Source organism: Streptomyces sp. Q6 (assembly GCF_036967205.1).
Taxonomy (GTDB): domain Bacteria; phylum Actinomycetota; class Actinomycetes; order Streptomycetales; family Streptomycetaceae; genus Streptomyces; species Streptomyces citrinus.
This window is the reverse complement of the sequence record NZ_CP146022.1, coordinates 4,884,380-4,998,562: the sequence shown is the minus strand read 5'-3', so window position 1 is coordinate 4,998,562 and position 114,183 is coordinate 4,884,380. Positions and strand designations below refer to the sequence as shown.

The following is a 114,183-nucleotide window of genomic DNA, read 5'->3' as shown; positions in this document are numbered from 1 at the left end:
GCGGATACGTGAGGGGGCGCCCGGTGGATCACCGGGCGCCCCCGTCACGTACGCACGAGGATCAGGTGTTCCAGGTGCGCGCCCGCAGCGGCATCCCCGACTCCCCGCTCGCCGGTGTCCTCACCGCGAGGATCTGGTTGACGCCGATGCGGTTGCGCTCGAAGCTCAGCGCGGAGGCGGCCATGTAGAGGCGCCAGACGCGGGCTCGGCCGGGGCTGACCAGCTTCAGGGCCTCGGGCCAGCGGGCCTCCAGGTTGCGCACCCACTGGCGCAGCGTGAGGGCGTAGTGCGGGCGGATCGCCTCGATGTCCCGGACCTCGAAGCCGGCCCGCTCCAGGTTCCCGGTCGTCGTGCCGAGCGGCGCGAGCTCGCCGTCCGGGAAGACGTACGCGTCGATGAACTCGTCGACCTCGTACGCCGATTCGTCCTGCTGGGGCCGCCGCGCGATCTGGTGGTTGAGCAGCCGCCCGCCGGGGACGAGGAGGGCGTGCAGGGCGCTCGCGTACTCCACGTACCGCTCGGAGCCCACGTGCTCGGCCATCCCGATGGAGGAGATCGCGTCGTACGGGCCGTCGCGCACGTCGCGGTAGTCCTGGACGCGGATCTCGACCCGGTCGGTGAGGCCCTCGTCGGCGACGCGCTTCCTGGCGTAGGCGGCCTGTTCCTGCGAGAGGGTGACGCCGACGACACTCACGCCGTGCTCGCGGGCGGCGTGGATGGCCATGGAGCCCCAGCCGCAGCCGACGTCGAGCAGCCGCATGCCGGGCCGCAGACCGAGCTTGCCGCAGATCAGTTCCAGCTTGTCGCGCTGGGCGGATTCGAGGGTCGCCTCCTCCGACGCGAAGTAGGCGCAGGAGTACACCATGGACGGGCCGAGGACCAGCTCGTAGAAGTCGTTGCCGACGTCGTAGTGGTGGCTGATGGCCTGCTTGTCGGTGCCCTTGGTGTGGCGGTGCAGGCGGTTCCTGCGGCGCATCTCCTCGGCGGGCGGCGCGGGCGGCGGGTAGGGGCCCGCCAGCTTGAGCAGCTCGCGGAACGCGGCCCGGACGGCCGGGTCCTTGGCCGCGTCGGCGAGGGAGCGGCGGTCGTCCTCGTCGCGCTCCCAGATCAGCGCCGCCACGGCGTCGAGGACCGCGTACAGGTCGCCCTCGACGTCCAGGTCACCGGCGACCCAGGCGCGGGCCAGACCCAGCTCGCCCGGCTTCCACAGCAGGCGGCGCAGCGCCCGGCGGTTGCGCACGATCAGCACGGGGGTGTTCGGAGGGCCGGCCTCCGAGCCGTCCCAGGCGCGAAGACGCACCGGGAGTTCAGCGCCGAGCAGCTGCTCGGCGAGGTTCTTCAGCCGCTGTGCGGCGTCCTGCATGGCGCACACCTCCGAAATGGGAGCGATCCCGGAACGGTCCAACACCACGTAAACACCAACGGCGCGCTCTCGCAGTCCCGTTACTGCGTTACGGAACGGCAAAATACTTGTAGCCACCATGCATCTTGCGGCTCGGCCTTGCCCGGGAACGCCGAAGGGGCCGCCCGCACCACGGATGGCGGGCGACCCCTTCGGGTGTACTGCTGGTGCACTGCCAGGTGCGAGGTCAGGAGGCCTTGGCCTTCTCCTCGACCTTCTTCTCCTCCGCCTTGGCGGGCGCCGGAGCCGGCTTGGCGGCCTCGTAGAACTCCTCGCGCGGAGTCTCCAGGGCACCGAGCGCGGTGATGTCGCGCTTCTGGAACATGTTGATCGTCCACTCGGCGATCACACGGATCTTGCGGTTGTACGTCGGCATCGCCATGCCGTGGTAGCCACGGTGCATGTACCAGGCGAGACGGCCCTTGAGCTTGATCTTCATCTTGCCCATGACGATCATCGCGACGCCCTTGTGCAGGCCGAGACCGGCGACCGCACCCTTGTTGGCGTGCTTGTAGTCCTGCTGCGGGAAGCCCCGCATGCCGGAGACCACGTTGTCGCCGAGGACCTTGGCCTGGCGCATGGCGTGCTGCGCGTTCGGCGGGCACCAAGCGTTCGGGTTGCCGTTGGCGCGCCCGACGAGGTCCGGGACCTGGGCGTTGTCGCCCGCGGCCCAGATGTAGTCGGTGCCCTGGACCTGGAGCTTCTCGCTGGTGTCCACGTGGCCGCGCGGGCCGAGCGGGAGACCGAAGCGGGCGAGCGCCGGGTTCGGCTTGACGCCGGCGGTCCACACGATGGTGTTGGAGTCGGCCTCCAGGCCGTTGCTGAGCACGACGTGACCGTCGACGCAGGACGGCATCGTGGTGCTGAGGTAGACCTCGATCCCGCGGGACTCCAGGTGCTTGCGGCCGTAGACGCCGAGCTCCGGGCCCACCTCGGGCAGCACCTTGTCGGCGGCGTCGACCAGGATGAAGCGCATGTCCTCGCGCTTCACGTTCTTGTAGAACTTGGCCGCGTCGCGCGCCAGGTCCTCGACCTCGCCGATCGTCTCGGCGCCCGCGAAGCCGCCACCGACGAAGACGAAGGTGAGCGCCTTGCGGCGGATCTCCTCGTCGGTCGTCGACTCGGCCTTGTCGAGCTGCTCGAGGACGTGGTTGCGCAGCCCGATGGCCTCCTCGACGCCCTTCATACCGATGCCGACCTCGGCGAGGCCCGGCGTCGGGAAGGTGCGGGAGACCGCGCCGAGCGCGATCACCAGGTAGTCGAAGGGCACCTCGTACGCCTCGCCGACGAGCGGGGCGACCGTGGCGACCTTGCGGTCCTGGTCGATGGTGGTGACGCGGCCGGTGAGAATCTCGGCTCCCGGCACAGCGCGTCGCAGCGGGACGACGACGTTGCGCGGCGAGATGCTGCCGGCGGCGGTCTCGGGGAGGAAGGGCTGGTACGTCATGTACGAGCGCGGGTCGACGACCGTGACGGTCGCTTCCGCGTAACGCATCTTCTTCAGGATGCGTCGCGCCGCGTACAGGCCTACGTACCCACCCCCGACAATGAGGATCCTGGGACGCTCCGTGGTGCTCATGCCATCGAGTATCCACCCGACTGGAGGGGGTCGCTCGTGCGCCCCTTCACAAGGTTCCGTGAGGGCTCTGCTACACTTCGCCGCCCACGTGACCCATGTCATGGCGTTCACAGGGAACCACGGTGTACCGCCAGTCGTTCCTCACCCCTCTTGAGCAGCCACAGTGGGCATTCGGACGCACTGGACCACTCCCGGTTTTCACGTGCGCGTAACACTGCGGGAACCCCGTGAACCTCTCCCGGCAAGGTCCTCGGCCGACCCCGAACGGGCTCTCGGGCCGCAATTGACGCCCAAGAGGACCGAATTCCTTGTGAAGAACTTCACGAACTTTCCCGACGGGGTGTCGCCGGAGCGTGTCGCGGGGGCCGTTTCACGTGCTCAGGCGGGGTGCGACACGCTCATGCGAGACGGTTTCGGGCCCTGGTGATCAGGCGATCGACCAGGCGATCCCGTCCAGGATGTCGTGCTCACTGACCACGACCTCCCGCGCGCCGGTCCGCTCCATGATCAGACGCAGCACGAGCGCGCCGGAGGCGATGACGTCGACGCGGCCGGGGTGGATGACCGGCTTCAGGGCGCGCTGGTCGTGCGTGGACGTCAGCAGCCAGTCGGTGAGCTCGGCGACCCGCTCGTAGGAGATCCGGGAGTGGTGGATGGCCGTCGAGTCGTAGGCGCCCAGGCCGAGCGCGAGCGCCGCCACCGTCGTCACCGAACCGGCGAGGCCCACCAGGGTGCGGGCCTCCTCCAGCGGGACGGTACGCGCGACGAGGTCCAGGGCGGCGGCGATGTCCTCGCGGACCGCCTCGATCTGCGCCGGGGACGGCGGGTCGGTCAGCGTGCCGTCGTCGCCGACGAGGTGGCGCTCCGTCATGCGGACGCAGCCGATGTCGACGGAGCGGGCGGCGCGGACCGCGTCGTCGCCGACCACGAACTCCGTCGAGCCGCCGCCGATGTCGACGACCAGGTAGGGCTTGTCGAGGCCCTCCCGTCGCCCGGTGAGCTCCTTCGTGGCGCCCGTGAAGGAGAAGGCCGCCTCCTGGTCGCCCGTGATGACCTCGGGCTCGACGCCCAGGATGTCGAGGACGCCCCGCACGAAGTCATCGCGGTTCTCGGCGTCGCGGGAGGCGGAGGTCGCCACGAAGCGGACGCGCTCCGCGCCGTGCTCCTTGATGGCCTCGGCGTACTCGCGGCAGGCCGCGAAGGTGCGCTCCAGGGCCTCGGGGGCCAGCCGGCCCGTCCTGTCGACGCCCTGGCCGAGCCGGACGATCGTCATCCGGCGGTCCAGGTCGACGAGTTCGCCGGTCTCCGGGTTCGCGTCGGCGACGAGCAGCCGGATGCTGTTGGTTCCGCAGTCGATGGCGGCGACGCGCGTCATTCGGCCACCTCCGCGCCGTCGCACGGCGTCACGCACGGCCCCTTCTTCCACCACTCGGGGAGCATGGCGATGGCCTCGTCGCCGAGCGGGTTCACGCCCGGACCGGCCGCCAGGGAGTGGCCGACCAGGACGTGCAGGCACTTCACACGGTCCGGCATGCCGCCCGCGCTCGGGAAGCCCTCCAGGACCTCGATGGCGTCACGGCGCGCGAGGTAGTCCTCGTGCGCGGCGCGGTACTGCTTGGCCAGCTCCGGGTCGCTCTGGAGACGCTCGGTCATCTCCTTCATGACGCCGTTGGCCTCCAGCGTGCCGATGGCGGAGGCAGCGCGCGGGCACGTCAGGTAGTACGTCGTCGGGAACGGCGTGCCGTCCTCCAGGCGCGGGGCCGTCTCGACCACGTCCGGGTTGCCGCAGGGGCAGCGGTGCGCGATGGCCCGCAGACCGCGCGGCGGGCGGCCCAGCTGCTCCTTGAACGCGTGGATGTCGGCGTCCGTGGGCGCGGTCGGCTCGGTCTGGGGAGGAGGCGTCTGCATGACTGTCTTCGGCGTCTTTCGTCGTGTACGTGGATCAGTCGTGTACGTGGATCAGTCGTCCACGTGGATCAGTAAGAGGGGTTCAGTCTGCCTGGTCCGCCTGGTCGGCCTTGTCGACGCCGTCCCAGACGTTCGAGTACCAGGGCCGGTCGGCGGCGCCCTGCTCGACGCGGCTCGACTGGGTGGCGCGCGGATCGGGTACCACGTACCCGGTCTCGCCCGGCATCACCATGTGCAGGCGCTCCCGGATCCGCTGCTCGGCGTAGGAGTCGTCCTGCCAGCGGGCCTTCTCGTCGCGGAGCCGGTCGACGCGCTCCTTGGCCTCCTGCTGCTGCCGCTGGAGGTCCTCGATCTCGCCGCGCTGGGAGACGTACTGCCTTATGGGATAGGCGAGGGCGACGACCAGTGTGCACAGGACGAGGGCGAGGAGCGCCGCGCGGCCGGTGAGGCGGGAGCGGCGGGCCTGGCGCTTGTTCTGCGAGCGGTAGACGCGCTCGGCGGTCTGCTCGCCGAGCAGGCGGAGGCGGGTGGCCGTGGAGAAGCGGTCTCTGGAGTCCCTGTCACGGACCTTGCCCGGCATCCTCTCCGCCTCCCCTGCCTCACGTACGTACGTCCCCGCACACGGTACGGGACCGAGTGCGGGGACGTACGTAACTACTGCTTCAGCCGGGCTTCGGGGCCGGTCAGCCCTTGAAGCGCGGGAAGGCCGAGCGACCGGCGTAGACCGCCGCGTCGTCCAGGATCTCCTCGATGCGCAGGAGCTGGTTGTACTTGGCGACGCGCTCGGAGCGGGCCGGGGCGCCGGTCTTGATCTGGCCGCAGTTCGTGGCGACGGCGAGGTCCGCGATCGTCACGTCCTCGGTCTCGCCGGAGCGGTGCGACATCATGCACTTGAAGCCGTTGCGCTGGGCCAGCTCGACGGCGTCCAGGGTCTCGGTCAGCGAACCGATCTGGTTGACCTTGACGAGCAGGGCGTTGGCCGAGTTCTCCTCGATGCCGCGGGCCAGGCGCTCCGGGTTGGTGACGAACAGGTCGTCGCCGACGAGCTGGACCTTGTCGCCCAGCTTCTCGGTGATGACGTGCCAGCCGGCCCAGTCGTCCTCGTACAGCGGGTCCTCGATGGAGACGAGCGGGTACGCGGAGACGAGCTCCTCGTAGTACTCCGTCATCTCGGCGGCGGAGCGCTCCTTGCCCTCGAACTGGTACTTGCCGTCCTTGTAGAACTCGGAGGCGGCGACGTCCAGCGCGAGCGCGATCTGCTGGCCGGGGATGTAGCCGGCCTCCTTGATCGCTTCGAGGATGAGGTCGAGCGCGGCGCGGTTCGACTCCAGGTTCGGGGCGAAGCCGCCCTCGTCGCCGAGGCCGGTGGACAGGCCCTTGGTCTTCAGCACCTTCTTGAGGGTGTGGTAGACCTCGGTGCCCCAGCGCAGGGCCTCGGAGAAGGACTCCGCGCCGATCGGGGCGATCATGAACTCCTGGATGTCGACGTTGGAGTCGGCGTGCGACCCACCGTTCAGGATGTTCATCATCGGGACGGGCAGCAGGTGCGCGTTCGGGCCACCGAGGTAGCGGAACAGCGGCAGGTCCGAGGCCTCGGACGCGGCGTGCGCGACGGCGAGGGAGACGCCGAGGATGGCGTTGGCGCCCAGCGAGCCCTTGTTGTCCGTGGCGTCCAGGTCGAACATCGCCTGGTCGATCAGGCGCTGCTCGGTGGCGTCGTAGCCGACGAGCTCCGGGCCGATCTGCTCGATGACGGCGAGGACGGCCTTCTCGACACCCTTGCCCTGGTAACGGTTGGGGTCACCGTCACGGAGTTCGATGGCCTCGAAGGCACCGGTGGAGGCACCGGACGGAACAGCAGCACGACCCGTGCTGCCGTCGTCGAGGCCGACCTCGACCTCGACCGTGGGGTTGCCTCGGGAGTCCAGGATTTCCCGGGCTACGACGACGTCGATGGACGGCACGAGCATCTCCTTCTGGGATGTGACGCAGGCTATGCGGGGCCGCGATGCACGGCCTCGACTCCTTGAGCCTAACCGGCTCCGGAGCATCGGCCAGCCGACCGACCGACTCTTGGACAACGCCGTGAGCGAAATGTTCCTGAACGGAACAAAAACAGTGACCCCCGTCCCGGAATGCGGGACGGGGGTCACCGATGCGAGCGGCCCGTGGGGACGGGGGCGGGGATCTCGGCGTCCGCCGATGCCGAGTGCCCCTCTACCGGTGCGCACCCATATATAGAGACACCGGCCCGGAGAGGTGCCGGCCTCTACGGGTGCTGGAGGTGCGCACCCGGTGCGGCCTACTTCAGGTGGAGCTGCTGACCCGGGTAGATCAGGTCCGCGTCCTTGACGATGTCCTTGTTCAGCTTGAACACCTTCTGCCAGGTCGTGCCGTGCGCCTCGGCGATCTTGCCGAGGGTGTCGCCGGACTTGACCTTGTACTCGCCGTCGCCCTTCTCGACCGTCTTGCCGGTGGGCGTGGTGACGGTCTCGCGCTTCTCGGAGCGGGTCGTCGTGGACGAGTCCGAACGCTCCTGCTGCTTCGGCTGGGCCTGCTGCGGCTGGGTGCTCTGCTGCGGGGCCTCGGCGGCGGGAGCGGAGGTGTTCGCGGACGCGCCGGACAGGTTCACGCCACAGCTCGGCCAGGCGCCCTTGCCCTGCGAGGCGAGGACCTTCTCGGCGACGGCTATCTGCTGCGCCTTGGAAGCCTGGTTGGCGGTGGACGCGTAGGCGGTGCCGCCGTACGCGGCCCACGTGGAGGAAGAGAACTGGAGGCCACCGTAGTAGCCGTTGCCGGTGTTGATCGCCCAGTTGCCACCGGACTCGCACTGGGCGACCTGGTCCCACTCGGAGGTGGTCGCGGCGGAGGCGGACGTGGCGCCCATCAGCGGAACGGCGACGGCGGCACCGGCGACACCGGCGAGCGTGGCGACACGGACGGCCTTGGACGGGCGGCGGTGCTTGCCCTTGCTGGAAAGCAGCATGGAGAGATCCCCTCACCGACGCCTACGAGGTGAGCTGTCGGGTTCGGGCCAGTGAGTGCCCGGCCGCGCATCCTTGTGCGCGGCTTAACCCCTAGCCGTTCGAAGTCGTCGACCTCGCACGGCGCTTACCTGGGTCCCCCGCTCCTGCCTACGGCGCTGACGCGTCGACTGTTCCCGTACGGACGTTGGCAGGATTCGGCGTGACGTCCATCGGGGCCCGCTGTGGCGAGCGGTCACGACCGTAAGCAGTCGATCCGCCCTATTTCAAAGACGATCAGGCCCTTTGAGACCCATCTCTCACTTGCGCTAAAGCGGACAAACGGCCATCAATGGGCCCCGAACTCCCGCTACTTTTCGACCGATTCGAGCCCAAGATCCAGACTCTGACCAGGAATGATGAGGTCCGGGTCCGAGCCGACCTCCTTCTTGTTCAGGTCGTAGAGCGCGGCCCACCCGCCGTCCACGTCCTGAGCGTCGGCGATGTCCCAGAGGTTGTCGCCGGAGCGGACCGTGTAGGCCCCCTCGCCGCGCTCGTCGCCTCGGGAGGCGTGACGCCCCTCTCCCGTACGGGAGTCGGTGCCGTCGTCGGCGGCGCGGTCGCCGCGGTGACGGCCGGCGGTGGACGCGTCGTCGGAGGCGGTGGCCGACGCGGAGGACTCCGGGTCGGCCGGGTCGGCCGAGGAAGTGGACTCACTCTGGCCAGACTTGTCCGAGTTGTCGTCTTTGGTGTTGTTGCCGTCGCCGCTGTCGGCACCGGCTTCGTCGGCGTCGAGCTTGTTACCGGAGGTATCCCCCGAGGTGTCGGCTGACGGGGTGTCGGAAGAACCGGAGGAACCGGACGTTTCGGCCTCGTCCGTCGCGCCCGCTTCGTCCGACGCGTCGTGATTCTTCTCTCCCGAGGAGGCGGACGAGGCGTCATCCGTGGCGTCGTCCGACGACCCGGCCGATTCGGACGCCTGCGGGGAGGCACTCGCGCCCGGGTCGACATCGGCCGAGTCGTCGCTCTTGGTGAGGCCCGCCGTGATCGAGCAGCTCGGCCAGGCGCTCGGGCCCTTGTCGCCGAGGACCTTCTCGGCGACGGCTATCTGCTGCGACCGGCTGGCCAGGTCGGCGCGCGCGGCGTACTCGAGGCCGCCGTACTGCTCCCACATCTCCTGCGAGAACTGGAGTCCGCCGTAGTAGCCGTTGCCCGCGTCCAGGCTCCACTGGCCGCCGGACTCGCACTCGGCGAGCTTGTTCCAGGTGGCGGTGGTGGAGGCGCTCGCGCTCGTCGCGGCGAGCAGCGGGATCGCGATGGCGCTGCCGGTGACCCCGGCGGCGACGATCAGAGCAGGGGCCTGACGGGGGCGACGGTGACGACCGTTCCCGGAGAGCATGCGTGTGCCTTTCGCGAGACTGATGCTGCTGCTGCACGCGACGGGTGATGCGGAGGTGACGGTTGTGCATGTGTCGCGATGACTGGTGAACGTAGCGGCACTCGAACGCTTGTCACAAGTCGATGCAGCGCAGATCACGTGAAAGTCACAGATTTGACAGTGCGTCAGTTCTGGCGGGGTGTGAACTCCACCGGGAGCGTGCGCAGTCCGCGCATGATGAGGCCCCCACGCCACCGCAAATCGTCCGGATTCGCCGCAAGCCGTAGGTCCGGCAGGGCCGTGAACAGCGTGGCCAGCGCGGCCTTTCCCTCCAGGCGCGCGAGCGGAGCGCCGAGGCAGTAGTGGATGCCGTGCCCGTAGCCGAGGTGCTGGTTGTCGCGCCGGGAGAGGTCGAGGGTGTCGGGCTCGGCGAAGCGCTCCGGGTCGCGGTCGGCCGCGGCGAGCACGACGAGTACCGGATCGCCGGCGGCGATCTCCTGGCCGCCGATGCGCAGCGGCTCGGTGGCGAACCGCCAGGTGGCCAGCTCCACGGGTCCGTCGAAGCGCAGCAGTTCCTCGATGCCGGTGGCGAGCAGCTCCGCGTCGCCCTCGGCGAGCGCCCGGTGCCAGATCTCGCGCTGCTCGGGGTGGGTGAGCAGGGAGTACGTGCCGTTCCCGATGAGGTTGACGGTGGTCTCGAACCCGGCGAAGAGCAGCACGAAGCACATGGCCGCCACCTCGTTCTCGGTGAGGTGCTCGCCGTGGTCGGAGGCGCGGATCAGGTCGGAGATGAGGTCGTCCGCGCCGTCGTCAAGGGCGCCGCGCTTGCGGTGGATCAGGTCCACCAGATAGGCGCGGATCTTCTTCACCGAGCGGGCGACACCGCCCCGCGGGCCGCCGCCGTGACGGATCATCATCCCCGCCCAGTCCCGGAAGTCGTCCTGGTCCTCGCCCGGGACGCCCAGCAGGTCGCAGATGGCGTAGATGGGGAGCGGGAAGGCGAAGTCGTGGATCAGGTCCGCCTCGCCCTTCGCCGCGAACTGGTCGATGAGGCGGTCCGTCAGCTCCTGCACCCGGGGCGCGAACGCGGCCACGCGGCGCGGGGTGAACGCCTTCGCGACAAGGCGGCGCAGCCGGGTGTGGTCCGGCGGGTCGATGTTGAGCAGATGCGTCATCAGCTCGGCCTTGCGCTCGCCCGGGATGCCGGTCTTGCCCTTGGCGTGGGAGGGCTCGTCGTGGTGGTCCGGGTTCTTGCTCAGCCGCTGGTCGGCGAGGGCCTGCCGGGCGTCCGCGTACCGCGTGACCAGCCAGGCCTCGACACCGCTCGGCAGGGTGGTGCGGTGCACCGGGGCGTGCTCGCGCAGCCAGGCGTACGCGGGGTACGGGTCGCTGGCGAACTCCCAGGTGAACAGTTCGGGCATGGCGGGCGGCTCGGGCGCCGGGGCGGGGGCGGGGCTTTCGGTCACGCCCCGACGGTATCCGCCGACGAGCGGGACGCGGCCACCCGTCCACGGGCCGCGGTTCGGGCCTGTCCGGCGGATCCTGTCGCGGACGCGGGGCCTGGCCCGCACGTCAGCACAGCACAGCGCGGGTCGCCCTGATGCCACCTGACCCGCCGGACAGGCCCTCGGCGGATCCTGTCGCGGACGCGGGGCCTGACCCGCACGTCAGCACAGCACAGCGCAGGTCGCCCTGGTGCCACCTGACCCGCCGGACAGGCCCTCCGCGGATCCTGTCGCGGACGCGGGGCCTGACCCGCACATCAGCACAGCACAGCGCAGGTCGCCCTGATGCCACCTGACCCGCCGGACAGGCCCTCCGCGGATCCTGTCGCGGACGCGGGGCCTGACCCGCACATCAGCACAGCACAGCGCAGGTCGCCCTGATGCCACCTGACCCGCCGGACAGGCCCTCGGTGGGCGCCGCTCGCGGCACCGAAGCGGGCTTCGCTCGCCCAGGGGCGCGGGGAACCGCGCGACCGGCCACGACGAGAGCCGCGCCCGGCAGCGCTCCCCGGCCCCGCGGACGGGTGGCGCGGGCGGGTGGCGCGGGCGGGTGGCGCGGGCGGGTGACGCGGAGCCTAAAGCCCTTCCGCCGAGCGCACGGCATCCCGGTAGGCGCGGGCGGCAGCCCGCAGCGCCGCCTCGGGGTCGACCCCTCCGCCTCCGCCCGGAGGGCCAGCGCCAGGAGTTCGTAGCCGACGCCCTCACCGCGCGGCACCTCGACGTCCAGCGCCGCGGTGCGCACGCGGGAGCCGAGCTTCGCCGCGAGGGCGAGGCCGGGCTGGCCGAGCGGGACACCGTCGGTGACGGACGCCCGCCGCTTGGCCTCGCCCTTCTTGCGGAGCCAGATCTCCCGGACCTCCTCCGGGGTGGCGGCGCTCTCGTCCCCGAAGACGTGCGGGTGGCGATGGATGAGCTTGTCGACGATGCCGCCCGCGACGTCGTCGATGGAGAACGGCTCGTCCTCGCCGCCCGCCTCCTCGGCGATGCGGGCGTGGAAGACGACCTGGAGCAGGACGTCGCCGAGCTCCTCGCGCAGCTCTTCCCTGTCGTCCGTCTCGATCGCCTCCACCAGCTCGTACGCCTCCTCGATGGCGTACTTGGCGAGGTCCTCGTGGGTGCGCAGCCGCGACCACGGGCACTCGCGGCGGATGCGGTCCATGACCTGGACGAGGTCCAGGAGGCGGGCGCCCGGCAGATCGTACGAGCCGGGGAGCAGTTCGAGCGCGGGCATCTGCTCGCGGCCGGAGCCGGCCAGCGTCGCCAGGCCGTCGGTGAGGCGGCGGTCGCCCTCGGCCGTGGTGAGGACGACGACCGTGCGGCCGCCGCCGACGCAGCGGTCCACGAGGTCGCGGGCCGTGGGCGCGGCGACGACGACCTCGACGCCCGCTTCCTTCAGGTACGGCAGCTGCGGGTGCGCGGGGTCGGCGCACAGCACCTCGTCGGCGCCGCGCAGCGCCTGCCACGCCTGCCAGGACAGCAGCCCCGGGGCGACCCGGTGGCTGGTGGTGAGCAGGACGATGCGGCCGGCGGGGTCGTCGGCGGCGTCCACGGGGGCGTTCACCTTGTCGTTCACGTCTCGAACGTAACCCAGGGCACTGACAGCGCGTACGGCCAGGCGGCCGCTAGGCGGTCTGCTGGGCCTCGGACGCCAGGGCGGTGACCTGTTTCACCCAGGGCGTCTTCGCGTCGACGCGGCTGCTCTTGGTCACGTCCCAGGAGCCGTAACGGGGGTTCAGGTCGACGTCGAGTTCCTTGGACGCCTGGGAGAGCGCCTTCCAGAACGCGGCCTTGCCCGCCTCGGTCTGCATGTCGGCGCCGAGGGTCGTCGCCAGCTTCTGCGCCTCGATCTCGGTGCGCAGGGACTCGGTGAGCCGCTTGGGCGCGACGTTGTACTGCTGGAGCCAGGCGACCTCCAACTGCTTCGCGCCGCCCGCCTGTTGTTCGAGACCGGCCCGCATCTGCTGCATCTCCTTGCGGGTGACCGTGACGCCGCTGTCGGTGGCGGCCCGGTGCAGGACGCGGTCGAGGACCATCGTGTGCAGCGTGTTGCGGGTGAGGCCACCGGTCTTGGCGATGGCCTGCTCGTACTGCGCGCTGTCGGCCGTCGCGGCCTGCTGGGCGTCCCGGACCTCGTTCACCCGGCTCTCCAGCTGGGAGACCGTGATGCGCTGCCCGCCGACGACCGCGGCGGCACCGGGGTGGGCGTCGCTTCCGCAGGCGGTGAGGAGGGGGACGGCGGCGGCAGCGGATGTGAGCACGAGAGCGATGCGGCGGCTGTTGCGGCGGTGCAAGGTGGGGCCTCCCTGCGAGCAGTTTGTGCGTCAGTGCACAAAGTCCGGCGATGATCGATGGTAGGAGGTGGCCGCGTACTCGGCCACCTATTCGACAACGATTCGCCGCGAGTTGAGGTACTGACCCGCACTCAGCCGATGACGGCGACCGGCGCGTCCCACGCGTCGCGGTCCACGGTGATCGTGTAACCGCCGCGCGACTCCTTGCTGTTGACCATGTACTGGTGGCCGCGATGGTGCCCGGTCCACAGGGTGGCGGCGAAGGGCCAGTCGGTGGTGGTCGTGTTCACCTTGTCCCACTTGGCGTACCAGAGGTTGCCCGGCAGGTTGCTGCGGTCGGTCGTCGTGGCGACGGCCTTGGCGCTGGAGCTGGAGAAGCCGTACATGCCGGTGCGGTAGTACTTCGCGTGGACGGCCTTCTGCCAGGCGCGTACGTAGGTGAGGACCGCGGTGTTGCAGGAGGCGTTCGTGCTGTCGTACGCCTCCATGTCGAGATAGAGCGCGCTGCCCGCCTTCATGCCGAGCGCGGACGCCTTGGCCACGGCGTCGGCGCCGTCGGTGGCGCCGAGGGACGCGGCGGTCGTGGCCGTCATCTTCTCCGGGTTGGAGCCGCTCGCGCACGGCGGCTGCGCGCCTACGTAGAGCGGAATGAGCTTCCAGCCCTGGGAGTTGACGGTCTTCACCCAGGAGGCGGTGAGGTTGGCCTGGGCGCAGCCGCGGTTCTTGCCGCCCACGTAGACGGCCGCCGCGCCGTAGAAGCCCGTGTGCCATGCCTTCATGGCGGAGGCGGAGGGTGCGGCGCAGGTGTCGAAGGCGCGACCGGTGTACGTCTTCGCGGCGGGCCATGAGGTCGTCGTGGCGAGGGACTGCTGGACCGTGACCCCACCCGCGAGCAGGGCCGCGCAGGCGGCGCCGATGGCGATGCGGCGGCCTCTTCGGGAGAGCCGGTGACTGCCGGTTGCGGGCATGGGTCTTCCTCCGATGCGGATGGTGCTGCGAGTGGGGCTACGAACTGGGCTACGGGCTGCGGTGCGTGGGTCAGCCGGTGACGGCGGCCGTGACCTTCGCGGCGAGCTTCTTCGCGGTCGCCGCGCCGTTGTCGTGGCCGTCGGTCGACATGATGCTCACGACGGCGGTGCCCTTGCGGACGGCGATCAGGGTCGTGCCGTTCGTCCAGGTCGGGTCGGTCAGCGTGATGGCGTACGCCTCGTCGCCGAGTCCGGAGGCCGCGGTGCCGGCCACCTTCACGACGCTCTTGGTGTCCGCGTCCTTGTAGGTGGGGCACGCGGCGACCACCTTCCGGAGGTGCCGCATGACGGTCGTCGCCGTCGTGCCGCGGAACACGTCGATCTCCTGGGCGATGTCCGCGGAGGAGTCGTCGTTCACGTAGTCGTTCTGGGCGAAGGAGACGCCTTCGTCGCCGGTGAGGGCGATCCAGCTGGTGCCGCCGAACTTGGTGCAGTCCGGCTTGGCCGGAGCGGCCGGGTCGGCGCTCTGCTTCTGGAACGAGGTGCCGGTGTCGCGGACGCCGTCCGGGTCGACCTTGTATCCGGCGCCGAAGAACGACGCGGGGGCGAGGGCCTTCTTCAGGTCCGCGCCGGTGGCGAGGCCCTCGTCGGGGTTGTGGGACGTCGGGGCGGCGGACGGGGAGGAGGCGGCCCCCTGGGAGCCGGCGGACCCGTCGGAGTCTCCGGACGAACAGGCCGTCAGGGCGAACGGGAGGACGGCCACGGCGAGCAGGGCCGCGGCACGGGTGGGAGCGGTGATGCGCATGGGGAGGAGACGTTTCTCGGTAGACCTATGGAGATGCCGGCTCGGCCCTGGTGGGGGAAAGGCAAGGCACAGGAACGCCTGGGGAAGCGCACAGCGAGCGAGCTGATCTTGCCTGGCGAGCAGCGGCTCGAACGTCCATCCGGCCAGAACTTGGCGCGCGGTTTCCCGGATCTTTGCCTGTCGCCCGGCCGGACGGTCAGCCCCGCACCTGCCCCAGCCACTGCAACGTGCGCCGGATCTCCGCCGTGAACGGATGGCCGGGGCCGTGCAGCCGCTCCGCGTCGTGCAGCAGGCGGATCAACGTCTCGTGGGCGGCGCCCCGGTCCCCCACGGCGAGCAGCAACTGACCGATGCGGCGGCGCACTTCGAGGGCGAGACGCAGGTCCGTCGTCGCGTACTGGTTCTCGTAGTACGGCAGCAGCGAGCGGTACTCGGCGAGCGCCGCGGCCGGTTCACCGAGGGCCTCCAGGCACTGGGCGACCTCGTAGCGGAACTGGAGCGACTGCGGGTCGGCGTGCCCGGCCTCCGCGGCGCGCTCGTCGGCGAGGCGGCGCAGCTCGGGCAGGGCGCGGCGGTACTGGCCGTCGTCCATGAGCGTGGCGGCGTACTGCTTGCGCAGGGTGCGGACGACGGGTGAGTGCTCGCCGTGCTGGGCGGCCGCGGCGGGCAGGATCGAGCCGAGGATGTCGACGGCCTGAGTGATGCGGCCCTCGCCGAGCAGGCGCTTGACCTCGTCGACGGCGCGGGCCACGTCGGGCCGCTCGCCCTGCACGTCGGAGCCGGCGGGCTGCGGCGCGGGCGTCACGGCGCGGTCCGGCCAGGGGCGTGCGGGCGCAGGAACGGGCGGGTGGGGTCGAGCGGGTGGCCGGTGGGCACGCCGCGCGCGGGCAGCAGCGGGAGGAGTTCCTCGTACGTCTGCTGCGCGGAGGCGGGGCGGTGCTGCGGGTCCTTGGCGAGCAGCCGCAGCACCAGGTTCTCCAGGGCCTCGGGCACTTCGGGGCGGAGCCGGCGGACCGGGAGCGGGGGCTCGTACAGGTGGCGGTGGAGGATGCCGAGGGCGGTGGTGCCCGCGAACGGGACGTCGCCGCTGAGGAGTTCGTGCAGCAGGACACCGAGCGCGTACAGGTCCGTGTACGGGCCCACGGCGCCGCCCATGGCCTGCTCGGGCGCCATGTAGGCGGGCGTGCCGATGGGCGATCCGGTGTGCGTCAGGCGCGTGGTGTCGGTGTCGAGGACGGAGGCGACGCCGAGGTCGAGGACGGTGACCGTGCCGTCTTTCTTCACCATCACGTTGCGCGGCTTGAGGTCGCGGTGGACGATCGGCACCGCGTGCACGGCGGAGAGCACGGCGCACAGCTGGGCGGCGATCGAGACGGCCCACGGCCACGGGTAGGGGTCGTGCTCGGCGAGGTGGTCGGCGAGGTCGGAGCCGTCGACGTACTGCATCACGAGGAACAGGAACGAGGAGGCGCCGTCGTCCTCGGTGCCCGCGTCGTGCACGGTGACCAGGCCCGGGTGGTCGACCTGGGCGGTGACGCGGCACTCGCGCAGGAAGCGGCGGCGCAGCTCGTCGGCCTCGGCGCCCGCGACACGGTCGGGGCGGACCAGCTTCACGGCGACGCGGCGGTCCAGGCGCTGGTCGTACGCCGTCCAGACCTGGCCCATGCCGCCCTGGCCGATGAGCGTGGAGAGTTCGTAGCGGCCGGCGACGACGCGTCCGGCGGTGGTGCTGAGGGGCATGCTCACCGGTGGGTCACCGTTCGCCTTCCTGCTTGCGCAGGTAGTCGCTCAGCTCGTCCAGCTCGGCGCGGACCTGGTCGATGCGCTGCGGCGGCTGTGCCTGGTTCTGCGGCTGGGGCTGCGGCGCCGGGGTGGGCGTGGGCGCCTGACCCCCCGTCTGCGTCGGCAGGGTGTGCGGCTGGGGCGGCGTGGGCCGCGTGTACTGCTGGGGCTGGGGCTGCGGTGGGGCGTACGGCTGCTGGGGGCGCGGCTGCGGGTAGCCGTAGACCTGCTGCGGCCGGGTGACCCCGTACGGGTCGTACGGGGCGGCGAGCGGGCGGGCACGGCCGCCGAGCCGGATGTCGACGATGAGGTAGTACGTGACCGAGACGGCGAGGGTGCTCAGCATCAGCACCATCCCCGCGTTCCCCCGCCAGGTCGTGAACTCCTCGGCGCCGGGGTCGGTGAAGATGCATATCCAGGACACGAACTGGGCCGCGGCCACGGCGGCGAAGACCCGCCAGTCGACCTTGCGGTGGCTGGTCAGGGCGAGCCTCAGCGTCGGCACGAACGCGAGGAAACCGATGGTCAGCACGGCGATCGCCACGAACAGCACACGCCATCCGACCTGCGCTCCGGGCGAGGGGAGCCGCTGGGGCGGGGGCGCATAGCCGTGGCCGTGCATGACTGCTCCTGCTGGTGGGTGCCTGCGTGCGAAGTGCGTGCTCCATCGAGCGTATAGGCCGACTCGGACAACCGGCCCCGGGTTGTACCGAACCGTTGCCGACCTGGTCACCCGGGGGCTGTCACTCCGGTTCGACGACACCGTCCGTGAGGCCGTCGTGCAGTCCCTGCACGAGCTGTTCGCCGAGGCGTCCCGCGAGGCGCAGCGCGTCCTCGAAGGCGGCGAGGGACTTGAACCGCTCGCCGTAGCGGGCCTGTTCGGCGAGCGGCAGGCGCGGCAGCTGGAGGCGGCGCACGTCGAGCCGGGTCGCGGTCGAGGCGTAGCTGCTGGCCTGCCGGTTGTTGGCCGTGCCGCGCAGGAACCCGGCGAGGAACCACGGGTCGAGCGCGGCCGGGTCGGGCCGCAGCAGGGCGAGACCGCGGCCGAGCGCGGCCCCCGCGGCGCTCTCGTCGACGACGCGGGCGACGGCGCCGCCGCCGACGACGGGCACGACGACGTCCCCGGCCGCGACGAGGAACGGGTCGTCGTCGCCGGAGTGGCTGCCGGAGGGTCCAGTGCCGGCGAGCACGTCGTGGTCGGTGAGCAGCGGCACGCGCGCGTGGCCGCTCGTGCCGCTCATGGTGGTGGGGGCCGTGTGCAGCGACAGGGCGCCCGCGCGCGCGAGTTCACCGATCGTGGTCTGCGGCCAGCGCACGGGGGCGGCGACCGGGGTCGCGGCCTTGGGGCGAGCTTCGTCGCGAGGCTCAGGGTGTCGGCGAGTTCGAGGCGTACGGCGGTCAACTCCTCGGCGCCGCCGCCCGCGGCCGGTGGCGGCAGGCGCCGCGCGGGCGCGAGGTCGACCTCGTCGTCGAGCAGTTCGATGACGGGCACGGAGCGGGCGAGGCCGGGGCGCTCGGCGAGCGTGCCCGCGCGGTCGAAGGCGCGCCAGGCGTCGAGCACCGCGTCCTGGACGGCGGCCCACGCCTGCTTGTCCCGCAGGTCGCGGGCCTCGCCTGTGTCGACGGCCGTGGTGTCGACGAGCAGCAGCTCGGGGCGGCGGCGCCCGCGGCGGGCAGGTGCGCGGCGGGCCGGCGCAGGACCCACAGGTGCAGCGGGATGTTGTTCGGCGGTACGGCTCCGGCGGGCAGCGCGATCACCGCGCGCAGGGCGCCGCGGCGCAGCAGGTCGGCGCGGATGCGGCGGCCCGAGCGGCGGGACGCGACGGTGGGCGGCATCAGGAGCACGGCGCTCCCGCCGTCCTTGAGGCGGGCCAACGCGTGCTGTACCCAGGCCAGTTCGGACTCGGTGCGGGCCGGGAAGCCGTACTCCCAGCGCGGGTCGTACGCCAACTCGTCGTGTCCCCAGCCGCGTTCGTTGAACGGGGGGTGGGCGACGACCACGTCGGCCTGTACGTCCCCGAGGGCGTCGCCGCGCAGGGTGTCGGCTGCGGCGGTGCGGATCGCGGGGGCGGCGCCCTCCTCGGCGGGTCCGTCGAGCGCGAGGCGCAGGGCGGTCAGGGCGGCCAGCTCCGGGGCCACGTCCTGGCCGTAGAGGCGCTGGCCGGGGCGCGGGTCGAGGCCGCGCACGGCGTGCAGCAGGGTGCCGGTGCCGCAGGCGGGGTCGAGGGCGCTGTCGGCGGGCCCCGCGAGGGCGGCCATCAGGGCGGCGGGGCCGGACGGGGTCAGCGTGTACTGGCGCGGGTTCGCGTCGAGGTGGCGGCCGAGCAGGAAGGCGAAGGTGCGGCGCGCGCCCAGCTCGGCGGCGAGCTCGCCCGCGCCGCGCAGCAGCGGCACGGACGGCAGCAGCGCGGCGGCCTTCGGGGTGGCCAGGGCGCGCTCGGTGGCGTGGCCGAAGCGCGCGGTGAGGATGCCTTCGAGAGCGGCGGGCAGTCGCTCGGCGAGGAAGGCGTCGTCGTCCGCGGTGCTCAGGGCGAGCCATTCGGTGGGCCGGTCGTGGACGAGCAGCAGCGCGGAGCCCGCGTGCAGCAGCGCGGTGACCGGGCCCGCGGGGTGGCCGGCGAGCTGCTGCCACACGCGCTCGCGCAGCGGGACCTCGGCGAGTTTGCCCTGGACGCGCAGCCAGTCCTCGACCTCGGCGAGGGCGAAGGACGGGCTGGTCTCGGTGCCCCCGACGGGCTTGGGGAAGTCGGCGTGCCGCCGCCGCCAGTTGCTGACGGCGGCCCGGCCCACCCCGGCCAGCCGGGCGATTCCGGCGGCCGTCACCTCTGTCGCGTTGTCCATGCGCCCGACCTTATCGACTCCCACGTAAGAACCGTATTCACAGGCGTGCACACTTCGAACTCTGTGAACCGGGTTGACTCGGTTCACAAACAATGGTGTTCTTGACCCAGCCAACCGCCGGACACACGGAAAGCCGGGGGGAGGTTGGCGTCTCTCATCACGGAGGAAGTCCCATGTCGCAGACCCACCAGCCCCAGCAGCACCCCCAGTACCCGCCGTTCCAGCCGCAGCAGCAGCCGACGCAGGTGGCGCGGAACGGACTGGGGACGGCGGCGCTGATCCTCGGCATCATCGGCGCCCTGTCCGGGCTGATCCCGCTGATGTTCTGGCTGGCCGGCATCCTCGGCGTGATCGCGCTGATCCTCGGCCTGACGGGCCGGGCCCGCGCCAAGCGCGGCGAGGCCACGAACAAGGGGGTGGCGCTGACCGGCGTGATCCTGGCCCTGGCCTCGCTCGGCCTGGCGGTGTTCGGCGCGTACACCACGTTCAAGGCGGTCGACGACGCCGTCGACGAGATCAACAAGTCGGTGTCGGACACGAAGGCCAAGGACACGGACGCCAAGGGCACGGACAAGTCCGACAGCAGCGGCAAGGGCGCCGACAAGGGCAAGGACGAGAAGCCGGCCGCCGGCAAGGCGCTCGACGCGGGCGACTCCGTGATCTACGACGACGACCTGACCGTCGCGGTCTCGAACGCGGTCACCTTCAGCCCGAGCGAGTACGCGGCGGGCCACAGCAAGGGCAACCACGCCTACAAGGTCACGGTCACCGTCACGAACGACAGCAAGGAGAAGTTCGACGCGAGCCTGCTGCAGACGAGCGCCCGCGCCGGCGCCGACGGTGTGGACGCCGAGCAGATCTTCGACGAAGCGGTCGGCACCGGCTTCGAGGGCACGATCATGCCCGGCAAGAAGGCCACGGTCGTCTACGGCTTCGACGCCCCGGCCGACGCGAAGAACCTCACGGTCGAGGTGGAGCCCAGCTTCGAGTACGACGCCACGCAGTGGGACCTGAAGCTCTAGTCGGTCACCCGAGGGCCGGTGCGGCACGCGCTCACAGCGCGTGCCGCACCCACACGTTGGGCTCGACGTACACGGCGTACCCGCTCTCGGGCGCGCAGTGCACGGGCACCAGGGCGGCCGGCACCTCGACCGGTCCTTCCGTGTCGAAGGGCAGCCCGGTCCAGGCCCGCCACTGGTCGAGGGAGCCGGACACGGTCATCGAGGCGTGCGCCACCTTCGCGACGACACCGCCCGCGCGGACGTGGACCCGCAGCCACGGATCGTGCGGCAGCCCGTCCGACTCCCGTACGCGGTGGGCGTACTCGTCGATCGGCGTCTTCGGCTCCAGGTGCTTGGAGCTGGGCCGCACCGGGGCGACCACCTCACGGAACCCCTTCGCGCGGGCGTTGTCCCGCATCGCGGCGAGCATCCGCCCGGACAGGCCGCGGCCCTGGAGTCCGGGCAGGACACTGATCTCGACGGCGCTGACGGTGTCGGGTTCGCGGCCCGCCGCGAGGTCGGCGAAGGCCCACTGGAGCACCTGGTCCCAGCCCTGGTCGGGCAGGTCGCCGCGGCCCTCGGCGCGCAGCGCGAACGGCACGCTGAACCCCTTGGCGACCACGGCCCCCGCCGCGTCCGTCGCCACCACCACGTACGCGGGCAGCTCCTGCCAGACGCGGCGCAGGAACGCGGCGCCGACCAGGTCGTGACCGATGAACTCCGGCCAGGTGTCCGGCATCGTCCACATCGCGACGCCGAGCGCGGGCCGCTCGGCGAGCGTCGTGATGGTCAGATCGGGTCCGGCGGCGGAGCCCACGGCAGCGTTCATGCGCTCATCGTGCATGGAAGCGCGGCGGCGCCGCAGTCGAATTTCCGCCGGTCGGCAGCTTCTGGTCCGGGCAGCCGCCGAGCACCTTCTTCATGGCGTCGCGCTCGGCGGCGGTCACCCACAGCCCGTACTTCTTCTTCACGGCGACCTGTCCGGCGACGTACGCGCAGCGGTACTTCTTGTTCGGCGGCAGCCAGGTCGCGGTGTCGCCGTCCCCCTTGCTGCGGTTGGGGGTCGCCCCGACGGCGAGCAGGTTCAGCGGGTCGTTGGCGAGCGCGATGCGCTTGCCGGGCTCCCACTGGAAGGCGCCCTTCTGCCAGGCGTCGGAGAGGGCGACGAGATGGTCGATGTCGACCTGGCTGCGGCCGCGCGTGAAGGAGACGTCCTTGCCGCTGTACGGGTCCGGGGCGAGGGTGCCGGAGACGACCTTGCAGTCGCCGCCGCCCGAGTAGCGCACGCCCTCCAGGTCCCGCTTGAGGATGTCGTCACGGGTGTCGCAGCTGTTGGAGTCGGTGTCGGCCCACGCGCTGCCGAACCGCTCCCGGGAGTAACCGGTCTTGGGCGCGCGGCCCTTCACGGTCAGCGTGCCGACGGCGGCGAGCGCGCTGCCCGCCTCGCCCTGCGGCTCGGGACCCGCGTCACCGCCACCGGTCCCGGTCCCGGTCGTCACCTCGCAGCCGGTGACGGCGACGGCCGCCACCAGCACCGCGCCCGCGATCCGCCCAGCACCTCGCAGCACGACGCCGCCTCCCCTTTTTGTTGGCCTTCGTTCGCGTTTCATGCGGTTTTACCCGCGGCCCTCACCGTACCCGAGGCATGATCACCCCTTGCCGATGCCCAGCGTCGTGACCGAGGGCAGCAGGCCCGACCCGAGAACGGCTACCCACAACTCGCCGATCAGATCCGAGAATTCGCCGACCGCGTCGGTGCCGAGGGCGCGCCAGGGCCCGGCCGCGAGCCGGTCCGTTCGGGCCTCGACCTCGGCGCGCAGCGCTCGGCCCGCGTCCGTGGCGATGCCGTCCTCGTCCACCAGCCCCTCGCCGGCCAGGAGTTGGTGGGCCGCGTCCCACTCGGCCCGCGTCCAGCCGCGGCTCGCGAACGTCTCCACGGGCGCCGCGCCGATCGCCGCGAACGACACGAGCGACTCGGCCGGGCCGAGCCCCGCCGTGAGCAGCGCGGCCACGTGTCCGTCGCCGCGGTGCTCGCGCAGCACGGTGGCCGCCTGCCAGAGCACCAGGTGCGGGGCGTCGGGCCAGGGCAGCTCGGCGTTGGCGGCGGCCAGCGGGCGGCCTTCGAGGTGGGCCGCCTCGGCGGCGCGCCGGGCGAGGTCGGCGGCCCGCGCCACGTCCGGGCCGTCCACCGCGTCACCGAAGAGCGTCCGGTAGGCGCGGTCGACGGCGCGCAGCCGGGCGGCCAGCACCTCCCGCGGCGCCGCCACCGCCCAGGCGGCCGGTACGTGCTCGGCGACCTTGGCGGGGCTGAAGCTGTAGAAGGCGGAGGCGACGCGCCGTGGACCGGCGGCGCCGAGCGGGGCGGCGCGCCAGGCGAAGTAGCTCGGCCACCGCTCCTCGACGTCGTACCCCAGCGCGGCCGCCTCCTCGAAGGCCTCGGGCGCGTAGTAGAGCACGGCGTGCAGCGGTTCCAGCAGGTGCCACAGCTGACGGACCTTGGCATCCGGTATGTGCGTCATGAACTCCCCCACACCTCAAGCGACTTGGTGTCCGAAAGGACAGACGATCCCCTCTCGGACACCATGAACGCCACAGCGGAGGCGGATCACCCGCTCCCCTGGGAGCCGCCGCGAGCCACTACGCCCCACCTACGGCCCCTACCGGCCCTCCACGAACTCCTACCGCCCTCCTACGACCTCCTACGACCTCTTACGACCCCAGGATCGTCGCCAGGAACTCGCCGACCCACGCCAGCAGTTCCCGCCCGACCAACGGCTTGCCGCCCACCTTCGCCGTCTTCGGGCGCGGCACCAGGATCTGGTGCGTGGCCGGCTTGATGACGGTCCCCGGGTAGAGCCGCTTCAGCCGCAGCTCCTGCGACTCCCTCAACTCCACGGGCGCGAAGCGGATGTTGGCGCCCTGGAGCACGATCTCGCCGACGCCGCAGGCGCGGGAGAGCATGCGCAGGCCCGCCACCAGGAGCAGGTTCTCGACCGGCTCGGGCAACTTGCCGTAGCGGTCGGTGAGTTCCTCGCGGACGTGCTTGACGTCCTCCTCCGTGTTCGCGGAGGCGATGGCGCGGTAGGCCTGGAGACGCAGCCGCTCACCGGGGGCGTAGTCGTGCGGGACGTGCGCGTCGACGGGGAGCTCGATCTTGACCTCCAGCGGCGGCTCCTCCTCGACACCGCCGTCCATCTGCGCCCGGTAGTCGGCCACGGCCTCGCCGACCATCCGTACGTACAGGTCGAAGCCGACGCCCGCGATGTGGCCGGACTGTTCGCCGCCGAGCAGGTTGCCCGCGCCGCGGATCTCCAGGTCCTTCATCGCGACGTACATGCCCGCGCCCATCTCCGTGTGCTGCGCGATGGTGGCGAGGCGCTCGTGGGCCGTCTCCGTGAGCGGCTTCTCCGGCGGGTAGAGGAAGTAGGCGTAGCCGCGGTCGCGGCCGCGCCCGACCCGGCCGCGCAGCTGGTGGAGCTGGCTGAGGCCGAAGTTGTCGCCGCGCTCCACGATCAGCGTGTTGGCGTTCGAGATGTCGATGCCGGACTCGACGATCGTCGTCGCGACGAGGACGTCGAACTTCTTCTCCCAGAAGTCCACGACGACCTGCTCCAGGGCCTGTTCGGACATCTGGCCGTGGGCCGTCGCGATCCGCGCCTCGGGCACGATCTCGCGCAGCCGCGCCGCCGCCCGGTCGATCGACTCGACCCGGTTGTGGATGTAGAAGACCTGGCCCTCGCGCAGGAGTTCGCGGCGGATGGCCGCGCCGATCTGCTTCTCCTCGTACGGACCGACGAAGGTGAGGACCGGGTGCCGCTCCTCGGGCGGTGTCGTGATCGTCGACATCTCGCGGATGCCGGTCACGGCCATTTCGAGCGTACGGGGGATGGGGGTCGCCGACATCGTCAGGACGTCGACGTTGGCGCGCAGCTTCTTGAGCTGTTCCTTGTGCTCGACGCCGAACCGCTGCTCCTCGTCGACGATGACCAGGCCCAGGTCCTTGAACCGGGTCTCGGACGAGAAGAGCCGGTGGGTGCCGATGACGATGTCGACCGAGCCGTCCTTGAGGCCCTCCAGGGTGGCCTTCGACTCGGTCTCCGTCTGGAAACGGCTCAGCGCCCGCACGGCCACCGGGAACTGGGAGTAGCGCTCGCTGAACGTGCCGAAGTGCTGCTGCACCAGCAGGGTCGTCGGGACGAGGACCGCCACCTGCTTGCCGTCCTGGACCGCCTTGAAGGCCGCGCGGACCGCGATCTCCGTCTTGCCGTAGCCGACGTCACCGCAGATCAGGCGGTCCATCGGGACCGTCTTCTCCATGTCCTCCTTGACCTCGGCGATCGTGGTGAGCTGGTCGGGCGTCTCCGCGTACGGGAACGCGTCCTCCAGCTCGCGCTGCCAGGGCGTGTCCGGGCCGAAGGCGTGGCCCGGCGCCGCCATGCGCGCGCTGTACAGCCTGATGAGGTCGGCGGCGATCTCCTTGACGGCCTTCTTGGCGCGCGCCTTGGTCTTCGTCCAGTCGGCGCCGCCGAGCCGGTGCAGGGTGGGCGCCTCGCCGCCCACGTACTTGGTGATCTGCTCCAGCTGGTCCGTGGGGATGTAGAGGCGGTCGCCGGGCTGGCCGCGCTTGGCGGGGGCGTACTCGACGACGAGGTACTCGCGGGTCGCGCCCTGGACGGTGCGCTGCACCATCTCGATGTAGCGGCCGACACCGTGCTGCTCGTGCACGATGTAGTCGCCGGACTCCAGCGTGAGCGGGTCGATGGTCTTGCGGCGCCTGGCGGGCATCCGCTGGCCGTCCTTGCCGGCCGACCGCTGCCCGGTCAGGTCGGTCTCGGTGAGGACCGCGACCTTCAACTCCGGGTGCAGGAAACCGACTTCGAGGCTGCCGCAGGCCACCTGCACGACGGACGGGGCGAGTGCGGTGAGGTCCTTGTCGAGGCGGGCGGCGATGCCCTCGCCGCCGAGCACCTCGACGGTGCGGGCCGCGGGCCCGTGCCCCTCGGTGACGAAGACGGTGCGCCAGCCGTCCTGGAGCCAGCCCTTGGTGTCCGCCAGCGCCTTCGCGGTGTCGCCGCGGTAGGTCTCGGGGGCGTGCATGCCGAGCTGGAGGGTGTCCGCGCCGCCCGCCGCGTCGGCGGCTGACGTCCACGTGACATCGGCGGCGAACGGCGACACCGACCACCACATCATGCCGAGCTCACGCGCCCGCTCCCGTACGTCGGCGACGGCCCACAGCGAGGCGGCGCCCACGTCGATGGGGGCTTCGCCGCCGGTCGCGGACGCCGCCCAGGACGCCTGGAGGAACTCCTGGGACGTGGCGACCAGGTCGGCGGCCCGGGTCCGCACCCGCTCCGGGTCGCAGACCACGGCCATCGACCCGGCCGGCAGGACGTCGATCAGGAGCTCCATCTCGTCGACGAGGACGGGCGCGAGGGACTCCATGCCCTCGACCGCGATACCCTCGGCGATCTTCCCGAGCAGTTCGCCCAACTCGGGGTGCCGCTCGGCGAGTTCGGCCGCGCGGGCGCGCACGTCGTCGGTGAGCAGGAGTTCCCGGCAGGGCGGCGCCCACAGCCCGTGCTCGGCGATCTCCAGCGACCGCTGGTCGGCGACCTTGAAGTAGCGGATCTCCTCGACGTCGTCGCCCCAGAACTCGACGCGCAGCGGGTGTTCCTCGGTCGGCGGGAAGACGTCGAGGATGCCGCCGCGGACCGCGAACTCGCCGCGCTTCTCGACCAGCTCGACGCGGGCGTACGCCGCGGCGGCCAGCGCCTCGACGATCTCGTTCAGGTCCGCGCTCTGCCCGCTGCGCAGGGCGACGGGCTCCAGCTCGCCGAGCCCCTTGACCTGCGGCTGGAGCACGGAGCGGATCGGCGCGACGACCACCGACACGGGACCGGTCTCCGGGTCGTCGGTGCTCGGGTGGGTCAGCCGGCGCAGCACGGCGAGGCGACGGCCGACCGTGTCCGACCGGGGGGAGAGCCGCTCGTGCGGCAGCGTCTCCCACGACGGGTACTCGGCGACCCCGTCCTCCGGGAGCAGCGAGCGCAGCGCGGCCGCCAGGTCCTCGGCCTCGCGGCCGGTGGCGGTGACGGCCAGGACGGGACGTTTCGCCTCGCGCGCGAGCGCGGCCAGAACGAAGGGCCGCGACGCGGGCGGGCCCACGAGGTCGATGTGCATGCGGTTGCCGTCACCGGCCGCCTTGATCGCTTCCGCGAGGGCGGCGTCCTTGACGACGGCGTCGAGCAGTCCGTGCAGACTCATGGAGAAGATCCGTCCCGGGTCAGTGGGCAACGCAAAGGGCCCGACACGTCGAACGGGCCGGGGGTTCTCCAGGGTACGACGCCGGACGCTCTTCGACTCGGCGAGCGGACGCGCCGGCCGGGAGAGGGGCGGCGGAGGGGACGCGGGAGGGCCACGGCCACCCCTGCCGAGCACGCGGCAGGGGCCCGGGAGCACAAGCTCCCCGGGCCCCTGCCCCGTACCGACTCCCCCGTACCGACTGTCACGTGCCGGCTGTCACGTACCAGCTGTCGCGTGCCGGCTGTCACGTACCGCCGGAGGTCAGTCCGTGGCGATCGCGTTCAGCACGTTCATCCGCCCCGCGCGGAACGCCGGGATCAGCGCCGCGAACAGGCCCACGAAGGCCGAGGCGATGAAGACCCCGATGATCGTCGGCCAGGGGATCTCCAGGACGCCGAGGCCCTCCAGGGCCAGGAGCTTCTGGGCGGTCGCGCCCCAGCCCATGCCGAGCCCGAGGCCGAGCAGGGCGCCGAAGAGGGCGATGACCACCGACTCCAGGCGGATCATGCGGCGCAGCTGGCGGCGGGAGAGGCCGATGGCCCGCATGAGGCCGATCTCGCGGGTCCGCTCGACCACCGAGAGGGCCAGCGTGTTGACCACGCCGAGGACCGCCACGATGATCGCGAGCGCGAGCAGGCCGTAGATCATGTTCAGGAGCTGGCCGACCTGGTCCTTCAGGGTCTCCTTGTAGTCGGTCTGGTCCTTGACCTTGACGGTCGGGTCGGCGGCGACGGACTTCTTGAGCGCCTTGTAGGCGGCGTCGGCCTTGCCGTCGGCGGCCTTGGCGAACATCATCCCGTTCAGCGGCACCCGGTCCTTCGGCAGGTACTGCTCGGCCGTCGCGATGTTCGTGTACATCGCGCCCTTGTCGAACGCGGTGTCGTCCGAGGTGATCGCCGCGAGCTTCAGCTTCGCCGTGGAGCCGTGGGCGAAGGCGACGGTCATCGTGTCGCCGACCTTGAGGTGGTTGCGCTCCGCGAACTCGGAGCCGACCGACATCGCGTTCTTCCCGTACGCCGCCGAGAGCTCACCGGAGGTGGCCTCGCGCCGCAGGTCCTGCGTGTAGCTGGGGCTGGCCGCGGAGAGTTCCTGCTCCTCCTTGGCGCCGCCCGGGGTGGTCACGGTGGCCTTGACCCACTTGACCTCGGTGACGTGGGAGACGAGGCCGTCCTTCTCGACCGCCTTCAGGGCGTTCGCGGCCTGCGGCTTGATGCCGCCCTGGCCCTCGACGATGAAGTCCGCGCCGACCGACTTGTCCAGCTGGTCGGTGGCCGAGGCGACCATCGAGGAGCCGACGACGGAGAGGCAGGCGACGAGTGCGAGGCCGATCATCAGGGCCGCGCCGGTCGCGCCGGTGCGGCGCGGGTTGCGCAGCGCGTTGCGCTCGGCCATCCGTCCCACGGGGCCGAAGAAGCGGAGCAGTACGGCGCTGATGACGCGGACCACGATGCCCGCGAGGAGCGGGCCGACGACGACGAAGCCGATGAGCGAGGCGACGATGCCGACGCCCAGCCACAGCGAGCCCTGGCTCGCCTTGTCGGCCTGCGTCGCGAGGTAGAGGGCGAAGCCGCCGCCGCCCGTGAGGACGAGTCCGATGGCGGCGCGGACGGGGCCCGCCTTGACGTCGGCCGGGGTGCCCGCGTCGCGCAGGGCGGCCATCGGGGAGACCTTGCCGGCCCGGCGGGCGGGCAGGTAGGCGGCCAGCACGGTCACGACGATGCCGAGCAGCAGGCCGATCGCCGGCGTCGTCCACTTCACGGTCAGGTCGTCGGTGGACAGGTCCATGCCCATGGAGGACATGAGCTTCATCAGGCCGACGGCGAGGCCGACACCGGCGCCGACGCCGACCACCGAGCCGACGACGCCGAGCAGCAGCGCCTCGACGAGCACGGAGCGGTTGACCTGCTTGCGGGACGAGCCGATGGCGCGCATCAGGCCGATCTCGCGGGTGCGCTGGGCGACCAGCATCGAGAACGTGTTGATGATCAGGAAGATGCCGACGAGGAAGGCGATGCCGGCGAAGCCGAGCAGGGCGTACTTGATGACGTCCATGAAGGAGCCGACGTCGGAGGCGTTGGCGTCCGCGGTCTGCTGCTGCGTCTGGATCTTGTACGTGCCGGAGGACGCGAGTTCGGCCGTGACGTGTCGCTTCAGCTCGGCGTCCGAGACGCCCGCCGCCGCGGCGACGTTGATCTGCGTGAACTGCCCGGTCTTTCCGATGAGTTCGCGCTGGGCGGTGGCGGTGTCGAAGTAGACGACGGCCGCGCCCGGGTTGGTGACGGTGAAGGAGGCGATACCGACGATCTTCGCCCTGATGTCGCCGGTGACGGCGATCGTGCGCAGCTCGTCACCCATTTTGAGGTGGTGCTTCTTCGCGGTGTCGGCGTCGACCATCACCTCGGTGGGGCCGCGCGGCGCGTGCCCGGAGGTGATCTCCATGGACCGCAGGTCGTTCGTGGTCCAGTTGCCGGCGATGGTCGGGGCGCCGTTCTCGGACCCCATGTTCTCGTTGTCGGCGTTCACGACGGTGACGTCCATCGAACTGACCGCGCCCTCGGCCGACTTGACGCCGTCGGCCTGCTTCACGGTGGCCAGGACGGACGCCGGCAGCGACTCGGGCCGGCCGGTGGCGCTGCCCTCGGACTCGGAGTCCTTCGGGCTGACGGTGACGTCGGACGCGGTGGCCGTGAACAGCTTGTCGAAGGTCTTGTCCATCGTGTCCGTGAACACGAGCGTCCCGGTCACGAACGCGACGGACAGCAGCACGGCGACCGCTGAGAGGGCCATCCGGCCCTTGTGCGCGAAGAAGTTGCGCAGCGAGGTCTTCATGACGGTGTTGGCACTCATGAGGTGCGCCCCCGTGCGTCGAAGTCCTTCATGCGGTCGAGGACGGCGTCGGCCGTCGGGCGGATCATCTCGTCGACGATGCGGCCGTCGGCCAGGTACAGGACGCGGTCCGCGTACGAGGCGGCGACCGGGTCGTGCGTGACCATCACGATCGTCTGGCCGAGGTCGTCGACCGAGCGGCGCAGGAAGCCGAGCACCTCGGCGCCGGCCCGGGAGTCGAGGTTTCCGGTCGGCTCGTCACCGAAGATGATCTCGGGCCGTGCGGCCAGCGCGCGGGCCACGGCGACGCGCTGCTGCTGGCCGCCGGAGAGCTGGGTGGGCCGGTGCTTGAGCCGTTCGGCGAGGCCGACGGTCTCGACGACCTGGCGCAGCCACGCGGCGTCCGGCTTGCGGCCCGCGATGTCCATCGGGAGCGTGATGTTCTCCAGGGCGTTCAGGGTGGGGAGCAGGTTGAACGCCTGGAAGATGAAGCCGATCCGGTCCCGGCGCAGCTGCGTGAGCTTCTTGTCCTTGAGGCCGGTGATCTCGGTCTCGTCCAGGTGGATCTGGCCGGACGTGACGGTGTCGAGACCGGCGAGGCAGTGCATCAGCGTCGACTTGCCCGAGCCCGACGGGCCCATGATCGCGGTGAACTGGCCCCGCGCGATGTCGACGTCGACGTGGTCGAGCGCGACGACCCGGGTCTCCCCCGACCCGTACGCCTTGACGACCTGTCGCGCCCTCGCGGCAACAGCCGTTCGCCCGCCAGTGCCCCCGTGCCTGGGAATGGTCACAGCCGTTGTCACGGTACGTCTCCTATGTCGGTTGCCCGGCGTCCGCAGCGCTCTGCGGAACTGCTTCAAGTCTGGTGACGCGGGGCCTCGGGCGCGCTGGTGGAAGTCACCGTCTTTCCCGGGGGAAAACCCCACCCCTGAACGGTAGGAAGAACCCCCCTGCCGTCTCGTCCTCCGGCGGGACGAGTGATCCCCGGTCCGTTGTACGGAGGTCCCCCTAGGGGAGGTCCATCCCTCGGTGGAGGCCTACTCAGGGTCGCCTCCACCCGCATAAGCTCCTGGCCGGGGATAGATGCAGGGGGAATGAAATGGCGGGCAGGAAGAACGTCGCGGTCGTCGCCGCGCTGATGCTGTGCATGGCGCTCGCCGCGCTCGACTCCACCATCGTCTCCACCGCGGTCCCGCAGATCGTGGGCGAGCTCGGCGGCTTCTCGGTCTTCTCCTGGCTGTTCTCCGGCTATCTGCTCGCGGTGACGGTCACGCTGCCTCTCTACGGCAAGCTCTCCGACACCCTCGGCCGCAAGCCGGTCCTGATCACGGGCTGCGCCCTGTTCCTGGCGGGCTCGCTGCTCTGCGCGACGGCCTGGAACATGGGCGCCCTGATCGCGTTCCGCGTGATCCAGGGGCTGGGCGGCGGCGCGATCCAGGGCACGGTCCAGACGCTGGCCGCCGATCTGTACCCGCTGAAGGAACGCCCCAGGATCCAGGCGAAGTTGTCGACCGTGTGGGCCACGTCGTCCGTCCTCGGCCCCGCGCTCGGCGGCATCCTCGCCTCCACCGCCGGCTGGCGCTGGATCTTCCTGATCAACCTGCCGATCGGCGCCGTCGCGCTCTTCTTCGTCGTACGGCATCTGCACGAGCCGCGCCGTGAGGCTGCCGCGCGCCTCCGCGTCGACTGGGCGGGCGCGCTCGCCGTGTTCGCGGCCGGCGGGGTGCTGCTGACCTGGCTGGTGCAGGGCGGCGTCGCCTGGGCGTGGGCCTCCGTGCCCTCCGTCGCCCTGCTCGGTACGGGACTCGCGCTCGTCGGGGCCGTCGTCGTCATCGAGCGGCGGGCGGAAAGGAGGTGGAGCGAAGCGACGTCGTCACCGGGGCGGTGGTGGGAGACGGGCGAGCCGATCCTGCCCGGGTGGGTGTGGCGGCGGCGCACGATCGCCGCGGTCAATCTGGCGCTCGCTGCGCTCGGCCTGCTGATGGTCGCGCCGACCACCTTCCTGCCGACGTACGCCCAGTCGGTGCTCGGCCTGTCGCCCACGGCCGCCGGGTTCGTGCTGTCCGTGATGACGCTGAGCTGGCCGGTGTCGGCGGCCCTGAGCCAGCACGTCTACCGCAGGATCGGCTTCCGGGACACGGCCGCGCTCGGCATCACGGTGGCGCTCGCCGTCCTCGTCGCCTTCCCGCTGCTGCCGTTCCCCGGCGCGGTCTGGCAGCCCACGCTGCTCAGCCTGCTGCTCGGCGCGGCCCTCGGCCTCTTCCAGCTCCCGTTGATCGTCGGCGTGCAGTCCACGGTCGGCTGGGCGGAGCGCGGCACGGCCACCGCCTCGGTCCTCTTCTACCGGCAGATCGGGCAGACGGTCGGCGCGGCCCTGTTCGGCGCGGTCGCCAACGGGGTCGTCTCGGCCCGCCTCGGCAGCGGCGCCGACCTCGACTCGGTGGTCCGCGACTCCGGCACGGACAGCGTGCGCCGGGCGGTCGACGCGGCGGTCGACTCCGTCTACATCGGCGCGGCCTGCGCGGCGGCGCTCGCGCTCCTGCTCCTCCTGACGCTGGCCCCGCGCCGCTTTCCGGTCCTCGACCCGCTAGCGGATGTTCGCCCCGGCGAGAAGTCATCCGACGCACAACTCCCCCACCAGCAACACTCACCCCGCTCACTAGAGAACGAGCGGCGAACCGACTGAACAGTTCGTTCAAACTCTCGCCCAACTCCACTACCTGCGAGTAACGTTCCGGCTCCCCCACACACACTCCCTGCGGTCCGCTCGTCCCCGGCGGACCCGAGCCGTGCAAGGAGCCCCGGGATGTCCCAGCCGTACCGGCCGTACCAGCCGTTCTCGCAGCAGCCGCCGCACACCGCCCGCTCGCACCGCCTCCCCCGCCACCCGGACCGCGGCCCGGCAGACAGCCCGGCGGGTCCCGCGGGCGAGCTGATGCTGCTGCGCACGGCCTACCGCTGGCAGCGCCGCGTCTCGACGCTCACCGCGATCGGCTACTTCCTCACGTTCCTGATCCTGTCGGCGTTCGCCCCGTCCCTGATGACCCGCGCGGTCACCGGCGGCCTCTCCTTCGGGCTGCTCGTCGGCCTCTGCCAGTTCCCCGTCACGTGCTTCGCGGTCTACGTGTACGAGCACACGGCGCGGCACCGCGTCGACCCGCTCGCGTACCGGCTGCGCCGCCAAGGGGGTGCCGCGCGATGATCCCCCTCGCCGCGACGTCCGTGTCGACGGAGTCGATGGCCCTGGTGGCGTTCACCGGTGTCGGCTCGGTCATCCTGCTGCTGTGCATCGTCACCGGCCCCGAACGGGACGATCTGACGGAGTTCTACACCGGCTTCGGCCGGCTCGGCTCCCTGCGCAACGGGCTCGCCATCGCCGGTGACTACATCTCGGCCGCGACCGTCCTCGGCACCTGCGGGGTCGTCGCGCTCACCGGGTACGACGGCGTGGTCCTCGCCCTGGCCACCGCACTCTCCCTGATGCTCCTGATGTTCCTGCTGGCCGAACCCCTGCGCAACGCGGGCCAGTTCACCATGGGGGACGTGCTCGCCCGCCGGATGCCGGGCCGGGCCGCGCGGCTCGCGTCCTGCCTGGTCACGCTCGCCGCGCTGCTGCCCATGATGCTGGTCCAACTCGCGGGCGCGGGAGACCTGTTGGGGTTCCTCCTCGGCTTCGACAGCACCGGGTTCAAGACCGGCGTCATCGTCACCGTCGGCGCCCTGATGATCAGCTACGCGACGATCGGCGGCATGAAGGGCACCGCCGTCATCCAGATCCTCAAGATCGTGACGCTGCTCGGCTCCGGCACCGTGGTCTCCCTGCTGATCCTGCGCCGCTTCGACTGGGACCCGGGCGCACTGCTCGCCGCGGCGGTCGCCAACAGCGACGCGGGCAGCGCCTATCTGAAGTCGGGGCTGCAGTTCGTGCACAGCGGCAGCCCCCGCCTCGACATGATCAGTTCGTATCTGACGGTGATGCTCGGGGGCGCCGCCCTGCCGCACGTCACGATGCGCATGTACACGGCGCGGCACGCCCGCGAGGTGCGCCGCTCGATGTCGTGGGCGGTCACCTCGACGGGGGTGTTCGCGCTGATGATCTCGGTGATCGGGTTCGGCGCGACCGCGCTCGTCGGCAGCAAGGTGATCGCGACGGCCGACCCGCAGGGCAACACGGCCTTCCTGCTCGGCTCGCGCGCCGCGTTCGGCGCCGAACTGTCCACCGTGGGCGCCCTGGTGTTCACGACGGCCACCACGGCGCTGTTCCTCACGCTGCTCGCGTCCGTCTCGGGCATGATCCTGGCCTGCGCCAACTCCCTGGCCCACGACGTGTTCGCGTACCTGGGCCGCACCCAGCCCACGCCGCGCAGGGAGATGACGCTGGCCCGCTACTCGGCGCTCGCGGTCGGCGCCGTGACCATCACGCTCGCCACCTACTTCCAGCACCGCAGCCTTCAGCCGCTGGTCTTCCTCGCGCTCGGCATCGGCGCGTCGGCGCTCGCCCCGGCGCTGGTGTACAGCCTGTTCTGGCGGCGCTACACCCGTACGGGACTGCTGTGCACGCTGATCGGCGGCACGCTCTCCTCGATGGTCCTCATCACCGGCACCACGCTGGTGTCGGGCAACCCGGCGTCGGCCTTCCCGGACCAGGACTTCACCTGGTTCCCGTTCACGACGCCGGGTCTGGTCTCGATCCCGCTCGGCTTCTTCCTCGGCTGGCTGGGCACGGTCCTGACCGCGCCGCGCAAGGCACAGGCCCAGCGGCAGCTCTACGAGGCGGTGGAGGGCTGGATCCTGGCGGGGGCTCCCGTGGCGCCGCCCCCGCCGTCCGCTACGACCGGTACCGGAAGAGAATCCGGCCGCGGGTCAGGTCGTACGGGCTGATCTCCACCAGGACCCGGTCGTACGGGAGGATCTTGATGTGGTGCTTGCGCATCTTGCCGCTGATGTGCGCGAGCACCACGTGCCCCTTCTGCATCTCCACCCGGAACGTCGCCCCGCGCAGGCACTCCACGACGACGCCCTCCTTCTCGATGCCCTTCGCCACGCGCCCCATGGTCATCGGCGCTCCAGCTCGACGTTGCCGCCGACCCGCCGGGCACCGACGCCCTCCAGGAGGGACACGGCGGCGTGCTGGGACTCCTGCGCCTCGGCCCAGGCGTCCGGGACACCGGCGGCGTGCAGCGCGCCGAGGGCCCCGGCGAGCAGGGCCCGCCCGATACCGCGGCGCCGCACGTCGGCGCGGACGGCGAGCACCCCGATCCGTGGCCTGCGCGGCACCGGCGCGATCCTGAGCATCCCCACGTACCGGCCGTCGAGGACGGCCACGGCGTACTTCGCGGGGTCGACGACGGTGACGCCGTCGGGCAGCGGCACCACCTCGGCGGGCATGGTGTGCCAGCCGCCTGCGGCGGCGATCTCGTCGCGGATTGCCCGGTCGAGGGCGCGCAGCGGGGCGTCCTCCGCCTCGCCGAACGGCACGATCGTCACCCCGCGCGGCACGGGCGCGGAGCCGAGTCCCGTGATCCGGGGATCGGTGGGGACGACGTACTCGCCCTCGCGGCGGCCCGGCAGGAAACCGGCCCGCCCCCAGCGGGCGATGAGCGCGTGGTCGGCCTCGTCGACCACGGTGTGCAGCGGGGTGGGCAGCTCGGCGGGCACGACGCGGGCGAGCCGGTCGAACGCCTCGTCGGTCCAGGCGTCGACGCTGATGAAGGCCCGGCCGCCGGGCCGGTGCGCGAGGTCCGCGGTGCCGACGAGCAGCTCCCCCTCACGGGCCTGCCACTGGCCGTCCGCGACGCGCGTGACCTCGACGGGCCCGGCTTTCGCCACGGATGCCGCTACGGGTACCGGTTCCGGTACGGGTCCTGACGTGTGTGTGTTCATGGTGTCCGTCCTTCGGGAGTGCGGTCCTGGCACTCCCGGCGACACCTGCGTCAGTCGCCCGACCGTGAAGGACAGGGGGAGCACCCATGCGGTACTGCGTTCACGGGACTCACCTCCTCGGCCGACTTCACGATCACCGGAAAGCTAACACCCCCCGCCCGCGGGGCCAACCGAATTTCGCTGTGCGTTCGTCGCCCGCCAAGTGCACGCGCGCATGGCCGAGTTGGGGAGCGGGGCGTCATGGAGCATCGGACCGGGGCCCACCGGCGGCGTGGCGCTGGTTCGGCCGGGTGGCGGTCCTGCACGATGGGGCGGGCCGCCCGAGCGAACTGTACTTCTGGGGCTTCTCCAGCGACTGAGGCCCGGAACCGGTTCCGGGGATTCGAGGAAGGGACGCACCGCGTGAGCGGCGACGGCGAGGCACTGCCCGGCGGGCACATCCACCACGTGACCCGCGTGGGCGCGACGGTCCGCAGGGCATCCACGCCCCGCTCGGCCTTCGTCCACGAGTTGCTCGCCCTGTTCGAGCGACGTGGCTGGCCGGGCGCGCCCCGCTTCCTCGGCGTCGACGACGAGGGCCGGGAGATCCTCGACTACGTGCCGGGCCGCGCGGCCCTCACCGCCGCGGAACGACGGTCGGCCCGCACGGACGACTGCCTCACCCAACTGGCCGTTCTGGTCAGGCAGTTCCACGACATGACGGCGGGTACGGCACTGGCCGCGGGCCACGAGGTCGTCTGCCACAACGACCTCGACCCCCGCAACACGGTCTACGCCCTCGACACCGGCGTCGGCACTTGGCACCCCACGGCCTTCATCGACTGGGACCTGGCCGCCCCCGGCCGCCGCATCGACGACGTCGCGCACGTCTGCTGGCAGTACCTGGACCTGGGGCCGGCCGTCGAGGACGTGCGCGAGACCTCCCGCCGCCTGCGTCTGCTCTGCGACGCCTACGGCCTCACCGACCGGGCGCCGCTCCTCGACGCCGTCCTGGACTGGCAGGACCGCTGCGTGCGCGGCATCGACGCGGGCGCGGACCGGGGCGACCCTGCGATGCTCCGGCTGTGCGAGCGGGGTGTGGTGACCGGGATCCGCGCGGCCCGCGCCTGGGTGGACGCCCACCGCACGGCACTGGCCGCGTCCCTGTGACCTACTTGCCGAGTCGCTCCGCCATGGCCGCGCGCCGGGCGAGGACGCCGTCGCGCAGGTCCTCCATCTCCCGCAGCGCGTCCCGGCGTTCGCGTGTGGCGAGACGGTCGAGGTAGAGGCGGCCGTGGAGGTGGTCCGTCTCGTGCAGGAGGCAGCGGGCGAAGTAGCCGCGGCCCTCGACGACCAGTGGGTTGCCGTCCTTGTCCTGGCCGCGGACGACCGCGTGGTCGGCGCGCGGCACGGTCTTGTACGGGCCGGGGACGGACAGGCAGCCCTCCATCTCCTCGACGAGTCTGCGGCCGGCGACCGGCTCCTCGTCGAGGACCGGGTTCGCGATGTGACCGACGTGCCGCACGCCCCAGTCGTCCTCGATGTCCCAGACGAAGAGCTGGAGGTCGACGTCGACCTGGTTCGCGGCGAGGCCCGCGCCGTGCGCGACGTGGTTCGTGGCGAACATGTCGTCGACGAGCCGCGCGAGGTCGGCCGTGCCGAAGTGCGCCTCGGTGACCGGTGCGCACCGCCGGTGCAGCACCGGCTCGCCGACCACCGTGATGCGCCGCACCGCGCCGCGCTCGACCTCCGGCAGCAGCCGCCCCTCGCCCATGCCTCTCAACTCCCCCTTGTACGCACGCCACTTGACCGAACTCTTTGCAAAGTAGCACTCCCTGCAAAGCGGGGACGGGACGGGCGGCCTGGGGGCTACTCCGCCGCCGCCCGCCCCGTGAGCGCCGCGAGCGAGCTGCGTACGTGGTCCATGTGGGCCCGCACCTCGTCCCACGCCTCGCCGTTCTCGCGGAGCACCCGCTCGGTCTCCCGGGCGATCCGCTCCTCGCGGGCCCGCGCCTGCGCCAGCAGCTCCGCGGCGCTCGCCTCCGCGTCCTCCTGGCCGTGCCGGGCCGCCTCCTCCGCCTCGGCGAGGGCGCGTCCGGCCTCCGCGAGGCGGGCCTCGGCCTCGGCGACGGCGGCCGTCTCCCACGCGTCGACGGCGGCCTCCTGCTCGGCCGCGTCCCGCTCGGCGTGCTCGATCCGCTCGGCGTGCTCCTTGGTCTGCTCGGCGAGGACGCCCTCGGCGCGGCGGCGCGTGTCGCGCAGCGCCGCGAGCGCCTCGCCGCGCATCTCCTTCACGTCGCGGCGCGCCGCGACCCTGATCTCGTCGGCCGCGGCCCGCGCCGCGTCCTCCCGGCCGCGGGCCCGCTCGTCGGCCTCGGCGCGCAGGACGTCGGCGTACGCCTGGGCGGACTCGCGCTCCTCGCGCGCCGCGGCCCGGCGGCGTCGGCCGCCGCCTGCGCCTCGGCCCGCGCCGCGTGCCGGACGGCCGCCGCCTCTTCCTCCACCAGTTCGAGCAGGTACTGCGCGCGCTTGCCGAGGGTGTCGTACGTCTGCGGGGCGAGGCGCGCGACGACCTCGCGCAGCCGCTCGGCCTCCGCCTCCATCTCCTTGTGCAGGACGGTCAGCCGGGCCGCGCGCTCCCACGCGTCGTCGCGCTCCCGCGACACCTCGGCGGCGACCGCCTCCACCTGCTCGGGTCGGTAACCGCGGCCACCGCGCCCCCTGGCGACGACGAATCCGTACGGCGACGCCGATGCACCCGCACCGCTCATGTGGATCACCTCTCCAACCCGTCCAACCCGACGTTCTGCGCGATTGGCGCACATCTTTGTGGATCACAGGGAAGCGTCCACAAACCGACACACGCGACACACCGGCCGAACACCGGCCGACTCACTCGGTCCAGGATGCGTCAATTGCCGTCGAAAGTCGGAATCGCGGTGTCGTCGCGCAGGGCGGCGAAGAGCTGCTCGGCCTCGCTGTCGTTCCACAGGACGACGTCACCGACCCCGGACACGTACGGCTCGCTCGCCACCGGGACGGTCGTCGTGGCCGCCAGCCGGGACATGTCGCGGCCCATCGTCGCCAGCGATCCGATGCCGGTGCCCTCGTCGACGGTGAGCGCGTCGAGCGAGGCGCTCAGGAACGGGATCAGCTTCCACGGCGGGATCAGGACCGACGGGCTGAGCGCCTTGTCGGCGATCGCGTCGACGAGCTGCCGCTGCCGCTCGACCCGCCCGAGGTCGCCGCGCGGGTCGGAGTAGCGGGCCCGCGCGTACTGGAGGGCCTGGACCCCGTCCATCTCCTGGCAGCCCGCGTCGAAGTCGGCGCCGGACTTCTCGTCGTGCAGCCCGCCGTCGGCGACGCAGAGGGTGACGCCGCCGAGCGCGTCGACGACGTTCACCAGACCCAGGAAGTTGACCTCGGCGTAGTGGTCGATACGCAGCCCCGTCGCCTGCTCGACGGTCCGCGTCAGGAGCGGAGCGCCGCCCAGCGCGAACGCCGCGTTGATCTTGTTCTTGCCGTGCCCGGGGATCGTGACGTACGAGTCGCGCGGGATCGAGATCAGGTACGGGCCGTTGTCCCCGTGGTGCAGGACCATGATCGTGTCGGTGTTGAGGCCCGTGTCATTGCCCACATGCAGCTCTTTGCGCTGTTCGGGCGTCAGGTCCGCGCGCGAGTCCGAGCCGACGAGCAGCCAGTCGGTGCCCTTGCCGTCCGCCGGGCGGCCGTCGTAGTCGGTGAGGGCCTGCGTGGTCCGCAGCCGCGAATCCGCCCAGAAATACAGGGCCGTGCCGTAGCCGACGAGCAGGACGAGGACGACCAGGAGGGTCAGCAGGACCCGCCTGGGCCAGCGCCGCCGCTTCGGTGGCCTCGTCTGCGTCGGTGTGCCTGCCATGAGCGCATGATCGGGGCGCCCGACCGATCCCGCAGGTCGAGCGCCCCGTACCCATGCGTTCCTACGCGACTACAGCAGGCCGTCCCACATCTGCTCCAGGAGCACCGACCACCAGGTCTCGGGCGAGCCGAGCGCGGCCGGGTCGATCGCGTTGAGCTGCGCCTGGAAGTCGACGGTCCAGCGGCCCGCCTGCTCCGGGTTGAGGCCGTAGCGCAGCCGCCACATCCGGCCGAGCAGCGCGAGGCACCGCGCGAACTCGGGCAGCCCGCTGTTCACGAACTGCGGCGGCACGGGTGCCCCGCCCGGACCCGACTCCACCGGCACGGCCACGATGTTCGCCGTCCCGTACTGCACGCACAGCGCCTTGCCGAAGTCGCTGCCCATGACGAGGTACGAGCCCGCGTCCGACGCCGGCTGCACCCCGCGCTCCTGCGCGAGTTCGGCGAGCGTCGGCACCGGGCGGCCCGGCTGGGCCTGCGCCCAGAAGAACGGCCCGAAATCGGCGGGGAGACCGGCGACGACCAGGGTGTGCGCGACGATGTCCGGGACGCCCTGGCGCGAGACCGCCCGCTGGTCGAAGCGGAAGACACCGGGACCGAACGCCGCGGCCAGCTCCTGCCCGATGACCTCCGGCGGGACCGGCGGCGCGGGCTGCGCGGGCGGCAGCGGCGCACGCACCGGCGCCGGACGCGCCGGACCGTCGGCGACCTGGTGCAACTCGCCCTGGTGCGCGATGAGTTGCCGCATGCCCTGCTGGCGCGAGGCGTGATCGGCGCCGTACGGGGCGATCGACGTGATGCGCGCCTGCGGCCACTGCTCCTGGATCATCCGGGAGCAGTACGCGCCGGGCAACGCGCAGGACTCCAGCTCCGTGTGGAGTTCGAGGACCTGGTCCGGCGGGATGTTCATGCCGCGCAGCTCGTGGAAGATCTGCCACTCCGGGTGCGGCGTACCGGGCGCGGAGCGCCGGATGAGCTGCTGCTCGGAGCCGTCGGGCGCGCGGTAGCGCAGCACGGCCTGGTAGCCGGGGCCGACGGTCGGCTGACCCACCGGCGGCGCCTGCGGCGGGTAGCCGTACGCGGCCGGGGGCGGGCCCCGGGGATCTGCTGCCCGGCGACCGGCGGCGGCATCGCGCCGGGCGGCGGCGGGGGCGGCAGCGGGGCGCCGGGACCCTGCGGACCCGGGGCGCCGGGACCGCCGACCGCCGGACCCGCCAGCATCGTCGCGGCGTGGTGCACACCGCCGCCGGGCGGCGGGGGCGTGGCGCCGGGAGGCTTGGGCGCGGACGGCGGCTGCGGCGCGCCGGGAGCACCGGGGGTCCGGGCGGCGGCGGGGCCTGCCCGGGACCGCCGACCGGCGGCCCGGCCAGCATGGTCGCGGCGTGGTGCACGCTGCCCGGCGCCGGCGGGGCGTGGCACCCGGCGGCTTCGGCGCGGACGGCGGCAGCGGCCCGCCCTGGACCTCCGGCTGACCGTCGGGACCGAGCGCGGACACCATCTGCGTCGGGACGTAACCGCCCGCGGGACCGGCGGGCGGCGGCGTCTGACCACCGGGAACACCGGGGGTGCCGGGAGCACCGGGCGGCGGCGGGGTCTGCGCGCCGCCCCCACGGGCACCGCGCGGCGGACCCTGCGCCTTGCTCGTGGCGGCGTCGGCGATGTCCCCGCGCCGGGCGCCAGCGGCCGGCCCGAGGCGTCGTGCCCGGGACCCTGCGGGTATCCGTACGAGGCGCCGGGCGGCGGCGTGCCCGGCACGGCGGAACCCGGCACCGGAGGCGGCAGCGGCGCGCCCGCGGCGGGCGGCGGCGTCGCGCTCACGGGCGGCGGGGGCGTGTGCGGCACCGGCGCGACGGGCGCGGGCGCACCGGCGACCGCCGGGGACACGGCCGTCGGCGGAAGCTGGCTGCCGCCCGAGATCAGGGCGGTCTTCGCGTCCGGCGTCACACCGGGCGGCGGGGTCTCCTCGGCCAGCGGCGGCGAGAACACGGTGTCGGGCAGCGGCACCGACCGGTCCTCCTCGTCCCCGGCCCCGTTCGTGTCCGTACCGGCCCACGGGGTCGCCCCCACCGGCGGAGCGGGCGCGACGGGAGCGGGAGCCGGCGCGGGAGCCGGAGCCGGAGCCGGGGTCGGCGCGGGAGCCGACGGCGACGGCGCGGACGACGGCTCGGACGAGCGGCGATCCGGGATCCCCAGCTTGTCCGCCGCCTCCTGCAACCACTCCGGCGGACTCAGCAGGAACGACGTCTGGTTCAGGTCCACCCGCTCCGGCGGCCGCGGCGCGGCGGCCTGCGCGGGCTCCGGCAGCCCGTACTCCTCCTCGTACCGACGGATCACCTCACCGACGGGCAGCGACGGCCACAGGGTCGCCTCGCCGCTGTCCCGCGCGATGACCAGCCGCTGGCGGCCGCCGTCGGACACCGGCCCGTTCTCCCGGTCCTCGGCCCACACCACGAAGCCCAGCTCGAACTCGCGCACCCGCACCTCACGGTGCTGGTACGCGGGCACGTCCGCGTTGATCCATTCCTCGGCGCGCTCCTGCGCCTGCGCGAAGGTCACCATCGCCGCGTCACTCCCCACCTGTGGCCGGGACCGCGCTCGCGAAGCCGCCGTCCACCATCAGATTCGCCACCGTCTCCAACTCCGGCGGATTACCGGCCAGTCGGGACAGGAACACGTCGAAGTCGTCGCCGCACGGCAGCAGCAGACGCTCCACCCGCTCGGCCACCGACCAGCTCGCCGTGTCGCCGCCGTCGCGCGCGTCGTCGTACGCGCAGAACCACACGGAACCGATCGCCGCGCCCCGCACCTTCACCGCGAGGATGCCGCCCTGCACGAAGCCGACCGCCAGATAGTCCTTGGTCAGGTGATCGCGCAGACACTTGTTGACGTAGACGATGTCGTTGACCGCCGCCTCGTCGCGCACCGTGAAGAACGGCTGGTCGACCAGGAGCCCCAACTCGGCGTCCAGCGCGGCCCCGACGGGCGCGCAACCGCCGCCCGCCTTCAGGAACGACCGGTAGGCGCCGGGCAGCCGGTACCCCAAGTCCTCCTCCGCGCCGAGGACTTGCTGCTCGGTCACCGCGACCCCGGACTTCGGCAGACCGAAGTGCGCCGGTCGTGTGTCCTGGAGCGGCCGGGTGCCCCGCTTGTGCTGGTCGACGGCCGCCGTGGCGAGACCGCCGTGGTGGCGCAGCAACGCCTTCACCTCGACCGGCACCAACTCGAGGCGCCGCGAACCCCGTACGTGGTGCCAGGTCCAGCCGTGCGGCGTCGCCACCGGCGGGATCGTGTCCCACAGTTCATGACCGGACGCGGCCAGGGCGGCGTTCGCCGACACGTAGTCCGTGAGCCGCAGTTCGTCGACACCGAACCCCTGCGGAGGCTCCGCGATCTCGGCCGCCGCGCGCGCGTACGCCGAGAAGTCGGGAAAGCCCTCGCCGTCCATCCGCACACCCCTGGGATGGCGAGCGGCGCGGACCGGATCCGGGAAGTGCACGACCTGCCCGGCGTAGGCCGCGTTCGGCGGCGCGGCTTGCTGCCCGAGCCGACCTGTCGTCATGGCGGTTGCCCCCTGCGGCGCTGTTGACGGTACTGGTGCTTCCTGTCCCGACAGCCTATGCGCTGGAAGGACACCGGTCACCGGGCCTCCGGTTCCATGACCAGCAGTCACCCGCCCGTGACGCAGCGCCGAGCTTCGGGCGTGTCGACGGGTACCGGCTACCGCACCCGCCGTCCCATTTGGCACTCTGTGCAGGCAACCCGGGGGATTGCAGGAGGGGAAGCACCACATGAACAGCGGCATTGCACCGTCATCGGCGTCCGTGGAGACCCGGCCGGACGGCGACGACCCACGCGTGGGCTGGAGCGCCACCGACGCGGGGTCCGTCCCCGTACTCCGGGGCCGGCGCGACGGCATCCTGCCGACCGTCGCCGCCGCGCTCTCGGTACGCGGCACGACCCTCACGTCGACGGCCGCGCGGGGCGAACAGCCGCCCGTTCTGCACGCGTTGGTCCAGGATTATCTGGATACGCTGACGAGCGCGCAGCGGGACCGTTTCACCGGACGCTGCGCCGAGGCGATCCTGATCTCCCGGCACCTCACCGCCGTCGACGCGGAACGCGCCGAGAAGTCCAAGCGCGGCCGACGCAGACCCATGACCATGAGCGACGCCCGCAAGGCGCTCAAGCACGCCAAACTCACCACCCGGCGCATCCGTGAGGACGGCGACCCGCTGCACGGCGGCTTCGCCCGCCCCTGCCGCGCCTGCGCCGCGCTGACCGCCCACTTCGGCGTCCACGTCGTGGTGCCCGCGCAGCAGCCCGACGCCGGACCGGACCGAACCAACAGCGAGGCCGCCCACTGATGCCCGACTCCGCTTCCGTGGACCGCACTTCGAGCACCCGCTTCTCCGTCCCCGTGGACGCCACCCTGCGCGCCGCCGGCTGGCAGCCCGGACGCTGGGACATCAAGCAGGCCGAGTTCTGGGCGGACGCGCTGCGCACGCACGTCTCCCCGGCCGGACACCGGCACGCGGTCTTCCCCGCGGCCGTGGAGGCCTGGGCGGAGTTCGGCGGCCTGCACCTCACGCCGACCGGCCCCGGCCGCCACGTCGCCCCGTCCCAGCCGCACCTGGACCCGCTGCACGGCCTGCACATGGCCCGCACCCTCGGCGACCTGGGCCGCGCCCTCGACACGGAGGTGAGCCCCCTCGGCGCCGAGTCCGGCACGGAGGCACTCCTGGCGATCGACACCGAGGGCCGTGTCTACGCCCTCGACCACAGCGGCGACTGGTACCTGGGCCCCGACATCGACCAGGCCCTCACCACCCTCCTGACAGGCACCCGGCCGCCCCGCCTCCAGGCGACCTGACCCCGCCGAGGCCCTGCCGCGCCGGAGCGTGGGGACCCCGAGCCCCCGGCTTCAGCGCGGCAGCACCCTCACGCGGCCGGCAGCACGGCCGACACCCGGTACCCACCCGCGTCCGTCGGGCCCGACACGAACACACCCCCGAGCCCGGCGACCCGCTCCTTCATCCCCACCAGCCCGTTCCCACCGGACGGCAGGCCCGCCGCGCCCGCCGCGGACAGCACCGGCGGCGGCTCGTTCTCCACCTGCATCGCGACCTCCACCCCCCGATGCGCGAGCCGCACGTACGTCTTGGCGCCCGCCGCGTGCTTGTGCACGTTCGTCAGCGCCTCCTGCACCACCCGGTAGGCCGTCTGCTCCACCGCCGCGGCGTACGCCCTGACCCGCCCCTCGACGGACATCTCGACGACCATCCCGGCGGCCCGCGACTGCTCCACCAACTCCTCGACCTCCGCCAGGGACGGCCCGTCCGCCTCGGCGCCCGGCTCCTCGGCCCGCGAGGCCGCGGCCGCCGCGGCCATCCCCACCGCCGCCAACGGCACCGCCGTACGGTCCGGAACCGGCTCCCCGGCCCGCAGCACCCCGAGCATCTCCCGCAGCTCCGTCAGCGCCTGCCGCCCCATGTCCCCGACCAGCGCGGCGTTCTTCACGGCCTTCTCGGGATCCTTCCGCGCCACGGCCTGCAACGCCGCCGCGTGCACCACCATCAGCGACACCCGGTGCGCGACGACGTCGTGCATCTCCCGCGCGATACGGGTCCGCTCCTCACCCCGCGCCCACTCGGCCCGCTCCTCGGCCCGCTCCGCGAGCAGCCCCAGCTCCCGCTCCAGCGACTCGTTCCGCTCCGTCAGCGACTCCATCAGCCGGCGCCGCGCACCCACGTACATGCCGAGCAGCAACGGCGGGGCCGTCACCCCCAGCGCCGTGATGATCACGAGGAACGGCACGACCCAGCTCGCCACCTGGAACGAATCCGTGTGCGCCGCCGAATCCTGCTGCATCCGCACCACGAAGACGATCAGCGTCCCCATGAACGACATCCCGGCGAGCGCCCCGATGATCCGCCGCGGCATCTCCGACGCCGCCAGCGAGTACAGCCCGACGACCGTCAGCAACCCGCCCATCTGCGCGGGCGTCACGGCCACCGAGACCAGCACCACCGCGATCGGCCAGCGCCGGCGCAGCACGAGCGTCGCGCCCGTGAGCACCCCGAAGACGACCCCCAGCCAGACCGGCAGCCCGGCCTTGTGCGCGAACGGCACCCCCTCCACCGCGCACTCGACGGCAGACGCCACCGCGAGCCCTGCGTCGAACACGGCGGCACGCCGCCGCTCCCACCACCACGGCCCCCCGGCCGCGGCTCGGTGAACTTCCCCCGTCGTGGTCATACCTCCCAGCCTACGGGCGCCCCCCGCCCGATTTCCGTCGAGTTTTACTTACTGGCCTACACCACACCCCGGAATCGAACGGAAGCGAAACCCACCGGTATCGCGTGAACTGCCGAGCCGGACGCCGGGCCGCCCGTCGCGGTCGCCCGCGCATCCGCGTACGCCGAGGGGCCGACCTGTACCGTCGCGTCGAAGGCGCTTGGTACGGCATAGTGTTGGGCGCATGCTCGACCACCTGACGAAATGTCTGGTTCGAGCTGCTTTAATCCCCCGTGGTGTAATTGGCAGCACTGTGGCTTTTGGTGCCATCTGTCCGGGTTCGAGTCCTGGCGGGGGAGCTTCACCCCCCTTTCGGGTCCCGCCGGGCAACGGTCGGGACCCGCTCTCATTTCACCCCCGGAACCCCCCGGTATCCTGCGGATGTCCACCCCACGAAGCATCCGAAGCCGAAGGGCCCACCCGTGAGCGCCAACCGCCCGGCCGCCGTCGTCGTCCTCGCAGCGGGTGAGGGCACCCGTATGAAGTCGGCCACCCCGAAAGTCCTGCACGAGCTCTGTGGCCGTTCGCTGGTCGGACATGTGCTCGCCGCCGCGCGGGAATTGAGCCCCGAGGAACTCGTCGTCGTCGTGGGTCACGAGCGCGAGCAGGTCGCCGCGCACGTCGGCGCCATCGACACCGGGGCCCGCACCGCGGTGCAGGCCGAGCAGAACGGCACGGGGCACGCCGTGCGCATGGGCCTGGAGGGCCTGGACGGCGCGGTCGACGGCACGGTCGTCGTCGTGTGCGGCGACACCCCGCTGCTGACCGGCGGGACGCTCACCGACCTCGCCGCGACGCACTCCGCCGACGGGAACGCGGTCACCGTCCTGACCGCCGAGGTCCCGGACGCGACCGGCTACGGCCGCATCGTGCGCGACGCCGCCTCGGGCGCGGTGACGGCGATCGTCGAGCACAAGGACGCGACCGAGGCGCAGCGCGCGATCGCCGAGATCAACTCGGGTGTCTTCGCGTTCGACGGGCGCCTGCTCGTCGAGGCCCTGAAGAAGGTCCGTACGGACAACAGCCAGGGCGAGGAGTACCTCACCGACGTCCTCGGGATCCTGCGCGAGGCCGGGCACCGGGTCGGGGCCTCCGTGGCCCGCGACCACCGCGAGATCGCCGGGATCAACAACCGGGTGCAGCTCTCCGAGGCCCGCCGGATCCTGAACGACCGGCTCCTCGAGCAGGCCATGCTGGACGGCGTGACCATCGTCGACCCGGCCTCGACGTTCGTCGACGTGACGGTCACCTTCGAGCGGGACGCCACGGTGCTGCCGTCCACGCAGCTCCACGGTGCGACGCACATCGCCGAGGGCGCGGTCGTCGGCCCCAACACGCGCCTCACGGACACCACGGTGGGCGCGGGCGCCCGGGTGGACAACACGGTGGCCAACAGCGCCGAGATCGGCCCGCAGGCGTCCGTCGGCCCCTTCGCGTACCTGCGCCCCGGCACCCGTCTCGGCCTCAAGTCCAAGATCGGTACGTACGTCGAGACGAAGAACTCGACGATCGGTGAGGGCACGAAGATCCCCCACCTGTCCTATGTCGGCGACGCGACGATCGGTGATTTCACCAACATCGGTGCCGCGAGCGTCTTCGTGAACTACGACGGCAAGGACAAGCACCACTCCACGATCGGGTCGCACTGCCGTACCGGTTCGGACAACATGTTTGTGGCGCCTGTCACGGTCGGGGACGGTGCGTACACCGCCGCCGGCTCGGTGATCACGAAGGACGTACCGGCCGGTTCCTTGGCCGTGGCCCGGGGCCAGCAAAGGAATATCGAGGGTTGGGTGGCCCGTAAGCGTCCGGGGAGCGCGGCCGCGAAGGCGGCCGAGGCGGCCTCCCGGGAACCGGAAACCGCTGACTGACGCGGTCTGACCGGAAACAGGTGCGTCCGACACGGCGTACCGTGATAGATGCTCACGATTCGCCTGGCTCGCTGCTATAGGGACGCGCGGGCAGCTGCGGCGGACGAACTCGTCTGAGGAGACTAGTGCTGTGACCGGGCTTAAGACGCAGGGCGAGAAGAAGATGATGTTCTTCTCTGGCCGCGCCCACCCCGAGCTTGCCGAGGAGATCGCGCACCAGCTCGGTGTCGGGATCGTCCCGACCAAGGCGTTCGACTTCGCCAACGGCGAGATCTACGTCCGCTACCAGGAGTCCGCTCGCGGTGCCGACTGCTTCTTGATCCAGAGCCACACGGCTCCGATCAACAAGTGGATCATGGAGCAGTTGATCATGATCGACGCGCTGAAGCGCGCGTCGGCCCGCTCCATCACCGTGATCGTGCCGTTCTACGGTTACGCGCGGCAGGACAAGAAGCACCGTGGACGTGAACCGATCTCGGCCCGTCTGGTCGCGGATCTCATGAAGACCGCGGGTGCCGACCGCATTCTCACCGTCGACCTGCACACGGACCAGATCCAGGGCTTCTTCGACGGCCCGGTGGACCACCTGTTCGCGCTGCCGATCCTGGCGGACTACGTGGGCGCGAAGGTGGACCGCGAGAAGCTCACGGTCGTCTCGCCGGACGCCGGCCGCGTGCGGGTCGCCGACCGCTGGTGCGACCGTCTCGGCGCGCCGCTGGCGATCGTGCACAAGCGTCGCGACAAGGACGTGGCCAACCAGGTCACCGTCCACGAGGTCGTCGGTGACGTGAAGGGCCGCGTCTGCGTCCTGGTCGACGACATGATCGACACCGGTGGCACGATCTGCGCCGCCGCGGACGCGCTGTTCGCGCACGGCGCCGAGGACGTCATCGTGACGGCCACGCACGGTGTGCTCTCCGGCCCGGCCGCGGACCGGCTGAAGAACTCGAAGGTCAGCGAGTTCGTCTTCACGAACACGCTGCCGACGCCGAACGAGCTGGAGCTCGACAAGATCACGGTCCTGTCGATCGCCCCGACGATCGCCTCCGCGGTGCGCGAGGTCTTCGAGGACGGCTCCGTCACCAGCCTCTTCGAGGGCGAAGCCTGATCCTGAAGTAGAAGATCCATTTGGGTACGGCCTTCCTCACCGGGTAATCTGTTGAAGTTGCTCGGCGAGGGAGGCCGTACGCGTATGCGTGCGGCGATCCGTTATCGACGCGCTCTTCGTAGCAGGCCGTTCGTGGCCGGGTGACCCCTTTCCTGGGATTTCCCCCTTAGTTCTACGAGGAGTTGAAGAGCATGTCCGAGGTCAAGCTCGCCGCCGAGACCCGCACCGAGTTCGGCAAGGGCGCCGCCCGCCGCATCCGCCGCGAGAACAAGGTTCCCGGCGTTGTCTACGGTCACGGTGGCGACCCGGTCCACATCACGCTGCCGGGCCACGAGCTCCAGCTCGCCCTGCGTACGCCGAACGTCCTGCTGTCCCTGAACGTCGACGGCAAGACCCAGCTCGCCATCCCGAAGGCCGTCCAGCGCGACGCCATCAAGGGCTTCCTCGAGCACGTCGACCTGCTCCTCGTGAAGACCGGCGAGAAGGTCACCGTCGAGCTCCCGATCGTCACCGAGGGCGAGCTCGCCGCGGGTGGCAACCTGCTCGAGCACGTGCTGAACACGCTGGCCGTCGAGACCGAGGCCACGCACATCCCCGAGTCGGTCACCGTCTCGATCGCGGGCCTGGACGCCGGTGCGTCCATCCACGCCAAGGACATCGCCCTGCCGTCCGGCACGACGCTGGCCATCGACGGCGACGCCGTCGTCCTCCAGGTCCTCTCCGCGCAGGCCGAGGAGGCCCCGGCGGCGAGCGACGAGGAGTCCGCGGAGGCCTGAGCCTTCCGTAGTCGACCCGGTGTACGGGGTGGTGGGCTCGGCCCGCCACCCCGTACCGCTCTTTCCCCAAGGAAGGCACATGTCCGACGAGAACGCTCCCTGGCTGATCGCCGGGCTGGGCAACCCCGGTCCCGAGTACGCGATGAACCGGCACAACGTCGGCTTCATGGTGGCCGACCTGCTGGCCCGGCGCATGGGTGCCAAGTTCAAGCGGGCCACGAAGGGCCAGGCGCAGGTCGTCGAGGGCCGGATCGGTCCTCCGGGACCGGCGAACCGCCGTGTGATCCTCGCCAAGCCGATGTCGTTCATGAACGTTTCCGGCGGCCCGGTCACGGCGCTGCGGGACTTCTACAAGGTGCCGCTCTCCCACATCGTGGCCGTGCACGACGAGCTGGACATCGACTACGGGGTGCTGCGTCTGAAGCTGGGCGGCGGCGACAACGGCCACAACGGTCTGAAGTCGATCACCAAAGCGATGGGCCCGGACTACCACCGGGTGCGGTTCGGGATCGGCCGGCCGCCGGGGCGCATGCAGGTGGCGGACTTCGTCCTGAAGGACTTCTCGTCGGCCGAGCGCAAGGAGCTCGACTACTTCGTCGACCGGGCCGCCGACGCGGTCGAGGCGCTGGTGACCGAGGGCCTGGAGCGCGCGCAGTCCTCGTACAACTCCTGACCGCGCGGACCTGACCGTACAACTGCTGACCTGTACGGATATGCCTCCGGCGCGAGTTGACCGTACGCGGGGTCATGACCAAGGATCCCGGCCATGGTGCCTGTTGCCCGTCTGTTCGCGACGGCCGTGCTGGCCGCGCTGCTGCTGATCGCCGGTGTCTGGGCGTCGTGGGGCGCGGCGCAGCACGTGATGTTCCCGACCGGGCGCGAGCGCGGCACCATGACGGTGTCGCGGTGCACGGACGAGGTCTGCACGGGCCCGTTCGCCCCCGGGTCCCCCACCGCCGTACGGCATCCGAGCGTGACGATCGACCGCTCGATCGGGGAGAAGAAGGGCGCGCGCCTCCCTGTCGTCCTCAAGCCGAGTTCGACGACGGCCGTGCGCGCGGGGACCGCCGGGTTCCTGCACGCGTGGGTGCCGCTGGGCGGCGCGCTGCTGCTCACGTCGGTGGTGATCGCGGGAGGCATACGGAACCGGCGCCTCGCGTGGATCACGGGAGGCGCCGGTTTCGTTCTGCTGACGGCGGCCTGGGCCGCCGTCAGCGTCTTCTAGCTCCGCTGGTTCTTCCGGTGGGTCAGCCGGTGTTGCGCAGGCCCGCCGCCACACCGTTCACGGTGAGCAGGAGGGCGCGGCTGAGCGTCGGGTCGGGCTCCTCGCCGGCGGCGGCCGCGTCGCGCTGCCGCTTGAGCAGGGCGACCTGGAGGTACGAGATCGGGTCGAGGTAGGCGTCCCGGATCGCGAAGGTCTGCTGGAGCACGGGCTGGGTGCCGAGCAGCTCGGTCTCGCCGGTGATGCGCAGCACCTCGGCGACGGTCAGCGCGTGCTCGGCCTCGATGTCGGTGAAGACGTGCTTGAGGTTCTCGGGGACGAGCGTGTCCACGTAGTGCCGGGCGATGCGCAGGTCCGTCTTGGCCAGGGTCATCTCCACGTTCGAGATGAAGTTCTGGAAGAAGTGCCAGCGCTGGTGCATCTCGTCGAGCACCGTGTCCAGGCCCGCCTCGCGCAGCGCCTTGAGGCCGGAGCCGACACCGAACCAGCCGGGCACGATCTGCCGCGACTGCGTCCAGCCGAACACCCACGGGATGGCCCGCAGGCCGTCGAGGGAGGCGTCGGAGCCGGGGCGGCGGGAGGGCCGCGAGCCGAGGTGGAGGTCGGCGAGCTGGTCCACGGGCGTCGACGCGAGGAAGTACGGCGACAGGTCCGGGTCCTCGACGAGCTTGCGGTAGGCGGCGTGCGCCGCGTCGCTCACCACGTCCATGGCGGCGTCCCAGCGGGCGAGGGCCTCGTCGGACTGGCGGGGCGCGGTGTGCAGGGCGGAGGCCTGCAACGTCGCGGCGACGGTCAGTTCGAGGTTCTCCCTGGCCAGCGACGGCACCAGGTACTTGTCGGAGATGACCTCGCCCTGCTCGGTCACCTTGATCTCGCCCTCCAGCGTTCCCCACGGCTGGGCGAGGATCGCGTCGTGCGAGGGGCCGCCGCCGCGGCCGACGGTGCCGCCGCGGCCGTGGAAGAGGCGCAGGCGCACGCCGTAGCGGTGGGCGACGTCACGCAGTCGGCGCTGCGCCCGGTGGATCTCCCACTGCGAGGTGGTGATGCCGCCGAACTTCGAGGAGTCGGAGTAGCCGAGCATGACCTCCTGGACGTCCCCGTTCAGCGCGACCAGGCGCCGGTAGGACGGGTCGGAGAGCATGTCCTCCAGGATCGTGTCGGCGGCCTTGAGCTCGTCCGTCGTCTCCAGGAGCGGCACGATGCCGATCTTCGCCCAGCCGGCGTGCAGGTCGATGAGACCCGCCTCGCGGGCGAGGACGGCGGCGGCGAACACGTCGTCGGCGCCCTGGCACATCGAGATGATGTACGACTCGATGACCTCGGGCCCGAACACGTCCAGGGCCTTCTTGACCGTGTGGAAGACGCCGAGCGTCTTCTCGCCGGCGGCGTCGAGCGGTGCCGGGGTGGGAGCCAGCGGGCGGCGCGAGCGCAGCTCCTTGGCGAGCAGCTTGCCGCGGTAGTCGCGGGGCATGTCCGCGTAGCGCCAGGACTCCTCGCCGAGCCGGTCGAAGAGCTGGCCGAGGGCGTGGTGGTGGGCGTCGGCGTGCTCGCGCACGTCCATCGTGGCGAGCTGAAGACCGAAGGCCGCGAGCGTACGGATCGTACGGTTCATGCGCCCTTCGGCGAACAGGCCGCCGCGGTGCTCGCGCAGCGAGGTCTGGATCAGCGTCAGGTCGTGCAGGAGCTCGGCGGTGCCGAGGTAGTCGCGGCCCTCGACGTGCGGGGTGCTGCGCGCGAGGCGCTCCTTGGTGTTCTCCAGCTTCTGCCGGATGGCGGTGGCCTTGAGCCGGTAGGGCTCCTCGGCGTTCAGCCGCTTGTAGCGGGGGCTGATCTCCGGGAGGCGCTCCAGGTCGCTCTGGAGCGAGGTGAGCAGCTCCTCGGTGGCGCCGGTGTACCGGATGGAGTTCGACAGGAAGCCGCGCAGCTCGTCGATCATGTCGAGCGCGTCGTTGATGCCGTGCTCGTGCTGGAGGATCAGCACGTCCCAGGTGACCTGCGGCGTCACGTTCGGGTTGCCGTCGCGGTCGCCGCCGATCCAGGTGCCGAAGGTCAGCGGGCGGGACTCCTCGGGGAGGGTCACACCGACCCGCTCCAGCTCGGCGGTGAGGTCCTCCAGAACGTCACCGACGGCGCCGGCGTGCAGCTCGTCGAGGTAGTAGATCGCGTTCCGCGACTCGTCGGTGACCTCGGGGCGCACCACGCGCAGCTCGTCGGTCTGCCACACCAGGTCGATGTTCTCGGCGAGGCGGGTGTCGTAGCGGCGGCGGTCGGTCTCCAGGACGGGCGTCTCCAGGAGCTCCGCGATCCGGCGCAGCTTGCCGAGGACGGAGCGGCGGGCCGCCTCCGTCGGGTGGGCGGTGAAGACGGGGCGGACGTTCAGATGCTGGACGGTCTCGCGCAGGTGGTCCGGGTCGGCGTCCTTGAGACGGTCCGCGGTGCGGGCGAGCAGACCGCCCTCGGCGGCACGCTTGGCGCGCAGCTCGCGGCCGCGGTGCACCTGCTCCGTGACGTTGGCCAGGTGGAAGTACGTGGAGAAGGCGCGGACGAGCTTGGCCGCGGTCTCCAGCTCGGTTCCGCGCAGCAGCTCGGCGGCGGCCTCACCGTCCTCGCGAGTCAGGCGGCGTACCTTCTCCACGAGTTCCAGCAGCTCAGGGCCTTCCTGGCGGACCAGGGTCTCGCCCAGGAGGTCTCCGAGGCGGCGGATATCGGCGCGCAGTTCGGCACTGGTGCTCGTCGTTGCGGTCTGATCGGCACTGCTCACAGGTGCGGCTCCTTGCAGTAATCAGAAGGTGCGACGCCTTGCGTCTCCCTGGAAGGGCGGCGGTAGGAGACGGGTGGCGCTCATCTGGAGGAAGGATCCCCGGATCCGGGTACTAGTCCGGGGTGGAGATTCAGAGCGGACCGCGCTGTCCGACCGTTCCCAAGGATATGTGCCCGCGTCGGCGGCACGGCTCGGGGTCTCTTGCCGCCCGGCCGCGCGCTGCCATACTTACGGCGCCGTAGGTTACGGAACCGTAGGCACGTAGTCCGCGGATCTCCGTGGATCTCCTGACCCGTCTCAGCGCCTCTCAACCCTCTCGACCCTCGACCTACAGGGGACTCCCATGGCCATTGGCCCCGATGTGATCGAAGACGCCCCCAAGAACGCGTCCGGACAACCCGGATCTCCGTCGGCTCCGCTGCCCTCGGCGACGCTGGGCGGTGAGCAGAAACGGTCCGTGGAGCAGATCACGCTGCTCCTGTTCATCGCCGTACCGTTCCTGGCCCTGCTCGCGGCGGTGCCGCTGGCCTGGGGCTGGGGGGTGAGCTGGCTCGACCTCGGGCTGCTCGTCTTCTTCTACTACCTCGGCTGTCACGGCATCACGATCGGCTTCCACCGGTACTTCACGCACGGCTCCTTCAAGGCCAAGCGTCCGCTGCGCATCGCGCTGGCGGTCGCCGGGTCGATGGCGGTCGAGGGCCCTGTGGTCCGCTGGGTCGCCGACCACCGCAAGCACCACAAGTTCTCCGACGCCGAGGGCGACCCGCATTCGCCGTGGCGGTACGGGGAGACGCTGCCGGCCCTGCTGAAGGGCCTGTGGTGGGCGCACATGGGGTGGATGTTCGACGAGGAGCAGACGTCGCAGGAGAAGTACGCCCCGGACCTGATCAAGGACCCGGCGATCCGTGCGGTGTCCCGCCAGTTCGTCTTCTGGACGATCCTGTCGCTGGCGCTGCCGCCGCTCGTCGGCGGTCTGGTCACGATGTCGTGGTGGGGCGCGTTCACGGCGTTCTTCTGGGGCTCGCTCGTGCGGGTGGCGCTGCTGCACCACGTCACGTGGTCGATCAACTCGATCTGCCACGCGGTCGGCAAGCGCCCCTTCAAGTCCCGCGACCGCAGCGGCAACGTCTGGTGGCTGGCGGTCCTGTCCTGCGGTGAGTCCTGGCACAACCTGCACCACGCCGACCCGACGTCGGCCCGGCACGGGGTGATGCGCGGACAGGTCGACTCGTCGGCCCGTCTGATCCGCTGGTTCGAGCAGTTCGGCTGGGCCCACGACGTGCGCTGGCCGTCGCGGGAGCGGATCGCGTCACGACGCAGGGAACAGGCCGCCGTCGCCGAGTGACGTCGGCACGGCATGATGGGGAGTGTGGCGACCGACTCAAGCACTTCGAGCAATGTGAGCAGTGACAGGCCCGACAAGACACGGCGTACGCGCCGTACGCGGATGACGGGGGCCGAGCGACGTCAGCAGCTCCTCGAGATCGGTCGCACGCTCTTCGCCGCCAAGGGGTTCGAGGGCACGTCGGTGGAGGAGATCGCGGCGAAGGCCGGGGTATCCAAACCGGTGGTGTACGAGCACTTCGGCGGCAAGGAGGGCCTGTACGCGGTCGTGGTGGACCGTGAGATGCGCCAGCTCCTCGACATGGTCACCAGCTCGCTGACGGCCGGCCACCCGCGGGAACTGTGCGAGCAGGCGGCGTTCGCGCTCCTCGACTACATCGAGGAGTACACGGACGGCTTCCGCATCCTGGTCCGCGACTCCCCCATCCCGCAGTCGACGGGTTCCTTCGCGTCGCTGATCTCCGACATCGCGACGCAGGTCGAGGACATCCTGGGCCGCGAGTTCAAGAACCGCGGTTTCGACCCGAAGCTGGCGCCGATGTACGCGCAGGCGCTGGTCGGGATGGTCGCGCTGACGGGCCAGTGGTGGCTGGACGCCCGCAAGCCGAAGAAGGCCGAGGTCGCGGCGCATCTGGTGAATCTGGCGTGGCACGGCCTGGACGGCCTGGAGCCGAAGCCGCGGCTGATAGGGCACCGGAAGAACTGACGGCGCCCCGGCCGGGGCGCTCACGCCGGTTTCGTCGCCACCACGAAGATCCGCCGGAACGGCAGGACCGTGCCGTGGTCCGTGGCCGGGTAGGCCGTGCGCAGCAGGTCGCGGTACTCGGCGACGAAGGCGTCGCGGGCGGCCGGGTCGTCGTCGAGCGCGGTGAGCACGGGGCGCAGCCCGGTCCCCTTGACCCAGTCGAGGACCGGGTCCTGGCCCTGGAGGAGATGCAGGTAGGTGGTCTCCCAGGCGTCGACCGCGCAGCCGAGCCCCGCGAGCCGTGCCAGGTAGGCGGCCGGGGTGAGCACCGCGTCCCCGTGCCGCAGGACGCCGTCGAGCCGCTGCCTCCAGGGGGCGGAGGCGGCGAGTTCCCGCATCAGTACGTGGCTGGGGGCGTCGAAGTTCCCGGGCACCTGGAAGGCGAACGTGCCGCCGGGCGCGAGGGCGTCGATCCAGGCGGGGAAGGCGTCGACGTGCCCCGGCACCCATTGCAGCGTGGCGTTCGACACGAGCAGGTCGTACGGCTCCGGGGGCGTCCAGTGGGCCGCGTCCGCGTAGGCGAAGTCGAGCCGGTCGCTCGCGTGGGCCCGCGCCTGTTCCAGCATCTCGGCCGAGTTGTCGTACCCGGTGACGCGGGCGGCGGGCCAGCGCTCGGTGAGCAGCGTCGTGAGGTTGCCGGGGCCGCAGCCCAGGTCGGCGATGCGGGCGTCCGCGCGGGGCAGGCCGGGGACGCGGGCCAGCAGGTCGACGAAGGGGCGGCCGCGGTGTCCCGCGTGCCGGAGGTACTGCCGCGGGTCCCAGGTGGGTGTGGTCGTCGTCATGGCATCCAGGGTCCCCGCCCACGTCTCTTGATGTCAAGAAACTCGACATCAAGAGACTTCACATCGACACACCCCCTACACTGATCGTCATGGAGGACGAGGTCGACCGTCTGGTCGCAGCGTGGCGCCGGGAGCGCCCCGACCTCGACGTGGAGCCCCTCGAGGTGCTCAGTCGGGTCAGCAGACTCGCGCGCCATCTCGACCGGGCCCGCCGCCTCGCGTTCTCCGAGCACCAGTTGGAGCCGTGGGAGTTCGACGTGCTGACGTCGCTGCGCCGCGCGGGGGCTCCGTACCAGCTCTCCCCCGGTCAGCTGCTCACGCAGACGCTGGTCACGTCCGGCACGATGACCAACCGGATCGACCGCCTCACGAAGAAGGGCCTCGTCGAGCGGCTCCCCGACCCCAGTGACCGCCGCGGCGTCCTGGTCCGCCTCACGGAGGAGGGCCGCGATCGCGCCGACCAGGCTCTGGCGGGGCTGCTCGAACAGGAGCGGGCGATCCTGGCGGAGCTCTCGCGCGGGCAGCGGGGTGAACTGGCGGGGCTGTTGCGGCAGTTGACGGCCCCGTTCGACAACATTCCGGGCTAGCGCCGCAGAGGTGGATGCGGGGCGCCGGGTGCGGCTGGCTCACGGCTGGTCGCGCGGTGGCCCGCGCCCCGCGGAAGCAGGCGCCGCGCGCCACTGTGCCCCGCGCCCCGCAGAAGGCTCAGCTCGCCGCCTCCAGATCGACCGGCCCCACACCCGCCCGCCGCGCCAGCGCCACCGCGGCCAGCGTCGAGTGCACGCCCAGCTTCCCCAGCACGTTCTGCATATGGGTGCGGACCGTGTGCGGCGACAGGAACAGCCGCTCCGCCACCGCCTTGCGACCGAGCCCCGCGACCATGCAGCGCAGCACCTCGCGCTCCCGCGGCGTGAGGGACTCGACGAGCCGCTCCGACTCCGTGCGGTGCTTGCGGGCGGCGGTCAACTCCCGCAGCACCCCGGTCAGCAGCGCGGGCGGCAGATGCGTCTCGTCCCGCAGCACCCCCCGTATGACGGTCAGCAGGCGCGACAGGGAACAGTCCTTGGCGACCCAGCCCGACGCGCCCGCCTGGAGCGCGAGGGCCGCCCGGCGCGGATCGTCCCGCTCGGCGAGCACCACCGTACGGACGGCGGGCTGGCCCGAACGGACGCCCGCGACCAGGGAGATGCCGTCCACCAGGCCGTCCTGCGAGGCGCTGTCGGGCACGACGGTGGGCGGGCGCATGCCCTGCAAGGACGCGGCGCCGAGGTCCGCGTCGACGAGCAGCACATCGAATCTGCGCCCCTCGGCGGCCGCCCGGTCGAGGCAGCGCAGGGCGGCGGGGCCGCTGCCGGCCGCCGAGACATCGACGTCGGGCTCGGCGGCGAGCGCCGCGGCGAGAGACTCGGCGAAGATGCGATGGTCGTCGACGACAAGTACGCGTATGCGAACCACTGATAACCCCCACTGGTCGGGGGACGGACCAACGCAGGTACGGCGCCCGGAGAGCAGGTCACCGCAGCCGCACGGCCGCCGCCGTACCGAACTGCCACCCCCACTCCGGGCGTCGTACCCGGCTGTCTCGCCCCCTGATCAGCACCGGCCCCCACCGGTGCTGTCCTCAGAGTAGGGCCGACGGCCGAGAGGGGAAGGCAATTCACAGAACTGGTTGCCGTTGACCGACCGGCGACTGTCCAGCGCGTTTATGGTGAGGCGCATGTTTCGCATTGAGACAGAAGTCGACAAAGAGCGCCGGCTTCTGCTGCGGTCGCTGCTCCAGGAGACCAATACGGCGGCCTCGCCCGCGCTGCGTGCCCTGCGCGGCACGCCTGCCGAGCGCGAAACCCCGCTCCAGGTCTGGGCGTTGACGGACGACGGCGCGCTGGCCGGGGGGCTCGACGCGCACACCTGGGCGACCTGGCTGCATGTGAACCAGCTCTGGGTCGACGACCGGCACCGCGGCGCGGGCCTCGGCTCCCGGCTCCTCGCCCAGGCGGAACGGATCGCGTACGAGGAGCACGGCTGCGTCAACTCCCGTGTGGAGACCTGGGACTTCCAGGCGCCCGGCTTCTACCGGCAGCACGGGTACGACGTGGTGGCGGTGGTGCCGGACTATCCGCCCGGGGTCAAGGAGTTCACGCTCACGAAGCGCTTGCGCGATCTCGGGGGCCGACCCGCGGGCGAGTGACCGACGGCACCACCGGGCTGAGCCGCGCGGCTCAGCTCTCCCTGCGGGCGCCTCGCGAAGGCACCGCCGGGAACACGCGCGGCGCCGTGAATCCGGCCTCGTCGAAGGCGTCGAGCACGGCCTTCGTGACGGCCTCGGCGTCGCCGGTCTCGACCAGGACGATCGCGGACCCGCCGAAACCGCCGCCCGTCATACGGGCCCCGATCGCGCCGGAGGCTCCGGCCGTGGCGACGACGAGGTCCAGCTCGGGGCAGGAGATCCGCAGGTCGTCGCGGAGCGAGACGTGGCCGTCGTTCAGGACCGGGCCGATGGCGCGGACGTCGCCGGAGTCGAGCAGTTCGATGACGCGCTCGACGCGATGGTCGTCGGAGACGATGTGGCGGACGTAGCGGACGACCTTCTCGTCCACCCCGGCCTGCTCCAACGTCGCCAGCGAGTCGGCGAGTTCGGCGAACGGGACGTCCCGCAGATGCGAGACGCCGAGGACGCGCGCGCCCTCCTCGCAGCCCGCGCGGCGCTCCGCGTACGCGCCGTCGCCGAGCTCGTGCTTGACGCGGGTGTCGACGACGAGGAGTCGGAGGCCCTGCGAGGCCAGGTCGAACGGGACCTGGCGGGTCGACAGGTCGCGGCAGTCCAGGTACAGGGCGTGGCCCTCGGTGGCGCAGGCGGAGGCCATCTGGTCCATCACACCGCACGGGACGCCGACGAAGACGTTCTCGGCGCGCTGCGCGAGGACCGCCAGCTCCGGTGCGGTCAGGCCGAGTTCGTACAGTTCGTTGAGGGCGTACGCGGTCACGACCTCCAGGGCCGCCGATGAGGACAGGCCCGCGCCGGTCGGCACCGTGGAGGCGAGGTGGATGTCCGCGCCGGTGATCACGTGCCCGGCGTCCCGCAGCGCCCAGACGACACCCGCCGGGTACGCGGCCCAGCCGCCCTGGCCGTACTTGCTGAGCGGGGTCAGCTCGTCGACGCGCAGTTCGGCGACGGGGGCGTCGATGTCGGCGGAGTGCAGGCGCAGCACGCCGTCCGTCCGCCGCGCGACCGCCGCGACCGCGGTGTGCGGCAGCGCGAGCGGCATGACGAAGCCCTCGTTGAAGTCGGTGTACTCGCCGATGAGGTTGACGCGGCCGGGGGCCGCCCAGACACCCGCGGGCTCGTACCCGTACAGATCACGGAACTGCGCGGCGACAGACATGAGTTGGCTCCCTACCCCTGCTTACGACTGCTGGCGCGCCTGGGCGAACCGCCAGGCGTCGGCGACGATTCCCGCGAGGTCCGCGCGGGACGGGTTCCAGCCGAGGCGCTCGCGCGCGGTGGCGGCGGAGGCGACGAGGACCGCCGGGTCGCCGCCGCGGCGCGGGGCCGCGACCTCGGGGATCGGGTGCCCGGTGACCTGGCGGACGGTCTCGATGACCTCGCGGACGGAGAACCCGTTGCCGTTGCCGAGGTTGCAGATGAGGTGCTCGCCCGGCTGCGCGGCCGCGACGGCGAGCAGGTGGGCCTCGGCGAGGTCGGCGACGTGGATGTAGTCGCGGACGCAGGTGCCGTCGGGCGTCGGGTAGTCGTCGCCGTAGACGGAGATGGCGTCGCGCCGGCCCTGGGCGACCTGGAGGACGAGCGGGATGAGGTGCGACTCGGGGTCGTGCCGCTCACCGCAGTCGCCGTACGCGCCCGCCACGTTGAAGTACCGCAGCGAGACCGCGGCCAGGCCGTGCGCGGCCGCCTCACCGGTGATCATGTGGTCGACGGCGAGCTTGGAGGCGCCGTACGGGGAGGTCGGCGCGGTCGGGTCCGACTCGGTGATCGGGGTGTTCACCGGCTCGCCGTAGGTGGCGGCGGTCGAGGAGAAGACGAGCTTGCGGACCCCGGCCGCGCGCATCGCGGCGAGCAGCTCCATCGTGCCGCCGACGTTGTTGTCCCAGTACTTCTCGGGCTTCACGACGGACTCGCCGACCTGCGAGAAGGCGGCGAAGTGCAGCACGGCGTCGTACGAGTCGTCGAGCCACTTGCCGGCGTCGCGGATGTCGCCCTCGATGAAGGCCGCCCCGGCGGGGACGCCCTCACGGAAGCCGGTGGAGAGGTTGTCGAGGACGGTGACCTCGTGGCCCGCTTCCAGCAGGTGCTGCGCGACGACGCTGCCGACGTATCCGGCACCGCCCGTGACCATGTACTTCTCAGGAACGACCTGACCCATTACTTGCTCGCTACCTCTCGCAGTCGCTCGGCCGCGGTCTCCGGCGGCACGTCGTTGATGAACACGCTCATGCCGGACTCGGAACCCGCGAGGAACTTCAGCTTGCCGGAAGTGCGGCGAATGGTGAAAAGCTCGAGGTGCAGCGCGAAGTCGTCGCGGTTGACGCCCTCGAACTCGTCCAGCGTGCCGAACGGGGCCTGGTGCCAGGCCGCGATGTACGGCGTCACCGGCTGGTCCGCGCCGAAGATCCGGTCGAAGCGCCTCAAGAGTTCCAGATAAATCTTGGGGAACTCTGTGCGCGCGTCGTCGTCGAGTCCGAGCAGGTCCGGGACCTGGCGCTTGGGATACAGGTGCACCTCGTACGGCCAGTGCGCCGCGTACGGCACGAAGGCCACCCAGTGCTCGCCGTCGAGGACGACCCGCGAGCCTGCCCCCGTCTCGGCGAGCTCCTTCTCCACCACGTCGGCGAAGAGGTTGCGCCCGCCGGTCTGCTCCTTGTACTCGGCGACCGAGCGCAGCATCAGGGCCGTACGGGGCGTGGTGAAGGGGTACCCGTAGATCTGCCCGTGCGGGTGGCCGAGGGTCACGCCGATCTCGGCGCCGCGGTTCTCGAAGCAGAAGACCTGCTCGACGGAGTCGAGGTGGGAGAGCTCGGCGGTGCGGTCGGTCCACGCCTCGAGGACCAGCCCGGCCTGTTCCTCGGTGAGGTCGGCGAAGGACTTGTCGTGGTCAGAAGTGAAACAGACGACCTCGCAGCGGCCCGCGTCGCCGGCGAGCGAGGGGAAGCGGTTCTCGAACACGACCACGTCGTACGAGGAGTCGGGGACCTCACTCAACCGCTCACCCTCGGACGGGCAGAGCGGGCACTCGTCGGCCGGCGGGTGGTAGGTGCGGCCCTGGCGGTGCGAGGCGATCGCGACCGCGTCGCCGAGCAGCGGGTCGCGGCGCACTTCGGACGTGGTGACCGTGCGGTCCAGCGGGCGGCGGTCCACCGCGTCCCGGACGACGTCGTCGCGCGAGTCGTAGTAGATGAGCTCGCGCCCATCAGCAAGGCGGGTCGACGTCTTCTTCACGACCGAGGCTCCTCATCGCACCAACACTGAACAACCAAACAGAACCGAACACAACAAAGCATAAGCCAACAGGCCAGTCAAGGGATGCGGCTGTGCACTTTCCGTGGTCGGCGATCACTTTTCCGCGAGGTCTCGATCACAATCAAACAAAGAACACCAAGGGAACTGTTCACTTCTTAGAGCCGGAGGCGTAGGTTCCGGGTTGTTTCCGTTCGACTGTTCGCGCAACGAAGCGAGTTCCCCCATGCAGTCCCCCACATTCACGCTGGCGGCAGGGCTACGGCTGCCCACCAACGGCCTCGACTACGCGATCCTCGCGATCTACTTCGTCGTCGTCCTCGGCATCGGCTTCGCGGCCCGCCGCTCGGTGAAGACCAGCCTCGACTTCTTCCTCTCCGGCCGCTCCCTGCCCGCGTGGGTCACGGGCCTCGCGTTCGTCGCCGCGAACCTGGGCGCGACCGAGATCCTCGGCATGGCGGCGACCGGAGCGCAGTACGGCGTCGCGGTCGTGCACTGGTACTGGATCGGCGCCATCCCGGCCATGGTCTTCCTGGGCCTGGTCATGATGCCGTTCTACTACCGCAGCAAGGTCCGCTCGGTGCCGGAGTTCCTGCTCCAGCGCTTCGACAGGTCGGCGCACCTGCTCAGCTCGATCCTGTTCGCCTTCGCGGCGATCCTGATAGCGGGCGTGAACCTCTACGCCCTGTCGATCGTCGTCGAGGCACTGCTCGGCTGGCCGCAGTGGGTGGCCATCGTGGTCGCGGGCTTCTTCGTCCTCGCGTACATCACGATCGGCGGCCTCTCCTCCGCGATCTACAACGAGGTCCTCCAGTTCTTCGTGATCCTCGCGGCCCTCATACCGATCTGCGTCATCGGCCTCAAGCGCGTCGGCGGCTGGGGCGGCATGACGGACTCGCTGGAGTCCGCGCACGGCCACAACTTCCTCTCCGCGTGGGGCGGCACCGGCATCGGTGAGGCCAACCCGCTCGGCGCGAACTGGCTGACGATCATCCTCGGCCTCGGCTTCGTGCTCTCCTTCGGCTACTGGACGACGAACTTCGCCGAGGTGCAGCGCGCCCTGTCGGCCAAGAACCTCTCCGCCGCCCAGCGCACCCCGCTGATCGCCGCCTTCCCGAAGATCTTCATCGTCTTCCTGGTGATGATCCCGGGCATGGTCGCCGCGGTCCTGGTCCCGAAGATCGGCATGGCCGGCTCGGACCTGACGTACAACGACGCGATCCCGTACCTGATGCAGGAGCTGCTCCCGAACGGTGTCCTCGGCATCGCGGTGACCGGCCTCCTCGCCGCCTTCATGGCGGGCATGGCCGCGAACGTCTCGTCCTTCAACACCGTCTTCACGTACGACATCTGGGCCAAGTACGTGAAGACCGACAAGCCCGACGGCTACTACCTGAAGTTCGGCCGGGCGATCACCGCGATCGGTGTGGTCCTGTCCATCGGTACGGCGTTCATCGCGTCGTCGTTCTCGAACATCATGGGGTACCTCCAGACCCTCTTCTCGTTCTTCAACGTCCCGATGTTCGTCGTCTTCATCATCGGCATGTTCTGGAAGCGCGCGTCCATGAAGTCCGGCGTCTGGGGCCTGCTCGCGGGCACCACGGCCGCGATGGTCAACTACTTCTGGATCTACAAGCAGGGCGTCATCGACATCCCGACCGACCAGGGCGCCAACTTCGTCTCGGCGATCGTCGGCTTCGTCGCGGGCGCGGTCGTCATGGTGGTGGTCACGCTCTTCACGGCTCCCAAGCCGGAGGCGGAGCTGGCGGGTCTGGTGTACGGCACGACGGCCCCGGGGATCGAGGAGCCGCCCGCCGAGGGCGACGACGCCTGGTACCGCAAGCCGGCGCTGCTCGGCTGGGGCGCGATCGTCCTCGCCGCCCTGTGCTACCTCCCCTACTCCCTCTGATCGGAGGCTCGACCCACCATGTCCGAACTCCAGAACGAAGTCTCCGAGTTGGAGCGCACGTCGGCGACGGCGGCCAGCCTCTTCGACATCCGCCGCATCATCGGCGGCCTGTTCGTCCTCTACGGCGTCATCGTCACGATCGCCGGCCTCATGGCGTCCGACGCGGACCTGAAGAAGGCCGAGAACATCAACATCAACCTGTGGACGGGCATCGGCATGCTCGCCCTGGGTCTGTTCTTCCTGATCTGGCTGAAGCTCCGCCCGACGGCCCCGCCGACGCCGGACGAGTCCGAGTAACCAGCATGCCCGGGGCCGGAGTTCACCGCCGAGCGGTGGGCTCCGGCCCTTCCGGTTTCCCGGCGGCCGACCGGGGTGTGCTGTCCGAGCGCCACGCGGTCAGCCGGGGGCGCCCCGGCAGTTCGGCGCGGCCGGTGGCCCACAGCAGGGTGCGCCAGGGGTCCGCGCCGCCCGGAGCCTGCGGGAACAGCCGGCCGAGCAACCGCGAGCAGAGCGCCGCGGGCGGGTCCCAGTCCAGCCCGAGACCTTCCGCCAGATCGTGCGTGTGGACCAGCGTCTCTTGCAGCGCCAGCGCGGCGAAGCCTTCGGGGTCCGCCACTCCGGCGGCGTGGTGGGCGCGGACGTGGGGCGGTGTCGTCCGCACCATGGAGACCAGCAGCGCGCCGCACGCCTCAAGGACCTGCACCAGTCCGGCCGGTCCCGCGGCACGCTCCGCGAAGACGAAGACCATGGGTGCGTCCGGCCTCTTCCGCTGCAACGCGAACGGCACGTGGGTGTCCAGCGGCGGGCTCTGCGGCCCCAGTTGGACGGCGTAGTAGAACAGGTCGTTGGCGAGGTGCTCGGCGGTCTCCCAGCAGTCCCACTCCAGCGAACCGGCCCGCGCGCCCCACCCCTGCGCGGGAGCGCCCCGGAGGACCTCCACGGCGAGCCGCACGGCGAGGTCGACGTCGTCCGCGGTGACGGGCGACGACACTGATCCGGTTTCGGCGGTACGAGACATCGCAGCACCGTATCGCGGGCGGAAACGCGCCGAGCGGGCACCGCCCGACCCCGCACACGCGAAAGTCCCGCTCCCCGTACGGGGAGCGGGACTTCTCTCGGAGCGCCGGGCAGGCCTTGCACCTGCATTTCCCCGCAGGAAGCGGGGCGTCTTTCCTTGGACCACCAACGCACTGCCGTGCACCGCGAGTTGCGGTGACGAGCGCAAGATCGACTATAGCTCAGGATTCCGGTTCGGTCGAGGAGGGCGCGGCCTGCTGCACCGGGCCCGCGCGGTCGAGAAGTCCGGTGCGCGCGGCCAGGGCCGCCGCCTCCAGCCGGGAGCCGACGCCCAGCTTCATCAGGACGCGCTGGACGTGCGTACGGGCCGTGGACGGGGCGATGCCCATGCCGGCCGCGATCAGCCGGGTGTCCTCGCCGTCGGCGACCCTGACCAGGACCTCGACCTCGCGCGGGGTCAGCATCTGGAGCAACCGCTGGCCCTCGTCGTCGGGTTGGGCCGCCGGGTTGAGCAGCTCGCTGAACGCGCCCTGGAGCAGGGCCGGGGCCACCGCCGCCTCGCCCGCCCGCGCCTTCATCAGCGCCCGCTCGACACCCTCTATGCGCTCGTCGTGGCGTACGTAACCGGAGGCGCCCGCGGCGAAGGCCGCCGCGATGCCGCGCGGCGACGGGACCGGGCCGAGGACCACCACGGCCACCTGGGGACGCTCCCGCTTGATCCGCACCACCGGGTCGAACGTGCCCGGTTCCGCCGGTGTCGCCGTGCCCAGGAGGCACACCTCCGGGGCACGGGAGATGACCAGTTCGGCCGCGCCGGCGGCGGGCGCGGCGGCGGCGAGCACCCGGTGCCCGCGCAGCTTCAGGGCCGAAGCCAGCGCCTCGGCGAGCAGTCGGTGGTCGTCGACCACCATGAGCCGCACTCCCATCGGGCCAACCCCCCAGTCCGCCCCAGGAGCAGCGTGTGTCTCCTGGGCCCCCCATGGACAGGCGAGCCCCCCGACTCCCCGTCCTTCTTCATCCCCCGGAAGCTACACGCTTGTTCGACGTTGCGCGCCCCCTACCGGTCAGATGCGGCCCTGAATGCTGAAATCCCCACCTTTCAGGGGTGATGGGGGGTACTGGAACGGTAAACGGTACGGCCCCGCACCCGGGTGGGTGCGGGGCCGTACCGGCGGGGTTCCGCCTGCTACTTCGCCACGAAACCGAGTGCCGTGTAGTCCTTGTCGTCCGCCGAGTACGGCGCGCTGATCAGGCCCTTGCCGAAGTACAACCGGCCGTTGGAGTAGAGCAGTTCGGCACCGGAGTTGCCCGGGACCATGCTGCTGATCGCGTCCTTGACCGTCTGCGTCGCCGGGGTCTCCAGAAGCGTCGTCTGCTTCATGGTCTTCGGGTCGAGCGTGACGATCTGGCTGCCCTTGTCGTACGGGCCGTCCTTGTAGGCCAGGATGTTCCCGCCGTCCATGCGCATCGGGAAGATCTCGTACTCGCCGCCGTCGGCCCGGTCGGCGGTGGTCTTCCCGGTCTTCAGGTCGTACGACACGACCTCGTTGGTCTGGCCGATGTCGCCGCCCGCGTCGTGCTGGCGGGTGGCCAGGTAGACGCGGCCGTTGCCGACGACGACCTTGGTGCAGCCCTCGATGTGGCCGACCTCGCAGTCGAAGTCGTACTTCTCGTCGTCGATGGCGATCTTCGTGATGAGCTTGCCGTTCGCGTCCATCGAGAAGATGTCGCTGATGGTGCCCGCGGAGTTGTCACCGGCGCCGACGGCGAAGACCACCGGGTTCGTCGAGAGCACCTTCGCGTTGTCGACACCGCTGGCCAGCTTGTACGTCCACTTGGGGCGGCCCGACGTCGGGTCCAGGAGCTGGACCTCGTACTTCTCGTTGTCGTAGTCGCCGCACTTGCGGACCGCGACGAGCTGCTCGCCGCCGCTGTAGCCGACGTCCTCGCAGGTGCCCTGCTGCGGCTTCCAGAGGATCTTGCCGGACTTGATGTCGAACGCGGCGCCACCGCGCAGGCCGCCGCCCGCCGCCAGCGTGTCGCCGGTGATGGACAGTTCCTCGAAGGGGATGGCCTCGGAGCCCGAGCCGATGCTCTTCGTCCACTTCTTCTCGCCGCTGTTCACGTCGAAGAGGGTGACCTGGGAGCAGGTCTGGTGCGCGCCGTCCTTGGGACGCTTGGCGTCCTCGCTGACGACGGCGGCCAGGGCGTCCTTGGTGACCGCGGTCGTGGCGCCGCAGGTCTGGCCGGGAAGCTCCAGCGTCCAGCCCTTCTTGCCGGTGTTCGCGTCGTAGCCGACGATCTCGTTGACGCCCGCCTTGGCGTACGTCTTGTCGGTCAGCCAGGAGCCCATGACGCTGTCGACGTTGTCCTTGCCGACCTTGGGCGCGGGCAGCTGCAGCGTGAGCTGCGCCGCGGTGCTGCCCGGGACCTTCTCCTCGCCGGCGCCGCCCAAGCCGGGGCTGTCCTTGCCCTTGCCGCCGCCCTTCTTGCCGTCGGCGCTGTTGGACGTGTCGTCCTTGCCGCCGTCGTCGGACGAACCGGCGTACAGGATGCCGCCGCCGACGATCAGGGCGATGACCACGACCGCCGCCGTCACGATCCACACGACCGGCGAGACGGACTTCTTGCCGCCGCCACCGCCGACCGGGGGCATCGGCGCGGTGGGCGGCTGCGGGTAGCCGTACTGCGGCTGCTGACCGTAGGGCTGCTGGCCGGGGGCGAACTGCTGCTGCCCGTAGGGCTGCTGACCGTACGCCGGGGTCGGCGGCTGCTGCGGCTGCTGGCCCGGGTAGCCGTAGCCGGGCTGTCCCTGGGGCTCGGCGGGCGGCTGCGGGTAGCCGTACGCGGGGGCGGCCGGGGCGCCCTGCGGCGGGGGCGGCGTGGGGGCGCCGAAACCGCCGGGCGGGGGCGGGGTGGGCGCGCCGAAGCCACCGGCGGGCGGCGCGGGCGGGGCCGCCGGAGGGGCCTCCTGCGGCTGCTCGGGCTGCTTGCGGAAGGCGTCCTGCGGCGGCTCGCTCGGGGGCTGCGGCGGCTGCTGGGGCGGCTGCGGGGGCTGCTGGGGCGGCTGCGTCATGGCGTCGTTACCTCGGGGGCCTTGCGTATGGGGACGGGAAGGAGTGCGTGACGTGCGTGAACTGGGTGACGTACGGGACGTCAGTCGCCGTACGCCAGCATCAGCTTCTGCTGGCCCTTGGCGCTGCCGGACAGGTTGGTGGCGGAGAGGTAGAAGCGCCCGTCGACGTACGCGACGTCCTTGGAGTAGAAACCGCTCTCGATCGAGGCCGTGCCGGCCGGGTTCTGGAGCAGCGTCTTCGGCTGGTGCGCGCCCGACGCCGTACCGATCGACAGAACGCGGCCGCCGTCACCGCCGTACGAGGCCTCCATGTACGCGATCACGGCGTTGCCCTCGATCTTCACCGGCAGCATCGACTGGTCCTCGGGGGACTTGACGCGCCACCGCTCCTTGCCGCTGGTGAGGCTGATCGCGACGATCTCGTTGGCGCCGCCGGTCTTGCCCTGGGTCGGCATGTAGAGCGTGCTCGCGTCGGCGACGGCGCCCTGGCAGCCGCTCAGGTCGCGGCTGAGGGAGAAGGAGAACGCGCCCGCGCCGCAGCCGGTGTCGAGGCCGTCGACGCCGACCTCGGCCTGGACCGCGCTGGTGTTCCCCTTGAAGGAGGCGATGTTGTACTTCTTGTCGTCCTCGTTGGTGCTGTAGACGACCAGCGGGCTGACCGAGTACACGTTCCCGATCTGCCAGTCCTTGGGGAACTTCTTCGTCCACAGGGCCTTGCCGGTGTCCGGGTCGAGCTGGCGCAGCTCCTCGTGCGGGTTGTTGCCGCCCGCGCCGCAGGAGGCCACGGACAGCAGCTTCTTGCTGTCGCCGGTGTACGCCTTCGGGAAGCAGTCGGTGCCGTACTCCTCGACGGCGAACTTCTTCTTGCCGTCCTTGGCGCTCAGGCCGACGCCCGACATCTGGCGGCCGACCATGAGGGTGTCGTCGCCGACGTAGCTGAGGCCGATGCTGGAACCGGTGCCGTCGAAGAAGCTGTCGTCGTTCTCCTTCTCGGGGATCTTCGCCGTCCAGCCCTTCTTGCCGGTGGCGAGGTCGATCTCCAGGACCTGGTTGCAGTTGGCCTTACGGGTGTTGCCGCTCATGTACGCCACGGCGACCTTGCCGTCGGCGGACGGCGTCTTCGTGACGGAGCAGATCTTCTGCGGCAGCTCGACCGCCGGCCAACTGATCTTGCCGTCCGCGACGTTGTAGGCCAGGACCTCCTTGAACGCGGCCTTCACCGCGATCTTGTCGGTGATCCACATGCCGGGGGCGTCGGCGCCGGAGCCGGGCACCTTGGGCGCCGTCTTGTACCAGAGGACCTTCGCCTCGCCGTCCTGGCGGCCCGCGTTCAGGTCCTCCTTGCCGGAGTGGCCGTCGCCCTGTCCGTCGCCCGGGTTGACCGGGGCGGAGGCGGAGGAGGACGTCTTGGGATCGCTGTTCTTGCCGGCCTCGGGGTCCTTCTTGTCGTCGTCACCGCCGACCACGGCGAACACGACACCGCCCGCGACGAGCAGCAGCGCGACGGCGCCGGCCGCGATCGCCCAGGTCCTGCCCTTGACGCCGCCGCCACCGGAGGGCGGCACGGGCGCGCCGGGCGGCTGCTGCGGCGGGTAGCCGTACTGCGGCTGCTGCCCGTAGGGGCCGGGCTGCTGGGCGTACGGACCGGGCTGCTGGGGCGGCTGGCCGTAGGGTCCCGGCTGCTGCGCGTACGGTCCCGGCTGCTGGGGCGGCTGGCCGTACGGGCCCGGCTGTTGCTGCTGCGGGTAGCCATAGCCGGGCTGCGCCGGGGGCGCCTGCGGCGGCGTCGGCGGAACCGGCGGTGTCTGCGGATCCTGCGGTGCTCCGAAGCCACCGGACGGCGGCTGGTTGGGCGGCTGAGTCATCAGCGCTCCCCCCTCTACTGCTGATGGACCGGCACGCCTGGGTGTTTTCCGGACGCTCTCAGGTCGGTCACGGGGTGCGCTCAGGCCGCCCCCAGCGGCCCTTTCTATCACTCGGTGCACTCGCACACAGGGCCGATCCACCCCCTGTGCCCAAGGGAGGACCGGCCCGTGATGCGTCTGTTACGCGCCTTGCACGCGTCCTTCACGCCTCGTCCGTGACGCCTTTCACGCGTCTTCGGCGAGCTCCAGCCAGCGCATCTCCAACTCGTCGCGCTCGCCGACCAGTTCGCGCAGCTCCGCGTCCAGTTCGGCCACCTTCGCGAAGTCCGTGGCGTTGTCGGCGATCTGGGCGTGCAGCTTGGTCTCGCGGGTGGAGAGCTTGTCCAGCTGCCGCTCGATCTTCTGGAGTTCCTTCTTGGCGGCGCGGGCGTCGGCGGCGGAGACACCGGGCTTCTCGGCGGCGGGGGCGGCGACGGGCGCGGGCGTCGCCGAGTCGATCATCCGCTGCCTGCGCTCCAGGTACTCCTCGATACCGCGCGGCAGCATCCGCAGGGTGGCGTCGCCGAGCAGCGCGAACGTGGTGTCCGTGGTGCGCTCGATGAAGAACCGGTCGTGGGAGATGACGACCATGGAGCCGGGCCAGCCGTCGAGCAGGTCCTCCAGCTGGGTCAGGGTCTCGATGTCGAGGTCGTTCGTCGGCTCGTCGAGGAACAGCACGTTCGGCTCGTCCATCAGCAGGCGCAGGAGCTGGAGACGGCGGCGCTCACCGCCGGAGAGGTCGCCGACCGGCGTCCACTGCTTCTCCTTGCCGAAGCCGAACTGCTCGCACAGCTGGCCCGCGGTCATCTCGCGGCCCTTGCCCAGGTCGACACGGTCGCGGACCTGCTGGACGGCCTCCAGGACGCGCAGCGCGGGCGGGAGTTCGGTCACGTCCTGCGACAGGTAGGCGAGGCGGACGGTCTTGCCGACGACGATCTTCCCGGCGGCGGGCTGCACCTCGCCCTGGCTGGTGGCGGCGTCCGCGAGGGCGCGCAGCAGGGACGTCTTGCCCGCGCCGTTCACCCCGACCAGGCCGACGCGGTCGCCCGGACCGAGGTGCCAGGTCAGGTGCTTGAGCAGCAGCTTGGGTCCGGCCTGGACGGTCACGTCCTCCAGGTCGAAGACCGTCTTGCCGAGCCGGGCGTTGGCGAACTTCATCAGCTCGCTCTTGTCGCGCGGCTCCGGCACGTCGGCGATCAGTTCGTTGGCCGCCTCGATGCGGTAGCGCGGCTTGGAGGTGCGGGCCGGGGCGCCGCGGCGCAGCCAGGCCAGCTCCTTGCGCATCAGGTTCTGCCGCTTGGTCTCCTCGGTCGCGGCGATCCGCTCCCGCTCGGCCCGCGCGAACACGTAGTCCGAGTAGCCGCCCTCGTACTCGTAGACGTCACCGCGCTGGACGTCCCACATGCGGGTGCAGACCTGGTCGAGGAACCAGCGGTCGTGGGTCACGCAGACGAGCGCGGACCGGCGGGCCTGGAGGTGGCGGGCCAGCCAGGAGATGCCCTCGACGTCGAGGTGGTTGGTCGGCTCGTCGAGGACCAGCAGGTCCGGGTCGTCGATGAGCAGCTGGGCGAGCGCGATACGGCGCCGCTCGCCACCGGAGAGCGGACCGATCACGGTGTCCAGGCCCTGCGGGAAGCCGGGCAGGTCCAGGCCGCCGAACAGGCCGGTGAGCACGTCGCGGATCTTGGCGCTGCCCGCCCACTCGTGGTCGGCGAGGTCACCGATCACCTCGTGCCGCACGGTCGCCTCGGGGTCGAGGGAGTCGTGCTGCGTCAGGACGCCCAGGCGCAGGCCGCCGCTGTGCGTGATGCGCCCGGTGTCGGCCTCCTCCAGCTTGGCGAGCATGCGGATGAGGGTCGTCTTCCCGTCGCCGTTGCGCCCGACGACGCCGATCCGGTCACCCTCCGACACGCCGAGAGAGACGCCGTCGAGCAGGGCACGGGTGCCGTAGACCTTCGAGACGTTCTCGACGTTGACCAGATTGACTGCCATTACGCTCCTGCCACGGGACTGAGCCCACAGGGCTGTGCCCTCGGGTGGGGCCCACGGAGAGTGGGCCGACTTTCAAGCGTAGTCGGCGTGGCGGGTGCGACGCGGCGGGCCCGAGGACAGGACCGGGAACAGGGCCGTGGACGGGGCGCGTGGGCGGGCCCTCAGAGCCGCGGGCCGGAGCGACCGTCCTGGAGGGCGCTGACGGTGCGGACCATGACGATCGCGCAGATGCCCGCGGCCAGCAGCGTCAGGTTCGACCCGATGAGGATCAGCGACGCGGTGCGGGCGCCTTCCAGGGACAGGTCCGAGTCGTCCATCGCGTTCGCGTACATCGGCCAGCCGATACCGGCGAGGACGCTGGAGAGCACCCAGCACACCCACCAGCCGTTGACCACGCCCTGGCCGCCGGGGCGCGGGGCGCCCTGGCTCGCGGCGACGATGTCGTCGGTCACGGCCTTCGGTATCCACCAGTTGGCGAACGGGATGAACCAGGCGCCGACGGCCAGGCCCGTGCCGTGCCGGTGGCGGCCGGGGGCGAGCGCCTCCGCGTTGGCCCTGGCCTTGTGGAACCAGACCAGGAACACCGGGGCCGCGGCGAGGAAGCCGAGGAACAGCAGGACGATCGAGGTGCGCCGGAAGTCGTCGATGGACTCCGCCTCGTCCAGGTTCGTCGTCCAGATGCTGCCGAGAGCGTCGTACAGGCGGTAGTCGGCGATCACGCGCAGCAGCGCGAAGGCGCAGACGATCCCGATGAGCACGGTGACCGCGGTACTCAGTCCGGACAGCCGCGACGGCGGGCGCAGCCCGACGGCGCCGGAGCCTGCCGGGTGTCCCGGGTGCCCGCCGTACGGCGCGGTCCCGTACTGGGGCGCTCCTCCGTACTGGGGCGCTCCTCCGTACTGAGGGGCTCCTCCGTACTGCGGCGGAGCCGCGTACTGCGGCGGGGTTCCGTACTGCGGTGGCGCGTACGGGTTCGGTGTCGGTGCGGGCTGCTGGGGCGGTGTCGCGTAGGCCGTCGGCGATCCGTCGCAGCGCGGGCAGCGCCCGTCCGCTCCCACGAACGCCGCGCGGCAGCGTGTGCACTCCATGCTCAGGCCCCCCGATTCCCCGGTCCCCGCTCCGCTCCGCATCACGACAGAGCGGCGTCCCGCCTCAGATTACGGGGACGGGCCGCCCGCCGTACCGGCCTGTGGACAACTCTTCCGCACCGGCTCGCCGCCGCCCGCCCGAGCACCACGACCTCGCGCGGCCGGGCGATCCGCGCCTGCGGTCCGCCGATGGCCGGCGGCGGCAGCGGGTGGCCGCGTGAGGCGAGCGCCGCGTGCAGACCGAACAGGGCGACCGTGCCGAGCGGGAGTGCGGCACGGCGCAGGTGACGGCGACGGCGACCGGTTGTCTTCATGGACGTCAGAGTGGCGCGGCCACCGATCGCCCGGACAGCGCGCACGTACTCAACCGGTCGCTGAGTACGTGTGCGGGCCGACCCGGTGCCGTCCTTCCGGCCGCGGTCAGAGCAGCGTCGCGCCGGGCGCCGGGGACGCCGCCACGCGGACCGCGCGGCACGTCCCGGACGCCGCGAGGGCGTCGGCCACCCGCCGGGCCGCCGCCTCGTCCGCCGCGAGGAACGCGGTCGTGGGCCCCGAGCCCGAGACGAGCGCGGCCGCCGCGCCCGCCGCCGTACCGGCGTCGAGCGTGTCCTTCAGCGACGGGAAGAGGGAGAGCGCGGCGGGCTGGAGATCGTTCGTGACGGTCGCGGCGAGGGCCGCCACGTCGCCGGTACGCAGCGCCTCCAACAGGGCGGGCGAGGCGACCGGTTCGGGCGCCTCGGGGCTGAGCCGGTCGAACTCCCGGTACACGGCGGGCGTGGACAGACCGCCGTCGGCGACGGCGAACACCCACCAGAACCGGCCGCCCACGTCGAGGGGTTCGAGCTGCTCGCCGCGCCCGGTGCCGAGCGCCGCGCCGCCGACCAGGCTGAACGGCACATCGCTGCCCAACTCGGCGCAGATGTCGAGGAGTTCCTCGCGCGAGGCGTGCGTGCCCCACAGCGCGTCGCAGGCCACCAGGGCACCGGCGGCGTCCGCGGAGCCGCCCGCCATGCCGCCCGCGACGGGGATGTCCTTGGCGATGTGGATCCGGACCTTCGGGTCGCCGAGGCCGTGCCGTGCGGCGAGGGCGATCGCGGCGCGCGCCGCCAGGTTCGTACGGTCCAGGGGGACTTCGGGGACGGCGACGCCCCCCGGTCCGGTGCACGTGAGGCTCAGGGAGTCGGCGGCCTCGACCGTCACCTCGTCGTACAGGCCGACGGCGAGGAAGACGTTGGCCAGGTCGTGGAAGCCGTCGGGGCGGGCGGCGCCGACCGCGAGCTGGACGTTGACCTTGGCGGGGACGCGGACGGTCACGCTCACTCCGCGACCACCTTGTGCTCGGCGATCCGGGCGAACTCCTCGACCGTCAGGGCCTCGCCGCGCGCCTGCGGCGAGACACCGGCCGCGACCAGGGCCGCTTCGGCGGCGGCGGCCGAGCCGGCCCATCCGGCGAGCGCGGCGCGCAGCGTCTTGCGGCGCTGGGCGAACGCGGCGTCGACGACCGCGAACACCTCCGCCCTGGAGGCGGTCGTCGCGATCGGCTCCGTACGGCGGACGAGGGAGACGAGGCCGCTGTCGACGTTCGGCGCGGGCCAGAAGACGTTGCGGCCGATGGAGCCGGCGCGCTTGACCCGCGCGTACCAGTTGGCCTTCACGGACGGGACGCCGTAGACGCGCGAGCCGGGGCCCGCGGCGAGCCGGTCGGCGACCTCGGCCTGGACCATGACGAGGGTGCGCTCGATGGTCGGGAAGGTGTCGAGCATGTGGAGCAGGACGGGGACCGCGACGTTGTACGGGAGGTTCGCGACGAGCGCGGTGGGCGCGGGGCCCGGCAACTCCGTGACCTGCATCGCGTCGATGTTGACGAGGTCGAACGCGTCCTTCTTCGCCGGGAGGCGGGCCTCGATGGTGGCGGGCAGCGCGGCGGCGAGCACGTCGTCGATCTCGACGGCGGTGACGTGCCGGGCGACGTCGAGCAGCGCGAGGGTGAGCGAGCCGAGGCCCGGACCGACCTCGACGACCACGTCGTCCTCGGTGACGTCCGCGGTGCGGACGATGCGGCGGACCGTGTTGGCGTCGATGACGAAGTTCTGACCGCGCTGTTTGGTCGGCCGGACGCCGAGGGCTGCCGCGAGCTCGCGGATGTCTGCGGCGCCGAGGAGGGGGCCTTGGGGGTCTGTGGTGCTCACGCTCCCAGGGTAAGGGGCCCTCTCGCCCCGGGGTCACCCGTGCAGCCGGGGCCCGCAGTGGGGCCACGGGCTCGCGCCCCGGCGCACGTACAGCTTCTTCGCCCGGTACGTCTGTTCCGAGGCCGAGGCGTCCTGGGGCCGGCCGGAGCCGCCGAGGCTCTGCCAGGTCTGGGTGTCGAACTGGTAGAGGCCGCCGTACGTGCCGGTCGCGTCCGTGGCCGAGGGGCGCCCGCCCGACTCGCAGGCGGCGAGCCCCGACCAGTTCAGGGAGTCGGCCCCGGCGACGGACGTGGGCATCGCCTTCGTGCCGACCTTGACCAGCTGGGTGCGGGGCTCGCGCACGATCTCGGTCCTGACCCGGCGCGGCTTCTGCTTGACGCCGTTGACGGTACGCAGCGCGTACGTGACCCGCTTCATGCCCGGCTCCCCGGCGCGGGCCACGACCTCCGTGCCCTGGAAGAGCGAGTCGTCCTCGGTGCGCTCGGTGGCATACGGGATCGGCTCCTCGCGCACCTCCTTCGAGCCGGTCACCCGCATCACGGTGATGGTCTGCCCGTCGCGCGGGAAGCTGTCCTGCGGCACGGACGTGGTGTCCTGGCCGTGCAGCGAGATCCCGGCCTCGTCGACGGCCTCGCGCACGCTCGCCGCGTTGGTGCGGATGGTGCGGCGCCGCCCGTCGGCCATGATCGTGACGCTCCGCTCGGTGCGCACGTCGAGGTCGAGCCCGTGCCGCGCGATGCGCTTGGAGCGGGACGCGGAGAGGTAGGCGCCCTCGGCGCGCACCCCGAGCTGCTTCAGCGCCCCCTCGACGGTGCCCGCCGTCGTCCACACCTCGCGGCGCTGTCCGTCCAGGGTGAGCTGGACGGGGCGGCCGTAGCGGACGGCGACCTCGTCGCCGCTGGCCAGGGCGGTCTGTCCGGCGGGCGCCACGAGGTCGTGCTCGCCGACGTCGACGCCCTCGTCGGCGAGGAGTTCGCTGACGTCGTCGGCGAAGGTGTGCAGGGTGCGCTCCTTGCCGTCGACGGTGAGCTGGATCGCCTTGTCGTTGGCGACGAACGCGGAGGTGCCGCCCGCGAGGAACGCGACGACGAGCGCCTGCGGGAGCAGTCGGCGCAGTGCCTCGGGCCGGTGGTCCGACTTCTTGCGCCGCGCGGCACGGCGGGCGGCGGCCCGGCCGCCGTCGGGGGCGGGCGCCTGGCGTGGCAGCCGCGGCTCGGTGGGCGCGGCCGCCTGCGCGCGGGCCTGCTCCTGCTCGTACGTGTAGGCGGGCCGGTAGGTGTCCTGGGCGACGTACGGGTCCGGCTCGTACGGCTCGTAGGAGCCGTGCGACGGCGGCTGCGGCTCGTACGGCGGCGTCGCACCGCCGTACGGCTGGTACGTCTCGTACGTCTCGTACGGCGAACTGCTCACGACGACGCTCCAGGCGCTCCAGGGGTCCGCCCCCGGAACGGAGCGGGTCGGGCGAGCAGAACCTAGCGGAGCGTTCGTCACTCTCCAAAGCAGCGCGACTACTCGGTGTCGCGACACCGTCGGAACGTGAACGGGTCCGACCGTTGTCGGTCAGTAACCAAAAGCGCGGGCCGTATTGGCGGAGACCGCCGTCGCGAGGGCGTCTTCACCGATGCCCCGCACCGCCGCCATGGCGCGCAGCGTGACCGGAATGAGATACGGCGCATTAGGCCGACCGCGGTACGGAGCGGGCGTCAGAAAAGGCGCGTCGGTCTCGACGAGGACGAGTTCCAGCGGCGCGACCGCGAGTGCGTCGCGCAACGGCTGCGCGTTCTTGAACGTCATATTGCCGGCGAACGACATGAAGTAGCCGTTGCGCGCACAGACTTGAGCCATCTCCGCGTCGCCGGAATAGCAGTGGAAGACGGTGCGTTCGGGCGCGCCCTCTTCCTTCAGGACCCGTAGCACATCCTCGTGGGCCTCGCGGTCGTGGATGACGAGGGCCTTGCCGTGCCGCTTGGCGATCTCGATGTGCGCGCGGAAGGACCGCTCCTGGGCGGCCTTGCCCTCGGGGCCCGTACGGAAGTAGTCGAGGCCGGTCTCGCCGACGCCCTTGACCTGCGGAAGCGCGGCGAGCCGGTCGATCTCCGCGAGGGCCTCGTCGAGCCCGGCGTCACCGAGCGGTTCACGGGCCCCCTGGCGGGACCAGCCGTCGGGATCACCGTGGACGATGCGCGGCGCCTCGTTCGGATGCAGGGCCACGGTCGCGTGCACGCGCGCGTGGGCGGCCGCGAGATCGGCGGCCCAGCGCGATCCGTTCAGGTCGCAGCCGACCTGGACGACGGTCGTCACCCCCACCGACGCCGCTCTGGCGAGGCCCTCCTCCACGGTCCCCGCCTGCATGTCCAGGTGGGTGTGGGAGTCGGCGACCTCCACCGCGAGGGGCGCGGGCAGCGGCGGCGGGGTGACGTCCTTGGCACGATCGGGGCTCATACCCCGATCCTACGAAGCCCCTCCTCAGGAAGGCGCCGAGCCGTCCTTCTCGGAGGCGTTCACGGACGTGTTCGGCGGCGCGCCATGGTCGTTGTGGTGGTGGCTGAAGGGGTGCAGCAGGTCGGACAGGTGCCAGTGGTGGTGCTTCGTGCGCTCCGCGGAGTCCGGCTCGGGCACCTCGACGGGTCCGGCCTGGGGGACGCGGTGGCGCTGGAGGGCGCCCCGGGCGGACGAGACGGTGCCCGCCTGCATGATCCGTACGACATGGCCGTCGCAGTTGAGGCAGGTGGGACGGGTCAGGGGTGACGGCACGCGCTCGCCGTTCACCACGTACATCACGAACTCCCCGCCGTCCCCGTCGACGTGGTGCTCTATCTCGTAGGACTGCTCCCAGCCGTGCCCGCAGCGCATGCAGGCGAAGGAATACGACTCGTGGACGATGGATATCGCCGCGCTGCGGTTGGGTACGGAGGGTGCCTGCGCACCGGTAGCCGTCCTGGAGACCGCGAACTCGCTCATGCCAGCTCCTCTTGTCCGCTGGACAAGCGCTGCCGTCAGGCAGCGTGGGGACGGGTGCGTCCCTTCAACCAGTGGACGCCTCCGCCGGGCCGAGCGCAAAAGACCTGTCGACTGTTGGAGCCGATTTGGCTTCTCCGTGTCGAAAAGGGCCTGTCGCCCGGTCTTCGCTTTGCATTTCAGGTTAGTCCTTTACGCGCCTATGGGGTGGTCCGATCCGCATTCTTTGCCGCCACCACGGCATCGAAGACCTCGCGCTTGGGTAGCCCTGCCTCCTGCGCGACGGAGGCGATGGCCTCCTTGCGCCGCTCCCCCGCCTCCTCGCGCACCCGCACCCTGCGCACCAGCTCCTCGGGGGTGAGGTCGTCGCCGGACTTCTCCGGGGCGCCCTCGACGACGACGGTGATCTCCCCGCGTACGCCCTCGGCGGCCCACTCGGCGAGCTCGTCGAGGGGACCGCGCTTCACCTCCTCGTACGTCTTGGTGAGCTCGCGGCACACGGCGGCACGGCGCGTCCCGCCGAACGCCTCGACCATCGCGGCGAGGGTGTCGTCGAGCCGGTGCGGCGCTTCGAAGTAGACGAGGGTGCGGCGCTCGCCCGCGACGTCCTTCAGGCGGCTGAGGCGCTCGCCCGCCTTGCGCGGCAGGAAGCCCTCGAAGCAGAACCGGTCGACGGGCAGCCCGGACAGGGCCAGCGCGGTCAGCACGGCGGAGGGACCGGGTACGGCGGTGACCTTGATGTCGTGCTCCACGGCGGCGGCGACGAGCCGGTACCCGGGGTCGGACACGGACGGCATCCCGGCGTCGGTCACGAGCAGCACCCGCGACCCGGCGAGCAGCGCCTCGACGAGCTCGGGGGTGCGCGCCGCCTCGTTGCCCTCGAAGTACGACACGACCCGCCCGCTGACCTGCACACCGAGCGCCTGCGTGAGCCGCTTCATGCGCCGGGTGTCCTCGGCTGCGACGACATCGGCCACGGCCAGCTCCTGGGCGAGCCGCGGCGGCGCGTCGGAAATGGCCCCGATGGGCGTGCCGGCCAGCACGAGCGTTCCGGCCGAGCCGGCGGACTGGGGGGAATCAGAGCTTCCTGTCACGGTTCCATCCTCGCAGGGACGGCGCACGGGACTCGCACAGCGCCGTTCCCTACGATGGCGCGGTGACCAGTACCGCGTCGTCGTCCAAGCCGACCCCGACCAGCGCCCCGTACGAGCGGATCCCCGCAGGTGAGCGGGCGCCGTCCTCGTGGCTGCTGGGCCTGCGCCGGTTCGGCTACCAGGCGCAGGAGAGAAGCGGGAACGTCCGGGAGCACCTGGTGCCGCCGTTCGCCGCGCCGGGTGCCCGGCTGTCGGCGTCGTTCGGACTGAGCCGGTTCACGGCCGAGCAGGCGAACCGGATCGTCGGCTGGGCGGGACCGCTGCTCCTCACGTTCGTCGCGGGCGTGCTGCGGTTCTGGAACCTCGGCAGCCCGAAGGCCGTGATATTCGACGAGACGTACTACGCGAAGGACGCGTGGGCGCTGCTCCACCGCGGGTTCGAGGTCAACTGGGCGAAGAACGCCAACGACCTGATCCTCCAGAAGAACGGTGACGTCCCCGTCCCGCACGACGCCTCGTACGTCGTGCATCCGCCGGTCGGCAAGTACGTCATCGGCATCGGCGAATGGATGTTCGGCTTCAATCCGTTCGGCTGGCGGTTCATGACGGCCGTGCTCGGGACGCTGTGCGTGCTCATGGTGTGCCGGATCGGGCGGCGGCTGTTCCGCTCCACGTTCCTCGGCTGCCTGGCCGGGGCGCTGCTGATGGTCGACGGCCTCGCGTTCGTGATGAGCCGCACCGCGCTGCTCGACTCGGTCCTCGTGTTCTTCGTGCTGGCGGCGTTCGGCTGCCTGGTCGTGGACCGGGACCGGGCGCGGGAGCGGCTCGCCGCGGCCCTGCCCGTCGACGAGCACGGCCTGGTCCGCCCCGACCCGCACATCGCCGAGACACTGCGGCTCGGGTGGCGCCCGTGGCGGCTGCTCGCCGGGCTCTGCCTCGGCCTCGCGGCGGGCACGAAGTGGAACGGCTTCATCTACCTCGCCGCCTTCGCGCTGATGTCGGTGCTGTGGGACGTCGGTTCGCGGCGCGTGGCGGGCGCCCGGCGCCCGTACCTCGCGGTCCTGAAGCGGGACGTGTTCCCCGCGTTCCTCTCGACCGTGCCGGTCGCCGTCGCCACGTACCTCTTCTCCTGGATCGGCTGGATCCTCTCCCCCGCCGACGGCACCGGCGGCTACTTCCGCAACTGGGCGGCGACCGCGGGCAAGGGCGGCGGCCACACCTGGCTGCCGGACTGGGTGCGCAGCCTGTGGCACTACGAGCACGAGGTCTGGGTGTTCAACACCCACCTCACGTCGAAGCACACGTACCAGTCGAACCCGTGGAGCTGGATGGTCGACGGCCGCCCGGTCTCGTACTTCTACGAGTCCCCGTCGGCCGGCGCGCAGGGCTGCCCCGCGGACGCCACCGACAAGTGCGCCCGCGAGGTCCTCGCCCTCGGCACCCCGCTCCTGTGGTGGGCGGCGTGCTTCGCGGTCCTCTACCTGCTGTGGCGCTGGTTCTTCCGGCGCGACTGGCGCGCGGGCGCGATCGCGTGCGGCATCGCGGCGGGCTATCTGCCCTGGTTCCACTACCAGGAGCGGACGATCTTCTACTTCTACGCGGTCGTCTTCGTACCGTTCCTCTGCCTGGCACTGGCGATGATGCTGGGCGCGATCATCGGGAAACCGGGGTCGAGCGAACGGCGCCGGATGATCGGCGCGGCGAGCGCCGGTGTCCTGGTCCTGCTCATCGCGTGGAACTTCATCTACTTCTGGCCGATCTACACGGGCAACGCGATCCCGATGGACTCGTGGCGGTCGCGGATGTGGCTGGACACCTGGATCTAGCTGGGCAAACGAAGGTGAGGGGCACGGCCACGGCCGCGCCCCTCACGTCGTTGTTGGTCGTTGTCGGTCGACCTGGGCCACCCGCGGACGGCCCAGGGACGGCCCGAGCCGACGCACACCTCGCGCACATCCCGGTGGTGCTCAGCGCCTCGATGATTCCGGTGCTGCGGGCGGCGGTCAGGTCGTGCGTGGCACCGGGCAGCGCGGGCGAGGCCTACAGCAGTTTGCCGTGTGGATCGGCGATGACCTGCACGTTCATTCCGTGGCGTTGGTGTTTCCCGGAGTAGTACGGGCGGTTCTCGGCGATCCGGTCGATCGGCAGGAGCGTGCCGTCCAGGATCAGGAACGCCTTGCGCCGAGCCTCGTCCATGGCCTGCTGGAGCGTCGGAGCGAGGACGGCGAGGACGGCGAGGACATCGAGTCTGCTACGACCCGATACATCCCACTAGGCGCGGTGGAAGACGTCGAGCGGGCCGTAAGTAGTTGGCGTGATGTCGGCCAGCTCAGGGTGGCTGCCGACGCGGTCCCTCAGGATCCCGACGGTGTCGGGCCACACGGTGAAGTGCCCTCCGCTGCCGGTGAGGATGCGGTCCCAGTCCTGGGAAGCCGAAGCACCGGTCCGGTCGATGACGAACCCGAGGGATTCGGCCGCGTCCTGGTCGAGCGTGCGCACCAGCGCCGCGACGGCCTCCTCGCGGTCCGGCACGGGGACATCGCTGAGGCGCAACGTGATGCTCTGCGTCGTCTCGTCCGTGCGTCGCACGACGCCGGTAAGAGACTGGTCGTAGCCCTTCCAGCAGGTGAACTCGGCCCTCGAGCAGCGGTCGTCGGACAAGGCAGCGGCCAAGGCCGTGCCATCGCCCATCAGCGGGTCACGGTTTCCGGTCGGCGTCTCACGGAATCCGAAGAGGGCGTTCGTGAGAGGGTGTACGACGGAGAACCCGGCGGTCTCCAGATGTGTGAGGAGTTGTCGGGCTCGCGCACTGTTCAGCTTCGGCACGTACCAGGTGAAGAACCCCGCAGCCTTGGACGTGCTCACAGTAGGCGCGTTCTCCGGGAACTCCCCCTGGAAGATGTACCGCGCCTGTTCGTCGGGCACGGCGGGGACCGTGTAGTTGTTGGCCCGGATGTGGTCCAGGAACTCTTGCGGCAGGGCCGCGTGGTGTCGGCGTACATAGTGCACCAGGTCGGTCGGCCACAGCCAGGTGCCATCGGTCACGAGAGAGCCGGCGCCCGTGATCCATTCGTCGCCGGTGAGGGCGTCACGCTCGGCGCCCATCGTGGTGTAGATCTCCAGGGCTGATTCCAGGTAGGCGAGGATGCGGTCCTCGTCCCAGGGCCCACTGTCCTGTACGGCATCACGGAGGGACGGTGCATCGTCCGGCGTCGCTGACTGGCCGCCGATCTCCCGATAGAAGCCTGCTCGCTTGATCATGTTCACTCCTGTGAGCCTGCCGCTAGTGGGCCATGGGCAGGTAGGTGCGCCAGTAGCCATTGAATCTTCACATCGCCGCAGGTCAGGGGAGCGCGGCCCGGCCGGTCCAGGATTCCATCTACTTCTGGCCGATCTACACGGGGAACGCGATCCCGATGGACTCATGGCGGTCGCGGATGTGGCTGGACACCTGGATCTAGCCCTGGATCTAGCCCTGGAGCCAGGGCGCCGGTGGGTCAGTGGAGCGTGGGGCGGTAGACCAGCTCCTGGACGCGGCCGTCGAGGACGCGGCTCTCGATCAGGTCCAGGTCGAAGTCGGCCGCGCCCCCGAAGATCGGCTCGACGCCGGTCCGGCCGGTGACGACGGGGAAGACCGTCACCTGGAGGCGGTCGACCAGGCCCGCGGCCATCAGCGCGCGGTTCATCGAGAGGCTGCCGTGCGAGCGCAGCGGAACGTCCGACTCCTTCTTGAGCCCGGCGACGACGTCCACGGCGTCACCGGGCACCACGGTGGCGTCCGGCCAGTCGAGGGGCCCCTCCAGGGTCGAGGACACCACCGTCGCCGGCAGGTTCCGCATCCGTGTGACCCAGGGGTCGCGCACGTCGGAGTCCTCCGTGCTCGTCGCCAGCATCCGCGCGAACGCCCGGTACGTGTGCGCGCCGAGGACCATCCGCTGCTCGGTGTCGTACAGGGCGAGGCGGTGGTCGAGCAGCTCGGGGCCCTGCTTGCCCCAGTAGCCGGTCCAGTCACCGCCGGCGGCACCGAAGCCGTCCAGGCTCATGAAGACGTCGAAGGTGTAGGTGGCGGTCATGTCGTCCTCCCGAGGGGCGTGTCCACGGCTTCCGTGGCTTCCGGAGCTGCTGTGCGGTAGACCGGGCCCGGCCGCGGAACTCATCGATCACGGCCGGGGCACGATTTCGGCCGCATTTGTGATCACTCTTCGGACACCTTCGGACACCATCTGGAAAACACCGCGTACGCCGGACCTCCGACGTGCCTACAGTCCCTCCCGTAAACCTGGGGAGGGGGCGCTATGCGCAAGGGGATCAAGGTCGCCATCGTCGGCGGGGTGTTCACCGTGATGGTGGGCGGCGCCGGGTACGGGGCCTACAACATCGTCACGGCCGTCACCGGGGACGACGGAGGCTCGTCGTCGACCATGAGCTCGAAGGCCCGCGGGTCCGGGCCGCCGACGGCCGACGAGATCAAGGCGACGTCGCGGGAGTTCCTGACGGCGTGGGCGAAGAACGACGTCGCGGGGGCGGCCGACTACACGAACTACGCGGAGAACGCGAAGTCCCTGCTCACCGCCTGGCACGACGACGCGCACATCACGCGCACCGTCCTGACCCCGGGCACTCCGACGGGCGCCACGGTCCCCTTCAAGGTCAGGGCCACGGTCTCGTACGAGGGCAGGAAGAAGAGCATGGCGTACGAGTCGTCGCTCACCGTCGTCCGCGGCGCCACCACCGGCCGCGCCCTGGTGAAGTGGTCACCGTCCGTGCTGCACCCGGACATGAAGGACGGCGACGAACTCGTCACGGGCGAGTCCGCGTCGCCCGCCATCGAGGCCGTCGACCGCAACGGTGTCGTCCTGACCGCCAAGAAGTACCCGTCGCTGCGGCCGGTCCTGGACCAGCTGCGCACCAAGTACGGCGACAAGGCGGGCGGTTCACCGGGCGTCGAGACGTACGTCAAGCGGCAGGGCGCCGACGGTTCGGCGACCACGAAGACGCTCCTGACCCTCGCCGAGGGCAAGCCGGGCAAGCTGCGCACGACGCTCAACGCGACGGTGCAGGCGGCGGCCGAGCAGCAGGTGACCAAGTACGGCAAGTCGTCCGTGGTGGCCGTCAAACCGTCCACCGGCGAGATCCTCGCGATCGCCAACCAGGAGAAGGGCGACTTCAACACGGCCCTCCAGGGCGGCACTCCGCCCGGCTCGGTGATGAAGATCGTGACCGCGGCGGCGCTGATCGACAACGGTGTCACCTCGGAGACCGGCGCGGCTCCCTGCCCGGACTCGGCGGTGTCGATGAGCCAGACCTTCCACAACCTCAAGAACATGCCGCCGAACGAGAACGCGTCGTTGTCCGAGAGCTTCTCCCGCTCCTGCAACACCGCCTTCATCAAGCTCTCCGACGATCTCGGCGCGCAGAACTTCACGGCCGAGGCGACGGAACGGTTCGGCCTCGGCAAGGACTGGAAGACGGGGGTCGCCTCCCGGGACGGCTCCGTGCAGGTGGACGGGACCTCGAACGACGCGGCCGCGATGATCGGCCAGGGCCTGGTGAAGGTGAACGCGCTCAACATGGCGTCGGTGACGGCGACCGCGATGACCGGCACGTTCCACCAGCCGTACCTCGTCTCGTTCGACCTCGACCACCGCACGCCGGCCACCGCCCAGGGCCTGCGCCCCGGCACGTCGCAGCAGCTGCGGAACATGATGGCGCGCACGGCCGCCAGCGGCACCGCGGCGAACGCGATGCGAACGGTCCCCTCGCCCAAGGGCGCGAAGACCGGTTCCGCGGAGCTCGACGGTCAGGGCACGTCCGACTCGTGGTTCGCGGGGTACAGCAACGACATCGCGGCGGCGGCCACGGTGCCCGCCGGAGGGCACGGCGGCGACGCGGCGGGCCCGATCGTCGCGGCCGTGCTCACGGCGGGGCTCTAGACGGCCCGCACCGGGGGGCACGGGCGCGGGCGGCAAGCCCTTACCACGTACCCGTCACCGGGTCTGCGTCGTTCTGACCTATGGCGGGTGCGGACGGCAGCAAGCCGTAACCTTGGCCCCCCGTAGATCCCCGGAGGAAACGTTGGGCAGCAGAGGCAGACGCCGCGCCCCGGTGCGCCGCAACACGAACCCCGTCGTGATCGGCGCGGCCGCTGTCGTCGCCGTCGTCGGGGCCGGCGTCGGCGCCTACGCCCTGATGGACAGCGGCTCCGGTTCCTCCGCGTCGGCGGACGAGAAGCCCACGATCAGGACGGGCCCGCCGTCCGCCGGGGAAGTACGCACGGCCGCCGACCGGTTCCTGACGGCCTGGCAGTCCGGGGACGTGGCGAAGGCGGCGTCGTACACGGACGACGCGGCCGCCGCGAGGACGGCGCTGACCGGCCTGACCAAGGACGCCCACCTCACCGACGTGAAGCTCACGCCGGGGACGAGGTCGGGCGCCAAGGTCCCCTTCCACGTCACGTCCACGGTCTCGTACGAGGAGAAGGGCGCCGACGCCGAGAAGCTGACCAAGCCCTTCGCGTACGACTCCTCGCTCACCGCCGTGCGCCGCAAGAACGACGGGAAGGTGCTCGTGTCGTGGCAACCCTCCGTCGTGCACCCGGAGTTGAAGGACGGCGACCGGCTCGTCACCGGTGAGGCCGGCGATCCGCCGGTCAAGGCCGTGGACCGCGACGGCGGCGAGCTGAGCGCGAAGAAGTACCCGTCGCTCGGCACCGTCATCGACGGACTGCGCGAGAAGTACGGCAAGAAGGCGGGCGGCACGGCCGGCGTCGAGCTGCGCATCGCCCGTAAGGAAGCGGCCGGGAAGGACGCCGACGACAAGAGCGCGGAGAAGAACGCGCTGCCCGACAAGACGCTGGTCACCCTCTCCCAGGGCACCCCGGGCACCGTCAGGACGACGCTCAGCCCCTCCTTGCAGGCGGCCGCCGAGAGCCAGGTCGCCTCCCGCGAGCGGGCGTCGGTCGTCGTGATCCGGCCCTCGACCGGCGAGATCCTCGCGGTGGCGAACTCCAGCCCCGGCTTCAACACGGCGTTCCAGGGGTCGCTGGCCCCCGGCTCCACGATGAAGGTCATCACCTCGTCGCTGCTCCTGGAGAAGGGGCTCGCCGGGGTCGACAAGACGCACCCGTGCCCGAAGTACTTCACGTACGGGCACTGGAAGTTCCAGAACGACGACAAGTTCCAGATCAAGAACGGCACGTTCAAGGCGAGCTTCGCGGCGTCCTGCAACACGGCCTTCATCAGCCAGGCGCCGAAGCTGGAGAACGACTCGCTGACCAAGCAGGCGCAGCAGGTCTTCGGGCTCGGGCTGAACAACTGGGCGATCGGGGTGTCGAGCTTCGACGGTGCCGTGCCGGTGCAGTCGCAGGCGCAGATGGCGGCGTCCCTGATCGGGCAGGGCGGGGTGCGGATGAACCCGCTGAACATGGCGTCGGTCGCGGCGACCGTGAAGAACGGCACGTTCCACCAGCCGTACCTCGTCTCGCCCGACGTGGACCACCGCACGCTGGCGAGGGCGTCGCGCACGCTGTCCGCCAAGACCCTCGCGGATCTGCGGGAGTTGATGCACTACACGGCGGTCGCGGGTACGGCGGTGAAGCCGATGGCCGGGCTCGGCTCGGACATGGGCGCGAAGACCGGTTCGGCGGAGGTCGACGGTCAGAAGGAGCCCAACGGCTGGTTCACGGCGTACCGGGGCGACCTCGCGTCGGCGGCCGTGGTGCAGCAGGGCGGGCACGGCGGTGACTCGGCGGGCCCGGTCGTCCGCCAGATGCTGCTGGCGGGCGGCTGAGCCGTGAGTGTCCGGACTCCGGCGGTCCGGGCTTCGGGCGGCTGACCTTTTAGCACCTTGCTTACTGAGTCGCGTGGGCGCTGCACCGACGATTAGCGTGCCGCTCATGACATCTCCGACGCCATCGCCCTCGTCGTCGCCCTCGCCCTCGCCCGAGAGCGCCGCGCACCCCCGGTTCGCCGATGCCGTGACCGCGCTCGGCCTGGCCGAACTCCTGCCCCGCGTGCGGCGCTTCCCGGAAGCGACCCGTACCGCGCAGGAGGCGGCGGACGCCATCGGCTGCGAACTGAGCGCCATCTGCAAGTCGCTGATCTTCGCCGCCGACGGCGTCCCGGTCCTCGTGCTCATGGACGGCGCCTCACGCGTCGACGTCGAGCTGGTCCGCCGCGAGCTGGGCGCGGAGAAGGTGACGCGCGCGAAGGCGGACGTGGTGCGGGAGTTCACCGGGTACGCGATCGGCGGCATCCCGCCCTTCGGCCACGCGAACAAGACGCGGGTCCTCGCCGACCGCTCCCTGCTCGCGCACGCCACGGTGTGGGCGGCCGCCGGAACCCCGTACGCGGTCTTCCCGATGGAGCCCAAGGAACTGATCGCGCACGCGGGCGCCGCGCTCGTGGACGTACGCGAATGACCCCGATAGTCACCGCGGCGGTCCTGCTCGCCGCGGTCACCCACGCGTCCTGGAACGCGCTCGCGCACCACATCACGGACAAGCTCGTCGGCTTCACGCTGATCGGCGGCGGGGCGACGCTCATCGGCCTGCTCATGGCGCCGTTCGTGCCGCTCCCGGCGGCCGGGGCGTGGCCCTACCTGGTCGCGTCCGCGCTCATCCACATCGTCTACTACGTGCTCCTGATGGCGTCGTTCAAGCTCGGCGAATTCGGTCAGGCGTATCCGATCGCGCGCGGCACGGCGCCGCTCGTGGTGACGGTGCTCGCCGCCGTGTTCGTGGGCGAGGTGCCGGGCGGCTGGCAGGCGGCGGGGGTCCTGGTGTCGTGCGCGGGGCTCACAGGGCTCGCGCTGTGGGGGCTGCGGAGTGCGGGGCGCCGCCCCGACTGGACGGCGCTCGGGGCTGCCCTGGCGACCGGGTTCTCCATCGCGGCGTACACCGTCGTCGACGGGCTCGGCGTCCGCGCGTCGGGCTCGTCCATGGGGTACATCGTGTGGCTGATGATCCTGGAGGGCATCGCCGTGCCCGCGTACGCGTGGTGGCGCTGGCGGGGCGAATTCGCGGCGCGGCTGCGGCCGTTCGCCCTGCGCGGGCTGATCGGCGCGGCGCTGTCCATGACGGCGTACGGGCTCGTCCTGTGGGCGCAGACACGGGCGGAACTGGCCCCGATCTCCGCGCTGCGCGAGTCGTCGATCATCGTCGGAGCGGTGATCGGGGCGGTGTTCTTCAAGGAGCGGTTCGGGGCTCCGCGGATCGTGGCGGCGGGTGTGATGGTGGCGGGGATCGGGCTGATGCTGCACGCGGGGTGAGCGCCCCGGACGCGCGATCCTAGGGGGCGGTGCCCTTGAAGCCGGTGTTGACCGCGGTCACCCCGCCGTCCACCGGCAGCACCGCCCCGGTGATCCACGCGGCGTCCCGCGACGCCAGGAAGGCGACCGCCGCCGCGATGTCCTCCGGCTCCCCGACCCGGCGCAGCGGGTACAACTCCCGTACGGCGTCCGGGTCCTGGCCCTGTTCGGTCCAGGCGGGGGTGCGGACGGTGCCGGGCGCGATCAGGTTGACGCGGACGCCGCGCGGGCCCGCGTGCCCGGCGAGCGTGCGGGTCAGGGAGATCAGGCCGGCCTTCGCCGCGCTGTACGCGTGGCAGCCGAAGTCCTGGAGGCCGTTGACCGAGCCGATGCTGACGATCGCGCCCCGGCCGGAGGCGACGAGGTGCGGCAGGGCGGCGCGGCAGCAGCGGTAGGCGCCGGTGAGGCTGAGGTCCAGGTCGCGGGCCCACGCCTCGTCGTCCTCGTCCTCGAAGAGCGGGGCGTCGGCGTGGCAGGCGTAGGCGTTGTTGACGAGGACGTCGAGGCGGCCGAAGGCGTCGACGGCGTGCGCGACGGCCGCCTCGACGGACGCCCGGTCACCGACGTCGCACACGAACTCCCGCGCCTGGTGGCCCCGTTCACGGATGGCGCCCGCCGTCTTGCCCGCGGCCTGCTCGTCGATGTCCGTCACCAGGACGTGTGCGCCCTCGGCGGCGAGCCGGTGCGCGACGGCGGCGCCGATACCGCGTCCGGCACCGGTGACCAGGACTGCGTACCCCTCGAAGCGTGTCATGGCGGGGACGCTACCCGGGAGAACCCCGACAGACGCCTCGGGGTCGCGTGCGGGCCCGACCGGGGTTGTTCCGGAGGGAGTCACGAGGCCCGCGCGGCCAGGATCGTCGCATGACCTCATCTCGCGCAGCCTCCCTCGCAAGTCCGCGCACCGCCTACCTCCTCGGGCCGGTCCTGTTCGGCGCCTACGGCGTGATCCGCCTCCTCGACGGCCTCGACGACGTGCGCGGCCCGGGGCTCGCCTGGACCTCCGGGCACCTGTGCTTCCTGCTCGGACTCCCCTTCTTCGTACGGGGATTCGCGGCGATGCGGGGCCTGGCCGGGACCCGCGACCGGTGGGCGGTGTCGGGCCTGTGGCTCGCCGTCGCCGGGTCGGTCGCGCTGGCCGTGCAGTTCGGGGTGGACATCGTGACGGGCCTGATGGCCGCCGACCATGCCGAGATGGCGCGCCTGTCCGACGACTTCGGGTCGCTGCCGGGCGCCGAGATCGCCTTCTACGCGGTCGGCCCGATGCTCTTCTTCGTCGGCCAGGTCGTCCTCGCGCTCCGCCTCGGCGCGCTGCGCAAGCTGCCCCTGTGGTCGCCGTGCCTGATCTTCGCGACGACGCTGCTGCCCTTCGCGAGCAAGGACCTGATGCCGGTCGGCGCGGCGCTGCTCCTGCTCGCCTACGTCCCGCTGTGGCGCCCGAGCGCCTCGCGCACGGCCCTGACCAGCGCCTGAGCGCGCTGGTCGGCGGTGACGCCCTTCCGCATCCCGTTGGTGACGTAGCCGAACGCGACACCGGACTCCGGGTCGGCGAAACCGAGGGCGCCACCACGCCCCGGGTGCCCGAAGGAGCCGGGGCCGAGCAGCGGGGAGGCGACCCCGTGGAGCATGTAGCCGAGGCCGTAGCGGGTCGGGACGACGAGGACGCGGTCGGTGCCGGACGAGGCCTCGGTGCGGGCGCGTCGCAGGGTGTCGGCGCTGAACAGGCGGGCGCCGCCGGGGAGTTCACCGATCAGGGCGGCGTAGAAGCGGGCGAGGCCGTCGGCGGTGCCGATGCCGTTGGAGCCGGGGAGCTGGGCGGCGCGGAAGGCCGGGTCGTTCTCGTCCGGCGACGGGGTGATCGCCCCGAAGGCGCGGCGGGTGAGGGACTCGGGGTTGGTGTACGCCTCGGTGATCCCGCGCTTGGGCCGCGCCCTGAGGCCCCCGGCGACGGCGGGCGCCTCGACGGGCCCCACCCGCCCGACCCGGTGGGCCTGCTCGTCCGGCAGCCCGATCCACAGGTCGGCGCCGAGCGGCCCGGCGATCTCGTCGGCGACGAACTCCCCGAGGGTCCGTCCGGTGACCCGGCGCACGAGTTCACCGGTGAGCCAGCTGAAGGTCTGCGCGTGGTAGCCGTGGTCGGTGCCGGGCGCCCACTCCGGGGCCTGGGCGGCGACGGCGGCGGCACCGATGTCGAGGTCGGCGGCCTCGGCGGGGGTCAGCGGCCGGTCGAGCGCCGGTACGCCGACACGGTGCGCGAGCACGTCCCGTACGAGGGCGTCCTCCTTGCCGTGCGCCTTGAACTCGGGCCAGTACGCGGCGACGGGCGCGTCCAGGTCGAGGGCGCCGCGCTGGTGCAGCAGCAGGAGCACGGCGGCGGAGACACCCTTGGTGGCGGACCGCAGGACCTGGGCGGTGCCCCCGGTCCAGGGCTCGGTGCCGTCGACGTCGCGGGCACCCCCGTACAGGTCGACGACCTTGCGGCCGTCGCGGTAGACGACGAGCCCGGCTCCCCGCTCGCCCCGCGCGTCGAAGTTCGCCGAGAAGGCGTCCCTGACGCCCTCGAAACCGTCGGCCACCTGTCCCTGTATGTGCACGGCGGTGCAAACAATCCGGCGGACGCGAGGATTCCCCCCGGGGGCCCGGTCGCCGCACGCGCCGCGCGGGAACGCATCATGGTCGGCATGACGAACACGCCCCGGGCCCTGGTGCGCCGCGCGCGCCCCGCCGACCTTCCGCTGGTCGCGGCACTCGCCGCCGAGCACGCCGCGTACGAGAAGGCGACGCCCCCGGCACCGGGCCTGGCCGACCGCCTGGAGACCCTCCTCTTCGGCACGCCGACCCCGCGCCTGCGCTGCTTCGTGGCGGAACTCAACGATTCCGACCTCATCGGCTACGCCACCTGCGCCCCGGAGCTGTCGACGTGGGACGGCGCCGAGTACCTCCACATGGACTGTCTGTTCCTCCGCGACGGCCACCGCGGCCTGGGCCTCGGCCCACAGCTCATGGAGGCGGTCAGGGCGGAGGCACGCGCCTTGGGCCTCACCGAGATCCAGTGGCAGACCCCGCCTTGGAACGAGGGGGCGATCCGCTTCTACGACCGCCTGGGCGCGACGGCGAAGGAGAAGCGGCGCTACTCCCTGGACGCCGGCTGACGCGCGGCGCTCGACCCCGGGCCGGTCAACCCGCCTGCGCCGCCACCGACTTCGGGTCGAACCCGAACGGCAGCTCCAGGCGGTGCGCGCCCATCAGCTCCGGGTCCGCGAGCAGGTCGCCGGTCGGGCCGTCCGCCGCGATCACGCCCCCGCTGAGGATCAAGGCGCGCGGGCAGAGTTCGAGGGCGTACGGCAGGTCGTGCGTGACCATGAGGACCGTGACGTCCAACGAGCGCAGGATGTCGGCCAGTTCGCGCCGCGAAGCCGGGTCGAGGTTCGAGGACGGCTCGTCGAGGACGAGGATCTCGGGCTCCATGGCCAGGACCGTCGCCACCGCGACCCTGCGGCGCTGGCCGAACGACAAGTGGTGAGGCGGGCGGTCCGCGAAGTCCTCCATGCCCACCATCGAGAGCGCCTTGCGGACCCGCGCCTCCAGCTCCGGGCCCTTCAGACCGGCCGCCGCCGGGCCGAACGCGACGTCCTCGCGGACCGTCGGCATGAACAGCTGGTCGTCCGGGTCCTGGAAGACGATGCCGACCCGGCGCCGGATCTCCGCCATGTTGCGGGACGAGACCGGCAGGCCCGCCACCGTGACCGTGCCGGCGCCGCCCGTGAGGATGCCGTTGAGGTGCAGGACGAGGGTCGTCTTGCCCGCGCCGTTCGGGCCGAGGAGCGCCACCCGCTCGCCCTTCGCGACGGAGAAGTCCACACCGAACAGGGCCTGGTGGCCGTCGGGGTAGGCGAAGGCGAGTCCGGAGACGTCGAGAGAGGCAGGAGCAGGAGTAGGAGTTGTCACAGGGTCCATCCCATCAGGCACACCACGAAAGCCGCGGCCGGCAGCGCCAGCGCGTACGACCACTGCGTGCGCGAGGCCGTCACCTCGTCGATCACCGGCATCGAGCCCGCGTAACCGCGGCTGACCATGGCGAGGTGCACGCGCTCGCCGCGCTCGTAGGAACGGATGAACAGGGCCCCCGCCGACTTGGCGAGGACGCCCCAGTGCCGTACGCCCTTCGCCTCGAAGCCCCGCGACTCCCGCGCGATCTTCATCCGCCGCATCTCGTCCGTGATCACATCCCCGTACCGGATCATGAACGAGGCGATCTGGACGAGGAGCGGCGGCAGCTTCAGGCGTTGCAGGCCGAGGAGGAGTTCCCGCAGTTCCGTCGTCGAGGCGAGCAGGACCGAGGCCGCGACACCCAGCGTGCCCTTCGCCAGTACGTTCCACGCGCCCCACAGGCCGCTCTCGCTCAGCGACAGGCCGAGCACCTGCACCTTGTCGCCCTCCGCGACGAACGGCATGAGCACCGCGAACGCGACGAACGGGATCTCGATGAGGAGCCGCTTCAGCAGATAGCCGCCGGGCACCTTCGCCACGTACGCGACCGCGCCCAGCAGCACCGCGTACAGCGCGAACGCCCACATCGCCTCGCGGGGCGTGGAGACCACGACCACGACGAAGGCGAAGACCGCCGCGAGCTTGGTGTGCGGCGGCAGGGCGTGGACCGGGGACCGCCCGGCCCGGTAGAGACGATGTGCGTGGCCCGCGCCCATGTCAGACCCCGACCTGTTCGACGGAGGCCGCGTCGCTCGTACGGCGCCTGCGCAGCGCCCAGAAGACCGCCGAGCCCGCGACCACGGTCACGCCGACGCCGATGACCCCGGCGAGGCCGCCGGACAGGCGGCCGTCGGTGATGTTCTTGACGCCGTAGTCGGCGAGCGGGGAGTCGGAGGAGGCGTGCTCCTTCGTCTTCTCGTCGATGCCCTTGTCGTGGGCGACCTTCTCCAGGCCGTCCGGGTTCGCCGAGGCGTAGAAGGAGACGAAGCCGGCCAGGAACAGGGACGTGACCAGGCCGATCACCCAGACCTTGCGGTGCGAGCGGGCCGCCACGGGAGCGGCGGCGGCCGGTGCGTCGACCAGTTCCCCGCCGACCTTCAGCTTGAGCGGCTTCGTCAGGCCCCGGGCCGCGTGGACCAGGTCGGGCCGGACGGCGACGACCGCGCCGACGGTGAGCGCGGTGATGACCGCCTCGCCGATGCCGATGAGGACGTGGACGCCGACCATCGCGGTGGCGACCTTGCCGATCGAGACGTCGGTCGTCCCTCCGACGGCGTAGACGAGGGTGAAGACGATCGCGGCGGCCGGGACCGAGAGCAGGGCGGCGACGAAGGACGAGACGGTGATCGAGCGGCGGCCGCGCGGCAGCACCTTCACCAGGCCGCGGAAGACGAGGTAGGCGACGACCGTCGTGGTGATCGCCATGTCGGTGATGTTCACGCCGAGGGCCGTGAGGCCGCCGTCGGCGAACAGCACGCCCTGCATCAGGAGCACCACGGAGACACAGAGGACCCCTGTGTAGGGGCCCACGAGTATCGCCGCGAGCGCGCCGCCCAGGAGATGGCCGCTGGTGCCCGCCGCGACGGGGAAGTTGAGCATCTGGACGGCGAAGATGAACGCGGCGACGAGTCCGGCCAGCGGCGCCGTGCGCTCGTCCAGTTCACGGCGCGCTCCGCGCAGGCTGACGGCGACGGCACCCGCGGCGACGACACCGGCGGCCGCCGAGACGGGGGCATTGATGAATCCGTCGGGGACATGCATGGCAGGGTTCTCCGGCGCTCGGCGTCAGGTGGGTGGGCTGGCTAACCGTTCGATGATAGTGCCTTGTTGCGAACGCCTTGCAAGAGCGCCTCGGTACTAATTGGGCACCGCCGACCGCCGGGGAATCCTGGCCCGCACAGCGGTACATATGGGACATTGGAGGACATGAGCGCCATCGAGCAGGAGCAGGAGCCGGGGCCGGGACACGGGCGGGACGTCTCCGGGGCGTCCGTCGAGCAGTACGCCCGCGCCCGCATCGTCACCGACTCCCCCGACGCCGGCCGCGCCGTCCCGGTGATCCTGCGGTACGAGGACCGGAGCGCTCAGGGCGCACAGGACGGCCGGAGCGGGCCGGACGGAGAGGGCGGACTCGTCCGCGTCACGCTCCCCGACCGCGGCGAGTGGGTCTTCCCGCGCGAGCTCCTGGAGCGCGGGCTGCGCGGTCCCGTCACCGGCGGCGACATCAGGATCTGGCCGTGCGGCCGGGTCCAGGCGGTCATCGAGTTCCACCGGCACACGAACGGGGCGACGGTCGTGCAGTTCGACGTGAAAGCGCTGATCCGCTTCCTGCGTCGTACGTACACGGCCGTCGCCCCGGTGACCCCTCAGGGCGTCACGCGCTGATCAGGCGTCGACGAGCTCCCGGTCCTTGTCGGCGGGGGCGTGCCTGGCGAGGCCCTCGCCCTCCACGTCGACGTTCGGCAGGACGCGGTCCAGCCACTTCGGCAGCCACCAGGCCTTCTTGCCGAGCAGCGCGAGCACGGCCGGCACGATCGTCATGCGGACGACGAACGCGTCGAAGAACACGGCGATGGCCAGGCCGAAGCCGATCATCTTCACCATCTGTTCCGAGCTGCCGATGAACCCCGCGAACACCGCGATCATGATGATCGCCGCGGCCGTGACCACTCGCGCCCCGTGCCGGAACCCGGTCACGATCGCCTGCGCGGGCCGCTCCCCGTGGACGTACGCCTCCCGCATCCGCGTCACGAGGAACACCTCGTAGTCCATCGCGAGACCGAAGACGACACCCACCATGAAGATCGGCATCATCGACATGACCGGGCCGGTCTGCTCCACGCCGAAGACCGAGCCGAGCCAGCCCCACTGGTAGACCGCGACGACGGCGCCGAGCGCGGCGAGCACCGAGAGCAGGAAGCCGAGGGCGGCCTTCAACGGCACGAGCACGGACCGGAAGACGACCATCAGGAGCAGGAAGGCGAGACCGACGACGAGCGCCAGGTACGGCACGAGCGCGTCGTTCAGCTTCTGCGAGACGTCGATGTTCATGGCGGTGGAGCCGGTGACGGACAGCTCCGCGCCGGTGTCCGCCTTGATGTCCTGGCCCTCGTCGCGGATGGCGTGGACGACGTCCTCGGTGTCGACCGACGACGGCTTGTACTTCGAGACGACACTGATGATCGCCGTGTCACCGGCCTTGTTGAACGTGGCCGGGGTGACGGCCGCGACGCCGTCCGTGCCCTTGATCGCGGTGACGACCTGGTCGACGGCGGCCTTCGGGTCGTCCGCGCCCTTGGCGTCGACGACGGTCATCAGCGGCCCGTTGAACCCGGGCCCGAAGCCGTCCGACAGCAGGTCGTACGCCTTGCGCTGGGTGGTGTCGGTGGGCTGGACGCCGTCGTCGGGCAGGCCGAGTTCGAGCGAGGCGACCGGCACGGCGAGCGCGCCGAGGCCGATGACACCGGCGACGAGGACGAGCACCGGGCGGCGCAGCACGAAGCGGGCCCAGCGGGTGCCCATGTTGGCCTTGGGCTCCGTGGTCTTGACGCCCAGGTTCTTACGCGCCTTGCGGCCGTGGACGCGCTTGCCCGCGTAGCCGAGCAGCGCCGGGATGAGGGTGAGCGCGATGAGCACGGCGATGGCGACGGTGCCCGCGGCGGCGACGCCCATCTTCGTCAGCATCGGGATGTTCACGACGGCGAGGCCGACCAGCGCGATGACGACGGTGAGCCCGGCGAAGACGACGGCCGATCCGGCGGTGCCGACGGCCCGACCGGCGGCTTCCTCGCGCTCCCTGCCCTCGGCCAGTTCCGCCCGGTACCGGGAGACGATGAACAGCGCGTAGTCGATGCCGACCGCGAGCCCGATCATCATGGCGAGGGTGGACGTGGTGGTGCCCAGGTCGAGGGCGTTGGCCAGCGCCGTGATCGACGAGACGCCGATGCCGACGCCGATGAGCGCGGTGAGCAGCGGAAGCCCGGCCGCGAGCAGCGAGCCGAAGGTGATGACGAGGACCACGGCGGCGACCGCGATGCCGATGATCTCGGTGGCGCCGGTCTCCGGCATGGCCTGGAGCGCGTCACCGCCGACCTCGACGGTGAGCCCCGTCTCCTTGGCCTGGTCGATGACCTTCTGGAGCGCGTCCCGGTCGTCGTCGGTCAGCTCCATCGAGGAGACCTTGTACGAGGCCGAGGCGTAGGCGATCGTGCCGTCCTTGCTGACCGTCTTGGCGGCGAACGGGTCGGCGACGGACGCGACCTGCTTCGAGCTGGACTTGATCGCGGAGACGGTGTCCTGGACGTCCGCCTTGTTGGCGGCGTCGGTGAGCTTCTCTCCGGCCGGCGCCTTGAAGACGACACGCGCGGTGGCGCCGTCGGCGGCCGAGCCGGGGAAGCGCTGGTCGAGCAGGTCGAAGGCCTTCTGGGCCTCGGTGCCCGGGATCGAGAAGGAGCTGGAGGCGGCGGTCGGCGCGGAGGCCGCGCCGACGCCCGCGAGGGTGAGCAGAGCCACCCATATCAGGGCGACGAAGTGCCGTCGGCGAAAGGCGAGCTTGCCGAGTTTGTAGAGGAACGTGGCCACGAGGGCGTACTCCCGGTCGGGTCGGGGGCTGAAACGGGCAGGGGGTATCGGCCCGACGACGTGAGCGGTGCGTGTCAGGTGAACCGGCGTACTGGCGAGGGATCAGGCGCTGAGGGCGGGGAGGACCACAGCGTCGATGTACGAGGTGAGGTAGGCCCGGGTCGGCGGCAGCTCGTCGATGAGCGTGCGGGTGGCGAACGCCCCGATGAGCATGTGGATCACATAGGTGAGCGCCGGATTGTCGGCCCGGATCTCGCCCCGGTCGATCGCCCGCTGGAGCATCCGGTCGAGACCGGACATCTCGGGGGCGACGATCCACTCCTTGAAGGCGGCGAGCAGATCGGGGTTGGCGTGCACGGCCACCATCAGGCCGCGCATCAGCGCGCTGTTCTGCTCCATGTGACAGTCGTCGTCGCGGACGGCCATCGCGTGCAGATCACCGCGCAGGGTGCCGGTGTCGATCTCGTCGAACTGCGGCTTCTGACTGTGCAGCGCCTTCACGACCAGCTCGGCCTTGCCGCCCCACTGGCGGTAGAGCGTCGCCTTGCTGGCCCGGGTCCTCGCGGCCACGGCGTCCATGGTCAGGGCGTCGTAACCGACCTCACGGAGCAGGTCGAGCACGGCCCCGTACAGCTCGGCCTCGCGCTCGGGCGTGATCCGGCTGCGACGTGTCGCCGCTTCCGCGGTCATCGTGATCACCTGACCTCTCCGTGTCGTACGCCCTGAACATACCCCGCGCCCTAACGAAACGAAACCGTTTCGTACGTGGCGAGCGCCACAACGTCCTCCCTACGGGGCGCCCGGCCCGGGTTGCCGGACCCTCCGGGACGGAAAAGCATGAGGAGGTGACCGACGACGCAGAGACCCTGGCCTACCTACGATTCCCGCACCTGAGCGGCGAGCGACTCTGTTTCGTGGCGGAGGACGATCTCTGGGTGGCGCCCCTGGACGGCTCGGCGCGCGCCTGGCGGCTCACCGCCGACCGCACCAAGATCGGCCATCCCCGCTTCGCCCCCGACGGCCGCCACATCGCGTACACGACCTGGCGCAGCCTCGATCCGGAGATCCACCTGGCACCGGTCGACGGCGGCCCGGCCCGCCGCCTCACCTACTGGGGCAGCGTCGACACCCAGGTGCGCGGCTGGTCGCCCGACGGGCACATCCTCGCCGTCGCCTCGCACGGCGAACCGTTCTCGTACTTCACGTTCGCCTACGACGTCCCCACCGACGGCTCCCCCGGCGGCAAACTCCCCTGGGGCCCGGTCTCCGACATCCAGATCGCCGACATCGACGGCGAGCGCCGCACCCTGCTCCTGACCGGCAAGCCCCCGCACGAGCCGGCCGCCTGGAAGCGCTACCGGGGCGGCGCGCAGGGCCGGCTGTGGGTGCACGGGCAGCGCGTCCTCGCCGATCTCGACGGACACCTCGACGCCCCGATGTTCGTCGGCGGGCGGATCGCGTTCCTCTCCGACCACGAGGGCGTCGGCAACGTCTACTCGTGCCTGCCCGACGGCTCCGACCTGACCCGGCACACCGACCACGACGCCTTCTACGCCCGGCACGCCTCCTCCGACGGCAGCCGCGTCGTCTACCAGTGCGCGGGCGAGCTGTGGCTCCTCGACGACCTCTCCCCCGACTCACGCCCGGTCAAGCTGCGCGTCCGGCTCGGCGGCCCGCGCACCGGGCGGCGCGGGTACCAGGTCCCGGCCGCCCACCACGTCGACTCGCTCTCCGTCGACGAGACGGGCCGGGCCAGCGCGGTCGTCGTGCGCGGCAGCCTGTACTGGCTGACCCACCGCGACGGACCGGCCCGCACCATCACCGACACCCCGGGCGTCCGCGTACGGCTGCCCGAGATGCTCGGCTCCGGCGGGCAGGTCGCGTACGTCACCGACGCCGAGGGCGAGGACGCCGTCGAGATCGCCTACCTGCCGCGCGCCAGCGGCGACCGCCCGCCGCGCCGCCTCGCCTCGGGCGGGCTCGGCCGCGTCCAGGAGCTGGTCTCGGACCCGGACGGCGGGCGCCTCGCCATCGCCTCGAACGACGGGCGCCTCCTGCTGCTCACCGTGCCGGAGAAGACGAACGACGCGGCCGACGCGACCGGGACTCAGGAAGGGAACGCCGAGGTCACCGAGGTCACCGAGGTCACCGAGGTCACCGAGGTCACCGAGGTCACCGAGCTGATCCGGTCCACGAACGGGCCCGTCCGCGACCTCGCCTTCTCGCCGGACGGCGCCTGGCTGACCTGGGCCCACCCCGGCATCGGGCGTTCGCTGCGGCAGATCAAGATGGCCCGGATCAAGGACCGCACGATCGTCGACGTCACCAACGGCCGCTTCGAGGACGAGAACCCGGTCTTCACCCGCGACGGCCGCTACCTCGCCTTCCTGTCGTGGCGCGGCTTCGACCCGGTCTACGACGTGCACACCGGCGACCTGTCCTTCCCGCTGGGCTGCCGCCCCTACCTCGTACCGCTGTCGTCGGCGACCCCGTCCCCCTTCGCGCTCTCGCCCGACGGGCGCACCGCGGCCGGTGGTCTCGACCCGGGCGAGAACACCGGCGACGGCACGCCGACCGTGGAGATCGAGGGCCTGGCCAACCGCGTCGTGCCGTTCCCGGTCGCCGCCTCCAAGTACTCGGCGATGCACCCGGTCGCCGGCGGCGGTCTGGTCTGGCTGCGCTGGCCGATCTCGGGCGCGCTCGGCGAGACGTTCGCCAACCCGGCCGACACGTCCTCCCAGCCGACCCTCGAACACTTCGACCTGGCCAAGGGCAAGAAGACCCAACTCGTCGACCACATGGACTGGTTCGCGGTCAGCGGGGACGGCACCCGGCTCGTCGTCGGCGACGAGGGCGACCTCCAGTCGGTGCCGTCCACCGAGGCCGGCGACAACGACTCCACGGTCTGGATCGACCTGCGCCGCATCCTCCACGAGGCCGACCCGCCCGCCGAATGGCGCGGCGCCTTCGACGAGGCGGGCCGCATCATCCGCACCTACTTCTGGGCCCCCGACATGTGCGGCATCGACTGGGACGGGGTCCTCGACCAGTACCGCCCGCTCGTCGAACGAGTCGCGTCCCCCGACGACTTCGCCGATCTGCTGCGCGAGGTCCTCGGTGAACTGGGCACCTCGCACGCCTACGTCTCCGCCGCCCGCCGCAACGAGGGCCCGCCGCACTACCAGCGCGCCCAGGGCATGCTCGGCGCCAACTTCGTCTGCCGGGACGGCGCTTGGACCCTCCAGCGGATCCTGCCCGGCGACTCGTCCGACTCCAAGGCCCGCTCCCCGCTGGCCGGCACCGGCATCCGCGAGGGCGCGGTCCTCACCCACGTCGACGGCCGCCCGGTCGACCCGCTCACCGGCCCCTTCCCGCTGCTCGCGGGCGCCGGCGGCACCACCGTGGAACTGACGTTCACCCGCACCGTCGCCGACCACCCTGCCGAGGAAGGCACTCCGGGCCCCTCGCGTCCGGCAGGCGGCGCAGGCCGCTCCCGCCGGGTGGCCGTGGTCCCGCTGGTCGACGAGCGCCCGCTGCGCTACCAGGACTGGGTCGCCAAACGCCGCGCGGTCGTACGGGAGTTGAGCAACGGCAAGTGCGGCTACCTGCACATCCCCGACATGGGCGGCTCCGGCTGGGCCCAGTTCAACCGCGACCTGCGCATGGAGGTCTCCCGGCCCGCCCTCATCGTCGATGTACGGGGCAACGCGGGCGGCCACATCAGCGAGCTGGTCATCGAGAAGCTGACCCGGAAGATCATCGGCTGGGACCTGACCCGGGACGCGCAGGCGGTGTCGTACGCGTCGAACGCCCCCCGGGGCCCGGTGGTCGCGCTGGCCGACGAGGCGACCTCCTCCGACGGCGACATGATCACCGCCGCCTTCAAGCTGCTCGCGCTCGGCCCGGTCGTCGGCCAGCGCACCTGGGGCGGCGTCGTCGGCATGACGGGACGGCACACCCTCGGCGACGGCACGGTGATCACCGTGCCGATGAACGCGGCCTGGTTCCCCGAGTACGGCTGGTCCATCGAGAACCGGGGCGTCGACCCCGACATCGAGGTCCTGCGCACCCCCCTCGACTGGGCGGAGGGCCGGCACGCGCAGCTCGACGACGCGGTGGAGCTCGCCCTGAACCTGCTGAAGGAACAGGGCGCCCTGAACCCGCCGGACTACTCGGACATCCCGGACCGCCGCCGCCCCAAGCTGCCTCCCCGGTAGCCGGCCCGGGGCGCCACGTGATCGACCCCCGCCCGGAATGCCGGGCGGGGGTCGATCACGGAAGAGAAGGACGGACGAACGCGTACGACAGCGTCAGGAGTCGCGCCCCTGATCGAACCTGTCCTGCGCGTCCTGGGCGGCCTGCTGCGCCTGGTCCTTGGCCTGCGAGCCGCGCTCGCCGACCTCGTCCTTGGCCTGCTGCGCGCGGTCGCTCGCCTGGCCCTTGTCGCCGCTCGCGGCTTCCTTGGCCTTGTTGGCGAGCTCTTCGCCCTTGTCCTTGAACTGGTCCATGATGCCCATGCTGGTCACTCCTGTAGTGGGTGAGGGGTTCGGGCCTCGACCAGCCTGACACGCTCGGACATACGGCGCATTTCGATCAATGACCGTCCGTGCACCGCACACCCAGGGACGACAGAACCGCAGGTCAGCGCAGTCGAGCGCTCTCGTCCGCCGACCCGCCGGCGCCCACAAGGCCCTTCGACACGGACCCGAGCCGCGGCTCGAACCGCCGCATCTCGCGCTGCCCGACCGCCCCGATCACCCCGGGCAGGTACCCGCGGATCCCCTGCATGCCGCGCAGCCACCACTGCGCGTACACATGCGACTGGCGGCGCTCGATGCCGGCCACGATCCGGTCGACGGCCGGACCCAGCGGATACGTCTTGTTCGACGGCCACGGCAGCCGCTGGCGCAGCTCGCGCATCACGTCGTCCTGGTCGGCGCCGCGCACCATGTCGGTGTCGGTCCACGACAGGTACCCGACGCCGACCCGCACCCCCTTGTAACCGACCTCGGCGCGCAGGCTGTGCGCGTACGCCTCGACACCCGACTTCGACGCGCAGTACGCGGTCATCATGGGCGCGGGCGTGATCGCGGCGAGCGACGCGATCTGCAACAGATAGCCGCGCGACTCCATGAGTACGGGGAGGAAGGCGCGGGCGGTGACCGCGGAACCGATCAGGTTCACCTCGATGACCCGGCGCCAGGCCACGGGATCGGAGTCCACGAAGGGCCCGCCGCTCGCGACGCCCGCGTTCGCGACGACGATGTCGACCTTCCCGAACCGCTCCTTCACCTCCCGCGCGACCTGCGCCATCGCCTCGTGGTCCGTGACATCGGCGTGCCACCAGTCGGCGTCGGCGTGCAGCCGCCCGGCGACCTGCTTCAGCTCGTCCGGCTCCAGGCCGACCAGCGCGATCTTGGCGCCGCGCGCCGACAGCTTGCGGGCGAGCAGTTCGCCCACCCCGCGCGCCGCGCCCGTGACGACCGCGACCTGACCTTCCAGACTGACCCTGCTCATGCGGCATCCGCCCCCTTCTGAGACTTCACGTACGCGTCGGACAGTTCACGGATCGTCGCGGTGACCGCTTCGGGCGCCTCGATCGGCGTCATGTGACCGAGCCCCGCCAGCTCGGTCAGGCCCACACAGTTCGGCAGCGCGGCGGCGATCCGCCGGGCGTGCACGATCGGCGTGAGCCGGTCCACGGTCCCACCGAGCACGGCGACGGGCATCGTCAACGCCTCGACACCCGCGTCGAGTTGGAGCCTCTCCAGTACGTGCGACCATCCGTACCGGACCCCGCGCGGGCAGGCGTGCACGATCCGGGCGCACGCGTCGACCTTCTCCGGGGACGACCCCGGGCCCATGGTCGCGTACTTGAGAACCCGCTTCGCGACGGGAGTGACCGGGCCGAGCGGCGCCTTCGAGCCGAGCACCGACCGCGTCAGACGGGTGCGCAGCGCGCTCGCGCGGAGCAGCGGCACGACGGTCGCCTCGGCGACCAGCGCCGAGCTGCCGGTGCTGCACAGCAGCACGGCCGCCGCGTGCTCCTGGAAGCGCGGGCGCCCCGCCGCCGCCATCATCGTCATCCCGCCCATGGAGTGCCCGCCGAGCACGGCCCGCTCGCCGGGCTCCAGCACGGCACCGAGCACGGCCTCCAGGTCATCGGCCAACATGTCCGTGGTGTACGGGAGTTGGGTGGCGGCGGGCGAGCGCCCGTGCCCGCGCTGGTCGTACACCACCACGCGGTGATCGGTGGCGAGGGCGCGGACCTGCGCCGCCCAGAAGGCGGTCGAGCAGGTCCACCCGTGCGCGAGGACCACGGCCGGGGCGTCCTCGGGGCCGTGCACCTCGACATGCAGCCGTGCCCCGTCCGCCGAGGCCACGGTCAGTTCCCGTGCGGCGACCGGAGGCTCGTACGGCCCGCCCGCCACCCGCGTCAGCCGGCTCACGCGGCACCCGCCTTCTTCTTCGTACGCGCCTGGGTGCGGGGACGCGGCTCGGGCGCGGCCGCCCGCACCACCTCGTACTCCCCCACGTCCACATGGCGCGTGGCCTGCCGGAACTCGGTCGTGGTGCCCGGCCAGACGGTGGTGTTCACGCCGTTCGCGTCGAGGTACCAGCTGGTGCAGCCGCCGGTGTTCCACACGGTGCGCTTCATCCGGTCCTGGACGCGGTTGTTCCAGCCGGTGACGGCGGTCTCGCGCGGGTCGAGCGCGACACGGCCGCCGAGCACGTCCAACTGCCGCATGTAGTCGGCGAGATAGTTCAGCTGAGCCTCGATCATCAGGATCATCGAGGAGTTGCCGAGACCGGTGTTGGGCCCGATGACCGTCATGAAGTTCGGGAAGCCGCTGGCCGTCGCGCCGCGCAGCGCCTTCATGCCGTCCTTCCACGACTGCATCAGCGTCTGCCCGTCGGCGCCGACGACCCGGTCCGCGATCGGCATGTCGGTGACGTGGAACCCGGTGCCGAAGATGATCGCGTCGACCTCGGCCTCGGTCCCGTCGGACGCCACCAGCGTGTTGCCGCGGACCTCCTTCAGACCGGACGCCACCAGGGCCACGTTCGGCTGGGCGAGCGCCGGATAGTACGTGTTGGACAGCAGGATCCGCTTGCAGCCGATCCGGTAGTCGGGGGTCAGCGCGGCACGCGTCGCCGGGTCCTTGATCGCCCGGTACATGTTCCGCTTGGCGAGCTGCTCGACGACGCCCAGTTCGTTGGGCCGCTTGGTGAACGCCTGGACCTGCAACTCCCTGATGCCCCACAGGAGTCCGCGCCGCGCCTGCGTGGTGAAGGGCAGCTGCCGGTGCACCCAGCGCTCGGCCCTGGTGATGCTCCGGTCGGCGCGCGGCATGACCCACGGCGGCGTGCGCTGGAACAGCGTGAGGGAGCCGACCTCCTTCTGGATCGCGGGCACGATCTGGATGGCCGAGGCGCCGGTCCCGATCATGGCGACGCGCTTGCCCCGCAGGTCGTAGTCGTGGTCCCAGCGCGCGGAGTGGAACACCTTGCCGGGGAACGTGTCGAGCCCCTCGATGTCCGGCGTCTTCGGGTCGGACAGCGGACCGGTCGCGGAGACGACCACGTCGGCGGTGAACGTCCCGCCGGTCGTCTCGACCTCCCACCACAGCTTCTCGCTGTCCCAACGCGCCTGTGTCACTTCGCAGTTGAAGCGGATGTGCGGCCGCAGCCGGAAGGTGTCGGCGACATGCTCCAGGTACTCGCGGATGCGCTCCTGCCCGGAGAAGGTGCGCGGCCAGTCCGGGTTCGGCGCGAACGAGAACGAGTACAGATGCGAGGGCACGTCGCACGCGCACCCCGGGTAGCTGTTGTCGCGCCAGGTCCCGCCCACCGCGTCGGCCCGCTCCAGGACCACGAAGTCGGTGATGCCCTCGCGGCGCAGCCGGACCGCCGCGCCGAGCCCGCCGAAGCCGGAACCGATCACCGCCACCCGTACGTGCTCATGCCCGCGCTCGTCGCTGCCCATCCCGGCGCCTCCCTTGCCGCACGACCCTGCCAGTGAACACTGGCGCAATTCGGAGCGTAGAGCAGCTCCCTACCGATGGGTAGGGGGCGGGCGGAGGAAAGTTACCGTCGGTACATCCGCCCGTCGCCCGGCCCCCGCCCCCACCAGGGGACCCTGCGGTCCGCCGTACGTGTCATAGGCTCGCCACGTGGCGAAAGAAGTGACGCAACCCGGCGACAAGCGCGAGTACCGCATGGCGGAACTGGCGAAGGCGGCCGGCATCACGGTCCGTACCGTGCGCTTCTACCGCGAACGCGGCCTCATCAAGCCCCCGCGCCGCGAGGGCCGGATCGCCTGGTACGACGAGACGCACCTGGCCCGCCTCCACACGATCGCCGCGCTCCTCGACCGCGGCCACACCCTCACCGGCATCGCCGAACTCTCCGAGGCCTTCGACCGCGGCCGCGACGTCGGCGAACTCCTCGGCGTGGGCGAGCCCACCGAAGAGGTCCCGGTCCGCCTCTCCGCCGCCGAACTCGCCGACCACTTCGCCGACGACGTCACCCCCGAGAACCTCCAGGCCGCCCTGGACCTCGGCTACCTGGGCACCGACGGCGAGGAGATCGTGCACATCAGCCGCCGCCTGCTCGACGTCTCCGCGGCCCTGGTCCGCGAGGGCATCCCCCTCTCGGAGGTCCTCGCGGCCGCCTGGCGCGTACGCGACCACGCCGAGTCCCTGGCCGACCTCTTCGTCGACCTGGTTCTCGCCCACGGCACCGACAAGGACGTCCAACGCCTGCGCCCGCTCGCCAAGTCGGTGGTGGAGGCGGAACTCTCGATGGCCCTGGACCGCAAACTCAACGCACCGGGGTAGCCCCCGGCCGCCGCCCTCCTACCGGTCGAAGACCACGGTCACCGGCGCGTGGTCCGACCAGCGCTCGGCGTGCGTCGCGGCCCGCTCGACATAGGCCTTGCGCGCCTTGGCGGCCAGCCCCGGGGTCGACACCGCGAGGTCGATGCGCCATCCCGTGTCGTTGTCGAAGGCCCGCCCCCGGTACGACCACCACGAGTACGGCCCCTCGACGTCCGGGTGCAGCGACCGCACGACGTCGACGTAGCCGCCGTCCGTCGCGTCGAAGACCCGGCTCAGCCACTCCCGCTCCTCCGGCAGGAACCCGGAGTTCTTCTTGTTGCCCTTCCAGTTCTTGAGGTCGGCCTCCTGGTGGGCGATGTTCCAGTCGCCGCACACGAGGACCTCACGGCCCTCGGCGGCGGCCCGTCCCCGCAGCTCCTTCAGGTAGCCGAGGAACTCCCCCATGAACCGGATCTTCTCGTCCTGCCGCTCGGTCCCGACCTCGCCGGAGGGCAGGTAGAGGGAGGCGACGACGACGCCGGGCAGGTCGACCTCCACGTAGCGGCCACTGCCGTCGAACTCGGCCGAACCGAAACCGACCTGCACCCGCTCCGGCTCGCGCCGCGTGTAGAGCGAGACACCGGCCCGCCCCTTGGCGCCGGCCGGGGCGTGCACGACGTGCCAGCCCTCGGGCTCGCGCACCTCGTCGGGCAGCTGGTGGGGTTCCGCCCGCACCTCCTGGAGGCACAGGACGTCGGCGGAGGTCTCGGCGAGCCACTCCACGAAGCCCTTCTTCGCGGCGGCCCGCAGCCCGTTCACGTTCACAGAGGTCACAGTCAGCACCCGGCAACGGTACCGGCACACTGGAACGGTCGACCGCATCACAAACCAGGCGACACTCCCCCGGCATAGAGATACGATGAAACGCATGACCATTCAGTCCGCGCCCGCCACGGCGATCACCCTGCGCCCCGTCTCCTTCGGCCACCCCGACGCGATCGCCCTGAACGACCGGGTCCAGCTCGAGTACGCGGAGCGGTACGGGGACGAGGGCGACGTCACCCCCCTCGACCCGACGATGTTCGACGCGCCGCACGGCCTCTACCTGATCGCGTACGACGAGCACGGCACCCCGCTCGCGACGGGCGGCTGGCGCACCCAGGACGCGAACGAGGAGGCGTACGCGGACGGCGACGCCGAGCTCAAGCGCATGTACGTCACCCCCGAGGCGCGCGGCCTGGGCCTGGCCCGCCGGATCCTCGCGGCGCTGGAGGAGGACGCGAGGGCGGCGGGCCGGCTGCGCATGGTCCTGGAGACGGGCACCAAGCAGCCCGAGGCGATCGCCCTCTACACGTCGAGCGGCTACGAACCCTGCCCGAAGTTCGGCCACTACCGCTTCGACGAGCTGAGCCGCTGCTACGCGAAGCCGCTCCAGGACTGAGTCACAGCAGGTCGGGGCGCTGCCACTCGGCGCCGAGGACATGGTGGTCGAGGAAGCCCAGGAACGTCTCGTACCAGAGCCGGGCGTGATGGGGCTTCAGGACCCAGTGGTTCTCGTCCGGGAAGTACAGGTACCGCGCGGGGACTCCGTGCCGCTGGAGTTCCTGGAAGAGGGCGGCACCCTGCCCGACGGGCACGCGGTAGTCCTTCGCCCCGTGGATGATCAGCATCGGGGTGCGGATCCTCGCGACGTCCAGGTGCGGCGAGTCGGCCTCGTACCGGTCGGGGCGGGTCAGCGGGTCGCCGAAGATCCGCTGGAAGTACCAGGGGACATCGGTGTCGCCCTGGAACATCCGCAGGTCCCACAGCCCCGCGTGGCTCACGATCGCCTTGAACCGGTCGGTCCGCGTGGCGACCCGGTTGGCCATGTACCCGCCGTACGAGCCGCCCGCGAGCGCCGTGCGCCCGGCGTCGATGTCGTCCCGCGCCTCGGTGGCGTCGGCCAGCGCGATCACGTCCGTGTAGGGGCGTCCGCCCCACTGCCCCCAGCCCCGCTCGTGGTTGACCTGCCCGTAGCCGGTCGACAGGGCGGGATCGGGCAGCAGCACCGCATAGCCGCGGGCGGCGAACGGCCAGGGGCTCCACCGCCAGTTCCAGCCGTTCCAGGTGCCGTGCGGTCCGCCGTGGACGGCGACGAGCAGCGGCGCGGGCCGCTCGGCGGACGCGCCCTCGGGCAGCACGAGCCAGCCGCGCAGCGCGAACCCGTCGTCCGCCTCCGCGTGCACCTCGGTGAGCGTGCCCGGCAGCGCCCCGAGGTCGCCGGGCGCCGGCAGTTCGACGGGCGTCTGGTCGGCACGCCCGGCGTCGATGCGGACGGGCCTCGGCGGGGAGTCGACCGCGTTGCGCAGGGCGTAGAGCGTCCGCCCGTCGGGGGCCACGGACAGGGACCCGTACGCGCCCGACGCGGTGAGCCGTGTGACGCCGCCGTCGGGGTCGCGCCGGAAGACGGGCGCGTGGCCCTGCTCGTCGGCCGTGAAGAAGAGCGTGTCGTCGACCGGCGAACAGACCACGCCACCGGGCCAGTTGTCGAACCCGGGCAGCAGGTCCCGCACCGACCCGTCGGCCAGGTCGATCCGTACGAGGGTCGCGTCCCAGGGCACGTCGTACGTCGGGTAGCGCATCCGGCAGCACACGACGGCCGAGCCGTCCCGTGTGAACCGCGGCGCCTCGTAGAGGTGCTCGACGTCGGCGACGACCTGGATCTCGGCACCGCTCACCGCGTCGGCGACCACCACGGCGCTGCGGTTCTCGTCCGGGACCCGCCCGGGTACGAACCTGCGGTACGCGACCCGGGTGCCGTCCGGCGACAGCGCCGCGTCCCCCGGATCCTCCAGACCCACCCCCTGCCCGCCGACGTCGACCGGCTCCGCGTCGGCACCGGCCCGGACGAAGGTGTGCGGCTCCTCGGGGCCGAGGTCGTGGTCCCAGGCGCGGGTCGGCCCGCTCTCGTACAGGATCGCGGTGACCTTGGCGTCCTTGCGTGCCGTACGGAGCTTGCCGTGCGCCTCCGCGTCGGCGGCCCCGGGCAGCAGCCCGGCGGTGTGGCAGAGCGCGCCGGAGTCCCTGGCGACGGTGAACGCGGTGATCCCGCCGGGGTGCCCGGCCACGACGGCGGCCTCGCCGCGCGGGGGCAGCGCCCAGAGCGCGGTGCCCTCGTCCTCGTCGCCGTCGCTGTCCGCGGCCCGGCCGGACAGGAAGTACAGGGTGCCGTCCGGGCCGAACGCGGGCGCGGACTCCCCCTTGCCCGAGCGGGTCAGCCGCAGCGCGTCACGCTCTCCGGCCGGGTCGATCTCCCACAGGCCGGACACGTACCGCGTCCCGTCCTTCGACAGGCTCTGCACGGCGGCGACGAGCCGGCTGCCGTCGGCGGACAGGGCAAGGGAGTTGAGGCGAGGCCGGGCGACGAAGGCGGAAAGGTCGCGAAAGGTGGCTGTGCCACCGAAGGACTCAGACATGCGGGCGATTCTCGCGCGCCGTGGGCGCGGGGGCCACCGTCGAACGGGCCACCAACGCAGAGATCCCGCCCGATCTTTCGATCGGACGGGATCCCGTCTGCCGTCCACGAGTTGAATCGCGTTCGGCGTTGCAGTGGACCTGTGGGGATTTGAACCCCAGACCCCCTCGATGCGAACGAGGTGCGCTACCAGACTGCGCCACAGGCCCTCGGGCCGTTCGGCCCTTGCAACGAGTGAAACTCTAGCACCCCGATCCGGGTGCTTGGAAATCCGTTCCCGAGCTGGTCAGCCCGAGGCGGGGAGCCCTACTCGTTGGCGGCGCGCGGCCGGCCGTCGGCGCCGGCGCCGTTGTCGTACTGGTCGAAGAGGGGCGTGCGGCCGCGCTCGCGGGAGCGGCGTGCGGAGGCGGCGCGGCGGGCGTCGCTGCGGCCGCCGTCGGCCGTGGCCTGCTCGTCCTCCTGCGGCTGCGGCTCGGGGGCCGCCTGCTCGGCGGCGGAGGACCGGGCCGAACTCCAGGTCTCCGGGGCGCCGTAGTCGATGCCGCCACCGGCGCGCGGGGCGACGGGCGCGGTCACGTACGTGGGCAGCGGGACGGGCACCGGGTCCCAGCTGTCGCCGGGGCCCGGACGGCGCTGGCGCTCGCGCTGCTGGTCGACCCACTCCGCGTGATCGGTCTGCTCGACGAGCGCGCGCCGGTCGGCGGCGAGCGCTTCGAGCCCGGGGTCGGTGGCCGGCTCGGCGCCTGGTCCTTCCTCCGCGTTGTCGGCGTACTCGACCTCGGCGCGGTGGGTGGCCGGCTGGCGCCTGCGGGGCTGGCGCTCGCGCAGCCGCTGCGCGGCGATCTCGGCGCGGCGGCGGTCCATGACGTAGGCGAAGCGGCGTCGCTCCTGGGCGCGCAGATAGACGATGTACGCGCTGAGCAGGAGGGCGGGCGCGGCGGGCGCCCAGAGGAAGGAGACGCCGCCGACCCCGGCGACGACGGCGCCGATGGTGAAGGCGGCGAAGAGCAGCACGGTCGTACGGCGACGGCGGGCGAGCACCTTGGTCCGGCGGGCGCGTGCCAGCGCCTCGGCGGAGGCGGCGCTCGTGGGGCGCGGCTTGGGCGTCTGCCGGGGCGGGGCGACGGGCTCGGGCGCCGGTTCGCGCGCGGGCTCCCGCTCCGGCTCGCGCGGGGATTCGCGTACGGCTTCGCGTACGAGCTCCCGTGCGGGCTCCGGGTGACGGCGTTCGGTGGCCGGGGACGTGACGAAGGCCCGGACGTCCACCGCGTCGGTGATCGCGTCCGGGTCGGCCGGGTCGCCGCTCCGCTCGTCCGTCCCGGGCGTGCGCGCTTGCAGGTCCTTGGCGTATCGGCGCTCCATGCCCGCCCGACCGGAGAGGAGCCGGATGGCGGTGCTGAAGCGTTCCGTCGGACGGGCTTCGTTCAGCTCGTCCTGCCTACGGAGCCACATCGGCACCAAGTAGGCGGCCCAGGCCCCGACGATGACTGCGTAGATGAGGCCGCTGCTGCTCACGCCTCACACCGTAGAGGGGTTTGCGTGAGGCCATCCGCCAATTGGGCCGGTGTGTCGCACGATCTGGCTGATATTCCGAACTTTTTTTGTGACTGATGCGATCAACTGTCCGACCGGGACGGGAATTTAATGGCCCGTGCGGTCCCCGGCCGATCAATATCGAACATTTATTTTATTTCGAGGGAGCTCCGGGATCGGCCGCGCTCGGTGCGCCCGGACCTGCGGTGTTGCCGCGCCACCGGCGCCGCCAGCGCTTGAGGATGCCCTCCGGGACCTCCTCGGCGGTGAGCGCGAAGACGAGATGATCACGCCAGGCGCCGTCGATGTGGAGATACCGTGGACGCAGCCCCTCCTCGCGGAATCCGAGTTTCTCCACGACCCTGCGGCTCGGCCCGTTCTCCGGCCGAATGCAGACCTCGATGCGGTGCAGGCCCACGGTGCGGAAGCAGTGGTCGACGGCGAGCGCGACGGAGGTCGGCATCACTCCGCGCCCGGCGACCGACTGGTCGACCCAGTAGCCGACGTGCCCCGAGCACATCGACCCCCAGGTGATCCCGGCGACGGTCAACTGCCCGACCAAGCGCCCCTGGTACTCGATGACGAAGGGCAGCATCCGGCCCGCGTTGGCCTCCGCGCGGAGGTGGCGGACCATCTGGCGGTAGGTCGGTCGGTGCGTGATCGGGCCGCTCGGCGTGGGCGGCGGGATGGTCGCCTCCCAGGGGCGCAGCCAGTCGCGGTTGCGCCGGTTCACCTCGCGCCAGGCGTGCTGGTCGCGCAGCTTTATGGGGCGCAGGACGACATCGCCCTCCGCCAGGACGACGGGCCAGGACGGGCTGTTCAGTGGGCACCCCCGGCGTGGGCATCGGGTCTGGGGTGGTCGCCGCCGCGGAGCTGGTCGACGGCGTGGACCAGCAGGGGCTCCAGGACGGCGAGCCCGTCCTTCACGCCTCCGCTCGAACCCGGCAGGTTCACGATCAGTGTGCGCCCGGCGACCCCCGCGAGGCCACGGGAGAGCGCCGCGGTCGGCACCTTCTGCCGGCCGTACGCGCGGATCGCCTCGGGGATGCCGGGCACCTCGAAGTCGACGACGCGGGCCGTCGCCTCGGGGGTCCGGTCGGTCGGCGAGATGCCGGTGCCGCCGGTGGTGACGACGACGTCGTACGCCGCCTCGGCTGCGGCCCGCAGGGCGGCCTCGACCGGATCGCCGTCCGGCACGACCTGGGGGCCCTCCACCTGGAAGCCCATCGCTTCGAGTCCCGCGGCGACCAGGGGGCCGCCCTTGTCCTCGTAGACCCCGGCGGCGGCCCGGTTGGAGGCGGTGACGACGAGGGCGCGGTACGGCTCGGTCATGCGCCTGCTCCGCGGGTCCAGTGGCCGGACTTTCCCCCGGTCTTCTCCTCGACGCGGACGTCCGTGATGACCGCGCCCTTGTCCACCGCCTTGACCATGTCGACGACCGTGAGCGCGGCGACCGACACCGCGGTGAGGGCCTCCATCTCGACGCCCGTACGGTCCGTCGTCCTCACGGTGGCCAGGATCTCCACCGCGTCGTCGGCCACGGACAGGTCGAGCTTCACGCCCGACACCGCGAGCGGATGGCACAGCGGGATCAGGTCGGGCGTGCGCTTGGCGCCCATGATCCCGGCGATGCGCGCCGTCGCGAGGGCGTCGCCCTTCGGGACGCCCTCGCCCCGCAGCAGCTCCACCACCCGGGGCGAGACGAGGACGCGGCCGCTGGCGCGGGCGGTGCGCGCGGTGACGTCCTTCTCCGACACGTCGACCATGCGGGCGGCGCCCGCCTCGTCGATGTGCGTGAGTCGGTCCTGAGAAGTGCTCATGGTGCTGTGGCGCTCCCGATCCGAGCCGTGCGCGGTGCGGCGCGCCGGACAGTTGTGCGCGACACGGTATCGCGAGCCTCGGACAGCGGGATCGGCAGTGGGGGCCGCGGCCGGATCGGTGGCGGTTCGGGTCAGCCCAGCAGGACGACGTCCACCTCGGTGCCGGGCTCAACCGACGTCACGTCCTCGGGGACGACGATCAGCGCGTCCGCGTGGGCGAGGGCCGCGATGAGGTGCGAGCCGGAGCCGCCGACGGGGGCGACCGCGCCGGTCTTCTCGTCGTACGCGCCGCGCAGGAACTGACGGCGGCCCGCGGGCGAGGTGAGCGCCTTGTCGGTGGTGAGGGACGCGCGCCGGACGGGGCGGTGCACCGCGTCGGCGGGCAGGCCCATGAGCGTGCGGATCGCGGGGCGCACGAAGAGCTCGAAGGAGACGTACGAGGAGACGGGGTTGCCCGGCAGGGCGAGCAGCGGGGTGTGGTCGGGGCCGACGGAGCCGAAGCCCTGCGGCTTGCCGGGCTGCATGGCGAGCTTGCGGAACTCGACGCCGCTGCCCGCGCCGATGCCGTCCTCCTCGTCGGGGTCGCCGATGGTGGAGAGGGCTTCCTTGACCACGTCGTAGGCGCCGACGCTGACGCCGCCGGTCGTGACGACGAGGTCGGCGCGGATCAGCTGGTCCTCGATGGTGGAGCGCAGCGTCTCCGCGTCGTCGGCGACCGCGCCGACCCGGTAGGCGAGGGCTCCGGCGTCCCGGGCGGCGGCGGTGAGGGCGAAGCTGTTGGAGTCGTAGATCTGGCCGGATCCCAACGACTCGCCGGGCTGGACGAGTTCGCTGCCGGTGGAGACGACGACCACGCGCGGGCGGGGGCGGACGCGGACGGTGCCGCGGCCGATGGCGGCGAGCAGCGCGATCTGCGGCGGGCCGAGGACGGTGCCGGTGGTCAGGGCGCGGTCGCCGGCCCGGACGTCGCTGCCCTGCGCGCGGACGTGCGCGCGTGCCTCGGCGGGGCGGTGGACGCGGACCTCGCCCGACGCTCCCTCAGGGGCCGCGCTGTGGGCGGTCATCGAGGTGACCGGTCCCGCGCCGAGTCCTCCGTCGGTCCACTCCACGGGGACGACGGCCTCGGCGCCGGGCGGCAGCGGGGCGCCGGTCATGATGCGCACGGCCTGGCCGGGGCCGACGGCGGGCTGCTCGGCCTGGCCCGCCGCGACGTCGCCGACGACGGTGAGCACGGCGGGGAACTCCTCGCTCGCGCCCGCTACATCGGCGACGCGCACCGCGTAGCCGTCCATCGAGCTGTTGTCGAAGGGGGGCAGCGAGACCGGCACCGTCACGTCCTCGACGAGCACACAGCCCTGGGCGTCGAGGAGTTGCAGCTCGATGGGTTCGAGCGGGTGGACGGTGCTGAGGATGTCCTCAAGGTGCTCGTCCACCGACCAGAGGGGCCGGCCTTCGGTGGACGACGTGGACGGCGTGGTCGCGCTGCTCAAGGTGCTACATCTCCTCGGTGACGTAACTGCGAAGCCAGGTCCGGAAGTCCGGGCCCAGGTCCTCACGTTCGCACGCGAGTCTGACAATGGCACGCAGATAGTCGCCGCGGTCGCCGGTGTCATAGCGGCGGCCCTTGAAGACGACGCCGTGCACCGGGCCGCCGACCTTCTCGTCCGCGGCGAGCTGCTGGAGCGCGTCGGTGAGCTGGATCTCACCGCCGCGGCCCGGCTCGGTCTTGCGCAGTATGTCGAAGACGTGGGGGTCCAGGACGT

94 protein-coding genes, 2 tRNA genes, 6 pseudogenes and 1 riboswitch (1 of these 103 running past the window's edge) are annotated in these 114,183 nt (G+C 71.6%); of the genes and pseudogenes, 30 read left to right on the top strand and 72 right to left on the bottom strand.

What is annotated here, in order from left to right:
- Positions 1-61: 61 nt before the first annotated feature.
- The 16 genes and pseudogenes from V2W30_RS23450 to V2W30_RS23375 form a co-directional block, all read right to left on the bottom strand.
- Entirely contained in the window at positions 62-1,363 is a 1,302-nt protein-coding gene (locus V2W30_RS23450; RefSeq protein WP_338699452.1) for a cyclopropane-fatty-acyl-phospholipid synthase family protein, read from the bottom strand.
- 226 nt (positions 1,364-1,589) lie between these two features.
- Positions 1,590-2,981: an NAD(P)/FAD-dependent oxidoreductase gene (locus V2W30_RS23445; RefSeq protein WP_338699450.1), complete on the bottom strand. Its 1,392-nt coding sequence runs from the start codon at positions 2,979-2,981 to the stop codon at positions 1,590-1,592.
- A gap of 427 nt (positions 2,982-3,408) precedes the next feature.
- Positions 3,409-4,356, bottom strand: coding sequence for a Ppx/GppA phosphatase family protein (locus V2W30_RS23440; protein WP_338699448.1), 948 nt, complete (start codon positions 4,354-4,356; stop codon positions 3,409-3,411).
- Positions 4,353-4,889 (bottom strand): DUF501 domain-containing protein, encoded by a 537-nt coding sequence (locus V2W30_RS23435; RefSeq protein WP_338699446.1) that lies wholly within the window; start codon positions 4,887-4,889, stop codon positions 4,353-4,355. The genes V2W30_RS23440 and V2W30_RS23435 overlap by 4 nt, the downstream gene beginning before the upstream one ends.
- Positions 4,890-4,971: 82 nt before the next feature.
- Positions 4,972-5,469, bottom strand: coding sequence for a septum formation initiator family protein (locus V2W30_RS23430; protein ID WP_338699444.1), 498 nt, complete (start codon positions 5,467-5,469; stop codon positions 4,972-4,974).
- Positions 5,470-5,572: 103 nt separating this feature from the next.
- Entirely contained in the window at positions 5,573-6,859 is a 1,287-nt protein-coding gene (eno, locus tag V2W30_RS23425; RefSeq protein WP_338699443.1) for a phosphopyruvate hydratase, read from the bottom strand.
- A 332-nt stretch (positions 6,860-7,191) separates the two neighbouring features.
- Positions 7,192-7,875, bottom strand: a complete 684-nt coding sequence (locus tag V2W30_RS23420) for a transglycosylase family protein (protein ID WP_338699441.1) — start codon at positions 7,873-7,875, stop codon at positions 7,192-7,194.
- A gap of 4 nt (positions 7,876-7,879) precedes the next feature.
- A riboswitch (cyclic di-AMP (ydaO/yuaA leader) is annotated at positions 7,880-8,041 on the bottom strand.
- A 181-nt stretch (positions 8,042-8,222) separates the two neighbouring features.
- Positions 8,223-9,251 (bottom strand): transglycosylase family protein, encoded by a 1,029-nt coding sequence (locus tag V2W30_RS23415; protein ID WP_338699439.1) that lies wholly within the window; start codon positions 9,249-9,251, stop codon positions 8,223-8,225.
- A gap of 164 nt (positions 9,252-9,415) precedes the next feature.
- A complete protein-coding gene (locus tag V2W30_RS23410) occupies positions 9,416-10,651 on the bottom strand; it encodes a cytochrome P450 (protein ID WP_338703733.1) in 1,236 nt (411 codons plus the stop codon).
- Between the two features lie 659 nt (positions 10,652-11,310).
- Positions 11,311-12,284: pseudogene (locus tag V2W30_RS23405) on the bottom strand (nucleoside triphosphate pyrophosphohydrolase).
- Between the two features lie 73 nt (positions 12,285-12,357).
- Positions 12,358-13,026 carry a SurA N-terminal domain-containing protein gene (locus V2W30_RS23400; protein ID WP_338699437.1) on the bottom strand — a complete coding sequence of 223 codons (669 nt, stop codon included), beginning with the start codon at positions 13,024-13,026 and terminating at the stop codon, positions 12,358-12,360.
- A gap of 131 nt (positions 13,027-13,157) precedes the next feature.
- The gene (locus V2W30_RS23395; protein WP_338699435.1) at positions 13,158-13,994 is read right to left on the bottom strand and encodes a glycoside hydrolase domain-containing protein; all 837 of its coding nucleotides are present in this window, start codon (positions 13,992-13,994) and stop codon (positions 13,158-13,160) included.
- Positions 13,995-14,064: 70 nt separating this feature from the next.
- Complete coding sequence (locus tag V2W30_RS23390) at positions 14,065-14,799, bottom strand: hypothetical protein (RefSeq protein WP_338699433.1); 735 nt, start codon at positions 14,797-14,799, stop codon at positions 14,065-14,067.
- A 196-nt stretch (positions 14,800-14,995) separates the two neighbouring features.
- A pseudogene (locus V2W30_RS23385) lies at positions 14,996-16,539 on the bottom strand (protein kinase domain-containing protein).
- Positions 16,540-16,552: 13 nt separating this feature from the next.
- Positions 16,553-17,203 carry a hypothetical protein gene (locus V2W30_RS23380; RefSeq protein ID WP_338699431.1) on the bottom strand — a complete coding sequence of 217 codons (651 nt, stop codon included), beginning with the start codon at positions 17,201-17,203 and terminating at the stop codon, positions 16,553-16,555.
- A 121-nt stretch (positions 17,204-17,324) separates the two neighbouring features.
- A pseudogene (locus tag V2W30_RS23375) lies at positions 17,325-19,422 on the bottom strand (N-6 DNA methylase).
- Between the two features lie 173 nt (positions 19,423-19,595).
- Between V2W30_RS23375 and V2W30_RS23370 the strand changes: the two are divergent.
- Complete coding sequence (locus tag V2W30_RS23370) at positions 19,596-20,444, top strand: DUF4190 domain-containing protein (protein WP_338699430.1); 849 nt, start codon at positions 19,596-19,598, stop codon at positions 20,442-20,444.
- A 31-nt stretch (positions 20,445-20,475) separates the two neighbouring features.
- Here V2W30_RS23370 and V2W30_RS23365 read toward each other — a convergent pair whose 3' ends face one another.
- The 6 genes from V2W30_RS23365 to V2W30_RS23340 form a co-directional block, all read right to left on the bottom strand.
- Positions 20,476-21,252 (bottom strand): N-acetyltransferase, encoded by a 777-nt coding sequence (locus V2W30_RS23365; protein WP_338699428.1) that lies wholly within the window; start codon positions 21,250-21,252, stop codon positions 20,476-20,478.
- Positions 21,253-21,256: 4 nt separating this feature from the next.
- Positions 21,257-22,033 (bottom strand): HNH endonuclease family protein, encoded by a 777-nt coding sequence (locus V2W30_RS23360; protein ID WP_425244586.1) that lies wholly within the window; start codon positions 22,031-22,033, stop codon positions 21,257-21,259.
- 39 nt (positions 22,034-22,072) lie between these two features.
- Positions 22,073-22,942, bottom strand: a complete 870-nt coding sequence (locus V2W30_RS23355; protein WP_338699424.1) for an SCO6745 family protein — start codon at positions 22,940-22,942, stop codon at positions 22,073-22,075.
- 190 nt (positions 22,943-23,132) lie between these two features.
- Positions 23,133-26,687 (bottom strand): transcription-repair coupling factor, encoded by a 3,555-nt coding sequence (gene mfd / locus V2W30_RS23350; protein WP_338699423.1) that lies wholly within the window; start codon positions 26,685-26,687, stop codon positions 23,133-23,135.
- Between the two features lie 300 nt (positions 26,688-26,987).
- The gene (locus V2W30_RS23345) at positions 26,988-29,573 is read right to left on the bottom strand and encodes an ABC transporter permease (RefSeq protein WP_338699422.1); all 2,586 of its coding nucleotides are present in this window, start codon (positions 29,571-29,573) and stop codon (positions 26,988-26,990) included.
- Positions 29,570-30,358, bottom strand: a complete 789-nt coding sequence (locus V2W30_RS23340; protein WP_338699420.1) for an ABC transporter ATP-binding protein — start codon at positions 30,356-30,358, stop codon at positions 29,570-29,572. The genes V2W30_RS23345 and V2W30_RS23340 overlap by 4 nt, the downstream gene beginning before the upstream one ends.
- A gap of 296 nt (positions 30,359-30,654) precedes the next feature.
- On the opposite strand from V2W30_RS23340, the gene V2W30_RS23335 reads away from it, so the two are divergent.
- The 3 genes from V2W30_RS23335 to V2W30_RS23325 all read left to right on the top strand — a co-directional run bounded on the left by V2W30_RS23335 (position 30,655) and on the right by V2W30_RS23325 (position 34,436).
- Positions 30,655-32,241 (top strand): MFS transporter, encoded by a 1,587-nt coding sequence (locus V2W30_RS23335; protein ID WP_338699418.1) that lies wholly within the window; start codon positions 30,655-30,657, stop codon positions 32,239-32,241.
- A gap of 120 nt (positions 32,242-32,361) precedes the next feature.
- The gene (locus tag V2W30_RS23330; RefSeq protein WP_338699416.1) at positions 32,362-32,757 is read left to right on the top strand and encodes a DUF485 domain-containing protein; all 396 of its coding nucleotides are present in this window, start codon (positions 32,362-32,364) and stop codon (positions 32,755-32,757) included.
- Positions 32,754-34,436: a cation acetate symporter gene (locus V2W30_RS23325; protein ID WP_338699414.1), complete on the top strand. Its 1,683-nt coding sequence runs from the start codon at positions 32,754-32,756 to the stop codon at positions 34,434-34,436. The genes V2W30_RS23330 and V2W30_RS23325 overlap by 4 nt, the downstream gene beginning before the upstream one ends.
- Here the strand turns inward: V2W30_RS23325 and infA are convergent.
- Positions 34,384-34,608: a translation initiation factor IF-1 gene (gene infA, locus V2W30_RS23320; RefSeq protein WP_338703732.1), complete on the bottom strand. Its 225-nt coding sequence runs from the start codon at positions 34,606-34,608 to the stop codon at positions 34,384-34,386. The two genes, V2W30_RS23325 and infA, sit on opposite strands and share 53 nt — an antisense overlap.
- Positions 34,609-34,610: 2 nt before the next feature.
- Positions 34,611-35,438, bottom strand: a complete 828-nt coding sequence (locus tag V2W30_RS23315) for a GNAT family N-acetyltransferase (RefSeq protein WP_338699412.1) — start codon at positions 35,436-35,438, stop codon at positions 34,611-34,613.
- 402 nt (positions 35,439-35,840) lie between these two features.
- Here V2W30_RS23315 and V2W30_RS23310 point away from each other — a divergent pair, with 402 nt between their 5' ends.
- Positions 35,841-36,587, top strand: a complete 747-nt coding sequence (locus tag V2W30_RS23310) for a phosphotransferase (RefSeq protein ID WP_338699410.1) — start codon at positions 35,841-35,843, stop codon at positions 36,585-36,587.
- A gap of 1 nt (position 36,588) precedes the next feature.
- On the opposite strand, the gene def is transcribed toward V2W30_RS23310, so the two are convergent.
- From def to V2W30_RS23285, 5 genes and pseudogenes are all read right to left on the bottom strand, one after another.
- Positions 36,589-37,191 carry a peptide deformylase gene (gene def / locus V2W30_RS23305; protein ID WP_338699408.1) on the bottom strand — a complete coding sequence of 201 codons (603 nt, stop codon included), beginning with the start codon at positions 37,189-37,191 and terminating at the stop codon, positions 36,589-36,591.
- Positions 37,192-37,286: 95 nt separating this feature from the next.
- Positions 37,287-38,188, bottom strand: a pseudogene (locus tag V2W30_RS23300) (cellulose-binding protein).
- 140 nt (positions 38,189-38,328) lie between these two features.
- Positions 38,329-39,315, bottom strand: coding sequence for an LCP family protein (locus V2W30_RS23295; RefSeq protein WP_338699407.1), 987 nt, complete (start codon positions 39,313-39,315; stop codon positions 38,329-38,331).
- Positions 39,316-39,384: 69 nt separating this feature from the next.
- Positions 39,385-41,873: pseudogene (locus tag V2W30_RS23290) on the bottom strand (SUKH-4 family immunity protein).
- 7 nt (positions 41,874-41,880) lie between these two features.
- Positions 41,881-42,873, bottom strand: coding sequence for an SMI1/KNR4 family protein (locus V2W30_RS23285; protein ID WP_338699405.1), 993 nt, complete (start codon positions 42,871-42,873; stop codon positions 41,881-41,883).
- Between the two features lie 229 nt (positions 42,874-43,102).
- Between V2W30_RS23285 and V2W30_RS23280 the strand changes: the two genes are divergently transcribed.
- Together V2W30_RS23280 and V2W30_RS23275 are read left to right on the top strand one after the other, a co-directional pair.
- Complete coding sequence (locus V2W30_RS23280; RefSeq protein ID WP_338699403.1) at positions 43,103-43,678, top strand: YwqJ-related putative deaminase; 576 nt, start codon at positions 43,103-43,105, stop codon at positions 43,676-43,678.
- Positions 43,678-44,184, top strand: coding sequence for an SUKH-3 domain-containing protein (locus V2W30_RS23275; RefSeq protein ID WP_338699401.1), 507 nt, complete (start codon positions 43,678-43,680; stop codon positions 44,182-44,184). Before V2W30_RS23280 ends, V2W30_RS23275 begins: the two co-directional genes overlap by 1 nt.
- A gap of 68 nt (positions 44,185-44,252) precedes the next feature.
- On the opposite strand, the gene V2W30_RS23270 is transcribed toward V2W30_RS23275, so the two are convergent.
- Complete coding sequence (locus V2W30_RS23270) at positions 44,253-45,569, bottom strand: sensor histidine kinase (protein ID WP_338699399.1); 1,317 nt, start codon at positions 45,567-45,569, stop codon at positions 44,253-44,255.
- 266 nt (positions 45,570-45,835) lie between these two features.
- On the opposite strand from V2W30_RS23270, the gene V2W30_RS23265 reads away from it, so the two are divergent.
- From V2W30_RS23265 to V2W30_RS23240, 6 genes are all read left to right on the top strand, one after another.
- Positions 45,836-45,907: transfer RNA gene (locus V2W30_RS23265), tRNA-Gln, on the top strand.
- Between the two features lie 123 nt (positions 45,908-46,030).
- Positions 46,031-47,479, top strand: a complete 1,449-nt coding sequence (gene glmU, locus V2W30_RS23260; protein ID WP_338699397.1) for a bifunctional UDP-N-acetylglucosamine diphosphorylase/glucosamine-1-phosphate N-acetyltransferase GlmU — start codon at positions 46,031-46,033, stop codon at positions 47,477-47,479.
- A 130-nt stretch (positions 47,480-47,609) separates the two neighbouring features.
- Positions 47,610-48,587 (top strand): ribose-phosphate diphosphokinase, encoded by a 978-nt coding sequence (locus tag V2W30_RS23255; RefSeq protein WP_338699395.1) that lies wholly within the window; start codon positions 47,610-47,612, stop codon positions 48,585-48,587.
- Positions 48,588-48,778: 191 nt separating this feature from the next.
- The gene (locus V2W30_RS23250) at positions 48,779-49,363 is read left to right on the top strand and encodes a 50S ribosomal protein L25/general stress protein Ctc (RefSeq protein WP_338699393.1); all 585 of its coding nucleotides are present in this window, start codon (positions 48,779-48,781) and stop codon (positions 49,361-49,363) included.
- Positions 49,364-49,442: 79 nt separating this feature from the next.
- Positions 49,443-50,036, top strand: a complete 594-nt coding sequence (pth, locus tag V2W30_RS23245; RefSeq protein WP_338699391.1) for an aminoacyl-tRNA hydrolase — start codon at positions 49,443-49,445, stop codon at positions 50,034-50,036.
- 93 nt (positions 50,037-50,129) lie between these two features.
- Positions 50,130-50,588, top strand: a complete 459-nt coding sequence (locus V2W30_RS23240; RefSeq protein ID WP_338699389.1) for a hypothetical protein — start codon at positions 50,130-50,132, stop codon at positions 50,586-50,588.
- A 22-nt stretch (positions 50,589-50,610) separates the two neighbouring features.
- Here V2W30_RS23240 and ppc read toward each other — a convergent pair whose 3' ends face one another.
- Positions 50,611-53,346, bottom strand: a complete 2,736-nt coding sequence (ppc, locus tag V2W30_RS23235; protein ID WP_338699388.1) for a phosphoenolpyruvate carboxylase — start codon at positions 53,344-53,346, stop codon at positions 50,611-50,613.
- Positions 53,347-53,689: 343 nt separating this feature from the next.
- On the opposite strand from ppc, the gene V2W30_RS23230 reads away from it, so the two are divergent.
- Both V2W30_RS23230 and V2W30_RS23225 read left to right on the top strand, forming a co-directional pair.
- Positions 53,690-54,691, top strand: a complete 1,002-nt coding sequence (locus tag V2W30_RS23230) for an acyl-CoA desaturase (RefSeq protein WP_338699386.1) — start codon at positions 53,690-53,692, stop codon at positions 54,689-54,691.
- Positions 54,692-54,703: 12 nt separating this feature from the next.
- Entirely contained in the window at positions 54,704-55,396 is a 693-nt protein-coding gene (locus V2W30_RS23225) for a TetR/AcrR family transcriptional regulator (protein ID WP_338699383.1), read from the top strand.
- A 20-nt stretch (positions 55,397-55,416) separates the two neighbouring features.
- Here V2W30_RS23225 and V2W30_RS23220 read toward each other — a convergent pair whose 3' ends face one another.
- On the bottom strand, positions 55,417-56,217 hold the full coding sequence (locus V2W30_RS23220) for a trans-aconitate 2-methyltransferase (RefSeq protein WP_338699381.1): 801 nt from the start codon (positions 56,215-56,217) through the stop codon (positions 55,417-55,419).
- A gap of 89 nt (positions 56,218-56,306) precedes the next feature.
- Here V2W30_RS23220 and V2W30_RS23215 point away from each other — a divergent pair, with 89 nt between their 5' ends.
- Positions 56,307-56,804 carry a MarR family transcriptional regulator gene (locus V2W30_RS23215; protein ID WP_338699379.1) on the top strand — a complete coding sequence of 166 codons (498 nt, stop codon included), beginning with the start codon at positions 56,307-56,309 and terminating at the stop codon, positions 56,802-56,804.
- Between the two features lie 118 nt (positions 56,805-56,922).
- Here the strand turns inward: V2W30_RS23215 and V2W30_RS23210 are convergent, their stop codons facing one another.
- Positions 56,923-57,672 carry a response regulator transcription factor gene (locus V2W30_RS23210; protein ID WP_338699377.1) on the bottom strand — a complete coding sequence of 250 codons (750 nt, stop codon included), beginning with the start codon at positions 57,670-57,672 and terminating at the stop codon, positions 56,923-56,925.
- A gap of 250 nt (positions 57,673-57,922) precedes the next feature.
- On the opposite strand from V2W30_RS23210, the gene V2W30_RS23205 reads away from it, so the two are divergent.
- Complete coding sequence (locus V2W30_RS23205; RefSeq protein ID WP_338699374.1) at positions 57,923-58,405, top strand: GNAT family N-acetyltransferase; 483 nt, start codon at positions 57,923-57,925, stop codon at positions 58,403-58,405.
- A 31-nt stretch (positions 58,406-58,436) separates the two neighbouring features.
- On the opposite strand, the gene galK is transcribed toward V2W30_RS23205, so the two are convergent.
- The 3 genes from galK to galT are packed head-to-tail and all read right to left on the bottom strand — an operon-like array spanning position 58,437 to position 61,672.
- Positions 58,437-59,600 carry a galactokinase gene (gene galK / locus V2W30_RS23200; RefSeq protein WP_338699372.1) on the bottom strand — a complete coding sequence of 388 codons (1,164 nt, stop codon included), beginning with the start codon at positions 59,598-59,600 and terminating at the stop codon, positions 58,437-58,439.
- Between the two features lie 21 nt (positions 59,601-59,621).
- Positions 59,622-60,599: a UDP-glucose 4-epimerase GalE gene (gene galE / locus V2W30_RS23195; RefSeq protein WP_338699370.1), complete on the bottom strand. Its 978-nt coding sequence runs from the start codon at positions 60,597-60,599 to the stop codon at positions 59,622-59,624.
- On the bottom strand, positions 60,599-61,672 hold the full coding sequence (gene galT, locus V2W30_RS23190; RefSeq protein WP_338699368.1) for a galactose-1-phosphate uridylyltransferase: 1,074 nt from the start codon (positions 61,670-61,672) through the stop codon (positions 60,599-60,601). The genes galE and galT overlap by 1 nt, the downstream gene beginning before the upstream one ends.
- A 244-nt stretch (positions 61,673-61,916) precedes the next feature.
- On the opposite strand from galT, the gene V2W30_RS23185 reads away from it, so the two are divergent.
- Entirely contained in the window at positions 61,917-63,599 is a 1,683-nt protein-coding gene (locus V2W30_RS23185; protein ID WP_338699366.1) for a sodium:solute symporter family protein, read from the top strand.
- A gap of 18 nt (positions 63,600-63,617) precedes the next feature.
- The gene (locus tag V2W30_RS23180; RefSeq protein WP_338699364.1) at positions 63,618-63,896 is read left to right on the top strand and encodes a hypothetical protein; all 279 of its coding nucleotides are present in this window, start codon (positions 63,618-63,620) and stop codon (positions 63,894-63,896) included.
- Between the two features lie 22 nt (positions 63,897-63,918).
- Here V2W30_RS23180 and V2W30_RS23175 read toward each other — a convergent pair whose 3' ends face one another.
- From V2W30_RS23175 to rsmI, 13 genes are all read right to left on the bottom strand, one after another.
- A complete protein-coding gene (locus V2W30_RS23175) occupies positions 63,919-64,617 on the bottom strand; it encodes a hypothetical protein (RefSeq protein ID WP_338699362.1) in 699 nt (232 codons plus the stop codon).
- A gap of 220 nt (positions 64,618-64,837) precedes the next feature.
- The gene (locus tag V2W30_RS23170; protein WP_338699360.1) at positions 64,838-65,542 is read right to left on the bottom strand and encodes a helix-turn-helix transcriptional regulator; all 705 of its coding nucleotides are present in this window, start codon (positions 65,540-65,542) and stop codon (positions 64,838-64,840) included.
- Between the two features lie 260 nt (positions 65,543-65,802).
- Complete coding sequence (locus tag V2W30_RS23165) at positions 65,803-67,692, bottom strand: PQQ-binding-like beta-propeller repeat protein (protein ID WP_338699358.1); 1,890 nt, start codon at positions 67,690-67,692, stop codon at positions 65,803-65,805.
- Positions 67,693-67,772: 80 nt separating this feature from the next.
- The gene (locus V2W30_RS23160) at positions 67,773-69,557 is read right to left on the bottom strand and encodes a PQQ-binding-like beta-propeller repeat protein (protein ID WP_338699356.1); all 1,785 of its coding nucleotides are present in this window, start codon (positions 69,555-69,557) and stop codon (positions 67,773-67,775) included.
- Positions 69,558-69,782: 225 nt separating this feature from the next.
- On the bottom strand, positions 69,783-71,588 hold the full coding sequence (locus tag V2W30_RS23155) for an ABC-F family ATP-binding cassette domain-containing protein (protein WP_338699354.1): 1,806 nt from the start codon (positions 71,586-71,588) through the stop codon (positions 69,783-69,785).
- 161 nt (positions 71,589-71,749) lie between these two features.
- On the bottom strand, positions 71,750-72,676 hold the full coding sequence (locus V2W30_RS23150) for a DUF4328 domain-containing protein (RefSeq protein WP_338699352.1): 927 nt from the start codon (positions 72,674-72,676) through the stop codon (positions 71,750-71,752).
- 41 nt (positions 72,677-72,717) lie between these two features.
- Entirely contained in the window at positions 72,718-72,990 is a 273-nt protein-coding gene (locus tag V2W30_RS23145) for a hypothetical protein (protein ID WP_338699350.1), read from the bottom strand.
- Between the two features lie 106 nt (positions 72,991-73,096).
- Positions 73,097-73,996, bottom strand: a complete 900-nt coding sequence (locus V2W30_RS23140; RefSeq protein ID WP_338699348.1) for a 4-(cytidine 5'-diphospho)-2-C-methyl-D-erythritol kinase — start codon at positions 73,994-73,996, stop codon at positions 73,097-73,099.
- Positions 73,993-74,865, bottom strand: a complete 873-nt coding sequence (rsmA, locus tag V2W30_RS23135; protein ID WP_338699346.1) for a 16S rRNA (adenine(1518)-N(6)/adenine(1519)-N(6))-dimethyltransferase RsmA — start codon at positions 74,863-74,865, stop codon at positions 73,993-73,995. Before rsmA ends, V2W30_RS23140 begins: the two co-directional genes overlap by 4 nt.
- Positions 74,866-74,898: 33 nt before the next feature.
- Entirely contained in the window at positions 74,899-76,275 is a 1,377-nt protein-coding gene (locus V2W30_RS23130) for a ubiquitin-like domain-containing protein (protein WP_338699344.1), read from the bottom strand.
- A 150-nt stretch (positions 76,276-76,425) separates the two neighbouring features.
- The gene (locus V2W30_RS23125) at positions 76,426-77,307 is read right to left on the bottom strand and encodes a TatD family hydrolase (protein ID WP_338699343.1); all 882 of its coding nucleotides are present in this window, start codon (positions 77,305-77,307) and stop codon (positions 76,426-76,428) included.
- Between the two features lie 24 nt (positions 77,308-77,331).
- The gene (locus tag V2W30_RS23120; RefSeq protein ID WP_338699342.1) at positions 77,332-77,826 is read right to left on the bottom strand and encodes a hypothetical protein; all 495 of its coding nucleotides are present in this window, start codon (positions 77,824-77,826) and stop codon (positions 77,332-77,334) included.
- A gap of 197 nt (positions 77,827-78,023) precedes the next feature.
- Entirely contained in the window at positions 78,024-78,917 is an 894-nt protein-coding gene (gene rsmI / locus V2W30_RS23115) for a 16S rRNA (cytidine(1402)-2'-O)-methyltransferase (RefSeq protein WP_338699341.1), read from the bottom strand.
- A 62-nt stretch (positions 78,918-78,979) separates the two neighbouring features.
- On the opposite strand from rsmI, the gene V2W30_RS23110 reads away from it, so the two are divergent.
- On the top strand, positions 78,980-80,743 hold the full coding sequence (locus tag V2W30_RS23110; protein WP_338699339.1) for a dolichyl-phosphate-mannose--protein mannosyltransferase: 1,764 nt from the start codon (positions 78,980-78,982) through the stop codon (positions 80,741-80,743).
- Positions 80,744-80,882: 139 nt separating this feature from the next.
- On the opposite strand, the pseudogene V2W30_RS23105 reads toward V2W30_RS23110, so the two are convergent.
- The 3 genes and pseudogenes from V2W30_RS23105 to V2W30_RS23095 all read right to left on the bottom strand — a co-directional run.
- A pseudogene (locus V2W30_RS23105) lies at positions 80,883-81,152 on the bottom strand (transposase family protein); the annotation flags it as partial.
- Between the two features lie 36 nt (positions 81,153-81,188).
- Positions 81,189-82,178 carry a hypothetical protein gene (locus V2W30_RS23100; protein WP_338699337.1) on the bottom strand — a complete coding sequence of 330 codons (990 nt, stop codon included), beginning with the start codon at positions 82,176-82,178 and terminating at the stop codon, positions 81,189-81,191.
- A 236-nt stretch (positions 82,179-82,414) separates the two neighbouring features.
- Entirely contained in the window at positions 82,415-82,990 is a 576-nt protein-coding gene (locus V2W30_RS23095; protein ID WP_338699335.1) for a dihydrofolate reductase family protein, read from the bottom strand.
- A gap of 222 nt (positions 82,991-83,212) precedes the next feature.
- Here V2W30_RS23095 and V2W30_RS23090 point away from each other — a divergent pair, with 222 nt between their 5' ends.
- From V2W30_RS23090 to V2W30_RS23075, 4 genes are all read left to right on the top strand, one after another.
- Positions 83,213-84,850 carry a penicillin-binding transpeptidase domain-containing protein gene (locus V2W30_RS23090; protein WP_338699333.1) on the top strand — a complete coding sequence of 546 codons (1,638 nt, stop codon included), beginning with the start codon at positions 83,213-83,215 and terminating at the stop codon, positions 84,848-84,850.
- A gap of 142 nt (positions 84,851-84,992) precedes the next feature.
- Complete coding sequence (locus V2W30_RS23085; protein ID WP_338699331.1) at positions 84,993-86,705, top strand: penicillin-binding transpeptidase domain-containing protein; 1,713 nt, start codon at positions 84,993-84,995, stop codon at positions 86,703-86,705.
- Positions 86,706-86,811: 106 nt separating this feature from the next.
- Positions 86,812-87,336 (top strand): YbaK/EbsC family protein, encoded by a 525-nt coding sequence (locus tag V2W30_RS23080; protein ID WP_338699329.1) that lies wholly within the window; start codon positions 86,812-86,814, stop codon positions 87,334-87,336.
- On the top strand, positions 87,333-88,184 hold the full coding sequence (locus V2W30_RS23075) for a DMT family transporter (RefSeq protein ID WP_338699327.1): 852 nt from the start codon (positions 87,333-87,335) through the stop codon (positions 88,182-88,184). The genes V2W30_RS23080 and V2W30_RS23075 overlap by 4 nt, the downstream gene beginning before the upstream one ends.
- Before the next feature lie 19 nt (positions 88,185-88,203).
- On the opposite strand, the gene V2W30_RS23070 is transcribed toward V2W30_RS23075, so the two are convergent.
- Positions 88,204-88,977 (bottom strand): SDR family NAD(P)-dependent oxidoreductase, encoded by a 774-nt coding sequence (locus V2W30_RS23070; RefSeq protein ID WP_338699325.1) that lies wholly within the window; start codon positions 88,975-88,977, stop codon positions 88,204-88,206.
- Between the two features lie 110 nt (positions 88,978-89,087).
- On the opposite strand from V2W30_RS23070, the gene V2W30_RS23065 reads away from it, so the two are divergent.
- On the top strand, positions 89,088-89,696 hold the full coding sequence (locus V2W30_RS23065) for a hypothetical protein (RefSeq protein ID WP_338699323.1): 609 nt from the start codon (positions 89,088-89,090) through the stop codon (positions 89,694-89,696).
- On the opposite strand, the gene V2W30_RS23060 is transcribed toward V2W30_RS23065, so the two are convergent.
- Positions 89,642-90,817, bottom strand: a complete 1,176-nt coding sequence (locus V2W30_RS23060) for a serine hydrolase domain-containing protein (RefSeq protein WP_338699321.1) — start codon at positions 90,815-90,817, stop codon at positions 89,642-89,644. The two genes, V2W30_RS23065 and V2W30_RS23060, sit on opposite strands and share 55 nt — an antisense overlap.
- An 87-nt stretch (positions 90,818-90,904) precedes the next feature.
- Here V2W30_RS23060 and V2W30_RS23055 point away from each other — a divergent pair, with 87 nt between their 5' ends.
- Positions 90,905-91,375 carry a GNAT family N-acetyltransferase gene (locus V2W30_RS23055; protein WP_338699319.1) on the top strand — a complete coding sequence of 157 codons (471 nt, stop codon included), beginning with the start codon at positions 90,905-90,907 and terminating at the stop codon, positions 91,373-91,375.
- 25 nt (positions 91,376-91,400) lie between these two features.
- Here V2W30_RS23055 and V2W30_RS23050 read toward each other — a convergent pair whose 3' ends face one another.
- From V2W30_RS23050 to V2W30_RS23040, 3 genes are read right to left on the bottom strand one after another with little or no spacing between them, the layout of a single operon-like run.
- Positions 91,401-92,180: an ABC transporter ATP-binding protein gene (locus V2W30_RS23050; RefSeq protein WP_338699317.1), complete on the bottom strand. Its 780-nt coding sequence runs from the start codon at positions 92,178-92,180 to the stop codon at positions 91,401-91,403.
- Complete coding sequence (cbiQ, locus tag V2W30_RS23045; protein WP_338699314.1) at positions 92,168-92,929, bottom strand: cobalt ECF transporter T component CbiQ; 762 nt, start codon at positions 92,927-92,929, stop codon at positions 92,168-92,170. The genes V2W30_RS23050 and cbiQ overlap by 13 nt, the downstream gene beginning before the upstream one ends.
- 1 nt (position 92,930) lies before the next feature.
- Positions 92,931-93,974 carry an energy-coupling factor ABC transporter permease gene (locus V2W30_RS23040; RefSeq protein ID WP_338699312.1) on the bottom strand — a complete coding sequence of 348 codons (1,044 nt, stop codon included), beginning with the start codon at positions 93,972-93,974 and terminating at the stop codon, positions 92,931-92,933.
- Positions 93,975-94,139: 165 nt separating this feature from the next.
- On the opposite strand from V2W30_RS23040, the gene V2W30_RS23035 reads away from it, so the two are divergent.
- Complete coding sequence (locus V2W30_RS23035; RefSeq protein ID WP_338699310.1) at positions 94,140-94,598, top strand: SsgA family sporulation/cell division regulator; 459 nt, start codon at positions 94,140-94,142, stop codon at positions 94,596-94,598.
- Here the strand turns inward: V2W30_RS23035 and V2W30_RS23030 are convergent, their stop codons facing one another.
- Together V2W30_RS23030 and V2W30_RS23025 are read right to left on the bottom strand one after the other, a co-directional pair.
- Positions 94,599-96,794: an MMPL family transporter gene (locus tag V2W30_RS23030; RefSeq protein WP_338699308.1), complete on the bottom strand. Its 2,196-nt coding sequence runs from the start codon at positions 96,792-96,794 to the stop codon at positions 94,599-94,601. It abuts the gene before it with no gap.
- Positions 96,795-96,896: 102 nt separating this feature from the next.
- Entirely contained in the window at positions 96,897-97,484 is a 588-nt protein-coding gene (locus V2W30_RS23025) for a TetR/AcrR family transcriptional regulator (protein WP_338703731.1), read from the bottom strand.
- Positions 97,485-97,660: 176 nt separating this feature from the next.
- On the opposite strand from V2W30_RS23025, the gene V2W30_RS23020 reads away from it, so the two are divergent.
- On the top strand, positions 97,661-101,011 hold the full coding sequence (locus V2W30_RS23020; RefSeq protein WP_338703730.1) for a S41 family peptidase: 3,351 nt from the start codon (positions 97,661-97,663) through the stop codon (positions 101,009-101,011).
- Between the two features lie 93 nt (positions 101,012-101,104).
- Here the strand turns inward: V2W30_RS23020 and V2W30_RS23015 are convergent, their stop codons facing one another.
- The 4 genes from V2W30_RS23015 to V2W30_RS23000 form a co-directional block, all read right to left on the bottom strand.
- Complete coding sequence (locus V2W30_RS23015) at positions 101,105-101,311, bottom strand: hypothetical protein (protein ID WP_338699306.1); 207 nt, start codon at positions 101,309-101,311, stop codon at positions 101,105-101,107.
- Between the two features lie 124 nt (positions 101,312-101,435).
- Positions 101,436-102,311 carry an SDR family oxidoreductase gene (locus tag V2W30_RS23010; RefSeq protein WP_338699305.1) on the bottom strand — a complete coding sequence of 292 codons (876 nt, stop codon included), beginning with the start codon at positions 102,309-102,311 and terminating at the stop codon, positions 101,436-101,438.
- Positions 102,308-103,243 carry an alpha/beta hydrolase gene (locus V2W30_RS23005; RefSeq protein ID WP_338699304.1) on the bottom strand — a complete coding sequence of 312 codons (936 nt, stop codon included), beginning with the start codon at positions 103,241-103,243 and terminating at the stop codon, positions 102,308-102,310. The genes V2W30_RS23010 and V2W30_RS23005 overlap by 4 nt, the downstream gene beginning before the upstream one ends.
- Positions 103,240-104,781 carry an NAD(P)/FAD-dependent oxidoreductase gene (locus tag V2W30_RS23000; protein ID WP_338699303.1) on the bottom strand — a complete coding sequence of 514 codons (1,542 nt, stop codon included), beginning with the start codon at positions 104,779-104,781 and terminating at the stop codon, positions 103,240-103,242. Before V2W30_RS23000 ends, V2W30_RS23005 begins: the two co-directional genes overlap by 4 nt.
- Positions 104,782-105,013: 232 nt before the next feature.
- Here V2W30_RS23000 and V2W30_RS22995 point away from each other — a divergent pair, with 232 nt between their 5' ends.
- Positions 105,014-105,634 (top strand): MerR family transcriptional regulator, encoded by a 621-nt coding sequence (locus V2W30_RS22995; RefSeq protein ID WP_425244693.1) that lies wholly within the window; start codon positions 105,014-105,016, stop codon positions 105,632-105,634.
- An 18-nt stretch (positions 105,635-105,652) separates the two neighbouring features.
- Here V2W30_RS22995 and xth read toward each other — a convergent pair whose 3' ends face one another.
- Entirely contained in the window at positions 105,653-106,477 is an 825-nt protein-coding gene (gene xth, locus V2W30_RS22990; protein WP_338699299.1) for an exodeoxyribonuclease III, read from the bottom strand.
- A 64-nt stretch (positions 106,478-106,541) separates the two neighbouring features.
- Between xth and V2W30_RS22985 the strand changes: the two genes are divergently transcribed.
- Positions 106,542-107,054, top strand: coding sequence for a GNAT family N-acetyltransferase (locus V2W30_RS22985; RefSeq protein ID WP_338699297.1), 513 nt, complete (start codon positions 106,542-106,544; stop codon positions 107,052-107,054).
- Between the two features lies 1 nt (position 107,055).
- Here the strand turns inward: V2W30_RS22985 and V2W30_RS22980 are convergent, their stop codons facing one another.
- From V2W30_RS22980 to galU, 8 genes are all read right to left on the bottom strand, one after another.
- Complete coding sequence (locus V2W30_RS22980; RefSeq protein WP_338699295.1) at positions 107,056-109,068, bottom strand: S9 family peptidase; 2,013 nt, start codon at positions 109,066-109,068, stop codon at positions 107,056-107,058.
- A gap of 134 nt (positions 109,069-109,202) precedes the next feature.
- A tRNA-Ala gene (locus V2W30_RS22975) sits at positions 109,203-109,276 on the bottom strand.
- Positions 109,277-109,373: 97 nt separating this feature from the next.
- Positions 109,374-110,582, bottom strand: a complete 1,209-nt coding sequence (gene glpR, locus V2W30_RS22970; protein WP_338699293.1) for a gephyrin-like molybdotransferase receptor GlpR — start codon at positions 110,580-110,582, stop codon at positions 109,374-109,376.
- A gap of 172 nt (positions 110,583-110,754) precedes the next feature.
- A complete protein-coding gene (locus tag V2W30_RS22965; RefSeq protein WP_338703729.1) occupies positions 110,755-111,423 on the bottom strand; it encodes a GNAT family protein in 669 nt (222 codons plus the stop codon).
- Positions 111,420-111,932 (bottom strand): MogA/MoaB family molybdenum cofactor biosynthesis protein, encoded by a 513-nt coding sequence (locus tag V2W30_RS22960; RefSeq protein WP_338699291.1) that lies wholly within the window; start codon positions 111,930-111,932, stop codon positions 111,420-111,422. The genes V2W30_RS22965 and V2W30_RS22960 overlap by 4 nt, the downstream gene beginning before the upstream one ends.
- Positions 111,929-112,420, bottom strand: coding sequence for a cyclic pyranopterin monophosphate synthase MoaC (moaC, locus tag V2W30_RS22955; protein WP_338699289.1), 492 nt, complete (start codon positions 112,418-112,420; stop codon positions 111,929-111,931). The genes V2W30_RS22960 and moaC overlap by 4 nt, the downstream gene beginning before the upstream one ends.
- 131 nt (positions 112,421-112,551) lie before the next feature.
- On the bottom strand, positions 112,552-113,910 hold the full coding sequence (glp, locus tag V2W30_RS22950) for a gephyrin-like molybdotransferase Glp (RefSeq protein ID WP_338699288.1): 1,359 nt from the start codon (positions 113,908-113,910) through the stop codon (positions 112,552-112,554).
- 4 nt (positions 113,911-113,914) lie between these two features.
- Positions 113,915-114,183: the 3' end of a UTP--glucose-1-phosphate uridylyltransferase GalU gene (gene galU / locus V2W30_RS22945; protein ID WP_338699286.1), read on the bottom strand. Its footprint extends 634 nt past the window's final position; the window shows 269 of its 903 coding nt (coding positions 635-903); its start codon lies beyond the right edge, outside the window — the gene reads right to left on this strand; its stop codon occupies positions 113,915-113,917.

What these genes read in the sequence shown, in the direction of transcription:
- V2W30_RS23450 (WP_338699452.1), bottom strand. Translation starts at nt 1,363, where the DNA reads ATGCAGGACGCCGCACAGCGGCTGAAGAACCTCGCCGAGCAGCTGCTC.
- V2W30_RS23445 (WP_338699450.1), bottom strand. Translation starts at nt 2,981, where the DNA reads ATGAGCACCACGGAGCGTCCCAGGATCCTCATTGTCGGGGGTGGGTAC.
- V2W30_RS23440 (WP_338699448.1), bottom strand. Translation starts at nt 4,356, where the DNA reads ATGACGCGCGTCGCCGCCATCGACTGCGGAACCAACAGCATCCGGCTG.
- V2W30_RS23435 (WP_338699446.1), bottom strand. Translation starts at nt 4,889, where the DNA reads ATGCAGACGCCTCCTCCCCAGACCGAGCCGACCGCGCCCACGGACGCC.
- V2W30_RS23430 (WP_338699444.1), bottom strand. Translation starts at nt 5,469, where the DNA reads ATGCCGGGCAAGGTCCGTGACAGGGACTCCAGAGACCGCTTCTCCACG.
- eno (WP_338699443.1), bottom strand. Translation starts at nt 6,859, where the DNA reads ATGCTCGTGCCGTCCATCGACGTCGTCGTAGCCCGGGAAATCCTGGAC.
- V2W30_RS23420 (WP_338699441.1), bottom strand. Translation starts at nt 7,875, where the DNA reads ATGCTGCTTTCCAGCAAGGGCAAGCACCGCCGCCCGTCCAAGGCCGTC.
- V2W30_RS23415 (WP_338699439.1), bottom strand. Translation starts at nt 9,251, where the DNA reads ATGCTCTCCGGGAACGGTCGTCACCGTCGCCCCCGTCAGGCCCCTGCT.
- V2W30_RS23410 (WP_338703733.1), bottom strand. Translation starts at nt 10,651, where the DNA reads ATGCCCGAACTGTTCACCTGGGAGTTCGCCAGCGACCCGTACCCCGCG.
- V2W30_RS23395 (WP_338699435.1), bottom strand. Translation starts at nt 13,994, where the DNA reads ATGCCCGCAACCGGCAGTCACCGGCTCTCCCGAAGAGGCCGCCGCATC.
- V2W30_RS23390 (WP_338699433.1), bottom strand. Translation starts at nt 14,799, where the DNA reads ATGCGCATCACCGCTCCCACCCGTGCCGCGGCCCTGCTCGCCGTGGCC.
- V2W30_RS23380 (WP_338699431.1), bottom strand. Translation starts at nt 17,203, where the DNA reads ATGCACGGCCACGGCTATGCGCCCCCGCCCCAGCGGCTCCCCTCGCCC.
- V2W30_RS23370 (WP_338699430.1), top strand. Translation starts at nt 19,596, where the DNA reads ATGTCGCAGACCCACCAGCCCCAGCAGCACCCCCAGTACCCGCCGTTC.
- V2W30_RS23365 (WP_338699428.1), bottom strand. Translation starts at nt 21,252, where the DNA reads ATGAACGCTGCCGTGGGCTCCGCCGCCGGACCCGATCTGACCATCACG.
- V2W30_RS23360 (WP_425244586.1), bottom strand. Translation starts at nt 22,033, where the DNA reads ATGAAACGCGAACGAAGGCCAACAAAAAGGGGAGGCGGCGTCGTGCTG.
- V2W30_RS23355 (WP_338699424.1), bottom strand. Translation starts at nt 22,942, where the DNA reads ATGACGCACATACCGGATGCCAAGGTCCGTCAGCTGTGGCACCTGCTG.
- mfd (WP_338699423.1), bottom strand. Translation starts at nt 26,687, where the DNA reads ATGAGTCTGCACGGACTGCTCGACGCCGTCGTCAAGGACGCCGCCCTC.
- V2W30_RS23345 (WP_338699422.1), bottom strand. Translation starts at nt 29,573, where the DNA reads ATGAGTGCCAACACCGTCATGAAGACCTCGCTGCGCAACTTCTTCGCG.
- V2W30_RS23335 (WP_338699418.1), top strand. Translation starts at nt 30,655, where the DNA reads ATGGCGGGCAGGAAGAACGTCGCGGTCGTCGCCGCGCTGATGCTGTGC.
- V2W30_RS23330 (WP_338699416.1), top strand. Translation starts at nt 32,362, where the DNA reads ATGTCCCAGCCGTACCGGCCGTACCAGCCGTTCTCGCAGCAGCCGCCG.
- V2W30_RS23325 (WP_338699414.1), top strand. Translation starts at nt 32,754, where the DNA reads ATGATCCCCCTCGCCGCGACGTCCGTGTCGACGGAGTCGATGGCCCTG.
- infA (WP_338703732.1), bottom strand. Translation starts at nt 34,608, where the DNA reads ATGGGGCGCGTGGCGAAGGGCATCGAGAAGGAGGGCGTCGTCGTGGAG.
- V2W30_RS23315 (WP_338699412.1), bottom strand. Translation starts at nt 35,438, where the DNA reads ATGAACACACACACGTCAGGACCCGTACCGGAACCGGTACCCGTAGCG.
- def (WP_338699408.1), bottom strand. Translation starts at nt 37,191, where the DNA reads ATGGGCGAGGGGCGGCTGCTGCCGGAGGTCGAGCGCGGCGCGGTGCGG.
- V2W30_RS23295 (WP_338699407.1), bottom strand. Translation starts at nt 39,315, where the DNA reads ATGGCAGGCACACCGACGCAGACGAGGCCACCGAAGCGGCGGCGCTGG.
- V2W30_RS23285 (WP_338699405.1), bottom strand. Translation starts at nt 42,873, where the DNA reads ATGACGACAGGTCGGCTCGGGCAGCAAGCCGCGCCGCCGAACGCGGCC.
- V2W30_RS23280 (WP_338699403.1), top strand. Translation starts at nt 43,103, where the DNA reads ATGAACAGCGGCATTGCACCGTCATCGGCGTCCGTGGAGACCCGGCCG.
- V2W30_RS23275 (WP_338699401.1), top strand. Translation starts at nt 43,678, where the DNA reads ATGCCCGACTCCGCTTCCGTGGACCGCACTTCGAGCACCCGCTTCTCC.
- V2W30_RS23270 (WP_338699399.1), bottom strand. Translation starts at nt 45,569, where the DNA reads ATGACCACGACGGGGGAAGTTCACCGAGCCGCGGCCGGGGGGCCGTGG.
- V2W30_RS23250 (WP_338699393.1), top strand. Translation starts at nt 48,779, where the DNA reads ATGTCCGAGGTCAAGCTCGCCGCCGAGACCCGCACCGAGTTCGGCAAG.
- pth (WP_338699391.1), top strand. Translation starts at nt 49,443, where the DNA reads ATGTCCGACGAGAACGCTCCCTGGCTGATCGCCGGGCTGGGCAACCCC.
- V2W30_RS23240 (WP_338699389.1), top strand. Translation starts at nt 50,130, where the DNA reads ATGGTGCCTGTTGCCCGTCTGTTCGCGACGGCCGTGCTGGCCGCGCTG.
- V2W30_RS23230 (WP_338699386.1), top strand. Translation starts at nt 53,690, where the DNA reads ATGGCCATTGGCCCCGATGTGATCGAAGACGCCCCCAAGAACGCGTCC.
- V2W30_RS23225 (WP_338699383.1), top strand. Translation starts at nt 54,704, where the DNA reads ATGATGGGGAGTGTGGCGACCGACTCAAGCACTTCGAGCAATGTGAGC.
- V2W30_RS23220 (WP_338699381.1), bottom strand. Translation starts at nt 56,217, where the DNA reads ATGACGACGACCACACCCACCTGGGACCCGCGGCAGTACCTCCGGCAC.
- V2W30_RS23215 (WP_338699379.1), top strand. Translation starts at nt 56,307, where the DNA reads ATGGAGGACGAGGTCGACCGTCTGGTCGCAGCGTGGCGCCGGGAGCGC.
- V2W30_RS23205 (WP_338699374.1), top strand. Translation starts at nt 57,923, where the DNA reads ATGGTGAGGCGCATGTTTCGCATTGAGACAGAAGTCGACAAAGAGCGC.
- galK (WP_338699372.1), bottom strand. Translation starts at nt 59,600, where the DNA reads ATGTCTGTCGCCGCGCAGTTCCGTGATCTGTACGGGTACGAGCCCGCG.
- galE (WP_338699370.1), bottom strand. Translation starts at nt 60,599, where the DNA reads ATGGGTCAGGTCGTTCCTGAGAAGTACATGGTCACGGGCGGTGCCGGA.
- V2W30_RS23185 (WP_338699366.1), top strand. Translation starts at nt 61,917, where the DNA reads ATGCAGTCCCCCACATTCACGCTGGCGGCAGGGCTACGGCTGCCCACC.
- V2W30_RS23180 (WP_338699364.1), top strand. Translation starts at nt 63,618, where the DNA reads ATGTCCGAACTCCAGAACGAAGTCTCCGAGTTGGAGCGCACGTCGGCG.
- V2W30_RS23175 (WP_338699362.1), bottom strand. Translation starts at nt 64,617, where the DNA reads ATGTCTCGTACCGCCGAAACCGGATCAGTGTCGTCGCCCGTCACCGCG.
- V2W30_RS23170 (WP_338699360.1), bottom strand. Translation starts at nt 65,542, where the DNA reads ATGGGAGTGCGGCTCATGGTGGTCGACGACCACCGACTGCTCGCCGAG.
- V2W30_RS23165 (WP_338699358.1), bottom strand. Translation starts at nt 67,692, where the DNA reads ATGACGCAGCCGCCCCAGCAGCCCCCGCAGCCGCCCCAGCAGCCGCCG.
- V2W30_RS23160 (WP_338699356.1), bottom strand. Translation starts at nt 69,557, where the DNA reads ATGACTCAGCCGCCCAACCAGCCGCCGTCCGGTGGCTTCGGAGCACCG.
- V2W30_RS23155 (WP_338699354.1), bottom strand. Translation starts at nt 71,588, where the DNA reads ATGGCAGTCAATCTGGTCAACGTCGAGAACGTCTCGAAGGTCTACGGC.
- V2W30_RS23150 (WP_338699352.1), bottom strand. Translation starts at nt 72,676, where the DNA reads ATGGAGTGCACACGCTGCCGCGCGGCGTTCGTGGGAGCGGACGGGCGC.
- V2W30_RS23145 (WP_338699350.1), bottom strand. Translation starts at nt 72,990, where the DNA reads ATGAAGACAACCGGTCGCCGTCGCCGTCACCTGCGCCGTGCCGCACTC.
- V2W30_RS23125 (WP_338699343.1), bottom strand. Translation starts at nt 77,307, where the DNA reads ATGAGCCCCGATCGTGCCAAGGACGTCACCCCGCCGCCGCTGCCCGCG.
- V2W30_RS23120 (WP_338699342.1), bottom strand. Translation starts at nt 77,826, where the DNA reads ATGAGCGAGTTCGCGGTCTCCAGGACGGCTACCGGTGCGCAGGCACCC.
- V2W30_RS23100 (WP_338699337.1), bottom strand. Translation starts at nt 82,178, where the DNA reads ATGATCAAGCGAGCAGGCTTCTATCGGGAGATCGGCGGCCAGTCAGCG.
- V2W30_RS23095 (WP_338699335.1), bottom strand. Translation starts at nt 82,990, where the DNA reads ATGACCGCCACCTACACCTTCGACGTCTTCATGAGCCTGGACGGCTTC.
- V2W30_RS23090 (WP_338699333.1), top strand. Translation starts at nt 83,213, where the DNA reads ATGCGCAAGGGGATCAAGGTCGCCATCGTCGGCGGGGTGTTCACCGTG.
- V2W30_RS23080 (WP_338699329.1), top strand. Translation starts at nt 86,812, where the DNA reads ATGACATCTCCGACGCCATCGCCCTCGTCGTCGCCCTCGCCCTCGCCC.
- V2W30_RS23075 (WP_338699327.1), top strand. Translation starts at nt 87,333, where the DNA reads ATGACCCCGATAGTCACCGCGGCGGTCCTGCTCGCCGCGGTCACCCAC.
- V2W30_RS23070 (WP_338699325.1), bottom strand. Translation starts at nt 88,977, where the DNA reads ATGACACGCTTCGAGGGGTACGCAGTCCTGGTCACCGGTGCCGGACGC.
- V2W30_RS23065 (WP_338699323.1), top strand. Translation starts at nt 89,088, where the DNA reads ATGACCTCATCTCGCGCAGCCTCCCTCGCAAGTCCGCGCACCGCCTAC.
- V2W30_RS23055 (WP_338699319.1), top strand. Translation starts at nt 90,905, where the DNA reads ATGACGAACACGCCCCGGGCCCTGGTGCGCCGCGCGCGCCCCGCCGAC.
- V2W30_RS23050 (WP_338699317.1), bottom strand. Translation starts at nt 92,180, where the DNA reads ATGGACCCTGTGACAACTCCTACTCCTGCTCCTGCCTCTCTCGACGTC.
- cbiQ (WP_338699314.1), bottom strand. Translation starts at nt 92,929, where the DNA reads ATGGGCGCGGGCCACGCACATCGTCTCTACCGGGCCGGGCGGTCCCCG.
- V2W30_RS23040 (WP_338699312.1), bottom strand. Translation starts at nt 93,974, where the DNA reads ATGCATGTCCCCGACGGATTCATCAATGCCCCCGTCTCGGCGGCCGCC.
- V2W30_RS23035 (WP_338699310.1), top strand. Translation starts at nt 94,140, where the DNA reads ATGAGCGCCATCGAGCAGGAGCAGGAGCCGGGGCCGGGACACGGGCGG.
- V2W30_RS23025 (WP_338703731.1), bottom strand. Translation starts at nt 97,484, where the DNA reads ATGACCGCGGAAGCGGCGACACGTCGCAGCCGGATCACGCCCGAGCGC.
- V2W30_RS23015 (WP_338699306.1), bottom strand. Translation starts at nt 101,311, where the DNA reads ATGGGCATCATGGACCAGTTCAAGGACAAGGGCGAAGAGCTCGCCAAC.
- V2W30_RS23010 (WP_338699305.1), bottom strand. Translation starts at nt 102,311, where the DNA reads ATGAGCAGGGTCAGTCTGGAAGGTCAGGTCGCGGTCGTCACGGGCGCG.
- V2W30_RS23000 (WP_338699303.1), bottom strand. Translation starts at nt 104,781, where the DNA reads ATGGGCAGCGACGAGCGCGGGCATGAGCACGTACGGGTGGCGGTGATC.
- V2W30_RS22995 (WP_425244693.1), top strand. Translation starts at nt 105,014, where the DNA reads ATGGCGGAACTGGCGAAGGCGGCCGGCATCACGGTCCGTACCGTGCGC.
- V2W30_RS22985 (WP_338699297.1), top strand. Translation starts at nt 106,542, where the DNA reads ATGACCATTCAGTCCGCGCCCGCCACGGCGATCACCCTGCGCCCCGTC.
- V2W30_RS22980 (WP_338699295.1), bottom strand. Translation starts at nt 109,068, where the DNA reads ATGTCTGAGTCCTTCGGTGGCACAGCCACCTTTCGCGACCTTTCCGCC.
- V2W30_RS22960 (WP_338699291.1), bottom strand. Translation starts at nt 111,932, where the DNA reads ATGACCGAGCCGTACCGCGCCCTCGTCGTCACCGCCTCCAACCGGGCC.
- moaC (WP_338699289.1), bottom strand. Translation starts at nt 112,420, where the DNA reads ATGAGCACTTCTCAGGACCGACTCACGCACATCGACGAGGCGGGCGCC.